At 45.5% G+C, this 115,343-nt stretch carries 92 protein-coding genes and 1 tRNA gene (1 of these 93 running past the window's edge); 45 read left to right on the top strand and 48 right to left on the bottom strand.

Annotation, left to right across the window (positions count from 1 at the left end):
* The 3 genes from QUB77_RS15715 to hetZ all read right to left on the bottom strand — a co-directional run.
* Positions 1-1,992 carry the 5' portion of a transglutaminaseTgpA domain-containing protein gene (locus QUB77_RS15715; protein WP_333174378.1) on the bottom strand. The gene continues 372 nt to the left of window position 1, outside the view, so only the first 1,992 of its 2,364 coding nucleotides appear in the window; the start codon lies at positions 1,990-1,992; its stop codon lies beyond the left edge, outside the window.
* A 349-nt stretch (positions 1,993-2,341) separates the two neighbouring features.
* Complete coding sequence (locus tag QUB77_RS15710; protein WP_333174381.1) at positions 2,342-3,412, bottom strand: hypothetical protein; 1,071 nt, start codon at positions 3,410-3,412, stop codon at positions 2,342-2,344.
* Positions 3,405-4,586, bottom strand: coding sequence for a heterocyst differentiation protein HetZ (gene hetZ / locus QUB77_RS15705; protein ID WP_333174384.1), 1,182 nt, complete (start codon positions 4,584-4,586; stop codon positions 3,405-3,407). The genes QUB77_RS15710 and hetZ overlap by 8 nt, the downstream gene beginning before the upstream one ends.
* A 938-nt stretch (positions 4,587-5,524) precedes the next feature.
* Between hetZ and QUB77_RS15700 the strand changes: the two genes are divergently transcribed.
* Positions 5,525-6,064 (top strand): Dps family protein, encoded by a 540-nt coding sequence (locus tag QUB77_RS15700; protein ID WP_333162953.1) that lies wholly within the window; start codon positions 5,525-5,527, stop codon positions 6,062-6,064.
* A gap of 223 nt (positions 6,065-6,287) precedes the next feature.
* Here the strand turns inward: QUB77_RS15700 and QUB77_RS15695 are convergent, their stop codons facing one another.
* The gene (locus QUB77_RS15695) at positions 6,288-6,719 is read right to left on the bottom strand and encodes a hypothetical protein (protein WP_333174386.1); all 432 of its coding nucleotides are present in this window, start codon (positions 6,717-6,719) and stop codon (positions 6,288-6,290) included.
* A gap of 342 nt (positions 6,720-7,061) precedes the next feature.
* Positions 7,062-7,388, bottom strand: a complete 327-nt coding sequence (locus tag QUB77_RS15690; RefSeq protein WP_333174388.1) for a glycosyltransferase family A protein — start codon at positions 7,386-7,388, stop codon at positions 7,062-7,064.
* 601 nt (positions 7,389-7,989) lie between these two features.
* Here QUB77_RS15690 and QUB77_RS15685 point away from each other — a divergent pair.
* The 5 genes from QUB77_RS15685 (at position 7,990) to QUB77_RS15665 (ending at position 12,898) form a co-directional block, all read left to right on the top strand.
* Entirely contained in the window at positions 7,990-9,021 is a 1,032-nt protein-coding gene (locus tag QUB77_RS15685; protein WP_333174390.1) for a glycosyltransferase family 2 protein, read from the top strand.
* Between the two features lie 128 nt (positions 9,022-9,149).
* Positions 9,150-10,601 carry an NAD(P)/FAD-dependent oxidoreductase gene (locus QUB77_RS15680; protein WP_333174393.1) on the top strand — a complete coding sequence of 484 codons (1,452 nt, stop codon included), beginning with the start codon at positions 9,150-9,152 and terminating at the stop codon, positions 10,599-10,601.
* A 21-nt stretch (positions 10,602-10,622) separates the two neighbouring features.
* Positions 10,623-11,294, top strand: a complete 672-nt coding sequence (gene pnuC, locus QUB77_RS15675) for a nicotinamide riboside transporter PnuC (RefSeq protein WP_333174395.1) — start codon at positions 10,623-10,625, stop codon at positions 11,292-11,294.
* Positions 11,291-12,280, top strand: a complete 990-nt coding sequence (locus tag QUB77_RS15670; RefSeq protein ID WP_333174397.1) for an AAA family ATPase — start codon at positions 11,291-11,293, stop codon at positions 12,278-12,280. The genes pnuC and QUB77_RS15670 overlap by 4 nt, the downstream gene beginning before the upstream one ends.
* A gap of 129 nt (positions 12,281-12,409) precedes the next feature.
* A complete protein-coding gene (locus QUB77_RS15665; protein ID WP_333174399.1) occupies positions 12,410-12,898 on the top strand; it encodes a hypothetical protein in 489 nt (162 codons plus the stop codon).
* A gap of 83 nt (positions 12,899-12,981) precedes the next feature.
* Here the strand turns inward: QUB77_RS15665 and QUB77_RS15660 are convergent, their stop codons facing one another.
* Genes QUB77_RS15660 through QUB77_RS15650 form a run of 3 tightly spaced genes read right to left on the bottom strand, consistent with a single transcriptional unit; the run spans position 12,982 to position 14,216 of the window.
* The gene (locus QUB77_RS15660; RefSeq protein ID WP_333174402.1) at positions 12,982-13,377 is read right to left on the bottom strand and encodes a nucleotidyltransferase family protein; all 396 of its coding nucleotides are present in this window, start codon (positions 13,375-13,377) and stop codon (positions 12,982-12,984) included.
* 39 nt (positions 13,378-13,416) lie between these two features.
* Positions 13,417-13,929 carry a GNAT family N-acetyltransferase gene (locus tag QUB77_RS15655; RefSeq protein WP_333174405.1) on the bottom strand — a complete coding sequence of 171 codons (513 nt, stop codon included), beginning with the start codon at positions 13,927-13,929 and terminating at the stop codon, positions 13,417-13,419.
* Positions 13,920-14,216, bottom strand: coding sequence for a DUF1778 domain-containing protein (locus QUB77_RS15650; protein WP_333174407.1), 297 nt, complete (start codon positions 14,214-14,216; stop codon positions 13,920-13,922). Before QUB77_RS15650 ends, QUB77_RS15655 begins: the two co-directional genes overlap by 10 nt.
* A gap of 324 nt (positions 14,217-14,540) precedes the next feature.
* On the opposite strand from QUB77_RS15650, the gene QUB77_RS15645 reads away from it, so the two are divergent.
* The 4 genes from QUB77_RS15645 (at position 14,541) to QUB77_RS15630 (ending at position 18,092) form a co-directional block, all read left to right on the top strand.
* Positions 14,541-15,902, top strand: coding sequence for a branched-chain amino acid ABC transporter substrate-binding protein (locus QUB77_RS15645; RefSeq protein ID WP_333174409.1), 1,362 nt, complete (start codon positions 14,541-14,543; stop codon positions 15,900-15,902).
* On the top strand, positions 15,869-17,191 hold the full coding sequence (locus tag QUB77_RS15640) for a branched-chain amino acid ABC transporter permease (RefSeq protein WP_333174412.1): 1,323 nt from the start codon (positions 15,869-15,871) through the stop codon (positions 17,189-17,191). Before QUB77_RS15645 ends, QUB77_RS15640 begins: the two co-directional genes overlap by 34 nt.
* Positions 17,192-17,355: 164 nt before the next feature.
* On the top strand, positions 17,356-17,769 hold the full coding sequence (locus QUB77_RS15635; protein WP_333174415.1) for an element excision factor XisH family protein: 414 nt from the start codon (positions 17,356-17,358) through the stop codon (positions 17,767-17,769).
* On the top strand, positions 17,757-18,092 hold the full coding sequence (locus QUB77_RS15630) for a XisI protein (protein WP_333174418.1): 336 nt from the start codon (positions 17,757-17,759) through the stop codon (positions 18,090-18,092). The genes QUB77_RS15635 and QUB77_RS15630 overlap by 13 nt, the downstream gene beginning before the upstream one ends.
* Positions 18,093-18,134: 42 nt before the next feature.
* Here QUB77_RS15630 and QUB77_RS15625 read toward each other — a convergent pair whose 3' ends face one another.
* Positions 18,135-18,707 (bottom strand): Uma2 family endonuclease, encoded by a 573-nt coding sequence (locus tag QUB77_RS15625; protein WP_333174419.1) that lies wholly within the window; start codon positions 18,705-18,707, stop codon positions 18,135-18,137.
* Positions 18,708-18,829: 122 nt separating this feature from the next.
* Between QUB77_RS15625 and QUB77_RS15620 the strand changes: the two genes are divergently transcribed.
* The 4 genes from QUB77_RS15620 to QUB77_RS15605 all read left to right on the top strand — a co-directional run bounded on the left by QUB77_RS15620 (position 18,830) and on the right by QUB77_RS15605 (position 22,970).
* On the top strand, positions 18,830-20,395 hold the full coding sequence (locus tag QUB77_RS15620; protein ID WP_333174420.1) for an ABC transporter permease subunit: 1,566 nt from the start codon (positions 18,830-18,832) through the stop codon (positions 20,393-20,395).
* A gap of 142 nt (positions 20,396-20,537) precedes the next feature.
* Positions 20,538-21,353 (top strand): SAM-dependent methyltransferase, encoded by an 816-nt coding sequence (locus QUB77_RS15615; protein WP_333174422.1) that lies wholly within the window; start codon positions 20,538-20,540, stop codon positions 21,351-21,353.
* Between the two features lie 68 nt (positions 21,354-21,421).
* Complete coding sequence (locus tag QUB77_RS15610) at positions 21,422-22,201, top strand: ABC transporter ATP-binding protein (protein WP_333174425.1); 780 nt, start codon at positions 21,422-21,424, stop codon at positions 22,199-22,201.
* A gap of 61 nt (positions 22,202-22,262) precedes the next feature.
* Positions 22,263-22,970, top strand: coding sequence for an ABC transporter ATP-binding protein (locus QUB77_RS15605; protein WP_041623339.1), 708 nt, complete (start codon positions 22,263-22,265; stop codon positions 22,968-22,970).
* A gap of 64 nt (positions 22,971-23,034) precedes the next feature.
* Here the strand turns inward: QUB77_RS15605 and QUB77_RS15600 are convergent, their stop codons facing one another.
* From QUB77_RS15600 to QUB77_RS15585, 4 genes are all read right to left on the bottom strand, one after another.
* A complete protein-coding gene (locus QUB77_RS15600) occupies positions 23,035-28,527 on the bottom strand; it encodes a response regulator (RefSeq protein WP_333174427.1) in 5,493 nt (1,830 codons plus the stop codon).
* 549 nt (positions 28,528-29,076) lie between these two features.
* A complete protein-coding gene (locus tag QUB77_RS15595; protein ID WP_333174430.1) occupies positions 29,077-30,474 on the bottom strand; it encodes a hypothetical protein in 1,398 nt (465 codons plus the stop codon).
* 78 nt (positions 30,475-30,552) lie between these two features.
* A complete protein-coding gene (locus QUB77_RS15590) occupies positions 30,553-31,653 on the bottom strand; it encodes a glycosyltransferase family 39 protein (RefSeq protein ID WP_333295958.1) in 1,101 nt (366 codons plus the stop codon).
* 19 nt (positions 31,654-31,672) lie between these two features.
* Complete coding sequence (locus tag QUB77_RS15585; RefSeq protein ID WP_333174432.1) at positions 31,673-31,846, bottom strand: hypothetical protein; 174 nt, start codon at positions 31,844-31,846, stop codon at positions 31,673-31,675.
* Between the two features lie 175 nt (positions 31,847-32,021).
* On the opposite strand from QUB77_RS15585, the gene QUB77_RS15580 reads away from it, so the two are divergent.
* Positions 32,022-32,174, top strand: a complete 153-nt coding sequence (locus tag QUB77_RS15580; RefSeq protein ID WP_333174435.1) for a hypothetical protein — start codon at positions 32,022-32,024, stop codon at positions 32,172-32,174.
* 95 nt (positions 32,175-32,269) lie between these two features.
* Here the strand turns inward: QUB77_RS15580 and QUB77_RS15575 are convergent, their stop codons facing one another.
* Positions 32,270-33,142: an alpha/beta hydrolase gene (locus tag QUB77_RS15575; protein WP_333174437.1), complete on the bottom strand. Its 873-nt coding sequence runs from the start codon at positions 33,140-33,142 to the stop codon at positions 32,270-32,272.
* 389 nt (positions 33,143-33,531) lie between these two features.
* On the opposite strand from QUB77_RS15575, the gene QUB77_RS15570 reads away from it, so the two are divergent.
* On the top strand, positions 33,532-34,026 hold the full coding sequence (locus QUB77_RS15570) for a GAF domain-containing protein (protein ID WP_333174443.1): 495 nt from the start codon (positions 33,532-33,534) through the stop codon (positions 34,024-34,026).
* Positions 34,027-34,210: 184 nt separating this feature from the next.
* Here QUB77_RS15570 and QUB77_RS15565 read toward each other — a convergent pair whose 3' ends face one another.
* The 5 genes from QUB77_RS15565 to QUB77_RS15545 all read right to left on the bottom strand — a co-directional run bounded on the left by QUB77_RS15565 (position 34,211) and on the right by QUB77_RS15545 (position 40,336).
* Positions 34,211-34,768, bottom strand: coding sequence for a DUF6429 family protein (locus tag QUB77_RS15565; RefSeq protein WP_333174444.1), 558 nt, complete (start codon positions 34,766-34,768; stop codon positions 34,211-34,213).
* Positions 34,769-35,040: 272 nt separating this feature from the next.
* The gene (gene uvrA / locus QUB77_RS15560; protein ID WP_333174446.1) at positions 35,041-38,001 is read right to left on the bottom strand and encodes an excinuclease ABC subunit UvrA; all 2,961 of its coding nucleotides are present in this window, start codon (positions 37,999-38,001) and stop codon (positions 35,041-35,043) included.
* 73 nt (positions 38,002-38,074) lie between these two features.
* On the bottom strand, positions 38,075-38,518 hold the full coding sequence (locus QUB77_RS15555; RefSeq protein WP_333174448.1) for a retroviral-like aspartic protease family protein: 444 nt from the start codon (positions 38,516-38,518) through the stop codon (positions 38,075-38,077).
* Between the two features lie 122 nt (positions 38,519-38,640).
* A complete protein-coding gene (locus tag QUB77_RS15550) occupies positions 38,641-39,273 on the bottom strand; it encodes a 7-carboxy-7-deazaguanine synthase QueE (RefSeq protein WP_333174450.1) in 633 nt (210 codons plus the stop codon).
* A gap of 364 nt (positions 39,274-39,637) precedes the next feature.
* Entirely contained in the window at positions 39,638-40,336 is a 699-nt protein-coding gene (locus tag QUB77_RS15545; RefSeq protein WP_333174452.1) for a class I SAM-dependent methyltransferase, read from the bottom strand.
* 1,058 nt (positions 40,337-41,394) lie between these two features.
* Here QUB77_RS15545 and QUB77_RS15540 point away from each other — a divergent pair.
* Both QUB77_RS15540 and QUB77_RS15535 read left to right on the top strand, forming a co-directional pair.
* The gene (locus QUB77_RS15540) at positions 41,395-42,165 is read left to right on the top strand and encodes a hypothetical protein (protein WP_333174454.1); all 771 of its coding nucleotides are present in this window, start codon (positions 41,395-41,397) and stop codon (positions 42,163-42,165) included.
* Between the two features lie 325 nt (positions 42,166-42,490).
* The gene (locus QUB77_RS15535; RefSeq protein WP_333174456.1) at positions 42,491-42,937 is read left to right on the top strand and encodes a hypothetical protein; all 447 of its coding nucleotides are present in this window, start codon (positions 42,491-42,493) and stop codon (positions 42,935-42,937) included.
* A 220-nt stretch (positions 42,938-43,157) separates the two neighbouring features.
* Here QUB77_RS15535 and QUB77_RS15530 read toward each other — a convergent pair whose 3' ends face one another.
* Together QUB77_RS15530 and QUB77_RS15525 are read right to left on the bottom strand one after the other, a co-directional pair.
* Positions 43,158-43,712 (bottom strand): cyclic nucleotide-binding domain-containing protein, encoded by a 555-nt coding sequence (locus QUB77_RS15530; protein WP_333174458.1) that lies wholly within the window; start codon positions 43,710-43,712, stop codon positions 43,158-43,160.
* A gap of 330 nt (positions 43,713-44,042) precedes the next feature.
* Positions 44,043-45,035 (bottom strand): DUF1517 domain-containing protein, encoded by a 993-nt coding sequence (locus QUB77_RS15525; RefSeq protein WP_333174460.1) that lies wholly within the window; start codon positions 45,033-45,035, stop codon positions 44,043-44,045.
* 441 nt (positions 45,036-45,476) lie between these two features.
* Between QUB77_RS15525 and hemB the strand changes: the two genes are divergently transcribed.
* Positions 45,477-46,460: a porphobilinogen synthase gene (hemB, locus tag QUB77_RS15520; protein ID WP_333174462.1), complete on the top strand. Its 984-nt coding sequence runs from the start codon at positions 45,477-45,479 to the stop codon at positions 46,458-46,460.
* Between the two features lie 497 nt (positions 46,461-46,957).
* Entirely contained in the window at positions 46,958-47,446 is a 489-nt protein-coding gene (locus tag QUB77_RS15515; RefSeq protein ID WP_333100422.1) for a GNAT family N-acetyltransferase, read from the top strand.
* 163 nt (positions 47,447-47,609) lie between these two features.
* Here QUB77_RS15515 and QUB77_RS15510 read toward each other — a convergent pair whose 3' ends face one another.
* The 6 genes from QUB77_RS15510 to QUB77_RS15485 form a co-directional block, all read right to left on the bottom strand.
* Positions 47,610-48,545: a HAMP domain-containing sensor histidine kinase gene (locus tag QUB77_RS15510; protein ID WP_333323266.1), complete on the bottom strand. Its 936-nt coding sequence runs from the start codon at positions 48,543-48,545 to the stop codon at positions 47,610-47,612.
* 25 nt (positions 48,546-48,570) lie between these two features.
* Positions 48,571-49,164 (bottom strand): L-threonylcarbamoyladenylate synthase, encoded by a 594-nt coding sequence (locus QUB77_RS15505; protein WP_333174467.1) that lies wholly within the window; start codon positions 49,162-49,164, stop codon positions 48,571-48,573.
* A 47-nt stretch (positions 49,165-49,211) separates the two neighbouring features.
* Positions 49,212-50,189 (bottom strand): peptide chain release factor N(5)-glutamine methyltransferase, encoded by a 978-nt coding sequence (gene prmC, locus QUB77_RS15500; protein ID WP_333323264.1) that lies wholly within the window; start codon positions 50,187-50,189, stop codon positions 49,212-49,214.
* Between the two features lie 147 nt (positions 50,190-50,336).
* Positions 50,337-51,173 carry a Tic22 family protein gene (locus QUB77_RS15495; RefSeq protein WP_333323262.1) on the bottom strand — a complete coding sequence of 279 codons (837 nt, stop codon included), beginning with the start codon at positions 51,171-51,173 and terminating at the stop codon, positions 50,337-50,339.
* A 151-nt stretch (positions 51,174-51,324) separates the two neighbouring features.
* Positions 51,325-51,398: transfer RNA gene (locus QUB77_RS15490), tRNA-Pro, on the bottom strand.
* Between the two features lie 495 nt (positions 51,399-51,893).
* The gene (locus QUB77_RS15485; RefSeq protein ID WP_242725747.1) at positions 51,894-52,445 is read right to left on the bottom strand and encodes a GNAT family N-acetyltransferase; all 552 of its coding nucleotides are present in this window, start codon (positions 52,443-52,445) and stop codon (positions 51,894-51,896) included.
* 508 nt (positions 52,446-52,953) lie between these two features.
* Between QUB77_RS15485 and QUB77_RS15480 the strand changes: the two genes are divergently transcribed.
* From QUB77_RS15480 to QUB77_RS15440, 10 genes are all read left to right on the top strand, one after another.
* On the top strand, positions 52,954-53,679 hold the full coding sequence (locus QUB77_RS15480) for a hypothetical protein (RefSeq protein WP_006631881.1): 726 nt from the start codon (positions 52,954-52,956) through the stop codon (positions 53,677-53,679).
* 672 nt (positions 53,680-54,351) lie between these two features.
* Complete coding sequence (locus tag QUB77_RS31750) at positions 54,352-54,489, top strand: zinc ribbon domain-containing protein (RefSeq protein WP_445251748.1); 138 nt, start codon at positions 54,352-54,354, stop codon at positions 54,487-54,489.
* A 248-nt stretch (positions 54,490-54,737) separates the two neighbouring features.
* Positions 54,738-55,607 carry an alpha/beta hydrolase gene (locus QUB77_RS15475; RefSeq protein WP_333174474.1) on the top strand — a complete coding sequence of 290 codons (870 nt, stop codon included), beginning with the start codon at positions 54,738-54,740 and terminating at the stop codon, positions 55,605-55,607.
* 269 nt (positions 55,608-55,876) lie between these two features.
* Positions 55,877-57,019, top strand: coding sequence for a heat-inducible transcriptional repressor HrcA (gene hrcA / locus QUB77_RS15470; RefSeq protein WP_445251749.1), 1,143 nt, complete (start codon positions 55,877-55,879; stop codon positions 57,017-57,019).
* An 838-nt stretch (positions 57,020-57,857) separates the two neighbouring features.
* A complete protein-coding gene (gene metG, locus QUB77_RS15465) occupies positions 57,858-59,450 on the top strand; it encodes a methionine--tRNA ligase (protein ID WP_333174480.1) in 1,593 nt (530 codons plus the stop codon).
* Between the two features lie 105 nt (positions 59,451-59,555).
* The gene (locus QUB77_RS15460) at positions 59,556-60,161 is read left to right on the top strand and encodes a LabA-like NYN domain-containing protein (RefSeq protein ID WP_006631885.1); all 606 of its coding nucleotides are present in this window, start codon (positions 59,556-59,558) and stop codon (positions 60,159-60,161) included.
* 168 nt (positions 60,162-60,329) lie between these two features.
* Positions 60,330-61,526 carry an LPS export ABC transporter periplasmic protein LptC gene (lptC, locus tag QUB77_RS15455; RefSeq protein WP_333174481.1) on the top strand — a complete coding sequence of 399 codons (1,197 nt, stop codon included), beginning with the start codon at positions 60,330-60,332 and terminating at the stop codon, positions 61,524-61,526.
* Positions 61,527-61,611: 85 nt separating this feature from the next.
* The gene (locus QUB77_RS15450; RefSeq protein WP_333174484.1) at positions 61,612-62,196 is read left to right on the top strand and encodes a Uma2 family endonuclease; all 585 of its coding nucleotides are present in this window, start codon (positions 61,612-61,614) and stop codon (positions 62,194-62,196) included.
* A 1,068-nt stretch (positions 62,197-63,264) separates the two neighbouring features.
* Positions 63,265-66,060, top strand: coding sequence for an ATP-binding protein (locus tag QUB77_RS15445; RefSeq protein WP_333174487.1), 2,796 nt, complete (start codon positions 63,265-63,267; stop codon positions 66,058-66,060).
* 1 nt (position 66,061) lies between these two features.
* The gene (locus tag QUB77_RS15440) at positions 66,062-67,936 is read left to right on the top strand and encodes a two-component system response regulator (protein ID WP_445251747.1); all 1,875 of its coding nucleotides are present in this window, start codon (positions 66,062-66,064) and stop codon (positions 67,934-67,936) included.
* A 327-nt stretch (positions 67,937-68,263) separates the two neighbouring features.
* Here QUB77_RS15440 and QUB77_RS15435 read toward each other — a convergent pair whose 3' ends face one another.
* Both QUB77_RS15435 and QUB77_RS15430 read right to left on the bottom strand, forming a co-directional pair.
* Positions 68,264-68,878 (bottom strand): 5-formyltetrahydrofolate cyclo-ligase, encoded by a 615-nt coding sequence (locus QUB77_RS15435; protein ID WP_333174490.1) that lies wholly within the window; start codon positions 68,876-68,878, stop codon positions 68,264-68,266.
* 191 nt (positions 68,879-69,069) lie between these two features.
* Positions 69,070-70,491 (bottom strand): NB-ARC domain-containing protein, encoded by a 1,422-nt coding sequence (locus QUB77_RS15430; protein WP_333174492.1) that lies wholly within the window; start codon positions 70,489-70,491, stop codon positions 69,070-69,072.
* A gap of 250 nt (positions 70,492-70,741) precedes the next feature.
* Between QUB77_RS15430 and QUB77_RS15425 the strand changes: the two genes are divergently transcribed.
* Together QUB77_RS15425 and QUB77_RS15420 are read left to right on the top strand one after the other, a co-directional pair.
* Positions 70,742-71,704: a GTPase gene (locus QUB77_RS15425; RefSeq protein ID WP_333174493.1), complete on the top strand. Its 963-nt coding sequence runs from the start codon at positions 70,742-70,744 to the stop codon at positions 71,702-71,704.
* 3 nt (positions 71,705-71,707) lie between these two features.
* On the top strand, positions 71,708-72,286 hold the full coding sequence (locus QUB77_RS15420) for a GTPase (protein ID WP_333174496.1): 579 nt from the start codon (positions 71,708-71,710) through the stop codon (positions 72,284-72,286).
* A gap of 80 nt (positions 72,287-72,366) precedes the next feature.
* Here QUB77_RS15420 and QUB77_RS15415 read toward each other — a convergent pair whose 3' ends face one another.
* On the bottom strand, positions 72,367-72,498 hold the full coding sequence (locus QUB77_RS15415; protein WP_333174498.1) for a hypothetical protein: 132 nt from the start codon (positions 72,496-72,498) through the stop codon (positions 72,367-72,369).
* Positions 72,499-72,580: 82 nt separating this feature from the next.
* Complete coding sequence (locus QUB77_RS15410; RefSeq protein WP_333174500.1) at positions 72,581-73,183, bottom strand: thioredoxin family protein; 603 nt, start codon at positions 73,181-73,183, stop codon at positions 72,581-72,583.
* Positions 73,184-73,360: 177 nt separating this feature from the next.
* On the opposite strand from QUB77_RS15410, the gene QUB77_RS15405 reads away from it, so the two are divergent.
* A complete protein-coding gene (locus QUB77_RS15405) occupies positions 73,361-73,765 on the top strand; it encodes an NIL domain-containing protein (RefSeq protein ID WP_006635751.1) in 405 nt (134 codons plus the stop codon).
* A gap of 64 nt (positions 73,766-73,829) precedes the next feature.
* Entirely contained in the window at positions 73,830-74,273 is a 444-nt protein-coding gene (locus QUB77_RS15400) for a hypothetical protein (RefSeq protein ID WP_333174503.1), read from the top strand.
* A gap of 944 nt (positions 74,274-75,217) precedes the next feature.
* Here the strand turns inward: QUB77_RS15400 and QUB77_RS15395 are convergent.
* From QUB77_RS15395 to QUB77_RS15380, 4 genes are all read right to left on the bottom strand, one after another.
* Positions 75,218-75,769 carry a shikimate kinase gene (locus tag QUB77_RS15395; RefSeq protein WP_333174506.1) on the bottom strand — a complete coding sequence of 184 codons (552 nt, stop codon included), beginning with the start codon at positions 75,767-75,769 and terminating at the stop codon, positions 75,218-75,220.
* A 22-nt stretch (positions 75,770-75,791) separates the two neighbouring features.
* A complete protein-coding gene (locus tag QUB77_RS15390) occupies positions 75,792-76,676 on the bottom strand; it encodes a LapA family protein (RefSeq protein ID WP_333174508.1) in 885 nt (294 codons plus the stop codon).
* A gap of 132 nt (positions 76,677-76,808) precedes the next feature.
* Positions 76,809-77,432 carry a flavin prenyltransferase UbiX gene (locus QUB77_RS15385; protein WP_333174511.1) on the bottom strand — a complete coding sequence of 208 codons (624 nt, stop codon included), beginning with the start codon at positions 77,430-77,432 and terminating at the stop codon, positions 76,809-76,811.
* A gap of 403 nt (positions 77,433-77,835) precedes the next feature.
* Positions 77,836-80,202 carry a ribonuclease R family protein gene (locus QUB77_RS15380; RefSeq protein WP_333174513.1) on the bottom strand — a complete coding sequence of 789 codons (2,367 nt, stop codon included), beginning with the start codon at positions 80,200-80,202 and terminating at the stop codon, positions 77,836-77,838.
* Positions 80,203-81,080: 878 nt separating this feature from the next.
* Between QUB77_RS15380 and QUB77_RS15375 the strand changes: the two genes are divergently transcribed.
* Positions 81,081-82,088: a hypothetical protein gene (locus QUB77_RS15375; RefSeq protein ID WP_333174515.1), complete on the top strand. Its 1,008-nt coding sequence runs from the start codon at positions 81,081-81,083 to the stop codon at positions 82,086-82,088.
* 213 nt (positions 82,089-82,301) lie between these two features.
* On the opposite strand, the gene clpP is transcribed toward QUB77_RS15375, so the two are convergent.
* The 6 genes from clpP to QUB77_RS15345 all read right to left on the bottom strand — a co-directional run bounded on the left by clpP (position 82,302) and on the right by QUB77_RS15345 (position 92,008).
* Positions 82,302-82,910 carry an ATP-dependent Clp endopeptidase proteolytic subunit ClpP gene (gene clpP, locus QUB77_RS15370; protein ID WP_006635758.1) on the bottom strand — a complete coding sequence of 203 codons (609 nt, stop codon included), beginning with the start codon at positions 82,908-82,910 and terminating at the stop codon, positions 82,302-82,304.
* Positions 82,911-83,178: 268 nt separating this feature from the next.
* Positions 83,179-83,328 (bottom strand): hypothetical protein, encoded by a 150-nt coding sequence (locus QUB77_RS15365; protein ID WP_333295955.1) that lies wholly within the window; start codon positions 83,326-83,328, stop codon positions 83,179-83,181.
* Complete coding sequence (locus tag QUB77_RS15360; protein ID WP_333174517.1) at positions 83,328-83,549, bottom strand: hypothetical protein; 222 nt, start codon at positions 83,547-83,549, stop codon at positions 83,328-83,330. The genes QUB77_RS15365 and QUB77_RS15360 overlap by 1 nt, the downstream gene beginning before the upstream one ends.
* Before the next feature lie 106 nt (positions 83,550-83,655).
* A complete protein-coding gene (locus tag QUB77_RS15355; protein WP_333174520.1) occupies positions 83,656-84,876 on the bottom strand; it encodes a heparan-alpha-glucosaminide N-acetyltransferase domain-containing protein in 1,221 nt (406 codons plus the stop codon).
* 142 nt (positions 84,877-85,018) lie between these two features.
* The gene (locus tag QUB77_RS15350; RefSeq protein ID WP_333174522.1) at positions 85,019-86,431 is read right to left on the bottom strand and encodes an adenylate/guanylate cyclase domain-containing protein; all 1,413 of its coding nucleotides are present in this window, start codon (positions 86,429-86,431) and stop codon (positions 85,019-85,021) included.
* A gap of 48 nt (positions 86,432-86,479) precedes the next feature.
* Positions 86,480-92,008, bottom strand: a complete 5,529-nt coding sequence (locus tag QUB77_RS15345) for an ATP-binding sensor histidine kinase (RefSeq protein ID WP_333174524.1) — start codon at positions 92,006-92,008, stop codon at positions 86,480-86,482.
* A 373-nt stretch (positions 92,009-92,381) separates the two neighbouring features.
* On the opposite strand from QUB77_RS15345, the gene QUB77_RS15340 reads away from it, so the two are divergent.
* Positions 92,382-93,263, top strand: coding sequence for a Cof-type HAD-IIB family hydrolase (locus QUB77_RS15340; RefSeq protein ID WP_333174528.1), 882 nt, complete (start codon positions 92,382-92,384; stop codon positions 93,261-93,263).
* Between the two features lie 558 nt (positions 93,264-93,821).
* Here QUB77_RS15340 and QUB77_RS15335 read toward each other — a convergent pair.
* The 4 genes from QUB77_RS15335 to QUB77_RS15320 all read right to left on the bottom strand — a co-directional run bounded on the left by QUB77_RS15335 (position 93,822) and on the right by QUB77_RS15320 (position 102,897).
* Positions 93,822-94,712, bottom strand: coding sequence for an alpha/beta fold hydrolase (locus QUB77_RS15335; RefSeq protein ID WP_333174531.1), 891 nt, complete (start codon positions 94,710-94,712; stop codon positions 93,822-93,824).
* 212 nt (positions 94,713-94,924) lie between these two features.
* The gene (locus QUB77_RS15330) at positions 94,925-96,952 is read right to left on the bottom strand and encodes an adenylate/guanylate cyclase domain-containing protein (protein ID WP_333174533.1); all 2,028 of its coding nucleotides are present in this window, start codon (positions 96,950-96,952) and stop codon (positions 94,925-94,927) included.
* The gene (locus QUB77_RS15325) at positions 96,918-101,618 is read right to left on the bottom strand and encodes a response regulator (protein ID WP_333174535.1); all 4,701 of its coding nucleotides are present in this window, start codon (positions 101,616-101,618) and stop codon (positions 96,918-96,920) included. The genes QUB77_RS15330 and QUB77_RS15325 overlap by 35 nt, the downstream gene beginning before the upstream one ends.
* Positions 101,619-102,387: 769 nt before the next feature.
* Complete coding sequence (locus tag QUB77_RS15320; protein WP_333174537.1) at positions 102,388-102,897, bottom strand: hypothetical protein; 510 nt, start codon at positions 102,895-102,897, stop codon at positions 102,388-102,390.
* Positions 102,898-102,974: 77 nt separating this feature from the next.
* On the opposite strand from QUB77_RS15320, the gene QUB77_RS15315 reads away from it, so the two are divergent.
* The 9 genes from QUB77_RS15315 to QUB77_RS15275 all read left to right on the top strand — a co-directional run bounded on the left by QUB77_RS15315 (position 102,975) and on the right by QUB77_RS15275 (position 112,108).
* Complete coding sequence (locus tag QUB77_RS15315) at positions 102,975-103,892, top strand: histone deacetylase (protein ID WP_333174539.1); 918 nt, start codon at positions 102,975-102,977, stop codon at positions 103,890-103,892.
* A gap of 142 nt (positions 103,893-104,034) precedes the next feature.
* Complete coding sequence (locus QUB77_RS15310) at positions 104,035-105,045, top strand: glycosyltransferase family 2 protein (protein WP_333174542.1); 1,011 nt, start codon at positions 104,035-104,037, stop codon at positions 105,043-105,045.
* A 195-nt stretch (positions 105,046-105,240) separates the two neighbouring features.
* Positions 105,241-105,822, top strand: coding sequence for a serine acetyltransferase (locus QUB77_RS15305; RefSeq protein WP_333174544.1), 582 nt, complete (start codon positions 105,241-105,243; stop codon positions 105,820-105,822).
* Positions 105,815-106,471, top strand: a complete 657-nt coding sequence (locus QUB77_RS15300; protein WP_333174547.1) for an acyltransferase — start codon at positions 105,815-105,817, stop codon at positions 106,469-106,471. The genes QUB77_RS15305 and QUB77_RS15300 overlap by 8 nt, the downstream gene beginning before the upstream one ends.
* 68 nt (positions 106,472-106,539) lie before the next feature.
* Positions 106,540-107,055: a serine acetyltransferase gene (locus QUB77_RS15295; protein ID WP_333174550.1), complete on the top strand. Its 516-nt coding sequence runs from the start codon at positions 106,540-106,542 to the stop codon at positions 107,053-107,055.
* Positions 107,056-107,152: 97 nt separating this feature from the next.
* A complete protein-coding gene (locus QUB77_RS15290) occupies positions 107,153-108,166 on the top strand; it encodes a glycosyltransferase (RefSeq protein WP_333174552.1) in 1,014 nt (337 codons plus the stop codon).
* A 46-nt stretch (positions 108,167-108,212) separates the two neighbouring features.
* A complete protein-coding gene (locus tag QUB77_RS15285; protein WP_333174555.1) occupies positions 108,213-109,511 on the top strand; it encodes a glycosyltransferase family 4 protein in 1,299 nt (432 codons plus the stop codon).
* A gap of 40 nt (positions 109,512-109,551) precedes the next feature.
* The gene (gene epsE, locus QUB77_RS15280; RefSeq protein ID WP_333174557.1) at positions 109,552-110,796 is read left to right on the top strand and encodes an exopolysaccharide biosynthesis GT4 family glycosyltransferase EpsE; all 1,245 of its coding nucleotides are present in this window, start codon (positions 109,552-109,554) and stop codon (positions 110,794-110,796) included.
* Between the two features lie 61 nt (positions 110,797-110,857).
* Positions 110,858-112,108, top strand: a complete 1,251-nt coding sequence (locus QUB77_RS15275; protein WP_333174560.1) for a glycosyltransferase family 4 protein — start codon at positions 110,858-110,860, stop codon at positions 112,106-112,108.
* A 170-nt stretch (positions 112,109-112,278) separates the two neighbouring features.
* Here the strand turns inward: QUB77_RS15275 and QUB77_RS15270 are convergent, their stop codons facing one another.
* The 3 genes from QUB77_RS15270 to QUB77_RS15260 form a co-directional block, all read right to left on the bottom strand.
* Positions 112,279-112,632 (bottom strand): DUF1257 domain-containing protein, encoded by a 354-nt coding sequence (locus tag QUB77_RS15270; RefSeq protein WP_006635781.1) that lies wholly within the window; start codon positions 112,630-112,632, stop codon positions 112,279-112,281.
* A 130-nt stretch (positions 112,633-112,762) separates the two neighbouring features.
* Positions 112,763-114,283: a stress-responsive protein Ycf46 gene (ycf46, locus tag QUB77_RS15265; protein WP_333174564.1), complete on the bottom strand. Its 1,521-nt coding sequence runs from the start codon at positions 114,281-114,283 to the stop codon at positions 112,763-112,765.
* Positions 114,284-114,390: 107 nt separating this feature from the next.
* A complete protein-coding gene (locus tag QUB77_RS15260) occupies positions 114,391-114,741 on the bottom strand; it encodes a hypothetical protein (RefSeq protein ID WP_172188736.1) in 351 nt (116 codons plus the stop codon).
* Between the last annotated feature and the right edge of the window lie 602 nt (positions 114,742-115,343).

Below are 115,343 nucleotides of genomic sequence, written 5' to 3'. Positions count from 1 at the left end.
CCAACCCTTAGCAAACTGTCCCAGAAACCAGCCCACAATCAAAGTTATCCAGCCAATTACAAAACCTATAACTGAATCCAGCCCGCTTCTGAGAGGAGTCGGTAGCCAACCCGCGACCCACTTCCAAAACGATTCCAGCGCACTAAAAGTCTGGTTGTCTTCCACCGAAGCCGGAATCAGCGGATAACCGGGAATCGGATTAAAAGCAAACCAGCCGTGATTGGGAAAATATACCTCCGTCATCAAGAAAGCATCGGTATTTTTCACAACATAGTAACCAGTAAACGGGTTAAATTCCCCCGTATCGAAACCGCCCACCATTCGCGCCGGAATCCCGATCGATCTGAGCATAATTGTCAGTACCGTCGAAAAGTGGTCTGGATATCCACCTGTAACTTTTTTGCCATCCTGGGTATTTTTGTAACCAAACAGAAAACCCTCCACTAAATCTTCACCTTCCTCTAAGTAAGGCAAAGCTTTTTCTATTTTATAATTAGGGTTTTGCTTCAAATATTGAGCTAAGTACAAAGCTTTTTCGTAGGGAGAATCGATCGGTCTGTCCGACTGAGCTACTCTAGTTCTTGCCGCCAATATTTCTTCTGTTTTTTCTCGCACCTTCTGGGCAATTTTCGGCGGCACATCCAAATAGAAGTTGCGAATATTTTTCGGATAATTAGTACCAGTTTTTCCTAACAAAGCTCGATCGCGAAAAGGCACATTAGAAATAACTGTATAAGTCACACCCTCTCCCAATTCCGCAGGCGCTCGCAAACCCCCCTCCGCATCAATCGCCGCCTCTGGACTCGGAAAATAAAGCTCCTTCGGCTTGTTTAAAGCCGGAATCAAATTCGGCAATGGAGCAACAATAGTATAACTTTGAATCACCTCTTGAGTCCGAGGGGCATTGGGAAACGGATTCAGATAAAATTGATAAGACCAGCGAGGTCGAGTCAACTTTTGAGCTTGTTCGTTGCGAGAAATTTCCCAACCCTGACCGGTGTATTTGTCGAATCCCAACACCCGCCAAAAACCCGCAGCCTGCGATCGCACCCGCATCACCACTTGAGGTTTCATTTCCCCCCGCAAATTTTGATTAATTCGCTGGTTGAAACCGTAATAAAAAGTAGAGTCCACCTCTCCTGGCCCAGAGTCTGGGTTTCTCCCCCTTCCTCCGCCAGTCCCTTTTTCATTTCCCCCTCTAACATACCCCGGATTCAGAATGCTGCGCTGGTCAAACTCCCCCTGATATTCAATAGGAGCACTCACCGGAAAAGTCCGCAACTGATAGCCAGGGAGGCGTGGCAAAAACGCAAAAATAGTCAGCCCCAACCCGACAGTTATCAGCAGCAGCCAACCAAAATACTTTGGGGATAAAGTAGCAGCAAATAGCGACCAGTTATTTTTTTTCTCTTTACCTTCTACCGAATGCTTTCTATCTTCTACCTTTGACAACCCCAAGCGCGATCGATAATCCAAAACTAAAGTCGGAAGCGCTAAAGCCAAAAACACCAACAACAGCGGCCCAAAAGTCAAGGTTTGGCTGAGAGTCGCTGCTACCCCTAACAAAATTAGCCCGATTACCATCGAGTAGCCTAAATCCTTGCGGCGAGGCAAATCGAAACTGTGCAGCACTTGAAGTTGGATTAACAGTTGCGCCAAAACTAACCGCGTATCATTCAATTCTCCCACCAAGCGGCTAAAAAAAGCGAACAGCGCCACCAGCATTCCAATAGCTATGCAGAACTTAGCAGCTACATTGCGATCGCGGCGGCGATACCAACTCCAAGTTGCTCCCACAATACTAACAGGCACAGCCCACAGGTTCTGGGCTTCTTCAGCAGCAACGTCAGTAGCTACAATTCCCACAATTACCAACAACTGAACTAGGATTCGCAGCAGTAAAGAATCCTCAATCACCGGCGGAGGCATGGCCTCAATCTGCTCCCACAGCTTACCCAAAACAGGTATATTTCGCAGGTTATCAGTTGTCATGTGCACCCATCCAACTATTTTAGATTTTAGATTTTAGATTTTAGATTGAATCCACAGATAAATCTGGGTTTTACCTAATCTCTAAATCTTAATTTCCCTCTCAAACGATTTTAGATCTTAGATTGAATCCACAGATAAATCTGGGTTTTAACTAATATCTAAATCTCATTTCTCTGTCATTAGATTTTAGATTGAATCCACAGATTAACTTCACAGATGAATCTGGGGGCTTGAACTAATATCTAATTTTTTTGGCTTTCCACGACCGAAGTCTGGGAATTGCATTTGTTTGTGTGTGAGGTCAAACCAGCGAGTAAAAACCTAAATTATTTACTCTAATTACACCTTTCTAGTTGCTATCTTGTCCTGCCCAAATTGGACGAATAGCAAACATCAAAGGTCTGGTTTCGAAGTTTTGGAATCGAACTTCTAGAGCATAACTCTTGTTCGGTTGTGGGTCAAACAGCTCCACACTTAAATGCCCGGAATTCGGACGATGTGCAGTTGCTTCGGCATCTCCTCCCTTGAGTTCCAAACTTCCTGCCCCCGGAAATTGGCAGTCAACTCTTAAACACGGCATTGGTTGTTCTCTGTTGCGGTTCGACAGGTATTGAGCCTCCAGAGTCAGCGAACCCAAACCAGTCAGCCACTCCCGCGAAACCGGCGGCTGATTTACAGGACAATCCAAAGTTAGAGAATCAAGGATTTCCCTGGCTGCCAACAGCGACAGCACCATTTGTTGATCGGTACTCGCTGCTTCGTAATTCGGGAAATCTTCTAAATCTAGAAGTCCCCGCAAAGAACCTCGGAGCACTAAACTAGCTAATTCGTTGAGTTCCTGAGACTGGCCCGGAAATAAGCCATCTACAGCGCGCACTAACTTTGAGCCTTCCCGCAGCGACGACATTACCAGTTCCTGACAAGGTTCTAGCAGTTGAGCAAAAACCTTTTGGGCGATCGGAATTGGCAGGCGGCCCCACCTGATATTTTGTAGTTGGGGAGTCCAGAGGTGTAGGGGGGGAACCCATTGCGGGGCTACATCGTCTGGGTAATCGTGGTCGTAGCTTTTGAATTCTGTTTCCCAGGGGAACAGCGGCGGGTTGGATTCAATTTCGGCTCTAAGCCTTTCTTTTAACAAGGTCTGAAAACGGTCTTGCACGGTCGGTATTTCTCCAATTGTCTGCGGTTGTGCGGGTGCATTGCTGTGCGCCCCCACTTGATAGTCCAGCGGGTCTGGTTCGTCCCATTCCCAGTATTCCACCCCGGAATTCTCTTCTGTGTCGCCCCACTCTTCTGAGCGAGGGGATGGATTGAGGTTTTCCTCATCTTCGTTAGAGGCATTCGCGATCGGCGCTTGCAATATCCAGTCTAAAAAATGGCGATCGAAAGCCTCTGCATCCCTGTTCGTTTCGTTATTCATCACTAGATGCCCCTTCTCCGGAATCTGAACGATTTCGCAATTCCCAGGCAAGTTCGAGCAATTTAAACCACCGTTTCTGTACCTGGGCTACCGTGCTGCCGAGGCTTTGCGCGATCGCTGACTCTGACAGACCTTGTTGTTTCAACTTTAGCAAACGCTGTCCTTCTGGGCCAATTTGCTCGCCAAAAGCCTGCCACTGAGAAGGCAGCAAACCCAGATTTCGATCTAAGTCTGCTTCCAGCCACTGGTGAACGAGTTCCCAGCGGTGCGACATGGCGAACCTGAGCAAATGGTACTTGAAGCGCTGCTGCAAATAATCTCTTTGGCGGGGAGTTATGCCCAGAAGCGACTCTATTTCATTAGTCGGCAAGTCTTGCAAGCGCAGCACGAAGTAATCGGCGCAGTCTTGTTGGTTGCGCTCTTTCAAGTAAGCTACTAATTCTTCAATCACGTTTTGCCGCAGAGATTCTGACTCGTCGCCGAGGGGACGAATTGCCGCCGAACCCTGTCCGGCCATCGCTTCCCGCACTGAGTGCACCGAGGTATCGTTCCAGGTTTGGTCGGAATCTGAAGCCCCTCCGTCGGCGGCTTGTTCCATATCTACGGAGGTTTCTTTGGGCTGCTGCTGGGAAAAGGTTTGGGCCCGTAAAATAATTAGTTGCTGGCTGCGGTTCCGAGGTAAAGGAATGCGCCGCTTGCCGAAGCGCTCTACAAAGGCCATGTACTCTGCTAGTTCTAAGCGAGTGCGGGGACTGTAGGTGAGTGGTAGTTGGGTTTCGCGCCGGAATGCCTTTAAAGCTTCGAGATAAAATCCTTGCAAAAAATCTTTGATCAGTTCTACTCGCGCCTGATAGCTAGACTGCACCTGCGGAGGGGTGATGTAGCGATAGACGATCGCGCTGAGGGTACTGTGCAATTCTACTCGCCCGGGCCCGGAGCCTAAATTGTAATAGTGGAGGCATTGTTGCAAGCGGTGCTGAGCGAGGCTCTGGGCTGAACCTTCTATATCTCCAGAGGCTTGAATCCGCTGGCTTTCAGTGCATATCCTGTTGACTTCTGCTGCGAGTCGCCCTGCTACATCTTGGCAGTTTTGCTCAGACGCGCGAGTGGACTTTTTGAGTTCGTCTAACAGCAGTTGAAATATGGTTTCCACGCTCTGGCAGATTTCCCGCATGATGGTTTACAGCTAACAATGAAAGTACCACAGTTAGTAAAAGTATGGATAAATCTTTCCTACCGCTACTTTACCCCGTATTCCCCAGATAGGACAAACTGCAATGCCCTCTTTCTCCTCCTTCGCGCAAACACAGAGGACGGCTTTTTTTATCTGTCCTGGAGGCGCCATCCGTTAAGAACCAGGTTTAAACAGTTACCACTGCAACGATGCGTCATCAGAGTGTCGGGTTTGACAAAGCCTTCATGTGAGCCGAAAACGTTACACTGCCGTTGATACCGACTTAGTGCTGTGGTGGTCACAGCAGCGCAAGTCTTGCTGAAGGTGAAGCGAGAAAACAGGTTCTCTCTTTCGGTCTACTAGATGGGGCCAAGGGTTTCACGGCTGTATTTGATCCGGGTCTTCAGCCACTTTTGCCATAAAGTCTCGACGGGGCGGCCCGTCTGTTTCTTCGCAGCATCCTTGAACGTCTATCTAACGGTTTGACTCAATATCATTTGTAGCATCCCAATCACACAGATCAGAAGCGCTCATGTCCGAAAATCTGTTTCCTAGCCTTCTGGGATAAATAGGGTTATATTTAATTGCAAGTCCCTTATGCCGTCATTTAAACCCGATCGCACAATTAAGTGTGTGTGATGTTCGTTAACTTCGGCATAAATTCCTTTATTTTTACTAACAATCAGAGTGCAGCCTTTTTATAGCCGGATTGAGCGGGGGCTCACCTGCCGCCCAATCGGTGTGCTCGCCAAACCAAGGGGTTCTGGAACAATAAGTTTCATTGCATCTATCTAAGGGTATCAATATTGCGATTACTTTCACCTGAAATGCAGATATTTTACTAAAGTTCGATCGTCTTCGATCGTCCTCTGGGTTGATGTAACTGGCTGGCGAAATTTGTTCTAATAGTAAAGTTAGAGTAGAAGGAACAATTTTCAATGCGTAAGTTAAACATAGGTCTATCTGACGAGCAACGTGCAGGCGTTATCGAACTATTGAATCACGACCTGGCAGATGCTTATCTGCTGTTAATCAAAACCAAAAAGTATCACTGGGATGTAGTTGGCCCACAGTTTAGATCGCTCCACCAGTTGTGGGAAGAACACTATCAGGCGTTAACATTAAATATCGATGCTATGGCCGAACGGGTGAGAACTTTAGGTGGCTATCCAATTGGTACTGCTGAGGGTTTTCTGAAGTATGGCTCGATTCAAGAACATATCGGTGATTTGCCTTTGGCTACGGAAATGGTAGCGCGTTTAGTTGATGACCACGAACTGATTATTCGCAATCTCCGCAAACACGTTGAACAGTGCGGTGAAGAGTTTAAGGATGATGGAACCGCAGACTTTTTGACGGGTTTGATGGAACAGCACGAGCAAATGGCTTGGATGTTGCGCTCGTTTATTGAAGGGGAATCCCTTGCGCCAGACGGTCAGCACCCAAAAGCTCAAACGGCTACAGCTTCTCACGCTTAGAGAGATTAAGTAGAAGGAAGAAGGAAGTTCGGCAACGGATTTTGTAACGGATGTAACGGATGTCAGTCCGATGTCTGTCGGAAGAAGGAAGCATGGAAAATTGAGATTTTTTTATTTAACCCTCTTTCCTGATTCTTGAGCGAGCAACCAGGCAGAATTAAACGCCCTCTAGCTTCCTAAAAAGCCCGGTTTATTCAAAAAACCGGGTTTTTCGATGTTGGGTTTATTTAGATTTTAGATTTCCTAAACTGTTGAATCGCATTCTTTCGTATATCTGCGATGGCAACATTCTGTGAGCCTTCGTCCGCGTCTCAATCCTAGCAAGTGTCGTCCCTTCACTCGATTCTGATGCTTGTTTTAACTCTAACCCTGATTCAGTTGGCGCTGGAAATATTATTTTTAATATACTTTCTATTAACAGCAGATACAAATTGTGGCGCAAAAGCGCCATAAATAAATCTTCTTTGAAAGCTCGATACAGCCAAGATAATGTACTCCGGTGATTGGCGCTGCGGTTGCTTTTGACAGCTAAGTAAATGTAAAAATTGCTGCTAGACCAGCGATCAATGCTGCTGGTAATTTCAGGATGTTGCCGCCGGACATCTGCCATAATTAAAGAGTGAGATTTTGCCATTGCTGCATAGTTGCTAGACATACTGCTGGCAATCTGCCGATAGCCAACTAAGTATTCTGGTACGACTTTAAATTGATAATGTTCGGCTATGCGGAGGTGAAGTTCCCAGTCTTCGCAGCCTTAAGCGTTTTCTAGTTTAAGTTTGCCGTTGTAACCGCCGACTTTTACCAAACAAACGCGGCGGATTAGAGATGAGCTGGCATTGCCTATAAAATATTTATAAACTAATGCTGTGTAAACTTCTCGTTCGATGGTGGATTTATAACATCCACCTGTGAGGAAGTCTTTTTCATTTATATCAAGTGACCAGGAATAGATAACTCCGACAGATGGTGCTGAGTAAATCAGGAATTTCACTGGTTTTTATAGGTTTTGGGTATACCAAATATCGTCGGCATCGATGGGAGTAATATATTCGCCTTTTGATTTTTCAATTACTAGGTTGCCAGCGATGGCGACGCCGGCATTTGATTGGTGGAATAAGCTGACTCGGCTATCTTTTTTAGCAAAATATTGGACTATTTCGGCTGTTGTATCTGTAGAGCAGTCATCAACTACTAAAACTTCTATGTTTTGATAAGTTTGAGATAAGAAATAATGTCCGGTTTTAGCAATAAAATTGTCAGCTTTGAAAGCTGGCATGATGGCTGAAACTAATGGCTGATTTAAAGTGTTTTGGGAGGTGTTCATGTAATATAAAAAATGGTTTAGGTTAAAGTTTAGGTTGGGAGCTAGCTAAGGGTATGTTAGCAAATTACCAAACCTCGATCGTACAGCGGCGGAAATTTTAAGAGGTATATTTAAAATATATTGCCAAAAGTCATAAAATGTGCATTGACTCCGCAGTAGCGATCGAGACTTGGTGCAGGAGTCACTCGCGGATGAGGTCTGTAAAAGCAATTGTACCGCCCAAGTGCTGAGAGTTCCGGGTTTCCGTATAAACGATGTTTTATTTTATACGGTGTGCCTACTTATACAATCAAAGTCTTGTGCATTGCAATACAGCCACACCAAAATGCTGGTGGGGCTTTTTCGCAAATTTACACAAACAATCATATATTTAAAGATTTTGTAAAGCTGTTGTCTGAATCCGGTCACTCTCAGCAAGCTAGGGCTTAGAATACAGGTATCAGGGGGAAAAATCCAATCGAGAATGACCGCAAAAAATCTAGTTGAAGATAAACAGAAATCGAGTTATAAATAAAAAAGTAGAGCTAATTTTACCCTTCGTAAAGTAGCACCAATAAAATTCAAGCAAACTTTGGTTCCTGCAATTTAAATAATTTAGGTAATGATTTCTACCGCCGACCCCACTGTATCCATCATTATCCCAGTCCACAACGGGGGCGCTTACTTCCGCACCTGTTTGTCAAAACTGGCTCAAGCTGTGCCCAAACCGATCGAGATTATTGTAGTAGCAGATGGCGAAAGCGATGGTTCCTGGCGTCTGGCCAAGGAATTCGGCGCCAAAGTCATCAGGATTCCCGAATGCGGGGGGCCAGCGCGGGCAAGGAATTTAGGTGCCCAAGCTGCAAAGGGAGATATTTTGTTTTTTGTGGATGCTGATGTCGCTGTTGGTCCAGAAGCTGTCGGGTATGCGATATCGGTGTTCAAAAATAATCCCTACTTAGCTGCTTTGATTGGCTCTTACGACGATGATCCTGGAGATCCTGATTTTCTCTCGCAGTACAGGAACTTGCTGCACCACTACGTGCACCAAACAGCTAACGAAGAAGCTTCGACTTTTTGGGGGGCTTGCGGAGTGATTCGCAGGGAAATTTTTTTGCAAATGGGCGGCTTTAATGAGAGTTACCGCCAAGCTTCGATCGAAGATATTGAGTTCGGCTACCGTTTGAAACAATCAGGTTATAACATTCGGCTGTGCAAAACATTGCAGGTAAAGCATTTAAAGCGGTGGAAACCTATGGGTATGGTGAAAGCTGACTTTTTCTACCGAGCACTGCCTTGGACAGAACTGATTTGGCGCGATCGCAAATTGAATAACGACCTTAACTTGCAAGTTTCAAACCGCATCAGCGTGATCTTAACTTATGCAGTGCTGCTGGCAATTTTGGGAACCTGCTGGTCGCTAAGCTTTCTGCTACTGGCTGGTTTGCTGGCCATACCACTGGTAGCAATTAATGCACCGCTTTACCGATTTTTTTACCGTAAACACGGTATCTTATTTGCCCTGAGAACAATTCCTTGGCACTGGCTTTTCTACTTTTACAGCGGACTGGCATTCGCGATCGGCACTGGTCGCTACTTATACCAAAAAAAGCCTGTGACTGGCAAAGTTAGCTTGCCAGTATCCGCTCCATAAATTAAGGCAAATCGTCCTTTAACATCAGGTCGCTCGATAGTGTCTCAGGGTATTCACGGGTGCATATATCACTGTGACAAGTTATAAATAACTGTATAGTTTGGATCAAAAAGCTGGAGGTAGGCTGAGTGAAACATTATCCTGTTGCGATCGTCGGTGCAGGCCCTGCGGGCTTGACTGCTGCCTACGAGCTCGTCAAACAAGGCATTATCCCTGTTGTACTAGAAAAAGGTGATAAAGTTGGGGGAATAGCTCGCACCGAAACCTACAAAGGCTATCGTTTCGACATTGGCGGCCACCGCTTTTATACTAAAGTTGAAGCCGTGCAGCAGTTGTGGCAAGAGGTACTGGGAAATGAGTTTATTAAAGTGCCACGATTGTCGCGAATTTTTTATCGAGGTAAATTTTTTAACTATCCGATCAGTGCCTTCAATACTCTCTTTAATTTGGGGATAATTGAGAGTACGCTGATTATTTTGAGTTATCTGAAAGTGAGAATTTGGCCACTTCGGGAAGAAAAAACTTTTGAACAATGGGTGATCAATCGTTTTGGCGAACGCTTGTATAAAACATTTTTTAAAACTTACACTGAAAAAGTTTGGGGCATTCCTTGTTCGGAAATTCAAGCAGATTGGGCGGCGCAGCGGATTAAAGGATTGTCGCTGACGACTGCAATTATTAATGCTTTGTTTGGCAGCAACGACACTAAAACATTAATCAAAGAGTTTGATTATCCGGCTTTGGGACCGGGGATGATGTGGGAAAAGTTCGCGGAAGCTGTGGAGAATAAAGACGGCAAAGTTTATCTGGATACTAAAGTAATTAGCTTTGAGCGTGAAGGTAATACGATTAAAAGTATTACTGCAGAGCAAAACGGAGAAGTAGTTCAATATTCTGCCGATAATTTCATTACGAGTATGCCGATATCGGCGCTGGTAGCAAGAATGAAACCGCAGCCGCCCGAAGAGGTGTTGCACGCCGCGCGATCGCTCAAATATCGAGATTTTTTGATTGTATCACTGATTGTCAATCGCAAGGATTTGTTTCCTGACAACTGGATTTACATTCACTCCCCCGAAGTCAAAGTTGGACGCATTCAAAACTTTAAGAATTGGAGCGCCGCTTTAGTTCCTGATGTCAGCAAAAGTTGTTTAGGAATGGAATATTTCTGTAGCGTAGGCGACGAGATTTGGGAAATGTCGGACGCTGAACTTATCGAATTAGCAACTCGCGAGTTGGTTGGTTTGGGGTTAGCAACAACTGCTGATGTGGAAGATGGAGTTGTCATACGGCAACTTAAAGCTTATCCAGTTTATGATGGGGAATATCGAGGACACTTGCAGGTACTTGAAGGTTTTTTGAAGGGATTTGAGAATTTGCAGACTATCGGGCGAAACGGTATGCACCGATACAACAACCAAGACCATTCTATGCTGACGGGAATGCTGGCGGTGAGAAATATTCTCGGCGAAAAGCACGATTTGTGGGATGTGAATACTGAGCGATCGTACTATGAAGATTTTAGTGTCGATCGCTCAAAAGAAAAGAAGGATTCGGATTTGATTTCGCAGTCCATATAGCCAGCCGAGATAGGGATTGCCATGAAAAAAGCGAACCTCCCAAACTTAATCGGCTTCGCAGCAAGCATTTTCGTGCTCCTGCTTTCAGTGCAGTGGTTTGTCCCTATCCAACTCGACTTAATCGAAGCGATAGCTGCGATCGCTTCTGCTTGGAGCGTTTGGCTGCTTGCTAAAAACAATCCCCTAGGCTGGTGGATCGGCTTAATCGGAGTTATCGCCTACGCTGCGGTGTTTTATAAAGTTAAACTTTACGGCGAAGTTGCGATTCAATTCTTCTATTTAATCACGAGCTTGCAAGCAATTTATATTTGGCTGCGCGGCGGCCAAAACAGCACAGAAAAACCTGTATGTCGCATGGACCAACGCTGGCTCATCCTCACCGCAGTCTTAGTTACAGTTGGCGTATTTGGCTTGCGAACAGTATTAGTATCTTTGGGCGGTGCAGCACCATTGTGGGACGCCCTGACCACCATATTAAGCGCGATCGCCCAGTTGTACTTGATGGAACGCTATCTCGAAAGCTGGTATTTGTGGATTGTTGCAGACACGATTTACGTTCCCTTGTATGCCTCGCGCGGGCTATATCTGACGAGTATTTTGTACGCAATATTTTGGTTGATGGCAATTTACGGGCTGCAAAATTTTCAGCGGATTTACTCGGAACAAAAGTTAAAACAGCAGCAATCTTTATGATACTCGGTGTTACTGTAGGCAAATTTTACCCCTTCCACAAAGGACACGACTACTTAATTCGAGAAGCTAAAAAAAAGGTTGACCGTTTAATCGTTCTCGCCTGTTACAAAACAAATCAAGCAGTTGCAGGAACCGTTAGAGCCGACTGGATTCGGTTTTTGCATCCCGACGCAGAAGTTATCGAAGTGATCGACGATTTGCCGGAAGCCCCCGAACCTTGGGCTCAGAGGACTCTTGAGGTGCTTTCCGGGCGAAAACCCGATATCGCTTTTACTTCAGAAGATTACGGCGAACCTTGGGCAAAACTGATGGGATCTCAACACTGTGCAGTCGATCGCGAACGGCTCAAATTCCCGATTTCTGGAACGCAATTGCGATCGCACCTAGCCGAACACTGGCAAATGCTGACTCCCCCAGCCAAAGCTTACTTTGCCAAACGAGTCTGCGTGCTGGGTGTAGAATCGAGCGGCACAACTACCCTAGCGCGATCGCTCGCACAGCACTACCAAACTGTTTGGGTTCCCGAATACGGCAGGTGTTACTGGGAAGGCAGGCAATATTCGCCCGATCCTGAAATTTGGGACAGCTATGAATTTGTAGAAATTGCCAAGAAACAAGCGGCTATAGAAGACGATATTGCTACTCGCGCTAACAAAGTCGTTATCTGCGATACAGATTCTTTAGCTACTTGTATTTGGCACAAACGTTACCTTGGTTCGGAACACCCGACACTCGAGCAAATTGCAGACAGCCGCCGCTACGATTTGTATATTTTGACTCAGCCGGATTTCGGGTTTGTTCAGAATGGAACGCGAGAAAGCGAACATTTACGAATGACTATGCACCAACAGTTTGTTGAGGTTCTTCAGCAGAAAGGAAAGCCGTATATTACTGTGGGAGGAAGGCACGAGTGGCGAATGTCGGAGGCAATTGGGGCGATCGATTCAGTGTTGGTTTTTAAACCGTTAAACGAGCTAGAGAATTAGGAATAAGTGGAGTGCGAGCGCGCACCTTTTATTTGCGGGCGATCGCTCTTTTGAAATATCTCTTGCTTCTGTAGATATCTATTAGAATAGTCGAACTAGGCGGTTAAAAGGAGTGCAGGGAAACGATTTATGAAACTCACGGATTTGCCCCAAGATGTTCTCGATGATTTATGTCAGGATCAACAGTGGCGATTAGATATCGATCCAGGATTTGACAGCAAACACGAATTTTGGATGGCGTGGCACCATTTTCTCAAGTTACCGGAGGAATCCTACTTTGAGATCGCCGAAGATAGTCTGGCAGATTTTCTCACAGTTGAAGAGTATAACCTGCTGCTGCCAGTGCCGCGATCGCACCATGCCAGCATCCATCCCATTCGATTGATTCCGAGTGCTGACCAACAGACACTCACCCTGTTTCTTCAAGACTCTTACCATCGTGATTGGTTCACAAAGCCCAGCGATGCCCGTTATGGATTTCTGGCGATATGCGATCGCTATCAGAAGTTTGGTTGCGATTTCTATCTGGCCAGCTATTATCATTTCGCTTACCTCCTCGGAAAGGATTACGAAGTGGCTGTAGCGATTCTTACTCAAAAATTAGGTCAGCTACCGTAGTTGATGTCCGATTGAATGATATCGATTAAGATTAGTTTGTAGTGAGGACTTTAGTCCTTCGATCCTGCGGACTAAAGTCCTCACTACAAACCGGATCGATCGCCCTCAAGCGCTAAGCGGAGGAATTTGACCGGGCATGATATCCCGCTTGCATAAATCACTCGATGCGTTTTCAAAATGTTCGATCGCCGATAGGGATTTTCTAACCGATTCTTTTCAACCAAATCCACACAACGGTTAAATAAATGCTCTATTTCCTCTTGCATACCCAATAAATGAGACAGCGTGAGGCGGTGCGATGGCTCGTAAGTAACTAATACATCCACATCACTATCAGGGCGAAAATCATCCCGCAGCACCGAGCCAAACAGGGCAAACTCGACAATGTTCCAGCGCTGGCAAAATTGTGCGATCGCATCTAAAGAAACTTTTAGGCGATCGCTCACCACATATTCTACACCTGATTGCAACTCAATCATGCGCGAGGAAACCTCCAACGAGAGCAACTAACGTCTGAGCTAAAGTGAAGCAATGGCATCGCTAACTTTCACCAAAAGTGTCATCGGATCGATCGGCGAAACAGTAAAGCCGCACTTCTGGTAAAACTCCTTCGCATCTTCGGAGATAGCGTGTACGAGAATTGCGCGTATTCCTGCAATCTCAGCAGCTTGCAAAGTGCGAAGAATTGCATCCCGCAGCAAAGCGCGTCCGATGCCGCAGCCTTGCCAGTTGCGATCGACTGCAAGCCGTCCAATAACCATAACAGGAATCGGATCGGGCATATTGCGCCAGACTTTACCCGTTGCAGCAGTTTGTGCTATTGCTCCATTTACAAGACAATAGTACGCAATGACTGCTTGGCGATCGCACAAAACATAAGTCCGTGAAGCCCCCTCTAACTCATTTTTCAGAGCGCGACGCTTGAGCCATTCATCTAACTGACTGTTGCCTGAATCAAAGGTCTCTATTTGATGTAACGAGTTCAGTTTTTCAGGCGGACACAGTTGTTCTAAATCTCGATCTAATCCCACGGAGATTTTGTTTTTAGTAATGCGTTTAGCTTCGGATTTGGCGTCGGCGGTGCATCCAGCAGCGCCAAAAATTGCTTAAATTTAATTTCATCTAACCCAAAAAAACAGCGGTCTAGAATCACATCTTGAGCTTTTTGGTAAGCTGATTCAAGCATGAATTCCGATCGGCTCTTTCCCTGTAATTGGGCCGCGCGATCGATGAGAGCGCGTTGATTCGGCTTAGCTCGAATGTTGATTGTCACATCGCGGGTCTGGCTGACTGACCTTTCAGATTCTGGCGGGTGCATAACAGTTACCTCTGGCTAGACACATTAGTAATTAGAGCTAGTAGCAGCATATTTATATGCTAATTTCTTGTATACACAATGTCAACACATTTACTAAAATCTGCGATCGCGGATCTAGTAAACCGCGATGGAATCGTGAACTAACGCATTGTACGGGCAGCCCCCGCCGCCCCTGAGACAGGAGTTCTGGCCCCAGTCCTGATGTTGCCTTTGTAGGTGTGTTGTTGATAGTTGACACAAATTTTTTAAACTTGTGCTAACTCTTGACTACATACTTAAAACAGTGAAAATATGCTAAGACGCAAGCAACAAACAAACCAACCTATGAACTTTTCCCAGAAGTCAGGGGGCAAAAGTGCCACATCCCCAAAAATCAACTCAACAAAGAATCTCGGCGTCGGAGAATTGCGGAAATTACTTTTTGCCGCCGGAATAGCCTCTCTGTGCGCTAGTTGTCAAAATCCTCAAGCACCCACCGCCACAACTCCCGGAGGCAGCCCCGGAACCAGTCCCGCAGCTACTCCCGTCGCAGTCAGCAGCCCCGGAGACCCAAATACTGTCAAAATTGTCTCCATGCTCCCGATGACAGGCAGCGCCTTGGGTCAATCTCAAACAATGGTCAACGGCATCAAACAAGCACTTGCCGAAACCGACTCCAAAGCTTGCGACGGAAAAATCAAAATCGAATACGAAGTGCTCGACGATGCCACCGCCGCCGCCGGCAAATGGGACCCGGGCCAAGTAACCTCCAACTCGAACAAAGCCGTTGCTGACGGTTCGGTAGTTGCCGCCATCGGTCACTATAACTCCGGTGCAGCCAAACTTTCCATTCCCGTGCTCAACCAAGCTAACATCGTCATGATCAGTCCGGCCAACACTTATCCGGGACTGACTAAACCAGGAAAAGGCGAAGCCAAAGAACCCAACGTTTATTATCCCTCAGGCACTCGCAATTTCACCCGCGTTGTCCCCGCTGACGACCTTCAAGGAGCTGTAGCTGGCAACTGGGCAAAATCTTTAGGCGTGCAAAAAGTATACATTCTCGACGACCAAGAACTCTACGGCAAAGGCATCGCTGATGTTTTTGAAGCAACTTCTAAAAAGTTGGGAATTCAAGTCCTCGGAAGAGAGGGAATTGATATTAAAGCTAGCGACTACAAGGCGTTAATGAATAAGATCAAAGCTTTAAATCCAGACCTGATTTACTTCGGCGGCACTACTCAGAGCAACGCGGGACAAATAATTAAAGACATGAGAAATGTCGGGATGGCGGCCGATGCAGTTAAGTTCATGGGCCCGGACGGCATTAAAGATCAAGCTTTAATCGATGCCGGAGGCAAAGATGCCGAAGGAGTTTATGCTACTTTTGGCGGCTTGCCTCCTCAAGAATTGACTGGTGTGGGTGCGAAGTGGTACGAAAGTTACAAGGCAAAATATAATGCTGAACCGGAAGCTTATGCAGCATACGCCTATGAAGCTGCTAAAGTTGCGATCGGCGCAATTAATAAAGTTTGCAAAAATGACCGCGCTGCTATCCGCGAAGCTGTCTTGGCAACTAAAGATTTTAACGGGGTACTCGGCACTTGGAGTTTTGACACCAACGGCGACACGAGCTTGACTACAATGTCAGGAAATGTTGTTAAAGGTGGTAAGTGGGAGTTCGTGAATGCGCTCAAGACGGAATAATTAATCAGAAGGAAGAAGGAAGTTCGGCAACGGATTTTATAACGGATGTAACGGATGTAACGGATATCGGGAAGAAGGAAGAAGGCAGAAAGGATAATAAAAAATTATGCTTTTTTCCTTCTCCCTCCAATGTCCCATGCCCGATTCTCGATTCCCAATTTCCAATTTCCAATTCCCAATTCCCAATTCCCAATTCCCAATTACTCAAAAACATGAAGAACTGGAAAAGTATTCTCTTATATGTAGGTGTAGTTTATATAGTTTTGCTATTAGGCCCGATCGCAGGATTTGATTTGCCAAAAATCGTTGGAGAAATAGTCAGCAATCCTGAAGTTTTTATCCAACAATTATTAGTTGGTCTTGTCAACGGTGCGCTAATTGCAATTATTGCTTTGGGTTACACTATGGTTTATGGCATTATTGAGTTAATCAATTTTGCTCACGGCGATTTGTATATGTTGGGCGCTTTTGCTTCCCTAACCGTGTTCGGGGCTTTTGGGATTCAAGATGGCGCACCTTTAGGTATTGCTATACCGGTGATGTTAGTTGCTTTAATTGTATGTTCGGTGTTTTGTGCGGGCCTCAATATTGTTGTGGAAAAGTACGCTTATCGGCCTTTGCGAAATGCTCCCCGTTTGGCTCCTTTAATTTCAGCGATTGGAGTTTCTTTTATTTTTCAAAATATGGGGTTATTTTGGGGAGGATTGAAAGCTTTCATTCCGGTGATGGGTTCTAATTCGGCGGCGCCGAAAAGCTTTCCCGATTTGTTGCCGCGAGTTGATATTCTCAAATTTTTGGGAATTCAAACGAGTATTGTATTTACTACCAAAGATTTAATAGTGTTGGTGGTGGCGGTGGTATTGATGGTTTTGCTTCATGTGTTTGTGCAATACACTCGTCTGGGAAAGGCGATGCGGGCAACGGCTCAAAGCCGCGATGCTGCTAAAATTATGGGGATTAATGTGGATCAGATTATTGCTCTGACTTTTTTGATTGGGGGAGCTTTGGCAGGTTCGGCTGGGATTCTGGTTGGTCTGTACAACAATACTATTGTGTTTACAATGGGGTTTACGGCGGGTTTGAGGGCTTTTACGGCGGCGGTTTTGGGGGGGATTGGCAATATTGTCGGGGCGATGTTAGGAGGAGTTTTGATTGGTTTGCTTTCGTCTTTGAGCGATCAGTATTTGTCGAGCCGCTGGACTAATGCTTGGGTGTTTGGGGTTTTGGTGGTGATTTTGGCTTTTCGGCCTGGGGGTTTGTTGGGTGAGAATGTTCAGGAGAAGGTTTGAAAGTGCAGTAGGTTTGGCACTTGCGCTCTTAAACCCGATTTCTATGATAAACCGGGTTTAAGATGAGGCGCGCGGAGCGTTCTCATGTCAAAATGTTAGAAGCTTTTTCAAGAACCAGGCACAGAAGGTGTGGCAAGTGGGTGTGATAGAGAAAAATTGAAAAAATGGCAAAAGACATTTATCATAATAATGTAAGGACTGCCTTAGAAAAAGACGGGTGGACAATTACAGACGATCCTCTGACTTTGCAATTTGGTTCGCGCAGTGTGTTTGTGGATCTGGGAGCCACAAAGCTGCTAGCAGCAGAACGTGAAGGAGAAATAATTGCTGTTGAAATCAAAAGTTTTGTAGGCAAATCTCTAGTAAAAGATTGGGAAAATGCGCTCGGGCAATACATTCTATACTTAAAAATTATATCGAGAATAGATCCAGACCGAACGCTATACCTAGCAATTACTGAAGAAATTTATGTGAGCTTCTTTAATGAAGAAATCGTGCAAGTAGTTCTAGCCGATGGAGAAATAAAAATTTTAGTTTTCGATCCTGTTCGGGAGGTTATTACCAGATGGATAAACTAGACGAATACCGGGACTTGATATATAAAATCCTGTCGTACTATGCCAGCATGAAGTACAGATATGGTGACATTAATAGCACAGTGATTGTCAGCCAAGACCGCAACCATTTTTTATTGATGAAAGAAGGTTGGGAAGGCAAAAGGCGCGTTCACTACTGCCTCGTTCACGTTGAAATCCGCAACGGCAAAATCTGGATTCAATATGACGGTATTGAAGACGGCATTACTGATGAATTAGTGGAAGGCGGGGTTCCTGAAAATAGCATTGTTTTAGCCTTTCATTCGCCGGAAGTACGCAAGCATACCGGATTCGCGATCGCCTGAAAAAGCCGCCTGCAAAATATCGAGTTAACCGTCGCTATCAAATTAAATATTCCCTGGTTTGAGCCAGCCAAAAACTTCGCCTAAAGTCAACTGCATTTCCGGCATAAATTTGGGCATCGGAAGTATATCTGTTGGTTCTTGCAAGGAAATCGGTTGCTGCCTTGCGGGATAGGCTAAAATGTTTTTTTCATCGGGATCGAGCAACCAACCCATCTGGCAACCGGCGTTCAAACAGTGCAAAATATTGTTTGTGACTTTGGTTTGGCTTTGGGCTGGGGACAAAATTTCTATTGTCCAGTCTGGGTGAGCATTAAATGTATTGGCAATTTCGCCGTCAGCGTCTAGGGGAATGCGATTCCAAACAAAAATCGCGACATCGGGGACAATAGAACGTCCGCCAAAGGTGCAGCGAAGTTCTGGAAATGCCCAAGCAATCCGCTGAGGTTTGCCCGCTGCATTAACCCTCGTGATGAGTTCTCCCTGAATTGTGCTGTGTTTTCCTTGCGGTATAGGTTTTTGTAAAATTGTACCTTTGATGTATTCGCTAGCGGGTTTGGTTTCTGGGAGTTGCAAAAACTCGTCGAGGGTGATAGTTTTTTGAGGTGCTTGTACCATATAGCGATCGCCCGTTTGAAGTGTGTTCCGGTAACAGTTCCAGTATATAGCAGTTGACAGTTGACAGTTGACAGTTGACAGTGAACAGTGAACAGTGACTAATAACTAATGACTAATAACTAATGACTAATAAAATAATCCAAGCAATTAAATCGAGCGGTATTTTAGGGGCGATCGCCTCTTTGACTGTTTTGTTATTCGGCGGTTGGAGCGGCACCGTGATTGGCTGGCTGATGGGTACGGCGGCGGGCTTTATTAGCTGTCGAGAGCAGAAGGTTTACAGCCCGAAAATGGGTGCGACTATCGGCAGTTTAGCGGGATTGGGATTGGGAGTTTGGCTGTTAATTGCAAGTGTGGTAGAAGGGGTTTTGATTAGACCTTTTTCTGGGCAATCGGCTGTTGCTTTGCCGACTACGCTGCTGTACGGGATTTGCAGTTTGACGATCGCAATTTTGACCGCTACGTTAATGGGTGCTTTGCAGGGTTTGCAGGGAGAACGCCAGCGGCTGGCAACTCTGGTGACATTAGCTTTTATTCTAATTCTGTTTCCGTTTATCGATATTCAGGCTCAGACTGGCTGGATTGCTACTGTAGTACAGATTCAAATCTTTATTATGTTGGCGCTGGGTTTGAATATTACTGTGGGTTTTGCGGGTTTGTTGGATTTGGGATATGCGGCGTTTTTTGCGATCGGCGCTTACACGACGGCTTTGCTATCTTCTGGCCAGTTAAATATTGCTTGGAACTTTTGGGTGGTATTGCCGATCGCCGCCGGTGTAGCTGCGATCGCGGGCGTAATCCTGGGTATTCCCACACTGCGGCTCAAGGGCGATTATTTGGCGATCGTTACCCTCGGTTTTGGCGAAATTATCCCGGTTGTCTTTAGGAATTTAACTGCGATACGGATTGATGAACCAGTCTCGAAGATTGTTGCTTCCCTGTTGGGTAAACCTGAGTTGGTGCTGTGTCTGGTTGGGTGCGATCGACCTTTTAACCTCACCGGCGGCGAAGCGGGCATAAACCCGATCGGGCGTCCATCTCTCCCCATCGTCGGCACTTTCAGCACCGGCAACTACTTTCCCTGGTACTACCTAATTTTACTGCTAGTTGTCTTCGCTTACTTCATGATTTCGCGGCTGCGAGATTCCCGCTTGGGCAGGGCGTGGAATGCCATGCGCGAAGATGAATTAGCGGCTAGTGCGATGGGGATTAACCTGGTCAAAACCAAACTTTCAGCTTTTGCGATGGGAGCGACGTTTTCGGGCTTTGCAGGCGCATTTTACGCCGCCTATATCAGCGCAATTTTTCCCAGCGTTTTCGATTTCTCGGTGTCGGTAATCATCCTGTGTATGGTGATTTTAGGCGGTTTGGGGAACATGACGGGGGTGATTTTGGGCGCTATTATTATCATGTCTGCCGATCGGCTTTATCTGCCACAATTAGCGCAAGTCCTCAAGGGTTTTCTGAATACTTTTGTACTCCCCAGGATTGCAATTCCCCAGTTGCGAGACTTTCTGGCAACCAGTTTAGACCCGATTCAAATGCGCTTATTTCTATTCGGCCTAACTCTTGTTGTCATGATGATCGTGCGGCCGGAGGGACTAATTCCTGATAAGCTCCACCAAGCTGAACTGCATTCTGATGGTGAAGCGAGCAATGAGTCTTTAGCCGATGCGAGAAGTCAATAAGTAGGTAAGGGCAAAAAACCATAGTATTTTGTAGCGGGTTTAGCTAAAAATCTAGGCTATCAGGGAGTTTATGAGTGTAAAAAAACCTCCTAATCAGATGTTTATTTGTAACCAACTACTTAGTAAGGGTGAAATATTAGCCATGAACAATGTAACTGGTACTGCTTTTATCGTTGCGGAGTTTAGAGCCGAAGAGAATGAAGAGGTAATTCCTCTCTACACTGATAATGTAGTCAAAATTTGGCTGAATGAAGAAACAAAAGAAATAGCGGCCCAAATATCTCAAAACTCTCCTGCAGCCAAAGAAATGGTTAAGTTGCGGACTAAATATTTTGATGATGTTTTGTCAAATCACATTTTAGGAGGTTGCAAACAAGTAGTTATTTTAGGTTCGGGTTTGGATACTCGCGCTGCTAGAATTAATGGAGAAGGAGTGATTTATTTTGAAATAGACGACCGCGCAACTCTTCAATTAAAAGCAGAAACTCTCAAAGCAAACAAAATTCCTGCCAATGTTTGCTATCTTCCGGGCGATTACATAAAAGATGGTTTAATTTCCTTGCTGAAACAAAGTGAATTTGATTTCACTCGACCGACATATTTTTTGTGGGAAGGCAACACTACCTTGCTTGACAAAAAAAATGTAATATTTGTGTTAGAACAAATTCGTGACAATGTGAAGAGTTTTCGATTGTCTTTTGATTATATGTCGGAAAAGGTGATTTTGAGAACGACGGGCTACCAAGATATCAATGATTACATAGATAAATACGAAAGTATGTATGCACCGTGGATTACTGGGTTTGAAAACATTGTAACTTTGGCTGACGAACTCAATTTCAAAGTTATTGAAAACTTTTCGACTGCAGATTTACACGCACAATATCGCCCTCGCCGTTCTCTAGAATCTAATCTTTTTAAGTTCTATTTTGTTTGTACCTTAGAGAATCTGTCGTAAAATTTTCCAAAATCCTTCGCGATCTTTCACGATTGTACTACTATAAAATATTAGGAAACACAACCAAAATGTCATTATTAGAAGCACAACAACTTACAATGCGATTCGGCGGTTTGACTGCGGTCAACCAGGTTAGTTTAACCTTAGAAAAAGGATCGATCGCCAGTTTGATCGGCCCCAACGGTGCGGGCAAAACTACCTTTTTTAATATGCTGACGGGTATCTACAAACCGAGTGGGGGACAATTGGTACTTGAAAATAAAAATATCACGGGTTTACCGCCGGATCGCCTGACCACTTTCGGCATTGCTAGAACTTTTCAAAATATCCGCTTGTTTAACAACATGACTGTGCTGGATAATGTTTTAGTAGGCAGACACTGCCGATTAAAAACAGGTTTGTTGGGGGCAATTCTCCGCCCTCCGGCTGCGATGATTGAGGAACGGGAAGCTAAAATAAAAGCGCTAACTATGCTGGATTTTGTCGGTTTAGGTGCTTCTAAAGCGGCGGAGTTGGCAAAAAACCTTTCCTACGGCGACCAGCGCAGATTGGAAATTGCGAGGGCCTTGGCTTCCGATCCGAAAGTGTTGCTTTTGGACGAACCGACTGCCGGGATGAACCCGAACGAAACGGCTGATTTAACTCGCTTTATTTACCGGATTCGCGATGAATTGGATTTGAGTATTTTGCTGATTGAACATGATATGAAAGTGGTGATGGGAATTAGCGATCGCGTTAGTGTTATGGAGTACGGTACTAAAATTGCTGAGGGAACTCCGGCAGAAGTTCGCTCAGATCCTCGCGTAATTGAGGCATATTTGGGAAAAGAAGAAGATGCACATGGTTAATGGGTAAATATCTCCATATTTTGATTAAAATTTAGGTAAAGATAGCCCACAAAGAGCAATTATGTTGGAAATTAAAGACATCCACACCTACTACGGAAATATACACGCCCTCAAAGGAGTATCGCTAACAGTCTCGCAGGGAGAAGTTGTGACATTAATCGGCAGCAACGGGGCGGGGAAAACTACAACTCTTCGCACGATTCAAGGACTGCTGCGGCCGCGCCAAGGCACTGTATTATTTGAGGGAAAGCCTTTAGAAGCACTATCTACAGAGGCGATCGTCCGTTTGGGGATTTCTCAAAGTCCCGAAGGGCGGTTGATTTTTCCGCGAATGACGGTGCAAGAAAACCTAGAAATGGGTGCTTATCTCCGCAACGATACTCTGGGTATCAAGTCGGATATGGAAAAAGCATTAAATTTATTTCCTCGTTTGCGAGAAAGAATTAGTCAAAAAGGGGGCACTCTCAGCGGTGGCGAACAACAAATGTTGGCGATCGCCCGCGCTTTGATGTCGCGCCCCCGCTTGTTATTATTGGATGAGCCGAGTATGGGATTGGCACCGATGTTAGTCAGTCAAATTTTTGCGATCGTCCGCGATATTAATGCTGAAGGAACAACTATTTTACTGGTGGAACAAAACGCCCGCATGGCTTTAAGTGTAGCCCACCGCGGCTATGTCATTCAAACCGGTCAGGTTGTAGTCGCTGGTAGTGCTAGTGATTTGCAGTCAAATGAAACTGTTCGCAAAGCATATTTAGGTGAAAGTTAAATAGTTATTCTGGTAATCGGTAACGGCAATTCTTCATTAGCAATTACCAATTACCAATTAGAAATTACCCTATTTGCGATCGCAACTTCCCGGTTTCCAATTCCGTCTCAAAAGCCGCCCGCACCTTTTCCCACTCCGCTTGGGCTTCCAACAGGCGATCGCGCGCCGTACTCACATCAAAAACCTGTTCCCCTCCAGACTCAACCGCCACGCGGCCCATATACTCCAACTCCTTGCAAACAGCAGAAAAAGACACGGCTCCTAAATTGGCGCTGCTCGACTTCAGCGTGTGAGAAGCCAGCTTCAAACTATCAGCATCGCCCAGAAAAATAGCCTCCTTAATAGTTTCTAAATGTTGCGGTGCGTCTACCAAATATATCTTAATCAGCTCCCCCAAAAAATCTGGGTCTTCATCATCGTCTAGCTCGCGGAGATTTTGCAAAATATGAAAATCGATCGGCGAATCTGCTCCCGGTGGAACGCTCGAAGAACCCGCAGTATCACTGTCAACTCGATCAGAAATATCTTGATTGTTTTCCTCAGTAACCGCATCCAATTCATCCCGAATCAGAGGTGAGCACTTGCTCAAGGCGATCGCCAACTCTTCCCGACGCACCGGCTTAGTAATATAATCGTCCATACCTGCTTCCAGACACTTTTCGCGATCGCCCTGCATCGCATTAGCAGTCATCGCAATAATTCTCGGCTTCTTGTTAGCAGGCCATTCCTGACAAATGCGGCGCGTCGCTTCCAACCCATCCATGTTCGGCATCTGCACATCCATCAGCACAACATCGTAAGATTGCCGCTTCAGCGCCTCCAAAACCTCCAACCCATTAGCCGCAATATCAGCCCGATATCCTATCCTGTCGAGTAAATGCGTAGCGACTTTTTGATTCACCACATTGTCCTCAGCCAGCAAAATCCGAATCTGACTAGAATTAGTTCCATCCTGTCCGGTAGAATTCCCCGCAACCTGCCTCAAAACAGCAGGCGTCCGCTGCACACGGTGCTGTTCTTGAGAATTTTCAAAATACTTCAATCCCGAAGTCAAAGTCATCACATTTGAAACTTCTCCCCTGCCGCTTCTGCCAGTAACATATCCAAAAACTTGCAGCAACACATTATAAAACTGGGACTGTTTTAAAGGCTTAGTTAAAAAAGCAGAAAAATGTACTTCTGTAGTTTCAAGTTTTTTCCAAACTTCCGCCTTACTTAAATAAGTAAACAGCACCAAAGGTAGCGCAATTTTGCGAGGGTTTTTAAGGAGGACATTCGGATTTATGCCGTCGCCGCTTGACAAATTGCTCAGCTCAAATTTCCGAATCTCCACAGCCAAAGCCACACCGTCCATATCTGGTAGATTCATCGCCAAAATAGCTAAATCGAGCGGCGAGTTTCCTTTGATGATTTCCAAAGCCTCAGCACCCGAAGTTACAGCCACGGGTATCATTCCCCAAGACTCTGCCTGACGGATCAAAACTTGCCGGTTAATGGCATGATGCTCAACAATTAACAAGCGCTTACCAGCGGCAAATTCGGGCCTTTTTTCCTCATGCCGGATGTCATTCGCTTCAGCAGTCACCGTGAAATAAAAAATCGAACCCGAACCCGCTATCGACGGCGGAGTAAATTCTGCAGGCGACCTTCCAGCGATACTTTGTCCGATCGCAGAAACTCCCGGTTGAGACTTAGAACTTCGCGGATCAACCTGGCTGACAACCCACATTGTACCGCCCATCATATCGCTCAAACGCTGGCTGATAGCCAGTCCCAAACCCGTCCCCCCGTAATGTCGCGTTGTCGAAGCATCCACCTGGGAAAAAGCTTTAAACAGGCGATCCATCCGGTCTGGCGGAATGCCAATTCCCGTATCTTGGACAGCAAATTGAATCTCGTATTGTCTGTTACGTGCCACCTCTGTCTGGTTAATTGCTAGCGGTTGTGGCTCTAGAATATTAATTTTGTCCGGCGAACTATTAGCAGCTACCTGTTCAATTTCCCTAGCCGTACAGCACACCACAATTTCTCCAGATTCTGTAAATTTAACTGCATTGCCCAGCAGATTTACCAAAATTTGGCGCAGCCTCGTGACATCTCCTAAAATGTTTTTGGGAACAGAATCATCAATAAAGTAAGCCAGCTCTAAACCTTTTTCTGAGGCTCTAGGAGCCAGTAATTCCAGAGATTCTTCTATACAGTTTTGCAGCTCGAATGGGCTGCGTTCCAAATCCAATTTTCCAGATTCAATCTTGGAAAAATCGAGAATATCGTTAATAATAGTCAGCAAAGCATCGCCGCTGGTACGAATTGTCTCCACAAAATCCCGCTGTTCAGGAGTTAGTTCCATATCCAGCAGCAAGCCCGTCATCCCGATTACCGCATTCATCGGAGTGCGGATTTCGTGACTCATAGTCGCTAAAAATTCGCTCTTAGCTCTGTTAGCAACTTCCGCCGCTTGTCGTGCTTGATCCAAAGCTTCATTTTGCTCTGCTAACTGTCGCTGTCGCTGAACTTCCGTTTCTAAAAGTTCTGCTTGAGCTAAGGTAATTCCAACTTGAGCCGCCACATCTTCTAACAGTTCAATTTCGTCGGGATTCCACTGGCGAGTTGCATCGCACTGGTGCAAAGTAATAATTCCATTCGGTTCTCCTTGATAGGAAGTGCGAACAGCCAACATAGATTTTAATCCGATGCGGCGGCACATCGGCCCCGAAGATTCCAGCAAAGGATCGGCAAACACATCGGGAGATGCCAGGGCGATATCTTCCGCGAGGAGTTTTTCGGTGTACGGGTTATAAGTGACAGAAAGTTCTAAATCTAAAGCCGATTCGTGACCGGGTTCTAAGTATTCCGCGACGCAAGGAAGGTGGGGATAAGGTTCGGAAAGATAGGTGTGAATTGTACAGCGATTGACACCAAATACGCGGCCGATTTGGGTGGCGGTAGTTTGAAAAATTTCTTGAGTGTCTAAGGTCGATCGCACTTTTTGAGTAATTTGTTTGAGTAGTAAAACGCGCTGGTACTGACGTTGCAAAGTTCGCTCTCGCTCTTCGCGGGCAATTTCTGCGCCGATGTAATTGCCCATCAACTTTAAAATTTCAAAATTCAGCGGTTTAAAAGGAGATTTAGTGGTGCGAGAAGTAAAGCTCAAAGTGCCAAAAATTCGCCCTTGCACTATTACCCTCGTCCCCACAAAAGCCTCCAACTTGCGGACGCTGTAAGCGGGGTGGTTGCGCCATTGAGTAGTGCCGGCTGATTCGACAGAAATAGGTTCACTCGATCGCAAAACCTCTCGCTCAAAGGTTCTGCTCAAAGCAAAACCGTCTCCTTTAGCAAATCCAAACGGAAAATCTTCCGGTACATAAGCCGCAATCACTTCGTAGCGATCGCCCAAAACCCTGCCCAACAGCCCGATATCCATGCCAAACTGACTGCAACCCATTGCCAGCAACCGCATCGTTCGATCATCAAAAGAGCCTTCCGAGCTCACCATTACCTCATAGAGCGATCGAATTGCTCGCTCGCTTTCCCGCAGTTCCTCAACTCCTTCGAGGCGATTGCAGACATCGTGCAAAGTCCCGAAAATTCCCGCTATTTCGCCTTGCGAATTCCGCCGGACTTGGGCAAATAGTTCCACGGAAACAAAGCCGGAATTACTGTGAATTCCCAAGGAGTTTTTCTCCGGAACCGACTTGGACTTAAATCGCAGTTCTCGCCGTTCAAATTCCGACTTACCCGACAGCAAAGACTCCAATAAATTTGCACATTGCTCGCGCTCATCTGGATGCACCCACTCTAAAAAATTAGTTTCCAAACTTTCGGACACCGAGAAATTCGTAATTTCCGTCCAAGCGCGGTTGAGAAATTTCCAAACCCCTGCCGCATCTATGTGGAAAATTACTGTTGCTTTCAAAGAATCAAAGAGATGGAATTGTTCTCGATCGTGCTCGCGGTTTTTGACTTCAAACTGCTTGTTTGGAGTAATATCTGTATGAGTTCCTACTACCCGCAGCGGTTTCCCGGTAGCGCTGCGTAAAACTTGACCTCGGTTCAGCACCCAGACAGTGCTGCCGTCTTTACAGTACATCCGATATTCTGCTGCAAAATCCGGTGTCTTTTGGGCGAAGTGGTCTTCTAAAGCTGCCTTTACCGAGTCAATATCATCTCGGTGGATGCGACTCCACCATTCCGATCGGCGATTCGAGATTTCCCCTTCTTGGTAGCCCAGCATTTCTTGCCACCGCGCCGAATAAAAAAACTCATCTGTTTCGAGATTCCAGTCCCAAATCCCCTGATTGTTGACTGCAGGGGGGAGATTTGGCCGCTCTACGACACTGTAGTGAGAAATTTCAGCCATCTCGTGGCTATTTGCTGCTGTCCGCTGTATTTCTGCTGAGAGTTTTTTGTATTGAGCGTTGCTAGATTCTAGCTGGCGCTGCAAAGCAATTAAGCCAGAATGCAGAGATTTTGAATCCAGCGCTTGTAAAAGGATAGTTTTAGGATTGATAATCCCGATCGGGTGATTTGTTTCGTTGATGACTAATAAAGGCAACTGGCAGTAGTGTTTTTGCAGCAGCGCGACGGCTGCTTCGAGGGTAGAGTGCGATCGCACCAGCGGCGGCGAACTGCTGCAAATTGCTCCGGCTTTAATTTTGTTAGAGTCTCTTCCCAGCGCCTGCAACTGCACAATATCCCGCGAACTTACCACCCCAACCAGTTTGTGAAGGTTGGGATTTGTAAATTTGGAATTATGAGCAGCACCAGTCGATTGTTGATCGGGGGTTTCAGTGATTAATACATAACTAACATTGTGTCTAAACATCAGTTGCGCCAAATAGCGAACCGAAGAACTAGCAGGAGCGTGAATAATTCGCGAGGCTGCGATTTGAGGGATTTGATAAAGTTTAATTAAACTTGCAGGTAGCTCTAATTTCTGATGCAGAATTGGCAGCGGCGGGGGGAACGCGAAAGCCGCAGGTTGCGAAGTGCTGCTAGTTGCTTTTGGTGTCGATTCCCCAATTCCCTGCAACATTTGCACCAAGCTTTGAGAGCTAATTAAACCGACAAGTTCTTCAGTGTCGCTGACTACGGGCAAATGGCCGATCTGATTTTTCTCCAGCAGATTTGCTAAGGCAAAAAAGTCGGGAATTTCCGATTCTCGGGCTACAGTTACGGTTCTGATCATGATTTGCTCGATCGCAAATCCGCTCAAAGCAGCGCCGATCGAATTTAGCTGTACGATATCTCGCGTTGTAAAAATCCCCAGCACTGTCTGGCTGCTCGGATAGGGAGGTTTTGAGCCGTTGAGACGCAGCCCATTGCCTCCTGCGTGTACCGCAGGCGGTATGCCGTTGTAAAAACCCGACTGTTCCCGCGATTGTGGGGAAGCCCCGTTGGTAGGATTTCCGAGTCGAGAATGCCCGCGCGGTTCTACCACGAGGACGTAACTAGCCCCTGTGCTGCTCATCAGCTCGATCGCCTTTTCTACGGGCGTCTCAGGGGTGACAGTGAGGGGATTGCGGTTGATGACCTGACTGAGGGAGGGAATAAACATCAGGGGGCATAAAAGTGATATTTGTTGGAAAAACCCGATCGCAAGCAGCAGATTGATTTAGAGGCTTTGCCCGCGAGATTTCCCAGCGCGCTCAAAGTTTCTGTACGATTAAACTCACCCCTACTTCCAGCATCTTGGCATTTAAAATTAATTCCGTGCCATATCCTGATCATTGACGGCTTCTGACTTTCAGAACCAATGCCATCTGCCAGAGTGCCCAGATGAAGGCGGGCGGGCAATTCCTCGCTTAGCCTAACTGCTGCGGGTTTACGAGCAAGAATTTCTGCGATTGTCTAGACTGCACCCTACTTTCTGCCCCTCAACGGAACTCTCGCTCGCATTCTGTTTGAGGCAAGATACCTGCACGCTACCAATTTACCAGCGACAGGAGGGGAATCACAACAGGACGACTTAGGTATGGCAACTGTGCAATTAGGGGTTCGAGGGTTCAAGGGTTCCAGGGTTCCAGGGCCAAACAGGCAGAAAATAAATAATTCTGAGCATAACTAATTCTATCTTATCCCAATTATGGCTCAGAGGATTTGAGCTTCAATTCTGGCGATCGAACTTGATGAGAATAGCGCTGTTCCCCGCCAGTGCAAAACTCGCATTTCCGCCCTTGGGCCTTAAGCTACCAACAACCTCATCCATTGTTTTAGAACTGAACTCTCGCACCGTGCCATTACCAGTTTTTATCAGAGCCGAAATATCAGCATTAACAGTGTAAGATGTTGCTCGGTCATTGACAACCAGCAAGTAAACATTCTTGCTAGCATCAAGAGTTGCAACTGCCATTAAATCCGAACTGTTAGTGATAGGAAAAAAAGTATTTTTCCCGCCCTGCAATGCCCTAATTCCCATCCGCAAAGCATAGTAGCCCGCGCGCCGTTTTCCCCCGTCCCCTAGCAAACCTTCCGCCCCTGCGGGCTTGCCCCAGTCGTACAAACAGAATATGTGACTTCCGTCAATATAATTATCCCCCGGTTGGGAACCTCGAATCAAATTCTTAATCAAATTTAAAGCTAAAGATAAATCGCCGTAGCTAATGTTGTAAGTTCCCCATTCTCCTATCCAAAGCTGCGAGTTAGCGCGGACAGTACCGTTCATCCAGCCGCGCACTTTGCGGGTGTAGTTAGAAATATCTGCATCGTAGTTGTGGACATTGACTGTATCGAAATAATTCGGTATTTCCTGCAAAGCACTAGCTGGCCAATTGCTGCCTCCTACGGTTTTCGGGCCGTGGATGCGGTAAGTGCGCGAAGGCAAATAAGTTTGGTAAACAAAGTCGATCGCATCTTTTGCCACCTTAACCAATTCAAAATAGTCAGCCCTAGTCCCGCCCCAACCCTGATCGCGATTATCCGGTTCGTTGTGAATTTCCCAATCATCAACGCGGTAATCATTGCGAACATTCACCCAATAAACCGTAGCAAAAACGTGTTCCCACCACTCGTTCCAATCTTCTTTTGCCCGCGGCGGATTCAGTTGCAGCGCCCAACTCGGCCGCCAGCTATTATCAACATTCCGTATAGTCACAACCGGGCGAATATTTGCTTGTTTGAGACTATTAAAAATAGTTTTGGCATTGCCTTGCCAAACCGTACCCGGTTTTCCCGACCACCAATAATCGCTACCCTGGGGCGGATTAGTCATAATCTGATCCCAATGTGCCCAATTAATTATATTTGGATTTGTCTTAATTTCGTCAATAGACGGCCAACCGTATTTACCGTCGTCGTCTTCTGGTTCCCACCGGGACATCCCGCCGTAAATGCGGTAGGTATTAATTCCCAAATCTTGCAAATCTTTGATGTCGAAATTGATATTGCCTTCGACTGCGCCGATGTAGCGAGTGCTAACACCCGCAGCATTGCCGGAAATTTTAATTGTTTCGATGTTTTGAGAAAAAATTGTCGTTCCGCTGAACAACCCTATGCTAAGAGCCATTAAAATGGCGATGGTAAAATTCCGAATAATTGTTTTTGAGAACACTGGGTTAATAACTAATAACTAACTGCCTAATACCTACTGACTAATTAACTTCAACCGACGCTGAAGTTCGCCCGCCGCCGTAGCAATTACGACCGCCAAAATCGGGTGCAGTGGCTCGCTGTGGCGAACTTCTGTATAGGTTAGCGCATGGAACAAAGTAAAATAGCCACAGACTGCCAATAGTGGCAAAAACTCCCGCCAGCGATGCCGCAAAACTATCATGCTCCAAGCAGCAATTACAGGCAAAATTCGCACCGCCAAAATGCAGACAATCTGTTGTAGCGAAAAGAATCGCCACATTACCTCCACATTAAACATAGCATGATCGGGCCAGTCACTTACAGGGTTCCCCAACCCGAAAAAAACTGCCTTTTGCAAACAATACCAGAGATAGACAGCAGGCTCGCGGAGGATTGAAGCGATCGCCCGTTTGGTAAAATAGCGATCGCCCTCAATTGTAAAAGCATTGTGTCCCCCATTCCGATCCGGATTTAGTTCTTCTTGCCAAATTTGAACAGTATGGCGTTTTGGCAATTTTTCATAGGCCAAATGATAAAACTCGGGACTTCCTTGCCACAGCAGCGCCGTAGAAACGCTGTCAAGCAAAAAAGTTTTGTGCGTTCGATAATTGTGGTAAGTCCAAGGTGCAGTAATTATAATAATTGCGACCAAATAAGCAATAAATAAAGCTATCTTGCGCTTAAAATGCCATTGGCGCGACATCAATAGTGGCACAATTGCTGGAAGCAACATCCCTGTCGGCCGACAAAGATTTGTAATTGCCAACAGCGCACCTGCTAATGAAAAATTTTGCCACTGCGGCTGTTCCAATGCCCACAGCAAACCCAGCACGGTTAAAAGTATTAAAGGCTTGTATAAAATCTCTGTTTGCAGCCGCCTGACATGAAAAATGAGGGAGGGATCTATTGCAATTAATCCAGCCGCTACTAAGGAACTTTGAGCGCCAGTAAAACGCCGTGCCAGGATAAAAGTTAGCGGTATGATTGTCGCCCCCAAAAAAGCTTGTACGTAGACTACAGATGCGGGAGAGCGACCAAAAATAGCATAGCATCCAGCTACAAAAAAGGGATAAACTGGCGTTCTGCCTGGTCTCTCAAAAAAATGACCATTCAGCAGGTCGTATGCGAAACGTTCATAGCCCGGTTCGTCGCCCGTCAGACGGGCGGGGGGTATCGGTGAGAGTTTGGTTGGTGCGCCACGCCAAATAAAGGCGGGATGCCAGTCCCAGCAGCGTCAGACCAATCAGTACCCAGACAATTATGCGGTGATTTCTTTGCTGGTGGGCTGCGGAGATGTCTGGTGTCATAAAAACTGGCTGCGAAGATTTGATTTGCTTGATCCCAATTTTTTAGGTTAAGAATGTCAAAAATTATATCATTTCACCTGCCATCTTTTTGGATAATTGATGTTTTTATACCACATATTATATTTAATGTGAACGGGCGAGCAGAACTCCTCACGGAACAGCCAGACATCGCGCCATGCAATTGGTCAAAGAACACAACCCCACACTTTCACCAGCCATCAATCGCACCTGGATTGACTCGCTGGGACGTGGGGAGGTAATTGCAATCTACCGCATTCACCCCAGCGAAATGAGCGGGCGCATGACGGAGGGCATCAGCAGTCGGTGAATGTCTCTGCTGGCATGGGAATAATAATTTTCTGAGTGAATCGCGATCGTCCTACTGGTCGGCTCAGTAGCCTTCGGATCTAACTGGATATGATATTAAATCAACTTACTTGCCAAAAAATCTCTCATGTATCGATTCACTAACTGCGGCTGTTCCTGCTGCACCCAGTGGCTGCAATTAGGAATGTAATGAATCTGAAAATCCCGGACGTAATCTGCGGTTCCATAGGTTAACTCTTTGCCGAGGGCGGCATCATTTTCTCCCCAAATCATCAGCGTCGGAACTTCCAGAACCCTCCAATTCTGGCGCTCGAGAAATCCGCGAGCAATATTGCGGTAATAATTGATAGTAGCAGTCAGAGCGCCCCGTTTGGCAGCCGCATCTTTGTAAGCTTCGATATCTGAGGGGCTAAAGGTGCTTTTGTCCACTGCCATACCTTCCAAAGCAGCCGAAATTGCCTGATAGTCGCCCAACTGAATTAACAACTCCGGCAAAACTGGCAACTGAAACAAAAAGATGTACCAACTTCTCAGTAATTGTTGGGGAGTGCGTAACCCTTCAGCAAACTTGGCCGGATGTGGTAGATTCATCACAATTAATTTATCCACCATTTGGGGATAAGCATAAGCGAAATTCCAGGCGATCGCACCTCCCCAGTCGTGACCAACTAAGACGCAACTTTCGTATCCCAAACCCTGAATAATGCCCTTGACATCTTGCACAAACTCTGCCATCACGTAAGCAGATTGATCGTGAGGTTTGTCGCTGTCGTTGTAACCCCTGAGATCTACAGCGACGACTTTATAATCTGATGCAAATTCTGGGATTTGATGTCGCCAAGAATACCAAAATTCAGGAAATCCGTGCAGCATTAGCATCAGCGGCCCAGAACCTTGAGTGACATAGTGCAGTTTGATGCCGTTCGTAGGGATAAATTCGTGTTTCCAAGCAGCTTCTAGCACAGACATATTTAATGCTTTCTTTAGCTTTAGAAATATCGTAGCAGTTACCCTATTTGAGAGGAACCAACTTTAGGCAGATATAGCAATTCTCCCAGCACTGGTAAACTCTTCCTTTTCTCTTCATTTGTGGAACAGGCGTCCCGCTGGTGGTTCTTCTCGCAAAAAAGCCGTAGCACGGGCGAGGGCCCGACGCGATCGCCCGTTGCCCAAAAAGATTGCTATCTCTGTCAAAATAATAGTATAATGTTGCTGCCATCCAGACAACTGTTAAGCCAAAAATTACTCATTTTTGAGTGCGCTAAAATCCCGAAGCGCAACAATTTGAGGTCGGGTGATGGTGCCAGTTCAATAATTAAGATCGGGCGAGTGTACTAGGAATTAAAGGAGTTAATACTATGTCGGGCGATCGCCTGCAAAACATTGTTAACCGCTTGACAGATCGTCTCAAGCGCGACGTATTAGTTGAAAAATCCCTCTACGACATTCGAGAAATTTTGCAGAGCGATCGCGCGGTGCTTTATCATTTTTACACGCAATGGCAAGGCCGAGTGACTTACGAGATGTTGAGTGCGATCGAACTCTCAATCTTGGGTTCAACAGGGCCAGACGAATGTTTTAACCACGAATACGCTGCTTTGTACGAAGCCGGTCGAGTTAGAGCAATTGCAGATATTGAAGTAGCACAAATTCACCAATGCCACCGAGATTTTCTGCGTAGCCTGAAAGTTCGCGCCAATTTAGTTGTGCCAATTTTAACGAACAAAGGACTGTGGGGGCTGTTAATTGCTCATCAGTGCAGCGGGCCCCGCACTTGGTTGGAATCGGACATTGAATTCATGCAGCAACAAGCACAAAATATAGCCATGTCTCCGACAATTCAAGATAGTTAATCTTTCATCGAAAATCCCGCTTTATGGCAGTTGGGGTGAATTGTCTGTGCGATATAAAATTACCAACCAACCAGAATCTTGCCCCTATCTAGCCCGATATCCATCTAACTTTTCCAAACCTTTACTGAGAGGAGATGTTGTCCGAATGGGGTTCTATGGTTAAGCAGGGGTTGGTAGCAAATTCTTACTTTTTATCACCGAAGTGCTCTTTATCTTGTTCTAATCCATCAATTAAATCGTCGCGATTTTCCTGAGTCTGAAGAAACTCTTCAATCCCCTCTAAATTCAAATTTTTCAGAATGTGCCTTGCTTGTTTAATACCTTTTGGTGTCAAAACTACTGATTTAATATGCTGGGGATTACATTGCTCCTCTAATAGACCATCTTCAGTCAGAAGATCCAAAATTTCAAAATCATGTCCCTTCCCAGCACGTCTGCCTCTAAAGCGAGATTGATGACCTAACTCGTATTCCTCATCCGATCCAGATACATATAATAACGCAAGTGTCAGAGGTATAGCAATCCTATTGTATCGATTAGTTCGTTCTTCTTTAATTGCACGAGCTACCAGGTTGTAACCCTGTTGCCAAGCAGACCCTTTGTCATTACAGATTTCTGTACATAAAATAGTACCATTGGGCGAAATACACTTTGTATAAAACCCTACTGCTTCTGAGCCAACATAAATGGTTACAGACCAATTACAATAATTTCGAGTTTCTGGTTTGAAAGGTTTAGCCATAGAGCGCTCTCTTTCCTTGATTTCTTGAACGTCTGCTGTTTTTTTGCCAGTTCCTATTCTGAATCGGCCAATCGTTGTTGCTTTGCAATTTTGGTGATCGCTTTGTGCTGTCTACTGTCCCAACTCAGAAACCAAGCGAGATAACGTTCGCGCTCACCGGACGCAGTATTTTAATTGTAGGGTGCGTCAGGTGAGTTTCTTAAACAATTATTGAAGGTTTAAATATCTGACGCACCTTACTAATTATGAGAATTGCGTAATTCCTGTTAGTATTAACTAACAGCTACAGCCTCCCCTAAAGGATGCTGCTGCAAAACCGCTTGCAAATACTTCCCAGTATAAGACCTCTGATTTGCCGCCACATCCTCCGGCGTCCCCGCCACAATAATTTCGCCGCCCTTATCTCCCCCTTCCGGCCCCAAATCGATCGCCCAATCGCAGCACCGAATCACATCTAAATTGTGTTCGATTACCAAAATTGAATTACCCTTATCCACCAATCTTTGCAGCACATTTAACAAATGGTGAACATCATAAAACGACAAACCCGTCGTCGGTTCATCGATTAAATAAAGCGTCTTCCCAGTAGCGCGGCGAGACAGTTCCGTTGCCAATTTTACCCGCTGCGCTTCGCCCCCAGAAAGCGTCGGCGCCGGCTGTCCCAACTGAATGTAACCCAAACCAACATCAACCAAAGTTTGCAGTCTGGCGCCCGCCCTGGGAATATTTTTAAACATCTCCAAAGATTCCTCCACGGTCATGTTCAAAACATCAGAAATCGACTTGCCTTTGTACTTAACTTGCAGCGTTTCCCGGTTGTACCGTGCACCCTTGCAAACCTCACACTGCACGTAAACATCCGGCAGAAAATTCATCGAAATCACGTTCACGCCTTGCCCGCCGCAAGCTTCGCACCTTCCCCCTTTCACATTAAAAGAAAACTGCCCCGCTTTGTAACCTCTTGCCTTCGCTTCAATGCTTTCGGCAAACAAATCGCGAATCACATCAAAGACTCCCGTGTAAGTAGCGGGATTAGAGCGCGGAGTACGACCGATCGGAGATTGGTCAATTACAATTACCTTATCAACCACATCCTCTAGAGAGCGTTCCCCTTTCGTTTTGAGGGCGTCCATATCGGGTGGTAAAGGCACTTTTTTGGTGATATAGTGTTGTAGCGACGGGTACAGCAATTCATTGATTAAAGTTGATTTTCCAGAACCAGAAACCCCCGTCACGCAGACGAGTTTTCCCAGCGGAATTTCCACATCAATATTTTTTAAATTGTTGCGCCTCGCATTTGTGATTGAAAGAGCTTTGCCGTTGCCTTTTCTCCTTTCATTAGGGGTTTCAATTACTCGCTTTCCCGACAAATAAGCACCCGTCAAAGATTCCTCTGCTGTTAGCAAATTTTCTAAACTTCCTTGCGATATAATTTTGCCGCCGTGCACGCCAGCGCCGGGCCCGATATCGACAATGTGGTCGGCCGCTCGCATAGTTTCTTCATCGTGTTCTACGACAATCAAAGTATTGCCTAAATCGCGCAATTTTGTTAAGGTTTGCAGCAGGCGAAAATTGTCTCTTTGGTGCAGTCCGATGCTCGGTTCGTCCAAAACGTAGAGCACGCCTGTCAAACCAGAACCGATTTGAGTCGCCAGCCGAATTCGCTGGGCTTCTCCGCCAGAAAGCGTCATTGCGGCGCGGTCTAAAGTCAGGTAATCTAACCCGACATCGAGCAAAAATTGCAGCCTTGCTTTGATTTCTCTCAGGGCTAAATCGGATATTTGGAATTGCCGATCGCTCAATCCCAAATTATTGACTCTTTCGCGACATTCGCGAATCGAAATACTGGTTAAATCCACAATTCCGTACTGTCCCAACCGCACCGAAAGCGCTTCGGGTTTCAAGCGTTTGCCGTGACAAACCTCGCAAGAGCGATCGACTCGATACTGTTCCAACTTCTGCTTGATCAGATCGGAACCAGTATCGTCGTACTGGCGCTGCAACATGGAAATTACGCCATTAAAATCTCTCCTAAAATCAGTGTTGCCGTCGCGCTTTTTACTTTCTGCGGTACGCTTTTGCTCATTGCCGTACAAAATCACCCGCTGGTGTTCGGGCTTTAATCGATACCAAGGAGTGTCGATATCAAACCCACAACTATCAGCAATACTGCAAAGCAAAGAGAGATAATAGGAATTGTCTTTATCTGACCAAGGCGCGATCGCACAATAAAGAGGCGCTTTCTCGTCGGGAACTACCAACTCCGGCGCAAAAGCCCGCAAACTCCCCAAACCGTGGCAGTTTTGGCACGCGCCGTAGGGCGAATTAAACGAAAATAACCGAGGGGAAAGTTCCTCCATTACTGCGCCGTGTTCGGGACAAGCAAAGTTTTCCGAAAATACGATCGGCCCCTGTGGTTGGGAATTTTCATCCGTCGGTAACTCTTCAATAATCGCAATTCCCTCAGAATGGCGCAAACAAGTTGCCAGAGAATCAACTAAACGTTCTTCTAAACCGGGTTTTTTAATTAACCGATCGACAACTATCTCGATATTGTGCGTATGATTTTTATCTAATTCGATATTTTCCGACAGTTCTAAAATTTCTCCGTTAACTTTAACGCGAATAAATCCTTCGGAAGCTAAACTCGACAATAATTTGCGGTGAGTACCTTTTTTTCCGCGCACAACTGGTGCGAGAAGGTGAAAGCGAGTGCCGTCAGGAAGTGCCATGACTCGATCGCACATTTCATCAATTGTCTGCGGCGCAATGCAGCGATCGCAAATCGGACAGTGCGGTTCGCCGGCTCTGCCGTAGAGTAATCTGAGATAATCGTAAATTTCTGTAACAGTGCCAACAGTCGATCGCGGGTTGTGAGAAGTTGACTTTTGGTCGATCGAAATAGCCGGACTCAAGCCCTCAATCGCGTCCACATCCGGTTTGTCCAACTGTCCCAAAAACTGGCGCGCGTAGGCGCTGAGAGACTCGACGTAGCGGCGCTGTCCCTCGGCAAAAATTGTATCGAAAGCGAGGGAAGACTTACCAGAACCCGATACGCCAGTAAAAACGATCAGGCGATCGCGCGGCAGTTCCAGATCGATATTTTTCAGGTTGTGCTGTCTCGCACCGCGAACCCGAATCGTATTTTGGTTGTGAGAGTGAGAATTCGTGACATTATGCCCGTTGCGGGATGCACTTGGCTGGCTGTTTGAGGTTTCGGCGCGTTGGGACATGAGAGTAGTGCAAAACAGTGCTTAACCATCTTAGCGCTGCCGATCGAATAGCTGGCATCCAAACTCAAGAATATCAAAGAATTGTCAAATAAGTTTCCGTCGGCCCGTCGGGCAAAACTTTCAATCTTTGATTTTTCAAATCCACTTCAATTCCCAGCGCTTCCATCGGAATCACGCCTAAAAGTGGCGTTTTCCCCTCGGACAATTCCAAACACTCAAAAGTCCCTTCGCGCCCGCACAGAGAAATCTTGGCATCTTGAAAAATCCTCGCCTCACTAATGCCCGTGGCAGTTTCCACAACCACTTGCTTGAGGATTTTCAAACCCAGTTTGGCGATGACATCTTTAGGCAAACACAAAGTTGTCGCGCCCGTATCCACTAAAACATTTTCTAGAGTAACAGACCTCACTTGCTCGATTGGAATCAGATTATCTTCGGCTTTCCCTTCATCCAGCCGATTCGTAATTACTAGGGTTGTGATAACTTTTCCCATTGGGGTTTCCGTAGTTGTTTCCATTATCTTCAGATTATCATAAATTTCTGCTTTAATTTTAGCACATATTTTCCCATATTGTAAGGCGATGCACTCCCCATTATGCACCGCCAAACTTGACGAATATCTCTGAGTAATTGATCAAATTACTGCACGCCAATAAACTTATGAGTTTGCAAAGATAACCTATAACTAGGATTTTGTTTCAGCAATTCTAAGATAATGGGAATTGCGGAATCTTTCGAGTTCCATTCGGGTTGCAAGAAAACCGGAATATTCACATTATTTTGCAAATGCTTGTGATAAAATGCAACTTCTTCGCCAGTGCTAACCACCAACTTAATTTCATTGGCTCTAGTCCAAAAAATCTCTTGCACCGGATATTTAGGATTGACGTGTTCCTTTGGAGAAAGAGTAATCCAAGCTTGTGGGGAAACATCTTGCCAGCAAGCACCGGAAGTTTCAATACTCACCTGTTTGTCAGCTTCTAACAAAGCTTCAACTAACTCCGGCAAATCCCCGTGTATAAAAGGTTCGCCGCCAGTAATTACCACTCTCGGAGACTGCAATTGAGCTAGCAATTGTGCGATCGACTGCGGTACAGACGGCAAACCTTTGCCCCCATTTGCATAGCCTGTGTCACACCAGGGACACCGCACAGGGCAACCAGCCAATCTGATAAAATCAACTAAAGTCCCCGTCCAGTAACCTTCGCCTTGAACAGTACACTGAAAAGTTTCATGAATTGGTAATTTTAGTTGTAAATTTGAACCCAGCATTTGCGCCTCTGATTAACTAAAAAATACATCATTTTGTAGGGTGCGCAATGCGCACCTTACTCCTAACTAAAAAATACATCATTTTGTAGGGTGCGCAATGCGCACCTTACTCCTAACTAAAAAATACATGATTTTGTGATTAACTAAAAAATACATCATTTTGTAGGGTGCGCAATGCGCACCTTACTCCTAACTAGAAAATACATCATTTTGTAGGTGCGCAATGCGCACCTTACTCCATTCTTTTGAATTTCTAAGGTGCAGCACGGGCGCCTTACTCTATATATAAAACTGACTTGTATCTGCTTGAATAATTAGCAGTTTGTGGCAATTTAAAAATGAACCGCAAACCGCAAATAACTCTTTAATTACCCTGTTCAGGTTCCATCAGAGTAGCCCAGCGGCGTTTCAATGCCAAAGTCAGCCCGTCAGCAATGGGGACAACACTGAGAGTAACTCTGGGATCGTTACGCAATTTGTCGTTAAAAGTACGAATGGCCGTGGTGCTTTCGTCTTGTACTTGAGGATCAGCAACTCTTCCAGACCACAGAACATTGTCAATTACAATTAAACCGCCATTGCGTACAAGTTGCAGCGATCGCTCAAAATAAGCCTCATAATTTTCTTTATCGGCGTCGATGAAGGCAAAATCAAAGGTTCCTGCTTGTCCCTCGGCTATTAGTTTGTCGAGAGTATTTATTGCGGGACCCAACTGCAAAGAAATCTTATTAGCAACGCCCGCAGCTTCCCAATACCGTCGTGCGATCGCAGTATATTCCTCGCTGACATCGCAGGCAATAATCTGACCGTTTGAAGGCAGCGCCAAAGCTACGCACAGCGAGCTATAACCAGTAAAAACGCCAATTTCTAAGGTTTTTGTCGCTCCCATAAGCTGCACCACGAGCTCCATAAACTGACCTTGTTCGGGAGCAATCTGCATCTGGGCCATAGGATGTTTAGCAGTTTCTTCCCGTAGTGAAGCGAGAATATCTGGCTCGCGCAGAGAAATAGATAACAGATAATCGTAAAGTTGATGTTCTAGGCCAAGAGTTGAGTTCGCCATCGGTTTGTCCTTGCTGCTCACTTTTGATTTTAGATTGTAGACGCGCTGTTAATGGAAATCGGAGACTGTAGAGTTAATTTTGGCACCTATTTTGGTGTGGCTGATGACAGGTTGCAGTAGCAGTGTCTCGGTTACACAGAGGCAACTTGCAAAACGCGCGCTCTACTTCCAAATCAGTTTATCTCAGCTACAGGTGATTTAGCACCTCTGGAAAATAAAAATCGATAGAGGGAGCGTTTTGAGATTCCTACTTTTCTAGCACTAGCACCGCCTAACGCCGTTAGTGATACCAGTTCAAAAAATGAATGCAACTATATACAATCTGCAAACCCATACATAATCAGCCATTTCCCATCTCAAATCTCAAATCTCAAATGGTATCCGTAGGGGAGAAAGTGACCGAAAGCATCCAGGATACAAGCCCCCGGATTCATCCGTGGGGTCAATGCTTCAATTCTAAAATCTAAAATCTAAAATCTAAAATCTAAAATCGATTGACTTCATCCTGATTACGAAGTAGACGAACTGCGAAAAACATAAGTATGTCATTGCCAGTGAAATGAAGCAATCCCAGAGCTTGTGATTCGTTTACATTTTGTTACATTGTCAAGTTTTTTGTGTCGCTCTACTTAATCGCCAATGAGTAATTATTGAGGGATTACGCACTTCCAAACCAGCAAACCGTTTCATTTAATGAACTCTTATGGATGGGTTCAAGCCCGTGTATGTTCTTGGAACAAACCAGGCCTCTGGGAACTCTTGTCTTCCTGAGTATTACTAATCACTAATAAACTGGGTTCAATAGGACGATTTCTTAACTGTCACACCTTATGAATCCATACCTAAACAACCTACCCTCAAATCTCAACTACCTTCCACGATTGAGGTAGAGCAAGTATTTGTGGGAAAAAACAGGTTTGTCGCCACCCTTGCTCTGCACTTTTACTCATAACTAATGAACCGGGATTAATAGGACGCTCACTTAACTGTCACAGTTTATTACTCCAGACCTAAAACACCTACCCACAATCAAAACAACCTTCTACCAAGGCATCGCTATGTATTACACTTTCGCAGGTTTTGGTGCCGTCACAGGCATATTTTTGCTGCTAGTTTTTGCCATTCTGCAATGGCTGCACGTCTCTGCCGGCAGTTTTATTGATTGGGTAATTGCCATTGCTATTTTTGAATGGCTGTTGCTGATAGTTACAGTTCCCTGGAATATCCATTTTGAAGCTAAAGAAGTTTTAGCGCAAGCCGCAGAATCGACTAAAAAAAACATTGCTGTCGATCGGGAACAACTCCAATACGTTACTGTATTAGTTAGCCGATCGCTCTTTGTGGCGATCGCACTTCACCTGGTTAGCGCGATCGCACTTTACGCCCTAGCTGCCGCCGGAATTAGTGCTATTGGCTATCTCAGTTCCGCTGCTGCACTGCTGTTAACTGTACTGCGTCCAGCTATCCGAGGTTATCAGTATTTAGCCCAGCGGCTGACAATGATTCGCCGTCAATTTTTGCACCCCCGTGAAGATATTGTCGAACTCCGCAGCCGCTTTGCACAATTAGAATCTACAGTTAAAGATTTGGCAAATCAAATAAGTTCAGACAATCCGAATTCGTGGGTGGCTGTCCAAAATCGGGAACGAGAAGCTATCAGAAGAGAATTAACTACTGTATCCGCATCTCTACAATCTTTGCAAGCGACAAATCAGGCCGAACATACTAAACTGAGAAGAGATGCAGAAAGTGCGATCGCCCAACTCACCGATGACGGACAATTTCTCAACCACGTCCGCGAAATCATTCGCTTCTTTAAAGAATCGTAAAGTCAGTTGATAGTTGACAGTTGACTGTTGACAGTTGACTGTTGACTGTTGTCATTAGTTACCAATGCCCGATGCCCGATGCCCAATGCCCAATTCCCCATTCCCCATTCCATATCTTTAGATAGATGCCAAATACTCGCAGATAGTTAATTTTATAATAAAAATAGAATTCGCTCAGTCTTCAGGAAGACTAAATCAAGGTATTTTCCCTAACAGCAATTTTTAGCAAACTATAACCAAAGATAGTTTGTGAATGAGCTAGCTTTGACTTAATATTTAAACATAAGCCAAAGACCTTTTTGAAAAGATAACTCAGGAATAAATCATGACTAATCGCCAACCAATACCCCCCAAAGAAGAAGTTAGCAAATCAACACCGGCGGACGAACAAATCGAAGCCAATATGGAAGCCCCCCACTACGACAGGGGCATTACTCCTGCCGAGACAGCAGCGCGGCAAGAACGGGAAGGCGCTAACTTCATGCACACAACCACCGAAGGGAAGCAGAAAAGTGCCAAAACAGATGACCAAACCGATGACGAAAGCATTCACACTACAGATGGTTATACAGTAGACAAAGAAGGTCTAGTTAACAATTACGCGATCGAACCGGAAATGTACATCAACGAACCGGGCGATTTGAGAGCAAAAGAAGAAGCTGAAGCTGCAGAACGCGCTCGAATTCTCGCAGAAGTCAAAGATAAAAGAGGCGAGGAAGGAAAACTGACAATGGATGCAGATACCCGCGGCAAAGGGCCGGGAATTATCTAGATTTTGTGGTAGTTGCGTTTCAGCGCGCGAAATGGCAACTGCAAAGCAAAGGGGCGGGTTTTTATAGTTCCGGCAGTTATCGATCGATATTTCCGGTACAGCCCCCCCTATTTTGTTTTGCATATCGGTTTTTTGAGTTGAGAGATTACATCGTACATCTCTCAATTACCGTATCAATCGGCAAGTTTTCACACCCAGCTCAAAAACGCCTTAAAATTCCTCAAGCTTTAACATTTTCCCTCAGCCAATTAAACTTAGCCTCAGCTAGCGCCAAATTTTCCAGGACGTTAGGATTGATATCCTCTCTTTCAAATTCGGGTCGATCTAATTCAATATTGCGACCATATTCTATATGTCGGATCGTACCGCGCATCCTGTCTGCCAGACACAGTGAAATTCCATAATAAAACCGGGAAGCAAAGCCCATATCGTTTTGAAGTTTGATTACTAACTGCCGCCTAGGAATTGCCAGCAAGTGAGTTTCTTCGATTGCCTTCACCGTTGCCAAAGGAGGGCGAGCGTCAATGAAAGAGACTTCTCCCACCAGTTCTCCGCTGGCTATTTTAGCGAGTTCTCTAGTTCGCTCAGCCTCGATCAAAACGCTCAAACTCCCATTCAAAACAATGTAGAGCGCATCTATCTGTCTCCCTTCATGTATCAAAATCCCGCCTGGATCTAAAACTTCCTTTTTGCCTTTATTGACGATCCAGTTGATATCGTCATTATTTAACTGGCTCAAAATAAAAAGTGCTTTTTTTCTGCTGCTGTCGGCCATAACTTTTAGCTCTCGATCGCTTCTTCTTTATATAAAATTTAGATGGCGCGCGATCGCAACTTCTTCCGAAGCAGTCCTCGCTGAATACAGTTTTTTTATCCTGCCTAACTTCTTCGCAAAACCCCTATCGAGCAGCCTTTGCCCATAGCAGATGAATCACGCTGAATCAGAATCTCTCAATACTAGCATTTGTTAAACAATCTTCTTTAACTCGATCGACCTCTCCAACATCCCGCCCAATGCCCGTCTCAAAAGCCATCGGGTTCGTCCACACAGCTTGTGAGACGAGATGGGGCGCGACAGACAATGCTCCGCGCCCAGTCTTGCTCACTAAATCGATCGTAAATCAGGATAGCCGGCCAACATATCGTCAGCAGTCAGAGTGTCCCCGTTGGCTTGAGGAGTCCACAGCACCTCAACCGCCAGCAACTGCTCGCTCGATACTCCCCCAATCTGACGCAAAGCTTGGCGCAAATCTTCAGAGTTTTTCACTGCTGGCAATTGCAATTTACCTTGAGTACCGACAATCACCGTCACCACAATAAATTCCCCAGGCTCTGAATTCAAATCAGAAGCAACCAGCGCCCCATTTTCCTGCATACCTGGCAGGATATTGCTGCTCCCTGCTTGCCGGAGCTGATTGTTATAATTCGACAGCGTTTCTTCAGTAAATTTACTGCGTTCTGCCAAAGAAAATTGATTAAACTTAGCTTCGGCTGCTTCCAAGCGAGTTTGCACAGATTCAGCGCCCGCGTAAGCCCAGTATTCAGGATGCCGCAGCAGCGCCAGAGTAGATTCTTGCAGCACTTGAGCGCGACCCGTCGCGGTATCGGTATCCGCTTTTCGCGCTAGGGCGTCGAGTTCGGCTTGCAAACCACGGGCCTCTGCTAGCAAACCAACTTGCAAGCGGGCGACAGATACCGTCGTAGTGGGGGCGCTGTTGCCTAGTTCGTCAGTTCCGCCCCCGGCGCGGCGGAAGCTTTGGACGAGGAAATTAGCAATCGAGATAAAAATCAAAATCGAGAACAGGCCGCCAAACCCGCCCCCAAAGCCAAAAAACGGCAGCAAGAACGGGAAACCGAAGCCACCCCCAAAGCCGCCACCATAGCCGCCTGGGTAGTAGCCCCCTCCCGACGGCGCGTAAGTGCGACTAGGAGACGAGTAACTGCGCGCCGGAGCACTAAAAGATCCGCCGCCGATGCGTCCTCCGCTGCGGGCAGCCAGAGCTCCATCAGCGTTACCGAGGGCTAGCGTCAGTACCAGACCGATCGCAAATAGTGATTTCAAAAGCGGTTTGATCTTTGAAATTAGTTGCTTGTACATAAGACCGTTACTATTCGATACATTTATAATTTACAGTCTATCCTCGCTTCTGGGCAGCCTGGTTATAGGTATGAAGCCAGCGAGATATCCGTACCAACCTATCCAACCACAGCTAGGCATGAGTCTGCAAACGAGAAAAGCTAGAAAGGACTTGCATTCCTTACTACTTAATTCTTGCACCATTCTCAAGAGCCTGCTTTCGTGCCTGTTCTGTCAAAGACTGAATTTCCTGTGGAGATTACGGGGTGGGATCTTCTAGCCCGCCCCTAAAATGGTTATTGAGAATGGTGCAACATCTCAGTTACTACAAACAATCGACATCCTGGGTTTTACAGAACTTTACTTAAGTAGAGGGCGATCGGCCAACAATAAGCTTTAGACTTTTAAAGAAACGCCGCGAGTCCTCAAAAACAGGGCTTTATCTACCGTAAAAAAAACATTATGTTTCCAACTCACCGCCCCCGCCGCCTCCGCAACCATCCCCAACTCCGCCGGATGGTACGCGAAAATATCTTGACAACCAGCGATTTAATTTACCCCCTATTTGCCGTACCGGGGGAAGCTTTTGCTAAAGAAGTCACATCGATGCCGGGAGTTTACCAGCTATCGGTAGACAAAATAGTAGAAGAAGCAAAAGAAGTCTACGACCTCGGCATTCCTGCTATTATTTTATTCGGCATTCCCGCAGATAAAGACACAGATGCTACAGGTGCTTGGCACGACTGCGGCATCGTCCAACAAGCGACGGAAGCAGTTAAAAAAGCCGTACCAGATTTAATCGTCATGGTCGATACTTGTCTGTGCGAATATACCAGTCACGGTCACTGCGGCTATTTGGAAGTCGGAGATTTAAGCGGTCGCGTATTGAACGATCCCACACTAGAATTGCTGAAGAAAACCGCAGTTGCTCAAGCTAAAGCCGGTGCAGATATTATCGCACCTTCGGGAATGATGGACGGTTTTGTCGGAGCAATTCGCGAAGGATTGGACAGTGCTGGATTTGAAGATATTCCCATCATGTCTTACGCGGCAAAATATGCCTCAGCTTATTATGGCCCGTTCCGGGATGCGGCCGATTCTGCTCCGCAATTTGGCGATCGGCGCACCTATCAAATGGACCCAGGAAACGGTCGCGAAGCTCTTAAAGAAATTGCTCTCGACATTGCCGAAGGCGCCGATATGCTCATGGTTAAACCCGCTTTAGCTTATATGGATATCATCTGGCGCGTGAAGGAAGCAACTAACCTGCCAGTTGCTGCTTACAACGTTTCTGGAGAATATGCGATGGTGAAAGCCGCGGCCCTCAACGGTTGGATAGATGAAGAAAGAGTAGTGATGGAAACTTTGACAGGATTCAAGCGTGCTGGTACTGATTTGATTTTGACTTATCACGCCAAAGACGCAGCCCGCTGGCTGAAAAACTGATTCACTCTATTTGAGATTTGAGATTAAACAATTGACTCCACAGCACAATCTTCGGGTGTTCCCGTGGAGTCAACACCTCTCTCGATCGATAGATGATTTTTGAGCCATTACGGCATATATTAAGCTCTCACTTACGCATCAAGACTTTCAGAAACCGGGTTTTTTGTCAGTGCGGTGGGCTGTAACTACAAAAAAAATGGTTTCTCTGTAAGCGAACTCTAAACCCATACCAAATCAGTCATTCCCATCTCAAATCTCAAATCTCAAATGTCAAGTGGTAGGAATTATAAGTTGGGAATTTTGAGTCAAAGACTTTTTTACAAAAATTGCCCCAAAAAGTATTAATAATCACCGAAATTAGTTAGAAAATATGTATGAATAAAAATAGTTTTGTAAATCGGGAATTAAATCATTGATCGTTCCCAAGCAAAATCAACGATACCCGCTAAGAAAGTAAAAGTAACACAGTTTAGATACAACTTGAAGGCAGATTGAGCATGACATCAACGACTAGGGATTCCAGTCACATTCAATTTTGTATAGGTCGCGATCGCGCCGACATCGTACAGATCCAAGAACTATTTAAAGCCGCCGCCTTTTGGGCGAGGGAACGCAAAATAGAAGATTGGGAAATTGCGATCGCCAACAGCGAACCCGTTGTTACAGTTTGGGACGGCTCACGGGCGATCGGCTTTGCCAGAGCCACCTCAGACGGGATCTATCGAGCCACCATCTGGGATGTCGCCATTCACCCGGATTACCAAGGTGCAGGACTCGGCCGTAAATTAGTGCAAACAGTCTTGAGTCACCCTCGGATGTGCCGAGTAGAGCGAGTTTACCTGATGACAACTTACAAACAAAGCTTCTACGAGCGCATCGGTTTTCAGAAAAACGCTAGCACCACAATGGTACTTGAAAATCAGCTTCTAGAAGAGAATCTCGAATTAGAAATTAGCAACGGCGAATTGCTAACTGCTAATTGTTAAATCTGCACAAAAATTGCACCAAAGTCTATAATATGTAGGGTGCGCAATGCGCACCTTACTCCCTATTAATAATTTCCCTCTTTTCTCTTCTCTCTTCCCGACCTCTGTTAAATCCGTTACATCGGTTACATTCCTTAGCAAATGAGTTGCCGAACTTTCTTCATCACAAACTTGCCAAAGGAATAGAACACTGAGTCCGGTTAAAATTGCACTCTTCGGACTCAGAAGGCACAGCCAGAACCTCCAACTTTCCGCTCATCAAACTTAAAAGAGTCTGATTCATCAATAACCTCATTCCAGAAGACACCTGAGAATTATCGCTGCTCTTAGTAACATCACACTCCAAATCGTGCTTCAGCAAATCCCAAGACTCGCTCCAAGCACTCACTGAACGCTGATCGTCCACCCAAATGTGAACGCATCCAGATTCCAGCGAAGCATGGGCAGAAACAGAAATACTCCCCTCCTCCATCTGAGCAACAGCAGTATCTACCAAATTGACTAAAACTTGCCTAAACCTCGGCAAATCTGCCAATACATAAATCCCCGAATCTGGCGCCAATATCTCCAAACGAATGCCGCGATTAGCAGCTTGCAAGTAAGTTAAATCATCAACCTCGTCAAAAACCTTAGCTAACTGAATCGGCTCAATATCCATCCTTTCAGTGCCGTGTTCAGTTTTAGCAACAGAGATAATTTCATCTATTAATTTCACCAGCTTGAGTGCCGCGGCGTGAGCTTGCTCGACAAACTCTCGTTCCTCAGCAGGATCGTCGCACAAATCCGAGAGAATTAATTGCAGCGTACCAATCATAGTGCTCAGGGGCGATCGCAACTCGTGAGAAGTTCGAGCCAAAAAACCAGCCTTAAATTGGCACATCTCCGATGCCATCTGATAAGCCAATTGAGTTTGCTTAAGTTGGTCAGAAAGGGCATCAAACTTCTCTAAGTGAATTTCTTGAGGAGGTGGGGCTACTTTGGGCGCAGGTTCGGGCTGTTGCGAGCTTTTTTGCCGCAGGCGCCAAATCAAACTGCTTCCCAAACCCAGCCCCAGTCCCATACCTAAATATATAAAGTTGCTCCAGCCGATCGGCGCCATATTGCTTTGCCTTGGAGTTTAGCTTTTAGCATTCTAACTCGATCGCGCCTTGTCGCAATATTTCCCACTCGCTGCCCGTCCATTTAGCCACAGTGGAAGGCAAACTCGAAGCTGTTGCCACTGTTGCTAATTCAGAAGGAACTAATGTCAAGACTTCGGGAAACACAGCCTCAATTTCTGCCACCGACTCCAGAGGCGGCTGACCGGATAAATTGGCACTGGTAGTAGCCAAAGGGCCTGTCTGCTCTAGAATCTTTAGGGCAAGGGGAAAGTTAGGCACTCGTATTCCGATTGTAATCGGGTCGATGGGATTCATCGCCGCCGGGACTTTTGGCGAAGCCGGCAGCACCAAAGTTAACGCCCCCGGCCAATAGGATGCGGCTACTTGCTGCCACAAGTTGAACTCTGCTGGACTTCCCTGCACGTAAGGCCACAAAGCCTCTGCTGATGCTGCCATCAAAATCAACGGTTTGTCTTGACTGCGACGTTTAGCTGCAAAAATCAACTCCGAGCGATCGGGACGCGCAGCCAAAGCGGGTACAGTATCTGTAGGAAAACTGACGATATGATTACCAGAAATTGCCCCTTCAACTAAGGCATTTATCGAAACTTGTGTCATGCCATTTTAGATTTAAGATTTTAGAATTTGCTGCCTATTCTTGAAACCTAAAGACGGTAGGCTAAGGCAAACCGATCGATTCCTGCTAAATCAGCAAATATCTGAACTTTGCCATAACTCCCGTGACTTTGCAGCATATCAGCTACCGCCTCAGCCTGTCCCGCCATCATCTCAATCAACCAAACTCCCCCCGATTCTAAATAATCGGGAGCCGTTTCTACCAAATGCCGGATGCACTCTAACCCGTCAAAACCGCCGTCTAAGGCCAGATGAGGTTCGTGCTTCAAAACTTCCGGTTGCAGGGTCAGAACCGTGCTGCTGGGGATGTAAGGCGGGTTAGACACCATGCCGCTGACTTGACCTTTGAGAAATGCTAGCGGTTCCCACCACAAACCTTGATAAAAATTAATTCGCGATCCAAAACCCAAATTCTCAGCATTCAGTCGAGCAACTGCCAAAGCTTCCGAACTGCAATCTACCGCATAAACCGTAGCATTTGTCAACGCAGAAGCCAAGCCGATCGCGATCGCCCCGCTGCCTGTCCCCAAATCCACCCAATGCGATTTGGCAAATTCTCCCCCCCGAAGCTCCCAGAAGTTTAAATCTTCTCCCCCCCTTACTAATTTGGTGGGGGGGGTAGATTTTTGATTGATATTTTCTGCTTCTAAAGGCCTTTTAACAGCTTCTACAGCCACATCGATCAGCAATTCCGTTTCAGGACGCGGAATTAGCACCGCCGGCGTTACTTTGAGCGCAAAATGCCGCCAATGTGCAACTCCCGTTAAATACTGCACCGGCACCCGTTCTTGCAAGCGCCGCTGCCACAATTGAACAAGTTCAGATAAAGACAACTTTAATTCAATTTTTGGCCAATCTTTAAACGACTCCAAACGCAGAGCCAACCTATCCAAACCAGCCAGCTCTTGCAGCAGCCAGTCGATTTCTGCTAGGGGAATGTCATAGGTAATCGCCTCTGTTTTAGCTTGATTCACCCACTGCCAAAGCTCTAAACCAGAAACAAACATAAGGCTTTTTAGTAATCGGTAATTGTTAATTGGTAATTCGCAATTGCTAACTGGTAATTAGTAATTGGTAAATAGTAGGCTGAGTCAAGGAACCCAACCTACTAATTAATGACTGATAACTAATGACTAATGACTGCTGGCTAACTATTAGCGAGCCGGTCGAGCTGGAGCCGGAGAGGCAGGAGCGGGCCGAGCTGGAGCCGGAGCCACCTGTGGATTTTGGCCCGCACCAGCAGGTTGGAGCGATCGCACAAATTCCAGCGACTCCCGCGACGGAATCAAAATCATTTGGGTCAAAAACGGGTCGTTCTCTGTACGCAAAGCTTCCAAAACGCTCTCCAAGTTCACCACCTCAATCTTAATTGTGGCGGTCACGTTCGGCTGCTGCTGCTTAAAACGATCGACCATGCCCTGTAAATCCTCCTTGTTAAAAAACAAAGGAATCACCTCTTGCTGGCCCCGCTGAATCGTCAAATAACCATTTTCCGCACCGCCTCTGGCCAAAAACAGAGGTACACCGTTGAACTCGTTAACTTGTTGACCAGTCTGCTGAAGTACAGTTTTAGCCGACTGCACCTGCTGCGGAGCCGGAACGAAAGCAAATTGCACTTCCTCCGGCTTGCCTTTATTTGCTTGAGTGATCTGATAAATTTCCCCCAGCGACACCGGCATCACGCGCACCGAGGCCGCCAACTGAGGATTTTTGGTTTTCAGTTGATCGACAAAAGCTTGAGCATCTTTCTGACTGATGAAAATTCCCGCCACGGAAGCATTACCAGTTTGACCCTGACCCTGCTTGGGAACAGAAGCGACGAGGGGCGCACCCTGAGCGTCTGTAATCGTAAATACCGGCACCGAGCGCAATTTTTCCAAAATTTGCGGCTCCGGCAGTGCCAGTGCAGACATCTTGCCAATTGGGGAGGGGCCCAGCAGAGTGCAGCCGACAATTCCCAATATTGCGCCCAAACGAACTAATGATTTCATGTTTTTTCCATCAGGAGCGATCCTGAAACACATTAACGCAAAGACTGGCGACTTAACACGATCAGCAAAAACTGCCTCCATTTGTTTTCATTTGACAAAATGTAAACATCAGAGACAGTTATGCTTCAATATATTATTTAACATTGTGCGATCGGGATGACAGGATTTGAACCTGCGACATCCTGCTCCCAAAGCAGGCGCGCTACCAAGCTGCGCTACATCCCGGTTTTATAGTTAGCTAACATCTAACTATTAACACACAAAACCGCTTGCTTGTCAAGCTTTATTCAATATTTAGCTCTCGATGCAGCTAAGGCGAAGTTTTTTTCAGGGTGTGCGGTTTGACCCCACCCAAAAACGGATACCGTGCCACTTACTCCTGTCGTTAGCTGCTCACAATTTTAGACCCTAGTTCAAGCTCCCAGATTCATCTGTGGAATAAATCTCAAATCTCAAATAGTTCCTTCGACTGAGGGCAACTCGACTGACGGGGACTTGACCCCTCGACTGAGCGCCGATCGTCTGAATCACTCGCCTAATGTTTCGCCGAAGTGTCAAATCTCAAATCGACTGACAATACTTGCACAGCTTCATAACGGCCCTGATGCCGAGATACATCAAAGCCTAACTGACCACAGCGCACAGGTGCATTCAGTGTTGTCAGCGTCAATATTGTATTGTATATCCTCAACAAATCAACGCCGACCTGCACCTCGCTTGCTAATCTGGATACCAAAACATACCTTTAATCCCCTCTGGATCGGACATAAACCCCAAATTGCGGTAAAAGTCCACCACTTGAGGGTCAGCAAATAAGGTAATGTTGCTGATATCTTCACTGCGGAGTTTTTTAATGATGTATTTCATCAGCGCCTTGCCCATGCCTTTGCCTTGGTAGTCAGGATGAACTACCACATCCCAAAGCGTGGCATTAAAAGCATGGTCTGAAGTCGCTCTGGCGAAACCCACCAGCCGTCGCTGGCTGCCCCGCATCTCCCACATAGAGACGACTAGGAAGCTGTGCACAATAGCTTTTTTGACTTTACGCAGAGGACGGCGGGACCAACCCACTGCATTACAAAGTTCTTCGAGTTCGTAGAGGTCAATGTCCCGATCGCAACTGAAAAAGATGCGAGCGTTGCCGCTGGCGGGCTTGCGAAACGTTGGGGAAAGCGGATCGCCTAACCCAACAGCCACATCTTCCTCAAAATCCGCTGTTTGGGGTACAGAGGCAGACTCAGAACTACTAAATAAGTTTTTCCAAAAACCCATGCAGGCGCGGTTAAGGTAGTAGAAGTTGGACGACGAGAAAGAGAACCCGACAGATAAGCCCACTCCGATCGGCGTAGGATCAATTGCCGGTAGCCTCTTGAGGAACAGTTTACGGTACACTCATCTTACGCCGAAAACAGGGATTTGTCGTCCAACATTGAGTCTGCGCTTTTTTGATTCTGTCAAGTTTGGTAGAACTGTTCTGCTAACCAATGCCCGGACAACCCGCTTTTAAGGTAAAATTTGTTGCCGAACTAGGACTGAGGCATTTTGAGAAATGCTTCTTTTGAGTGCCGCCGATCGCGCCGGAACTTATACCCTTGGTGGGAAATACCACTGGAATGGCGCAACGGTGACATTCTCGTGATAAGTTCTCACACAGATTTGATTTTTGCTTTTAGTGAGGAGACGGGCACAATTTAAGTCGAATCGTCGAATCGAAAATCCCATTGCCATAAGGCATGGAAGAGTCAATACCTCGTATATCTCCCGCACCTTCTCCTCAATTATGGCTTCGGGTTTAAAACCATCTACACTAGAACTCCTCAAGCGCTTTAACCGAGCGTTTCCGCAGTTTTATGAGCAATTTGTCAGCAGCGAAATCCAGTTGCAAAACCTCAAATTAGCTTACCAGCTTTACAAAACTCGGCAAGCAGTCATCGAAATCCGAGCCGAAGGTAACAAAAGTGCCCTGCATTTTGCTTACCGGAACCAGTCTTTTCTACTGAGCGATATTTTTGGAGTGCTCGCGGCCTACGGACTGACAATTCACAGTCTGAGTCTGTACGGTCAAATTTACCCGCCCATGCTGGTATTTATCAAATTGGTCGTATCTCGCGGTGGCAAGGTATTGGCAGATAAAACAGCAGAAAACGTCTGTAGAGCCGTTCGAGAGGCCTTGGCGGGGCATTTTGAGGTTGAAGAGATGTTGGCGGTGGAATTTAATTTAGACGCGGGTTTGGAAGATGTGGCAACTGAATTCTACGTCGATCCGGTTTTCCACTTGCCAGCTTTGCTGATTGAAGCAGATAATCAACCTGGACTTTTTTACAAAGTTATGTATGCCATCTGGCAAGAGGATTTGTTGGTCGTAAATGCTAATTTGCTGGTTTGGCGGGGGCGAACTCGCCTAATTCTCTACTTGTTGGGGCCCAATGAAAGTTTAATTCCCGAGTATTTGGGGCAGAAAATCGCTGAGGGGGTGCGACAAAGATTGCTGGGCGAGCGATTTTAGGGCAAGCGGCCGATCCCTAAATAACTAGATTTCTATAAGTAGACATTAGTTTGCAGAAGTTTTCCAGTGAGAGAGGGTAAAAAGATCGGCAACATTGTTCGTACAAACGAGTGTAGATAGCGGTTCTCGTAAATATGGGAGACGCAGAAACGATGTTGTCAAGCTTTTGAAGTTTGATGGCGTACTTTCTCTATAGAAATAGCCGCCCTAATAGAAAAGACGTGCCAGATAAATAGGGGAGTTTAACCAGCAATATAGCAATCCTTGCAGGAGTCGTAATTTTTTTACCCCACCCCAACCCTCCCCGAACCCGCAGGGAGGGAGTAAGAAATTCACAAATGATGCGAGGATTGCTATAGTCCTGACTTTTTTAGTTTGTAAAATCAGCTCGCGAAAATACACGCAAAAATCGCAAATATCCGCAAAAAATATTCCAAAAAATTACGCAATGCCTCGCTTTTAACTAGGTATAATGACGAGTAGTTAGCTAGAGATTGATAAATTAAAGCATTGTTGAATAATCAAAATTTTGCTTGTTCAATAGTTAAGTTTAGAAGGTACGAATTTAATCTTTGACTCAAATAGCCAAATATTTGTGCTCTAAACTGACACAGAGATACCGAGGGTTTACGATTTCTAAATTGACTAAAACTGGGGAATTATTGCCGCAAAATGCCCTTAAAAAATCGCGCTCATGTATGTCCCGATTGCGCTCATACAGCAGACAGAAATTTGAATGCTGCAAAAAACATAGAACGTTGGTTTGAAAGAATATTTATTCTATGGCGATCGCATAAAAGCACAAGCTAGGCCAAGATTGGCAGTGAAGTGGACAAAAATCTTGTAGCGTCCGCTTAAGACAGCGCGTTGCAGCAAGAAGTAAGCGCTAAATCGGTAAAGTTGAGTCTTTTTGGCTTACTTATAGCGCTTCTTGGGTAGATGAGGTAAACAATTCAACTTAAAAAGCTTGAGAACAAAGGGTTTCGGCTTACTCTCTCTTTCTGAGAAAGGCTATACATAGGTTTACATAGGTCTTATGGAGCGGGTAGGATAAAAGTATGGCAACAATCGACATCCTAGGGGTTCGCCACGCTTACGATTTGACGGCTCCGACTGCAACTTCCCCGGTTCTGGTATTTGTCCACGGCTGGCTGTTAAGCCGCCACTACTGGCAACCTTTGACCGATCGCTTGGCATCAAACTATCAGTGCCTTACCTATGATTTACGGGGGTTTGGCGATTCTCAATCGGACTCCGGCGACGATCGCCAATGTTCCGAACCGCTAAATTCCTGTTACACTCCTGCAGCTTACGCTCGCGATTTGGAACTTTTACTCGAAAAACTCGATATATCTTCTGCTTGGCTGGTGGGACACTCTCTGGGCGGTACGATCGCTCTATGGGGAGCCAGCAAATTGTCCGATCGCGTTAAAGGCGTGGTCTGCATCAATGCAGGAGGCGGCATCTATCTTAAGGAAGAATTCGAGCGGTTTCGATCGGTCGGCAAGCAGCTAGTGACAATGCGTCCCGCCTGGCTGCCTCGCTTGCCCTTAGCAGATTTCGTGTTTGCCCGCGATTCTGTAGCCCGCTCGATCGGCAGATCCTGGGGACGGCAGCGCTTAATAGATTTCGTGGGAGCTCATCCAGAGGCAGCTTTGGGGGCTTTGTTGGACTCCACCACAGAAGCGGAGATTCACCTCTTGCCACAAATTGTCTCCCAACTCAAGCAGCCTGTTTATTTTATTGCCGGTACTAAAGACAAAATTATGGAACCAAAATACGTGCTGCATTTGGCTAGCTTTCACTGGATGTTCCAAGGTTGTGGCGAGAATGTCCTTCAGCTTCCCGATTGTGGTCATTTGGCAATGGTGGAACAGCCGGATGCAGTGGCTAGTTATCTGCAAAATATTCTGAAAGAACATGATTAGAGGGCATGGGGCATGGGGCATGGGGCATGGGGCATGGGGCACTTGTGCTGAGCGAAGTCGAAGCATTGGGCATTGGGCATTGGGCATTAGAACTTACAAATAACCAATAACCAATAACCAATAACCAATAACCAATAACCAATAACAACTGACTTCTTCCTTAATCTAAAATCTGTTATGTTAAATAGATAAGTCTGCCCGATCGCCCTCTTGGGACAGACGTTTTGATTAAATAGTGGCTTTCAACTCTAAATTCTAATTCTGCTTAAATATCTGTGCGCGTGAACCTCACCGATCGGCAACAACACATCCTTTGGGCAACGGTTCGCCACTATATAGCTACAGCGGAACCCGTTGGCTCAAAAGCTTTGGCTGACGAATTCAACCTCAGCGTCAGCCCAGCTACAATTCGCAATGCGATGGGGACTCTTGAAAAAGCTGGACTGCTTTATCAGCCCCACACTTCGGCAGGACGAGTCCCCTCTGACTCCGGCTACCGAATTTATGTAGACCAGTTGATTCAGCCGTCTGATACGCTGGCCCGCAAGGTGGAACAGGTACTAGACCAGCTCAATTGGTCGGATGGTCGCATGGACGCGGCACTCCGTGGCGCTGCTCAAATCCTGGCAACTATCAGCGGTTACATAGCAATGATCACCATACCGCAAACCAATATGGCTTGCTTGCGCCACTTGCAACTGGTGCAGCTAGAGCCGGGAAAGGTGATGCTGATCGTGGTGACGGATGCCTACGAAACTCAGTCGGTTTTGGTGCAGTTGCCGAGGGACGCAGAAGGTAACACGCCTGATGTTGAAATCGTCGATCGCCAATTGCAGATTTTGTCGAATTTTTTGAACAGCAAGTTGCGGGGACGATCGCTCTTGGAACTCTCGGCTGTAGACTGGAGCGAGTTAGACCGGGACTTTGAGCTGTACGCTGAGTGGATGGAAACAATGCTGACTGCTTTGAGCAGCCGCCAAAGCAATCCAACCTACACGCGGATTCTGATCGGCGGTTTGGCAGAAGCGCTGCGCTTGCCTGAGTTTTCGCAGTTGCAGCAAGTTCAAACCCTGGTGCAATTGCTCGAACAAGAGCAAGAACTGCTTTGGCCTTTGATTTTTGAATCGCCTGAGTTGGACACGCCAGGGAAGCGGGTAACGGTGCGTATTGGCTCGGAAAATTCCTTAGAACCAATTCGTGGCTGTACTCTGATTTCTTCCACTTACCGCCGGGGATCGGTGCCGGTGGGTAGTGTTGGGGTTTTGGGGCCGACGCGGATGGTTTACGAAAATGCGATCGCGGTTGTGGAAGCAGCAGCCGACTATTTGTCAGAAGCTATTGGCGGAAATCGAGTGGGTTTTCCTGATGGCGATCGAGGGCGATCGGATCATCCCTTGTTAGATGCACCCTAATTTGATAGCCCCAAGCTTAACTGGCTTGGGGTTTTATTGTCTGTAGACGTACTCGCAACCTTTAAAAAGGGGGCTTTGTGACAAAAAACCTAGGCTTTTATCCCACATTCGGCATCCTGGGGTGTCACACAGTATAATTACGCAGAAAACTATATTTTTAAAGTGATAAATTATGCCTTTAAAAAGTTTTTTATCCGTTAATGTACGGTATTATAGTATAGTTTATAGTTTTAGTGCTCGATCAAAATAAGTAAAAACCGATAGTGAGAGTTGAGGGTGCGGAATGTGGATTTTATACTATTTTTGAGGTAAGAAACTAAAGCTTCGCGCTTGACAAGAGAGTTTTGTAAACAACCCGGTTTCTGCGTCCATTAGCGGCTCGGAAAGTGCCAGGAGTTACGGGCGATCGACTTTCCAGCGATCGCGAGAAAGAGATGGCGATGGTGAGCGATCGGGCATTCACAGAAAGTGGTCGCGGAGCGTTAGTCGAACGGCGGGTTTAGCAGCCCAACTGACGAGTTTTGTTGGCAACCGGGTGGGGTGCTAAACCCGCTCTAGGGATAGCGGCTACGACCAATGAATAGATGAGGCGCGTACCCTGGGAGCGTCGATTCCCAAGGCAGCAGAATGTCAAAATATTAAGACATTTTAGAGAGTTCGTCAAAAACAACTAAAAAAGATTAGTGTGGAGATGAAAGCAATATTTCTTTTGGGAATAGCCCGGGTTAGAGAATTGCAAATAACTTGCAGTGAATTTGGCTTGATTGCCACTCCAAAAAAAATTTAACCGCTGAGTTAAGATCGAAACGAAATTTAGGGAATTTTCTTTTAGCATTCAATGAAATCGACTGATAAAACTAAGAATACCTTTGCGATAACAACGCCTCTGTATTATGTAAACGATTTACCTCACGTTGGCAGCGCTTACACGACTATGGCTGCGGATGCCCTAGCCCGATTTGAGCGGCTGCGGGGCAAATCTGTTTTGCTGGTGACAGGGACGGACGAACACGGGCAGAAAATTCAGCGGACAGCCGAGAGTTTGGGACGATCGCCCCAAGCTCACTGCGATTCAGTGGTTCCGGCGTTTGAGGCGCTGTGGGAGCAACTCGACATCCAGTACGATCGCTTCATCCGCACAACTTCGAGACGCCACGAGTACATTGTCAAAGAATTTTTCCAGCGCGTCTGGAACTCCGGCGACATCTACTTGAACCAGCAACAAGGCTGGTACTGCGTCTCCTGTGAAGAATTTAAGGATGAACGGGAATTGTTGCCGGGAAATCGGTGCTCCGTCCACACCAGCAAGGAAGTTGAATGGCGCGACGAGGAAAATTACTTTTTCCGCCTGTCGCGGTATCAAGACCAACTGCTGGCATTGTACGCAGAACGTCCCCACTTCATCGCGCCGGAAAGCCGACGCAACGAAGTGCTCAGTTTCGTCAACTCTGGACTGCAAGACTTTTCGATTTCTAGAGTGAATCTCGAATGGGGTCTGCCACTGCCAGTTGACCCCAGTCACAGCATCTACGTTTGGTTTGACGCTTTGCTGGGATACGTCACCGCTTTGCTAGATCCGGAGAGCGACCCGATGTTGGAGAATGCTTTATCTAAATGGTGGCCGGTTGACTTGCACTTGATCGGCAAAGATATTCTTCGCTTCCACGCTGTTTACTGGCCGGCAATGCTGATGTCAGCAAATCTACTGGTGCCGGGTCGCGTTTTCGCACACGGGTTTTTGACCAAAGACGGCAAAAAAATGGGGAAAACGGAGGGTAATACTTTAAACCCTGTCGAATTGGTCAACAAATACGGCGCTGATGCAGTACGTTACTATTTCCTCAAAGAAATTGAGTTCGGAGAGGACGGCGATTTTAACGAAACTCGGTTTATCAATATATTGAATGCTGAGCTAGCAAATGATTTGGGAAATTTGCTTAATCGTACCTTAAACATGGCTCGCAAATATTGTGGTGGCTGCGTACCAAATGTGTTGGGAGAAAACATTGAGGGCGACAACCTTCTCAAGGCTATGAGCCTGGATTTGGGCGACCAAGTAGCGGGTTTTTACGAAGACTTGGCTTTTAGCAAGGCTTCCGAAGCCGTGCTTGCATTAGTTCGAGCCGGGAACAAGTTTATTGACGTGCAAGCACCTTGGAGTTTGTACAAGCAGGGACAGATCGAAAGTGTCGCACAAGTGCTATATTCTGTTCTGGAATCTGTTAGACTAGCATCTTACCTTTTATCGCCGATTATTCCCAATATCAGCAACGCTATCTATCATCAGCTAGGTTTTTCAATTGACTTTAACGATCGAGTTACAGTTAACAGTTTAGCGAATTTTGCAGCTCATGCTGCCTGGGGCGCTTTGCCGGCAAACCAAACTCTGGGGGAACCCCAACCTGTTTTTAAGCGGCTCGAACTGCTGTAAACAGTACCTTCATAGTTGGCAGCCAGCGCTGTGGGTGTGATGACAGACTACGAATTAGCAGTTATTTCCTTACCAATCTTTCATAAAAATTGAGGCATAACAATCATGTTGAATAGAATAGAAAGCAACGATCTTTTTACGCCGGAACAGGTTCTAGAAAATCGCGGTCGAGTAGCAATTTTTATTGACGGTTCTAACCTTTTTTACGCGGCTTTGCAGTTAGGAATTGAGATTGATTACACTAAGCTGCTGTGCCGTTTAACTGCGGGTTCGCGGCTGCTGCGCTCTTTTTTCTACACGGGTGTCGATCGCACTAACGAGAAACAGCAGGGGTTTTTGCTGTGGATGCGCCGCAACGGCTACCGCGTGATTTCTAAGGATTTGGTACAGTTGCCAGATGGTTCTAAGAAGGCGAATTTGGATGTAGAAATCGCTGTGGATATGATGGCTTTAGTGGGGTCTTACGACACGGCGGTACTGGTGAGCGGTGACGGCGATTTGGCTTATGCTGTAGACGCTGTGAGCTATCGCGGTGTGCGGGTTGAGGTGGTGAGTTTGCGATCGATGACGAGCGACAGTTTGATTAATGTAGCCGATCGCTATATCGATTTGGAAATGATTAAGGACGATATCCAAAAAACATCGCGCCCTAATTACGCTTACCGCCCTTTGTCGGGTCTGAGCTTGATGGAGGAACACGACGACAGATAGGGATTTGGTAATGGGTAATTGGTAACGGTTAATAGGTGATGGTTAATGGGTTGAATTCTGGAGAATTAGAAGTTAAAAATTTAGACAAAGCATGAGACATTTTTAATTTTTGATTAAGTGTTTTTTAATACCAAATTATCAATTACCAATTACCGATTACCAATTCCCATGATTAATCTCACATCCCCAATTCCCAATCTCAACTCCCCAAAATTGAGGCTGCTATTTTTAGCAGCACTGATGTTGGGGATTGAGTCTTGTGCGGTTCCGCAAGAGACTCAAAAGAATAAATTAGCTGAGGATCTCCAAACTGCTCAACAGTCAAACAGCACTTTAACTTTAAACAAAGTAACTCTAGAACAAGCAAACGAAAAAGGCGAAACTTTCTGGAAAGTAAACTCGCAAAATGCCGTTTACAGCAAAGATAAAAAGATAGTTAACGTTCAGAAACCTGTGGGCAAATTGTTTCAGGACGGCAAAGAAATTTACGACATTCAGGGAGAAACCGGGCAGGTATTTCAGGAAGGAAATCAAATTTTTCTCAAAGGCAACATAGTCGCTACAGACTTGAAAAATGGAGTGGTATTGCGGGGAAATGAGTTGGAGTGGCGGCCGAAGGAAGATGTTTTAGTTGTCCGCAACAATTTGACCGGAGAGAACAAACAGGTGACGGCTTCAGCGAAGGAAGCGCGGGTTTTCAGCAGGGCTAAGAGGATGGAGTTATTCGGTTCTGTGGTGGCAAATGTTAAAGATCCGATTTTGCAATTGCGAACCGAGCACTTAGTGTGGTTTGTGGATCAACAAAAGGTAAATAGCGACCAACCGACTCAAATTGACAGATACAAAGATAAAATAGTAACAGATAGCGGTTTTGCCGACAAAGTAGATGTAGACTTAAAAACCAAGATTGCGACGCTAACGCAAAACGCTCAGTTGATGCCATCAGACCCGCCGCTACAAATAGAAAGCAGTTTGATGAGTTGGAATTTTCCCGCGCAATCGGTGGTATCGCCGGGGCCTGTGAAGGTTTTGCACCGCGTGGAAAAGGTGACGATGACTGGGGATACGGGGCGGGGAGATTTAGAGAAAAAAGTTTTTTATTTGACGGGAAATGTGGTAGGAATTGGGGAAAAACGTCAAGCTCAATTAAATACCGATCGCGTAACGTGGTATTTAACTAATCAGACTTTTGATGCAGAAGGAAATGTGGTTTACAAGCAGCTAAATCCGGTGTTCAATTTGACTGGACCGAGGGCGGCGGGAGAGTTGAAAAATCAAACTGTGATTGTCAAAGGCGACGGTGGCGGTGGCCAAGTGGTTACGGAATTTGTACCGGACGAGTACAAGGAAACTTTGGGACAGTAGATGGGATTGCAACCGCAGATGTCGGCAGATGAGCGCTGATGAACATAGATATAATTAAGATTGGATTGAGTAAGGAGGGGTTGGGATGACAACAACTTTAGAAACAACTTTAGAAAGGCTCGATGAACCTATCTTAATTGACGATCTGAGTTGGAGAGAGTTTAAAGTGGTTGAACAGTTGCTCTCACGCCCAGGGGTGAGATTATCGTTTTTAGATGGGGTACTGGAGATTAGACGTATGCCTGGAGAAAAACATGAAACGATTAAAGAACGAATTGGTTCTCTACTAGATATTTATCTGCTTCAAATGGGAATTGATTATCAGCCTACTGGTTCGATGACGCTGGAAAGTCCATCGGGGTTGGTGAAGCGAGAAGCTGATAAATCCTATAAATTGGGAGCTAATCGAGAATTTCCTGATTTGGCGGTGGAAGTGGTGGTGACTAGCGGCGGTATTAACAAGTTGGAAGCTTACAAACGCCTCGAAATTCCAGAAGTTTGGTTTTGGGAAAATGGCGCACTTCGTATGTATTCGTTGGGGGATGATGGATATGCAGAGGTCGATCGCTCTCAAGTTCTGCCAGAGTTAGATATTGTATTATTGGCGCGGTGTATCAATATTGAAAATCACCTTCAGGCAATGCGGGAATTTAGGAAAGCTATTCAATAGAATTTGATGGTGAAATTAAGTTTGTAATAATGACTTCGGCCCTGTCTTAAAGCATTTAGTTACTAAGGAGTAAAGTTGTTACTACAAACCAGTTTTATTGTGAATAATTAACCCACATTCCGCACCCCCCAACGGGCAGCGTACACTGCAAGAGCTGATTGAAGTCGATCGTCCGAGACAGTAATAAGTAAAAATACTTAGCGGGGTGACAACGCCTGTGAAACCTCTATGGTAAAAGCATTAAAGCCCCTGAGCATCAAAAAAGATAGGGGACTATTGACAGGCTTATTGACTCATAAGATCATTTAAGCTCGCCTTGAACCTGATTCAAGGGCTCTGGCCACTCTCTTTTATTGACTCACGCCCGCGAAGATATTTTCCCTTGGTCACTCAACTCAAAACCTTGACGCAGCTTTGCTTTTAACCTGCTTGTCACCCGTCAAACTGTTGAGTTTAGGGTTGATTGAGGCACTATGCACGATCGACTATTAAGTTATTGTGCATCTAAGTTCCCATTTCCTCTATTTGAGAATCCTTGTGAGAGAAGCCAGAGAGCCCCTTGAAAAAAAAAGCGCAATTTAGCTTGCGTAAGCTTAAGACTTACGCATAGAACCCCCAAACCCTTTTTCCAAGAGGGCTTTCAAGTTCCCCCTTTTTTAGGGCAGCACGGGGAAGCTGGGCTTCAGACCCTATAGTTCGTAAGTCCTGACTATAGTTGTATGCTTAGATCAATTAGTATTGAGGTCAAGAGCTACAAGTGAATGAAGGTGTACTCAATATTCATGAAATCTGTAGGTAGGCTTACACTGCAACCCAAGCAAATATAGCATTTGATATTTATGGAGATTTTGTCTCAAATGGGAGAGCTATTTTTTTTTCATAAATGTGCAAAATGTATCAGTATTAGCCACTCCTTTGAACCCGGTTATTCAACAATAAGATATCATTAAACCAATTGGCGTTCAAGAAAGAGGGAATCAAGAATTTCCCTAGAGCTGACTTTAAATGACCAAGGGTGAGCGACTGTTGTTATTGAAATAATCCAAATAATACTACAATGACTCCGCCATGACAGTAATCGCAAGTGAGAATGAACTGGCAAAAAGCTCTCAAAAAATCCCGCTGCGCCTTGTGTTAGTCGTACCATTCGTCCTGCAAATCTTTGCCGCTGTGGGACTGACAGGTTGGCTATCGCTACGCAACGGCAAAACTGCCGTCAACAACGTTACTAGCCAATTACGAACCGAGGTAGTCGCCCGCATCAATCAACAATTAAACACTTACTTGGAAACGCCCCATTTGGTCAATGCCATCAGCGTCGATGCCATTCGCCGCTTTGGGTTGTGGAATCCCGGCAATATGAGTTCTATGAGAAGTTACTTCTTCTGGCAACTCAAGCAATTTTCCACCGTTAGTTACATCAGTTTTGGAGGTGAAAGAAAAGAATATGCGGGTGCTGGATATAAGGATGATGGCAGTGTTGTTATTGAAATAACTGATCGATCTACTAATTTCATTAATACGATCATCAGGGCAGATCAAGAGGGGAACCCGACTCAGTTTAAGGAAATCCACCCAGACTACGATCCCCGCATCCGACCCTGGTATAAAGCCGCAAAAGTTGCAGGCAAACCCCAATGGAATAAAATTTATCAATATTATATTCAACCTAGCCTCGGAATCTCTGCTAGCCAACCTGTTTACGACAAAAAAGGTAGTTTTATAGGAGTCGTAAGTACCGATCTGTTTCTCTCACAAATCGGCGATTTTCTCCAAACTTTAAAAATTGGGAAATCGGGAAAGACTTTCATTATAGAACGCTCTGGCTTGCTCGTGGCTTCTTCCACCGTCGAGAAGCCATTTATCAGCAAAAATAGCCAAAAGACGCAAAGATTAAAAGCGATTGAAAGCAGCATACCTTTGATCAAGGGTACAGCGCAGCATTTAATAGAGCGCTTTGGTAACTTCACCGAAATTGATAGCAACCAGCAACTAGACTTCATCCTAGATGGTCAGCGGGAATTCGTGCAAGTATCCCCTTTCCAAGATGGTCGAGGTCTTGATTGGCTGATTGTTGTAGTCGTTCCAGAAGCCGACTTTATGGAGCAAATCAATGCCAATACCCGCAGCACTATCCTACTCTGCGTTTTAGCGTTAGTGCTAGCGACGTTGTTAGGAATCCTCGCCTCCCGCTGGATTACCTATCCTATTTTTCGTTTGAGTAAAGCGAGTAGAGCGATCGCTAACGGTGAATTAGACCAAAAAGTAGAGGTCAATAGCATCGATGAACTCGGAAGTCTGGCTCAATCTTTTAACCAAATGGCACTGCAATTGCGCGAGTCTTTTGCGGCTTTAGAAAAGACCAACTTAGAGCTAGAAAATCGAGTAGAAGAACGGACACTTGAATTAAAAGAGGCAAAAGTTGCCGCTGATACGGCTAATCACGCCAAAAGCGAATTCCTCGCGAACATGAGCCATGAACTTCGCACCCCCCTGAACGGAATTCTAGGATACGCTCAAATTATGGAACGGGATAAAACTACCACTCCTAAACAAAAAGATGCTATCCAAATTATTCACCAATGTGGTTCGCACTTACTCACCCTGATTAACGATATTTTAGATATTTCTAAAATTGAAGCCAGTAAAATGGATCTTGACACTTCAAGTTTTAATTTTTCTTCTTTTCTGATGGGGGTTGTGGAAATGTGCCGCATCAGAGCAGAACAAAAAGAAATTACATTTAATTATCAAGTATTAAATCAACTTCCTAACGCTGTCAATGCTGATGAAAAACGACTGCGCCAAGTTTTAATTAACCTTTTGGGTAATGCGATTAAATTTACAGAAAAAGGTGGGGTTATTTTTAAGGTAGGCGTAATTGGTGAGGGGGAAGACTCGGACCAATCACCCCTGACTAAAATTCGTTTCCATATCCAAGATACTGGAGTGGGGATGACACCAGAACAGTTAGAAAAAATATTTTTACCGTTTGAACAAGTCGGCAATAGCCAGCAGAAGGCAGAAGGCACTGGGTTAGGATTAGCGATCGCACAGAAAATTGTTCAAATGATGGGAGGGGAAATAAAAGTCGAAAGTATTCTCGGTCAAGGCAGCATTTTTTATCTCGATTTAGAGTTGACTGAATCATCTGAATATATTGAACAAACTTCGATTAATAATTCTCTCCATTTAAAAGGCTTCAAAGGAAATAAAAATAAAATTCTTTTAGTAGATGATCGATTTGAAAATCGAGGTTTTCTGATAAATCTTTTAGAACCACTAGGTTTTCAAATCATGGAAGCTTGTAATGGAACAGAGGGTTTAGCTAAAGCTGCTGAGTTTTACCCCGATCTGATTATCACAGACTTAGTGATGCCAGTAATGGATGGATTTGAAATGTCGCGACGCTTGCGACAATCACCAGAATTTAAAGATGTCATATTGATAGCATCCAGCGCCAGCGTATTTAACTTCGATCGGCAAAATAGCCACGAAGCAGGTTGTAACGAGTTCCTGTCAAAGCCGATCGACGTAGACGAATTGCTGGAAGTATTAAAAAATTACTTGCAACTCGAATGGATTTACGACCAACCTGCTGATTTAGAGAACGAACAGCGGGAAGGTTTCACTAATTTGTTAAATGTTCCGAGTGGTGAGCTTGTGATACCACCATCAACAGAGCTGGTAGCGCTGTTTAATGCGGCTCGGATCGGCGATATTGAAGTTGTTGAGCAGGAAGCCAATCGACTAAAGCAGATAGACGGCAACTATCTACCCTTTGCTAATAAAATATTGCAATTTGCGAAAAATTTTGAAGAAAAAGAACTACTAGCTTTTGTAAAAAGACATTGGGGGGAATAAAATGATTAAACAAAACGATAATGTAATTTTAATTGTTGACGATAACCCGAATAACCTCAAACTTTTGTTCGATTTTTTGAAGGAGTCAGGATTCAAGGTTTTGGTGGCGAAGGATGGGGAAAGTGCTATTGAGAAATTACAAGAAGTTTCGCCAAATATCATATTGTTAGATGTGATGATGCCGGGGATAGATGGGTTTGAAACCTGCTACCGCTTAAAAGCATCGGTGGCAACGAAAGATATCCCTGTGATTTTTATGACCTCTCTTACCGATCGCGTGGATAAGGTTAAAGGTCTGTTAATGGGGGCAGTAGATTATATTACCAAACCCTTTCAGCAAGAGGAAGTCCTAGCCCGCGTGCAACTACACCTGAGACTGCGAAATTTGACCAAGACGCTGGAAGAGCAAAATGTGCTTCTCAAAGAGGAAATTGAAGCGCGAAAAGAGGCGGAAGCGGCCTTGCAGAAACTCACTTCTGAGTTAGAGGAACGGGTGGCTTCTCAAACGGCTGAACTTAGACAAGCCTACAATGAGCTTCAACAGGCTCAAGTTCAGTTGTTGGAAAGAGAAGAAAAATTAGGACATGATGCTTTTCACGACGCGCTAACGGGTTTGCCTAACCGCGCTTGGTTTATGAATCGGCTGCAACAGGCGATTGACTTGTCGTACAGATGTGAAGATTATCTATATGCGGTGCTATTTATTGACCTCGATCGCTTTAAAGTAGTGAATGATAGCCTCGGACATTTGGTAGGGGATGAATTACTAAAAAGCGTTGCTCGTCAACTGCAAGTTTGTTTACGCCATACAGATGCAGTTGCGCGGTTTGGAGGAGATGAATTTGTGATATTGCTGGAATATATTAAAGATATTGATGAACCAAACAGGGTGGCTGAACGTATCCAAAATCAATTAAGGCAGCCGTTTACTTTGAATGATTATGAAGTATTTACCGAGATCAGCATTGGAATTATCGTTAGCACAATGGGTTACGATCGCCCAGAAGACGTGCTCAGAGATGCGGATATCGCCATGTATTATGCTAAAGCTCAAGGCAGAGGGCGTTACGAAGTTTTTGATCCAGCGATGCAAACTGTTGCAATGACGCGCTTGCAGTTGGAAAACGACTTGAGAAGGGCGATCGCGCTACAAGAATTTTGCCTTCACTACCAGCCCATTGTCTCCCTTTCTACGGGGCAACTGAGTGGCTTTGAAGCTTTGGTGCGCTGGCATCACCCATCTGGCACGATCTACCCGCCTGCCGAGTTTATCCCTGTGGCTGAAGAAACTGGTTTGATCAATGAACTGGGGTGGTGGGTTTTGCAGGAAGCTTGTCACCAGATTAGTATTTGGCAGCAACAGTTTCCCCAAACACCTCCCTTGGCGATTAATGTCAATCTTTCCCCCGTGCAGCTAAAGCAAGTCAACCTACTCAATCGAATTGAGGAGATTTTGCAGCAGACTGGCTTTCCCAGCTACTGTCTAAAACTTGAGATTACTGAAAGCTGCATTTTAGAAACAGTATCCAGGGAAGAAAAGATGTTGAAGCAGCTAAAAGCTCTAGGCCTTATGTTGTGTATCGATGACTTTGGCACGGGCTACTCTTCTTTAAGCCGCTTACACGAGTTTCCCATTGATACATTAAAGATTGACCGCTCTTTTGTGAGCCGCATTGGATCAGACAACAGTGGCGTAGAAATTATCCAGACAATTGTGACGCTGGCTCGCAGCCGAGGTATGGATGTCGTGGCAGAAGGCATAGAAACGCCAACACAGCTACAGAAACTGCGAGAGTTGGGGTGTGAGTTGGGGCAAGGATATTTATTTTCTAAGCCTGTAGACAGCTTGAAGGCAACCGAATTTCTAAGCCTCTAGACAGCTTGAAGGCAACCGAACTATTAGGCTTAAAAGTAGGGGTAGTAAGCTGGCCTCACATCTAGTTTTGCCGCAATAAATTTTATGAATCTATTGTGGGAAAAACCCAAAAGCCTACTATCCTTATACATATTTCCTAAAAAACTGCTACAGTTAGTAGGTGTACCTTTTGGTGACAGTTCATGGTGCGGAATGTGGGTTTAAGGACCTGCGAAATGTGGGTTTGAGTCCCAGTTCAAACCTCGGTTTCTGGATATGATTGAATTCTCTCAAACGACTAGATTCAAATCTGGATAACAACGAGATAAATCCATAACTCTTATAGACTTAATTACCGAACATTAATTTGTCGATCGACCTTTTTGATTTTTGCTGTACGATTGTCAAATCGCTCTCTGTGCAAATTCCGTGCAGCGGTTTGTCCCAGGAGTCAACGGGTAGTTGGGCCAGCAAGGCAAATTCAAAGATTGTGGCGATCGTAATTTTTGATTCCCACTCAGCTAAACTGAGCATTCTGTCGTAATAGCCGCCGCCGTAGCCCAACCGATAGCCGCGAACATCGCAGCCTACAGCGGGTACGAGGATTAAATCTACTTCTGAGTAATCTATTTTAGGAGCATCCGGCAGGGGTTCGAGTATGCCATAAGCTCCAGTATGTAAAGCATCTCCGGGCTGCCAGATGTGCCAGGATAAGTCTTTGCCGACACAGCGGGGAAATCCCCATTTGCGGGGAGTTAGAAATAGGGGACTTAAATCGGGCTCTTGGCGAAAGCTAAAGTAGGCAAGGATTGTTTTTGCTTGGGCGAATGCGGGGGAGTTTTGCAGGTGGTTGCAGATGCTTGCGCTCTTTTGTCTCCATTCTTGTGCTGATAGGGATTTGCGGGTGTTCAGGAGCGATTTTCTTAATTCAGTTTTAGTTAATGAAGGTTCAGCAGTATTCATATTTGCGATCGCATCTCTCGTTTTAGTTCCAGTTCGATAGGGGTTTTCAACCCCTGTCTCACAGCGAAAGTCCTCTAAAATAAGACTACAATTAATTGCATTTTCATCACATTCTGTAGTCGGTTTTAACCGACTTTAGCTTTGAGGCAGGGGTTGAAACCCATGCCGGAATGTCGGACTGTCGGAAAGTATCAACCAACTGGATTTGAGAGCACATATTGTCTCACCACAGGACAAATACTGAATAGCGTTTCATTCTCCTGTTCTTCTATTTCAATTAACGATCGCCTCCCCAAAGATTGCAGCCCGTCGAATAACTCCGAGGGCGATAAATCGGCATTTTGTAGCAATTGCTCTATTGAAACTGAATTTGCTTCGCGGCTGAGGCGGCAGATTAGCTTTTTCTCTAATTCTGACAAACGATTTATCTGGGGGTACAAGGTTGCTGTCAATTCTTCACCTAAGAATAGCCTATCATATTTTAAAAATTCTGCAACCCTACCTCGGAATATTTCTTTAATCGTGGTGGCGACTATTTTCAACCACAATGGATTGCCTCGGTAGGTGTTAATTAAGTTTTCCCATGTTTCGGGATTGAGTAAACTTTTTTGGCGGAAAATTTCGGCTGCTGCTGTACCTATGCCTTTGAGTTGTAAGCTACGAACGGGTGAATTTTCTCCTTTTAAGGCGGTAATTTCTCTGGGTGGTTCCCAACTGTTGAGGATTAAGCAACTGTTGTGGGTTGTTTCTCCGATTTGTCTGAAAAGGATGCTGTAGTTTTCGCATTCTGGGCGGTAATTTCCTGCTAGTTGTCCGCTGCTGAGAATGGTTTGCACGTCGTCGAGGATAATGAGGCAGCGGTTTTTTCGCAGATATTCCATTAATAGGGAAAGGCGATCGGCCATGCTGGTAGGGAGTTCAATTTCTGGTTTATTTAAGAGAAATTCTAGGAGATTTTTTAGGGTAGTTTCTAAGGGTGGGGAGTGGCGGAGACTTCGCCAGATGACGCATTCAAAGTTATGCTGAATTTTTTGGATGAGGTGGAGGGACAGTGCGGTTTTGCCGATGCCGCTTATTCCTAATATGGCTGCAAGGTTGCACTTGTCTTGAACGATCGATTTTTCGAGGGTGGCGAGTTCGGATGTGCGTGAAGCGAAGCTATCGCCATCAGGCGAATCGGACAATGATGAAATATGAGGTGCGTCTGCTAAGTCTAGTCTGGTTTGGGGTTGGGATGTTTCTGGGGTGGGGGTTGAGGGCGATCGGGTTTTTGTAACTTCTGGAGATTGGCTATCTGTACTGACATTGACGTTACAAAATACAAAATCATTACCAAAATTTTGTGAAACAATGAATACTTGTCTCCTCTCAAGTGCTGAGCGTAAATTCGATTGAGTTACTTCTTCACCTAATACATTTGATAAACGCTTCCATAATTTTGAGGCGATATTTCTGACGTGACCTTCACTACAATATGATGTTTCTGCGATTTGAGAGTATTTTTGACCTTCCCATACACCCAGCAGGATCGATTTTTGCAGATCGTCCAAGTGTTCTCCTGTTTTGGCGAAAACCATTTCGTCGGCAAATCTCAAGACTTCTTGAACGTCCATTGGTCGGGTAGGTGTAGTGGTTTTGCTTATTGTATCAAACTTTTTATGACATTTTATGATATCTATTACAAAATGTGACTTTCTTCGATAGAGATAGTGTGTAACATTAATTACATTTGATTACATTTAATCATAGACTACAATGAAAAATTCTGTATATGATGTATTTACGGAATTAAAGGCTGTAATTTAATAGCGACAATTGAAGACTATGTTGTTTATTTCGTTTGTCAAATAGGAGAATCAAGCTATGTCTGTATTCAATAGCAATGATGAAGAGCAAGCAAGAAATTGGTTAGAAACTCTGAAGGAAAAACTGCAAGTAACGCAGGGCAAAAAATTCACTTTTCTATTGGTTGGTCGTACAGGAGTTGGCAAGTCAAGCACTGTAAATAGTTTGATGGGTAAAACAATTGCTGTAGTCGGTGACTATGAACCTTGTACCATGGATATTAAAAAGTATGAGAATGAACTCAATGGGATTAATTTCACTATAATTGATACTCCTGGCTTGTGCGATGATCTTGAGGAAGTAGGAAATGATTATGAATATTTAGAACTGATGCGTTCTGATGTCAGCCATGTTGACTCTATGTGGTTTGTCAGCCGTTTAGATGAAACAAGAGTTACTAATGACGAAAAACGAGGAATCAAACTGATTTCTGAGGCTTTCAATTCAAAAATTTGGGAACAAGCTGTTATTATATTTACTTTTGCAGGTGCAAAGAATTCCTCAGACTATCCGATTGCATTGGAGAAAAGGACGGAACTCATTCGGAAAGAGATCGCTAAATACACTGGCATTGGAATAGCAAATAACGTTCCGTCAGTTGCAGTTGATAACAAAAGTGAGAGAACTCCCGATGGACAAAAATGGTTAGGTGAACTTTATACGCAGATATATGCAAGAATTTCTGCTAAAGGTGCAGCACCATTTTTCATGGCAACTGTAGAGCGAGTCAAACGACCTGATAAGGAAAGAGAAGTTATAATAGAAAAAATTTATGAGCCAGCCCCAACATATACACCTATTGAGCTTAATGAGAGGCAGGCTGCAGTAGTCGCAAATAAGACTTCTGAGGTGCTAGGACTTGCAGCGATGGGAGCAACTGTTGGGGCTAAAATTGGCTCTATAGCAGGGCCTGTCGGTGCTGGTATCGGGGGTGCAATTGGTGCAGCAATAGGATTTTTAGGTGGGTTGTTCCGTTGGTAAACTATGCGTAAATTTCTGCTAGTGGGACGGACAGGTGTTGGCAAATCAAGTTTTATCAATGCGGCGTTTGGTAGTTACATTGCTGAGACTTCTGAGTATGAAGCTTGTACAAAAATTGTTGAGCATTATGCTTACAAAACTCCTCTAGGCGATGTGTCTCTTATCGATACACCTGGATTAGCTGAGGATGACGAAGCCTGTGATGAAGCCTACCTATCTTTAGTACGGGCTAAAGTTAATTTAGCTCACATTTATGCAACCATCTATGTGACTAGGCTTAACGAAACACGTTTTCGTCCAGACGAAAAGCGAACACTACGCCTTTTGACTAATCGACTTGGTGCATCTATTTGGAATCGCTCTATCCTTGTTTTAACGTTTGCTGCATCTGTACCTGAATATCAACAAGAGATATTTGCAGAAAAAAGGAGTCAACAAATTTTTGACTTTCTCCAAATTGTCACAAGAGAACAGGATATTGACCCAATATTTCAAGGATTTGAGCAAGAATGGTTGGTGGATAATATTGTAGATAATTGGACATCTGATGGATTACCTATTCTGTCAATATTAACAGATTGATCTGTAATCGGTTCCTTTCGCGGTTAATTCTACTCATTAACTAATTAAACAATAAACCTGCAATTTAGTTGCTCATAACCTTACCTCAAAAGCGATCGCCCTTCCTTAACTGAGGCGCGATCGCTCTCATTTTGGCGTTGCTTAATCAGGGTATGAAAAAAATAAGGTGAAACTCCCCAAGCTTTGTCGATACAGGTTTCTATGACTAGCATATTTAGCCTTTCATACCGTAAATCAGCAACCCCTCTCATTCCTAATGACTACTGACTAATGACTACTGACTAATGACTTCTTTTACTGTACTTGAGAGCCGTGGGCGCGGGGGTCGGAGCTACTTGTTTTCACAGGCCCTGTGGGGGGAGTAAAATTAGAAACTTGACCGCCAGCTTGGACGTGTGGCAGAGGTTTTCCTGCAATTAAAGCTTCTAAGTTAGCTTCCATAATACTGCGCGGCATTTCGCCCATCGTTTCAGCAACGGCGCTGCCTTTATCGTTCAAATAGACAAAGTGCGGAATGCCATCTACTCGATATTTTGTGATTTCTGGCAGCCATTTGTCATTGTCTACATTCAGCATCACAAAATTCATCGGTTCGGCGTATTTCTGTTTTATTTCGCTCAGATCCTTAGCCATTGCCTGACAGCTACCGCACCAATTAGCATAAAATTCCATGAGTGTCGGTTTGCCATTTACCAAAGCTGTTTCTAATGGCGTTGAAGCTTTTGCCATGTCGGTGAGACTGCTTGACGGCGTTTGGGTTTGCAGCCCGAAGAAGATGGATATTGAAAGGGCGATCGCTGTTAACACGATCAATAAGTTTCTGAGGCGCGTGGCGACTTTTGTTTCGGGATTTGGGGCGGCGGGGGCAACAGTTGACTTGGGCGAATTCTGGGTCATAAAATATATTGCCGTTTTATTTCTATGTTGGTATTTTAAATAATAAATTCAGATTATACCACATTTTGAGATAATCTGACCAATCTCATAAAAATTTTTGAAGAGGCCAGAATTAGGCCAAGTGCGCTAAAACATAAGATAACAAAGATTGTTTATAAATTACCGAGGACTTGCAGGGTGAAAAAACGGGTAACACTGACGTTTCCCCAACGATCGATCCAAATGCCTGTCACCTATCGACTGGCAAAGGATTTTAATGTTGCAGCCAACATTATCCGTGCTCAGGTGGCTCCGAATCAAGTGGGCAAACTGGTGCTAGAGTTATCAGGGGACATCGACCAACTAGAAGCGGCGATCGACTGGATGCGATCGCAAAACATCGGCGTTTCCCTAGCTAGCCGGGAAATACTCATAGACGAAGATATCTGCGTTCACTGCGGTTTGTGTACGGGGGTTTGCCCGACAGAAGCCTTGACCCTTGACCCAGAAAGCTTTAAACTAAGTTTTGCTCGATCGCGGTGTATCGTTTGCGAGCAGTGCATCCCTACCTGTCCGGTGCAAGCTATTTCTACTAACCTATAGCCCCTATACCAAGTCCTCCGGCTCATCATCTTTTTTTGCCTGGTTCTTCTAATTGTGCCATTGGATGAAAAAAAACTCTTGGCTTTCCCTAACTCTACTTTTTGTTACTTATTTCACTTTTGGCTGGAAATTATCTGAGTTTGACGTTCCTCCGCACCTGACTTGGTTTCTAGCCATAGCTTCAATTATAGTGTTGGCTGCAGCCTTGTCCTTCCCGCTGAGAGACATAAAAGCATTAATCCTGCGGTGGTTTTCGAGTGATATGGGTGCTTTTATTTCTATAATTTTAGGAGCTTTTCTGGCAGTGGTAGTTATTGCTTGGTTACACCTTTTTGCTACTTGTTTAGTCTTGATTTCAGCCGGAGCTTTGGCAAGACTCGATATTCAAATATCTGGTTGGAAAAATTGGCGGGCTTTTGCGGTATTAGCTACCATTTCTTTAACAGGTGTGGGGCTGGGTGGAGCGATCGAGTTTTGGTTAAAAACAGGCAGGCTCGTATTCTCTTAATGAGGAACGGGAAATTCATCCAACCACATTCTATAACTCCCAAGGGATATTTAGTCGCAAACTATCAGATCGTCCATCAATCAATCAATACAGCTTATTTTTTTCAATCCCCCCCCGGATTAATGCCCGGTTCTGCGGCGTAATCATACCAGTTTTCAAGCCTCGTGAGATACAGCTTCTCAATTGCCGATTCCGCGTTACCAATTCCCAATTCCCAATTCCCAATGACCAATTACCGACGAACCTGGAGTGGAACTGAAAACCGCTATGGCAGTATTGAGGTGCAGCCACTGTTGCTCAAAATGTTATTCCCAAGAGTCCGCAAGTCGGGCAGGCAAAAACTCGATTCCAATAAAAAAGCAGCTTTAGGGAGCTGCTCGTCAGAATGCATGAGGTATTGTTTTTAGAATAAGGCAGGTGGAATTCGATCGGTGCTGGGTTACATTTTTTGATACGGGAGAGTTGATGAGTGAATGGACGATCGTAAAATCGTCACATAGCAGGGTAGCATTGATGCTAAATTTCCCGACAATCAAGTTAGCGTTTAACTGTCCTTGCGCCCTACAGCCCTTCAGCGGTGGGGCCCTTTTATTTTTAGGGAGAACTCAATAGCCGACTTTAACGCATTAGATGAGTCTGCCATTAGTTATTGTATAAAATCTCGGCATCGCCACATCCTCATAGTTATAAAAGTTACACTTCACATCCACTCAAACCCGGTGGATTGCAAAATATTGGGTGGTTAAACCGACACACTCAGACAAAAATCAGTATTTTTACCGAAGTCATACGATTTTAGATTTTAGATTTTAGATTTTAGATTTTGGGAATGACCGATGAATCTGGTTGTTTGGAGCTTGTGTAGGGTTGCATTCTTTTTGTGAACTAATATCAAAAGTCTTCTAAAACCTGTTATTTTGTCAGCAACCCAATTTCTCAATGTATCAATTGAGATCTGGCCCGGTTTCTGATTTGATAACTTTTTGGATTTCCTCCATCGCCCTCGTCGCCACTGCTTCAGGCCTTTCCCCCACACCCCCACAGACTCGGACATCTGCTTGAGTGTAGAAACGCTCTCGCTCTTTCAAAAGGCTTTGCAGCTTAGATTTGATCTCGCCCTCCTGCAGTAGGGGTCGAGCGGTGTCTGAACGCAGTCGATCGTACAATTGATCTACAGGCACATCCAGCCAAACTACTACACCGTAGTGCAAGTAACCCCAATTCATCGATCGCGTCACAATACCGCCGCCCGTAGCCACGACCGAATTTTGATACGCAGACAATTCCCCCAGCACTTTAGTTTCTAGTTCCCGAAAAGCCTCTTCCCCTTCTCGATCAAAAATCTCAGCAATTGACTGATTAGCAACTCGAACAATTAGTTCATCAGTATCAAAAAAACGGTATTTTAATTTTTTTGCCAAAATCCGCCCTACCGTTGTTTTCCCCGCACCCATCATCCCGACAAGATAAATATTTACTCCCCTCAACCCATCCACTGCCAAATCCTCCGATATTTTTCTATTTTTTCAGGTTAATCGATCCGGCACTGAAGCCATCATCGTCCTCAAACTCATCACCCTCATCCAATCCCCAATCATCCTCTGCTTCTGCCATAGGATTTATTGGTGTTTCATCAGCGGGTTTAGGAATATCCCCTCCCGGAGGAACCAGCACTCGATACTCCGCATCGTATACAGCCTCAGTTTGCCCCACCCCAGACTGGCTCGGATCTCGATAGCCGTAAGAATATACGGAGCCAGCCCAAGACTTGCTTTTCGGTTCCTGCTGAGCTTCATAAGCCCTCGGATTTGCCGCTGGAACATCATTTACCTGCGGTCGATCGGAAAAATCGCGATCGTCCCCCCAATCGTCATCACCCCCTGGAGAACCCGATTTTGAGCCATCTGAGACCCAATCGTCCTCATCGTCGGCCGCTGCATAAGTCCCCGGTTGAGCGTAATCCTTCGCCCCATCCGGGTTCGGAGTTTCTTGCAGGAAAGTCCGGGAACTGTAACCGGCCGGCGTACCGTACTCAGTTCGGTAGGAACCAGCAGCCTGAGTTTGGCTATTTTCCCTATTCAGATCCGGGTCAATTTCCTGTTTTCTAGGAGGGGGAGGTGGCGTGTAAGGTGTTCTCCCGTCTTCGGGGAAAGTATCGGGACGGCTGCGACCGGATCGGCCGGTGCGGGCCCGCGTTGAAGATAGGTAATTTGAAAAAGCCAGCAAACCAGAAATCAATAAAGATGTGAGAGCTCCCACCACCATGCTGAGCAGAATCCAGATAGATAAGGGCAAAGCAGGCGATCGAACTCCCAAAAACACCAGCGATAATGCCGGCTCCACATTTTGCAGGGCAAAAATAGTTAACCCCAACACAATTACTAGCAAAAATACAAGTCGCATATTAAAAATATTGGTAATTGGTAATTGGTAATTGGTAATTGGGAACTTGTGCTGAGCGTAGCCGAAGTATTGCTAATTAAAACTAACAAATCATCCATAACTACCTGTCAACTGTCAACTGTCAACTGCCAACTAACTCCCTTCTTCTTCCTTCCAGCGTTTGAGAGGAACACAATCAATCCCCAACTGGTCTAAAGCGCGAGCCACCACAAAGTCTACCAAATCTTCAATAGTTTGCGGATTGTGATACCAAGCAGGAATCGCTGGTACAATTCTAGCTCCAGCTTCCGCCAAGGTAGTCAAATTCCGCAGGTGAATCAAGCTAAAAGGCGTTTCGCGAGGCACGAGTACCAATTTTCGCCCTTCCTTGAGCTGAACGTCGGCCGCTCTTTCGAGCAAATCCGAACTCAAGCCAGCCGCCAATTTGCCCAGCGTACTCATGCTACAGGGAATAACGATCATCCCTTGGGTACGAAAGGAGCCACTAGCAATATTAGCACCGACATCTTGCCAAGGATGGCACCGAAGTTTACCCATTGTGGGTACTCCTGCTTGTTCCCGCCAGAATTCCTCTTGAAGCGTCGGCTCTGCAGGCATTCGGGTGTTCTGTTCGCTTTGCCAAACCATGTAAGTAGACTTGGATGCTACCAGTTCGATCGCGCGATCGGCTTCCAACAAATATTTCAGAGTTCGCACCGCGTAAATCAGTCCCGATGCTCCGGTAACTCCTAAGATTAGGGGGTAGTTATTCGTCATTAGTTATTTTTTAGTGGACGGTTGACTGTTAGTAATGAGTTGTTATATCAACTTTTTTAGCATCGGAGTTATTCATAAATCTCTTATCTTCATCTGCGTTAATCTGCGTCCATCCCTTGTCCGGGGCGGTTAACACATTCTCTTTTTTTTACCGCAGATATAGGCAGATTAACACAGATTAACGCAGATAAATTATAGAAATTCCGGTTGCCTCGGCCGTGATTGTTGACTTTTGACTGCATTTTAGGCCAGACGATGCTATCGGATTTGATATTAGTCATTAATGATTTTTGAGTAGAGTTGGCCGCGAAATTCTCAATACTTAGTTGCCAGACAATGACAACTAAGTATTGAGAAAAGCTAACAGTCAACAGTCAACAGTCAACAGTCAACAGTCAACAGATTATTCATCATCATCAAAAGCTTGGCTGCCGCCACCAACTGCAACTAAATCAATTTGCTGGCGGTAGTAGTCAACACTCTTGACTTGAACTTCTACCCGATCGCCCAAACGGTACTGATTGCGGTTTTTGCGGCCCACCAGAGTTTGCTGGCGCGATCGATATTCGTACCAGTCATCCTTGAGCGAAGAAACATGCACCAATCCCTCAACTCGCAGGATGTCGCTTTCCGGCGGCCGCACCTCAATTTCCACAAAGAAACCGTAAGACTGCACACCTGTAATCAAACCTTGGAAAGTTTGGCCGGTGCGTTCTTTCATCAATCCGGTTTTCTTCAATCCCTGCAAATCGCTTTCGGCATCCTCAGCAACCCTTTCGCGTTCCGTCAGGTGTACCACCGCCGATGCAAACTCTGTTTCAAATTCGTGGTGCAAATCTGGCGGGAGAACATTCCAAGTAATTTGACCGTGACAGGAGGAATGGTGCAAGTCAACTTTTTCCTTAGCCCGTGTTGTGCGACTGCTGCGGCCTTGCTCGAACACCGCTTGCAACACCCGCAGTACCAGCAAATCGGCGTAGCGGGAAAGCGGCGAAGTGCAGCGCGTGTAACCCTCTGACAGCGCCAAACCGAAGTGCGGCTTGGGAGTTGTGCTGTAAACAGCGGGCTTCATGGTGTCTTCTAGCAGGTAGGTGAGAACTCTTTCGGACTTAAGGCCGGCAAACTGCTGGGTAAATCGCTGAAAGTCCAAGGGCAAAACTTCTTCTTCGGTTTCGAGATACAGTTCGCCTCCGAGGTTGTTGGAGAGTTTGATGAACTCTTGAATGTCTGCCGGGTCTGGCATCGGCTGAACGCGGTAAATTGCTGGGACTCCCAAGGCCTGCAGGTGAGTGGCGACAGCTTGGTTGGCGAGTACGACTAACTCGGAGACAGCCGACTGAGCGGGGGGAGCCACTGCAAAAGCTCCTAATTCGCCTTCGTCGTCGAAGTGAGAGTTAGCATCGGGCAAATTTAGTTCAAAAGCTCCCCGCTTGAGCCTTGTCTTTCTGGCTGCCTGTGAGGCTGCCCCGATTTGATCTAGGAAAGGACGGAGGGCGGAGGATAAAGGGTGCTCTTCGGCATCGCCTGGTTCGAGAATTGCTTGAGCTTGCTCGTAGGTGAGGTGGTAGTCAATTTGAATGACGCTGGTTTGAATTTCGTATTCTAGGAGTTCTCCTGATTGGTCGAGGGTGAGCAGTATGCTGAAGGCCAGCCGTTCGCTGTCTGGCAGGAGGGAGCAGCGCTCGTTGAGGGTTTCTGGCAGTACGGCGATGATTTTTTCTCCCAGATGGGCGGCGGTGCCTCGCTTGCGGGCTTCGCGGTCGATCGGGGTTTCTGGCTGTACGTACTCGGCGGCGTCGCTGATGTGGATTCCTATTTGCCAGCGGCCGGGCTTCAGGGTTTCGATCGACAAAGCGCGTTCCACTGGCGGATCGGAGAGGAATGATGTTGGGTCAAACTCCTTTTCGCCTCCTCCTTCGGAGAGATTTTCCTCCTGGGCTTGGGGGGCATGGTTTTCGTTGTTGGTTGTTCCCGGTTCGTTTTTGCTGAAGCTAACAGTCAGAATGTTACGCAAATCTAGCCGTTTTTTGATGTCGGTTTTTTTGACTTTGCTGGGCAAATTTTCGGCTGCTTTGATGACTGCGGCAGGGAACGATCGCGGCAAGTCGTGTTTGCAGCATACGATGTCGAGGTCGTCTGCGGCTTCGGCGTCGGAACCGAGTACCTGTACTACTTTGCCGACTGGGCGGTGGGTGCCGAGGGGGTAGCGTTTGACTTCGACGTGTACTAGGTGGTCGATCGCCTCTTGGAGATTTGTGCCGTTTGCGAGCAAGTCTAGTTCAAACAACAGGCGATCGTCCAGGGGGATTGCTCTGTAGCTGACGCGACCGGTGGGGGTGGCGGTTTGCTTGACTCGCGCGAGTACCGAGGGGTTGGCGCGTTCGAGGATGAGCATGACTTCGCCTTCGGGCGATCGGCGGCGGCTACCTTCTTTGATGATTTTGACTAAGACTCGATCGCCATTCCAAGCTGTCGAAAGGTGACTTTCCCGCACGTAAACGTCTTCTGAGCCTTCGGCGTCTTGAATTGCAAAGCAAAATCCTTTGCTCGAACAGCGCAGTTTTGCTTCTACTACGTCGTCTTCAGCTACTCGGCGATAGCGGCCTTTGTCTTTGACTAATATGCCAATTTTCTCTAGAGCTTCTAATGCGATTTGAAGTTTGAGTTGACTGGTGGCGTCGTTGCAGTCGAGTTTTTTCTCCAATGCTTTAGGGGCCACTAATTTGTCTTCTGTAAAATTTGCCAGCAGTGCAGCGATAGAAAATTCCATGTAGCGATCGATCCTCTTGTTTCCAGCAATTAGTCTTATTTTGGCGAAATCAGCCGCACCCCCTCGGGCCGGAAGCTGTGCCTGCTTCCCAACAAATGCGCGGGTTAATAGGTGGAGACGCGAGCACAGCCACCTTGTTTCATCGCGAGGTTTTTTTGAGATTCTCTCCCGACACCGGCTTGGTGCTAATTGTCTGCTGTCTGTCTTGAACTGACTGCTGACGGTGCAGAAAACTGTCCCGCACGCTATTCCCCAATACAATTTTTTAGCGTTGGTTTGTTTGCTTTTAGGTCAGCAGCGCCGAGCACTTTGCGAATTAGAAAGCCCCTGTCGGTTCTTAAAAGATGGCTCGATACTGAAAGCGACGGCTTGAGTCGAGGATGAGCCGATGGAGGGATGGAGAGGGAGAAAATTTGCATTTCTTCCTTCTGCCTTGTTCCTTCTGCCTTGTTCCTTCTTCCTTTTGAAGTGCCTCTTGCTTCTTGCTTTAGCAAAGAATTTACCGCATCAAGGCAAAATTGCTAGTAGCTCGCTGCTGCGATGCCCCTGTTTTTTGCACGCGATCTGCCCTTGCGGACAGAGGTGCAACGAGCGGGTCGGGAGCAATCTGTGCTGTAGAAAGTGCAAGGTACACAAAACCGGAGACTTTTACTACTTTTGCTTAGTTGCTGTGTCATCTCCTATAGGTAGAAATGACGCCCGATGCTTGTTAGCTTAAACCGCTGGATGTGGGATGGGGTTTAGTGGCGTGTAAGGTTGCGCGGATGACTCACCTTTAATTTATTGTATGTTGAATAGGTGCTTTCAGAAAATTGTTTTCTCTCTGGCTGTACTACACTTAAGTCATAAGCCCCTCCTGGTTTCGGGGTCAAAAAATTATGTTTGCTGAATTTCGCGCCCTTTATCCCGCTGGACAGTTAATCTGTGAGTTGCTGACTGTTCATCACGGTAAGTTTGTTGTTCGCTGTCTGGTTCAGGTTGACGGCAAAACTCTTGTTACGGCTATGTCGGCTGCTGAGTCTGTTGAGGATGCTGAAGACCGCGCCCGGTTGCGAGCGATCGCTATCCTCGGATTTGCTCAGCCCGCAAGTGCGATCGCAAGTGTTGATCCGGCTCCGGTTGCTCCGGTTGCTTCGGTTGCTGCTGTTCCCCCGGTTGCTGCTGTTCCCCCTCCTCCGGCTGTTTCCCCGGTTGCTGCTGTTCCCCCTCCCCCTCCTCCTGCTGTTCCGGTTCCTGTTGGGCCGACAAGTGTTCCTCTTCCGGTTCTAGAAATGCCTGTTGCTGAAAAATTACCGGAAGCACATCAAAGCAATTTTGTCAAGACTGAAGCGAAATTAAATGAAGAGCCGATCGCACCTGTACCGGAACCGCTGCCGCCAACGGTCGATCTGCCGGAGGCTACTGGATTTGTACCGAAGCAGTTAGACTCGGATGCTTGGCTTTCTTCCAGCTACGGCGAACCGATCGCGGAACTGGATGTGCCGACTGCTAGCCAAAGTGAACTGCTACAGGGTGCGGCCGAAGTCAGGGAATTGCAACCGATCGCAGTAGGAATTCCCAGCGATGCGATCGAGGATAATTCTGATACGATCGCCCAAATAGACGCTCTCCTCAAACGGCTGCGATGGAAAAAACCACAGGAAACCCAATGTCTGGAACACAATTACAGCAAGTCGTCGCAGAGAGAGCTTTCTAGCGAAGAGTTAGTAGATTTCCTAGAATATCTGGAAATCTATAGCAGAACCACTGAGGAAATCCAGCGGCTGGCTTGGACTGCCAACCAAGGAAAAGATTATCTCAAACAAGCTTATGGCAAAGAAGCGCGCCATTTCTTAACTCAAGTAGAATTGCTCGACTTCCTGCAATATCTAGAATCTTTGCCCTAGTAATTATGTAGGTTTCTAGGTGTGATGTTTTTTTAGAAAAAGCTACATATAGCAGTTTTCAATTGTATGAAAAACAGTAAGGACTAAACTATGACGGCGTATCAGGGGCCCCAGAATCTGTAATTCACTCCACTGAAAACTGCTATATGACTGTTAAAAATTAAAAATCAAAAATGAAGAATATTTCCTCATTTTTGATTTTTAACTTTTTATTTAGACGACAGCGGCGATCGGGCGGCTGGCGGAAGGACGGCGATCGATCACTTGATCGACTAATCCGTAGTCCTTTGCTTCTTCAGCGGACATGAAGAAATCCCGTTCGGTATCTTCTTCAATGCGGGAAAGCGGCTGACCGGTATGGTTGGCAAGATGTTCGTTCAGGCGGCGTTTGTGGTACAAAATCTCTTTGGCCTGAATTTCAATATCGGTTGCTTGTCCTTGAGCTCCGCCTAGAGGTTGGTGGATCATAATCCGGGAGTGAGGCAAACTCATCCGCTTCCCTTTAGCGCCGGCACTCAACAGAAAAGCGCCCATGCTGGCGGCCAAACCGAGACAAATAGTGCAAATGTCGGGGCGGATGTGGTTCATCGTGTCAAAAATGCCCATACCTGCTGTTACCGAACCCCCTGGGGAGTTGATATAGAGGTAAATATCTTTCTCCGGGTCTTCGGCGTCTAAAAATAGCAATTGTGCAACAATCAGGTTAGCTAAGTCAGAGTCAACCTGTTGGCCCAAGAAGACGATGCGATCGCGCAGGAGTCGCGAGTAAATGTCAAAGGCGCGTTCGCCGCGACCGGATTGTTCTATAACTGTTGGGATCATTGACGCCTGCCTGCCTATTACGTATCTTTTTTTAATTTTAGCGATTTGGGTTCATTTATAGTTAGGGAGGGGTGGCGTGCGATCGAGAAATCGGCAAAATCCTTTAGCTGGAAGGGATGGGGGCGGTCATTTGTGGAAATTGTGGCGGGGGTGCGATCGGATTTCCGATCATACGGGCGATCGATGTTGAGGAAGCGGACATCAATAAACGTTGTTATGTGGTGATCGTATCGTTGCGAGAACTGAAATCGCTCGATCGTGGCTGACACTAAGGAAATGGTCGAGGAACTTCGCAGGGCGAATCACGAACTTCGAGACAATCAAGCATAATTTTCATCGGGACGCCAACAGGGCGACGTTTAACACCTGTGACACCTGGAAAATCTGCTGTTACTACATCACCCGGATTGAATTTCACTAATCCATCTCCTCACTCTCCGGGAAAAGTGTAGCTGCGTATTGCAAAGAAAAGGTTGTTACATCGAAACCATCTTCCTCACTCCAAGTATCACTTTGTTCGACGACAGCGACATTATGCTGTGATAACTCGTTGAGGATCAGAGTTGCCAAGCGTAACCGTTCCGTTGGTGACAAAGTGTGGACAACTTGAATATAGATTTCTTGAGCAGTAGTCGGCATAAAAAATCCTCCTGCCTTCAATTGTAACCTAAACAGGCGTCCCGATCGGAATATCCCCCTTATCTGAGATCGTTAGAAGAGTTATATCCACTACATACTAAACTACTCAAATTTTAATCACCCAACCACGGCGGTACATTCCATACAAAATGAACCACCAAAATAAGACCGCAGTCACGGCAAACGCTAGGGAACCATTCAGCGGCCCCGCCCACGGCACAAACCAGTTTGCATAAATCCAAGTGTAAGTTGTTGGAGCATTTGCACCAGTACCAATATGAGTTTTTAACAGGATTCGGGCAACTATACCGGAAGCAACAAACAGGAAAATTGCATTCACTCCCATGATTTCAAACGGCCTCCCCCATTTCCAATCCCGCACTTCTATTATTTCGTAGCAAGCTGCTAGTAATAGCAACGCCCAACCAGCAGTAAAAACTACATAAGAACTTGTCCAGAGTTGTTTGTTGATCGGAAATAAAAATCCCCACAAGTGGCCGATTACCACGCAACTGAGGCCGCAGATTGCTAAGTTGATACTGGTGCGGGTTTTGATTGGCTCTACTCGCAGCCATTCTCCGGTAAAGTAGCCTGTGAGGACTGTGACAACTGCGGGTAAGGTACTCAACAATCCTTCTGGATCGAAGGGGCCACCTTTGTACAGGTGTTGGCTACCGAGAATTAGCCGATCGACATATCCTCCTAAATTTCCTTCGGGCGTGAGTTCGCCGGCACTGTACCCCCCTACAGCAAATACGGTTAATGCAGCCCAATAGCCCAAAAGTACGGCAACAGCGAGCAGTTTTTGATTGCGGGGGGAAAGGTTGAGAATGGCGATCGCACTGATGAAATAAGCTAAGCCGATGCGCTGCAATACTCCCATGATGCGGATTTTACCGAAGTTTTCCACCGGGGCGCTGTTGAAAAGTACGTCAAGGGCGATCGAAGATGTATTTAGCAGCAACCCTAATATAAATAAAATCGCCGCGCGGCGCGCAATTCGCCAGTAAATATTTGAAGAAGGAAGAAGGAAGAAGGAAGAAGAAAGAGGGTTTTTAGCAGATTCAGATTTTTCCTTTTTTTGTGTAATTTTTGAGGTTTCTATTCCGGTTTTTGGATAATTTTGAATATATTTAGGCAGCGAGAAAGACATCGCGCAGCCAACGATGAACAAGAAAAACGGAAATACTAAGTCTGTCGGGGTGCAGCCGTGCCATTCTGCGTGATCTAGCGGTGGATACACGTGTTCCCAACTACCGGGGTTGTTGACTAGAATCATTGAGGCGATCGCAATTCCGCGAAAAACATCAAGGGATTTGAAGCGCATAAATTAAGTTATTTGTTCACTGTTCACTGTTCACTGTTCACCGTTGACTATCTTAGCGGATGCCCCTTTGCTAATTCTTTTCGGCCCAATTCTCAATTCCCCATGCCCAATGCCCAATGCCCAATTTCTCATTACCAATTAGCTAAATTTCAATACCTTCGAGAGTCATAATGACTGCATTCTTCATCAACATATCGCACCTTTCTGCATAAAAAGCTGCTGCCTTATCATACTTGTTGACTTGCAAAACGCGAAGAAACATTTGCCTTGCTTGCGCGAATTGCTGCTGGTAGTGAAAAAAAATTCCCTGTTCAAAATAAGTTTGGGTTTGTGCTTTTAGTTCGATCATTGCCGCCGAGTCGCCATCGTAAATTTCAAATACAGCCACAGGTGTTTGTTTTCCTTTGACTTGAACGCGATCGAGAAACCGGCACTTGTAATGTTGAGGATCGTCTATCCGGCAAAGGGTTTGGACGCTAGCTACAATAGCCACCCCATAAAGCTTTGTCAATCCTTCCACGCGGGAAGCTAAATTAACGGCATCAGAAATCACCGTACTTTCCATTCGTTCCGCTTCGCCAATCGTACCTAACATTAAAGTCCCCGTATGCAAGCCAATCCCTATCGAAATAGGTTGATAGCCACTGTTTTGCCTGTGTCTGTTATAAATTTTAACTTGCTGCTGCATCTCAATTGCTGCTTGTACAGCATCTTCAGCCCTGTTAGGAAACAAAGCCATAATCCCGTCACCAATATACTTATCTATAAAACCGTTGTACTCGCGGATAACTGGGCCAACTCGGCTTAAATAAGAGTTAAGAAATTCAAAGTTTTCTCGGGGAGACATACTTTCTGAGAGACTTGTAAATGAGCGAATGTCGGCAAACATAATCGTCATTTCTGCTTGTACAGAGTCTCCTAGTCGGGCATCAACGATGCTTTCTCTTTTGAGAAATTTCAAAAATTCACGCGGTACAAAACGGGCTGAAGCAGCAGCTATTTTTTCTAGTTCGCTTTTGCTGGACTCGATTTGATTGAGTGATCTAAATGCTCTCAATGCAGTGACTACTGTGGTAAATAATTTTTTATTAGTAAGTTCTGTTTTAGTTTTGTAATCATTGATATCGTAGCTGACAATTACTACATCTTCTGGTACTTGTCCGGGCTGTCCAGTGCGTAAAATAATTCGCACAATTTGATTATTTAAAATATCGCGGATGTATTTAACTACTTCCAAGCCTGCTTCTTCTGTTTCCATAACTACATCGAGTAAAATTAATGCTATGTCGTAGTTATTTTGGATGATTTCTTTAGCTTCTTTCCCTGAGTAAGCGCTGATAAATGTTATAGTTTTACCTTCAAATTTAAAATCATTTAAGGCGAGTTTAGTAATATTGTGAATTTCTATTTCATCATCTACAATTAATATTTTCCAACTTTCTTCTAGCGGTTTTTGTTCCGCCTCGTCTTCCTCGGCAAATATTAATTCATCATCCCCCGCCGCGATTAATTCGTCATCGCCCGCAGCCAACAGGTTTTTACTAGCTTCTGACATATATCGTTCTCCTATACAAAACTTATATCCATGTTGGCGGTCTCATAACTAACTGCTCATTTTAGCGGGAAATTCAATCATAAATCTTGTACCTTTATTTACTTGACTGGTGCAGCTAATTGTGCCTTTTAGTTTTTGAGTAACAAGGTTATAAATAATGTGCAGTCCCAATCCCGTGCCTCCCTGACCTCTTTTGGTGGTAAAAAACGGTTCAAAAATTTTACTGAGATTTTCTGGGTCAATTCCTTTGCCGTTATCGGCATATTCAAATATTAGCCGATCGCCCTCTAGTTTGAAATCAAAAGCCAGAACTCCTTCGTCCTCTCCATCGTAGGCGTGAATTAGGGAATTCAACACCAGATTTGTCACAATTTGACACACTACGCCGGGGTAACTGTCCACTACAATATTTTCATCACACTTAATATTTATTTTGTGCTTAGTTCTTTTTAGTTTTGCTGTTAAGGATGTCAAAATTTCCTCTAGGTAGTTTTTAACATTAAAGGTGCGTTTTAACTCGCTCGACTGATCTACAGCTACTTCTTTAAAACTGTGAATCAAGTCGGCTGCCCGCGTGAGGTTAGATAAGATCATATTACTGCTTTGCATCGCGGTATCCAGAAACTTTTCTAACTCGGAACGTTTTATTTGGCCGTTACTGTAAACCTCAAAAAACTTTGTGGCTTTTTCAGCAAGCAGGGAGGCGGCGGTGATGCCGATGCCGATGGGAGTATTGATTTCGTGGGCAACACCTGCAACCAACCCGCCGAGGGCAGCCATTTTTTCCGACTCTACCAGTTTATTTTGAGCTGATTTTAAGTCTTCTAAAGTTTGGGAGAGTTCGGAGGTACGCTGCTGTACTAAATTTTCGAGATTCTGATTGAATTGGTGCAAGTGGGCGTAAAGTTGAGCATTTTTGATGGAGATAGAAATTTGAGAAGACAGCAGTTTTAATATTTCTAACCTGTCTTGTGTAAAAGCGCCTGTAGTCAGATTGTTTTCTAAATATAGAATGCCAGTGAGTTGGCTTTGATTAATTAACGGGGTGCAAAGAATTGATTTAGGTTGAACTGCCATTATATACGGTGTGCGAGTAAATTGTCCTTCGCGGGTGGCATCATTTAAAACTATACTTTCCTGGGTGCGGGCGACGTAATTCACAACTGCAACTGCCAGCAAAGTTACTTCTCGATCGTCAGCTACAAAATCTATCGGAATTGATTGCATGACAGCAACGCGATCGACATCTACAGATCCTGATGCTTCAATCACCCATTGACCCTCTTTTTCTAGTATTAAAAAGCCTCTCTGCGCCCCCGCATTTTCAATAACAATTTTCATCATTTTTGCCAGCAGTTTGTCTAGAACTATTTCGTCGGCTAAGGTTTGCGATGCTTTAACTGCTGTGGTCAAGTCTAGTACGCCTGCACTGTCGTTCGTAGTGGAAGCGCTGCTGGTAGATTTGTGAGTTTCAATATTAGTTGAAATCGAGCCTGAACTTAGCAAGTGCGAGTATTTCGATTCTAAATGCGCTGCTTTGGCTGTTGCTCCCCAGCGCTGATAGCAATAACGCGCTTCTGTCAAGTAAGTTTTAGAATTTTTTTCTCTTCCTATGGATAGATAAAATGCTCCTGCCAATTCTGCTGCTAGTGCTTGTATTTGTATGTAGCCGTTTTCTTGGGCTCCTTCAATTGCGCGATCGTAATATTCCATTGCTCTCACAACATTGCCCAAAACCCGCGCTTTTTCTGCTGTAAGTAAGTCGCATTTATGCTGAAGATTCATGGGCGCAGAAAGCGCTTTTTGTTGCAGTTTTTTTCGGTTACTGACAGCGTAAAAAATATGCTCTTCTTGTTCCTCGTCTGTTGCAGATGGATAAGCTGCTAGGCGGGCTAGAGAATCGTAAAACTGGTATTCAGAAACATTAATAAAGCCTGCAACTCCGTCTAAATATACTTCGGCTTGCGCCGCATTTTCTAGCGCTGTAGCGGTATTTCCAAATAAATACGCTAGTATTAATTTTTGCAAATAAAAGTGCTGTAGTCCCACCCGATCGTTAGCTTTCAACAGCAGCGACAACAATTTTTCTTCGCTGTATGCTTCACCTAACACAAGGTGTGGAGTTTCCAATTTTCCCATCAATTGCAAAATAGTGTGCCGATATATTTGATTCCAAGTCAATACAGTTTCTTGCTTGAGTTGAAACAGCAAATGGTTGTAACTTACCATTCTCCGTTCCAGTTGTGGCAATTCTTGACCGATGAAATACAAAGACTGACAAATATTTACGGCTGCATATCCGACACATTCTAAATCCCCATTTTCTAGCGCGCTTTGATAGGCTTCCTCTAATAGTGGCAAAGAGTCTTTAACGTGATGCTTGCCGTTCATCAAAATGAATGCTACTAAATTAAGCGTTTTGCTTTTGAATTCTAACGCATTTAATCTATCGCTCAAATTCAAAGCTAATTGACCGAAGCTATCCCCAGATTCAATATCTCTAACTATTCCTTTTAAAATTGCTCCGTAATTAGCATAGCCGAAGGCAGAAAAAGTAGAATTTCCGTAATTTATAGATAAATTAACTTGCTCGCACACAATCAGAGGCAGCAACACAGGTTCAACTATAAACGTAGCTGAAAACATACTAGAAAGCACGCGCATACTTGCTAATTTATGCGGATTTGTCATCATCGGCAAGTCAATTAAATCTTCTATTTTCTTTTCGGTTAAATAAGCTGCTGTTTTAGCCATTGCTTGCTGAATGTGGAGGGGAATCGGCGATTCGGGAAAGTTTATTCCTAACATTTTTAGTGCTTCGCGACCAATTTTTACCGATTCTTGGAGTTTGGTTTGCATCGCACAAGCTATGATTCTGATTTCAAACACTTTGATTGTGTCTAGTTCATTTTTTGCGTGTTGCAGGACAGTTTCAGCCCATTTTTCCATTGGTTCAAAGTCGGTATTGAGGTAAGCAGCTTCTGCTGCTGACTCGTAGAGTGCAAGAGTCAAGTCGTAGTCAGTTTGCCAACTTTCGGGGGGCAGCAGTTCAATACCTGCGGTTAAATATTTCAGGGCAAGTTCGTAAGCTGCACTTGCTTTTGCTTTGCAGCCTGCCATTAAATTTAATTGGCATAATTGAAATTGTTCTAATTGGCTGCTGATGATTTCTTTGGCAAAATTTAGTTGATTTACGGTATCAAAAATATGCTCTTCTAATTGCTCTGGCGGTGCATTTTCAAGTAAAAACTTGCCTATCTTTAGATGAATTTCTTGTTTTTGAGAATCGGATATTAAAGCATAAGCTGCTTGCTGCACTCGCTCGTGCAAAAATTTGTAAGTTGCGCTAGGAACATCAGCCACGGGTAGGGAAAATTTATCGCTAAAATCTCTAGAGATTGTGTCTGTTACTTCTGTACTTGCTGCTAGTGCGATCGGAATTTTGTAGGCGTTATTCCCGATCAAAATCAGACCGGAATGAAGTGCCTCACCGAGGTCTGTTGCTGCCGACACCAGAGGTTTTTCGGCGATTGTCGAGAGAGTTTTTAAATCAAATTTGTTCCCGATACAAGCGGCTAATTTAAGCAGTTCCTGGGTATTATCTGAAAGTTTCTGAATGTTATCTATCATTAATTCTACAACATTGTCAGTTATTCCCATTTCTTGTATTTGTTCGATATCCCACTGCCACTCGCCTGTGATAGGAAATTTTTTCACAGTTTGTTCTGAGATTGGTTTCGCTAATCCCGACAGGTTAGGTTCAGCTAGATTGCTCACATTATTCGAGGAAGAAAGTTTAAGTTTAATTAAATTTTTTGAGTGAAAAAATTTAATTAATTGAGTTAAAAAGAATGGATTTCCCCCAGTTTTTTGAAAAAGCAACTCGGCTAAACTTAGCGAGTTTTCGGGGGCGCAGTTCAAAGTATCGGCAACGAATTGGTTGACGCTGCTTATATCTAAAGGCGAAAGGGCGATCGCCCTCACAGTGCCGCCTGCTTTTTTAATTGCTTCGGCGGTCAGCATTATAGGATGATGTGCATCTACTTCCTGCTCTCTATAAGCTCCAATTATCAATAAATATTGAGTTTCCAGGTCAGTTGCTAGCAATTCTATTAACTTGAGAGATGCTGAATCGACCCATTGCAAGTCGTCGAGGAAAATTACTAGCGGGTGTTCTTTTTGAGCAAAGACGCGGATGAAGTTTTGAAATACTAAATTAAAGCGATTTTGAGATTCACTTGCTCCTAAATCTGGGACGGGGGGCTGCGGCCCGACAATCAGTTCTACTTCGGGAATAGCTTCAATAATTACTTGGCAGTTGCCACCGAGTGCTTGTAAAATTTTTTGTTTCCAAATATGGATTTCTGCGGCATTTTCGGTGAAAATTTGCCGCAACAAATCTTGAAAAGCTTCGAGCAAAAAAGCGTAGGGAATATCGCGCTTAAATTGCTCAAATTTGCTATCAATAAAATACCCGTTTTCCAGCCTGATCGGCTTGTAAACTTCATATACTAACGACGATTTGCCCACACCTGCACCACCAGAAATCAGCACAATTTCTGTATTGCCTCGCCTCATCCGCTGGAAGATACTGAGAAGCATATTAACTTCTGCTTCTCGCCCGTAAAATTTTTGGGAAATTTGCAGGTGACTTGACTGATCTTGTTCGCCGAGGGTTATGTGGGAAATTTCGCCTGTAGTTTGCAGTTGATCGAGACAATTTTCCAAGTCGTACAAAAGTCCGAAAGCACTTTGATACCTGTCTTCGGCTGTTTTTGCTAAGAGTTTTATGACGATATCAGAAACGACTTGAGGAATCTCTTTGGTTCCTACTTGATTGATTCTGCCTCCGAGGCTTCTGCTTTCTACTTTTTGCTTTCTGTTTTCACAAGGAGAAACTGGCGTTTTGGCAATATGGCAGTGTACTAATTCCATAGGATCGATCGCCTTAAAAGGCAATTCGCCACAAAGCATTTCATAAAAGGTGACGCCTAAAGAATAAAAATCGGTGCGGTAGTCGATCGCCCGATTCATGCGTCCCGTTTGTTCAGGAGACATATAGGCGAGAGTGCCTTCGAGTAAATGGGGATGGCTGGGGGCGGGGTTTTCGCCCGGTAGCAGGGAGGCGATCGCAAAATCAGCAATCTTGACATCTCCTGTCTCGATATTGACAATAATATTGCTGGGTTTAATATCCTTATGGATGATGTGGTGTTCGTGGAGTTGCCCAATAGTTTCGGCTAGTTTGATGGCAATATGCAGAAATTGTTGTAACTCTAGCTGGTTGTTGCTGAGAAAGTCTTTTAGGGAAATACCACCAAAATCTTCTAAAACTAAAACCGGAAAGTGATTGTATGTTTCTATTTTATAAAGCTTGACTATTCCGGGGAAATTCAAATTTTTAAGAATTTCAGATTCGTGCAGCAGTTGGGATATTTGCGCTGGGCTAGGGTATGGCGGCGTGAGAGTTTTGAGGATAACGGGTTTTTGTTCCTCAAGCTGCAGACCTCGATAAATAACTGTGTGAGAGTTTGTATAAAGTTCTCCGTCAATGCGGTATCCCGGAATAGAAATCATGATAGTTGAGGGTAATTTCAAAGATGCGGTTATACAATTTTAGATTTTAGATTTTAGATTTTAGATTGGGAATGATTGATGATATAAGAGTTGGGAGCGCGGGCTGAGAGTTGCATTCTTTTTTACCACAAGTATTATTAAGTAAGTGGAAATACACATCGCCGGTCGAGTGCGGTTTTTACGGCAGTAAACTGGCTACTATTATATAGCTTAGCTAAATCCCTCCCTAAAGAGTCGTCCTAGATACTTTTTTTGTCGCTTATTTAGTTATCTATATTTTAGTCTTCAAAAAATCAGAAGTCGCACTTTGCTATCCAGCCAGTGGCAAAATAAACGGGTGCGTGCAAATCAACAGCTAAAATCTAAAAAAATCATGCAGAATATAACTGCCTCAAATCCAGCTAATGCGACCGATCGCGCTTTTGGCACCGCAGACATTCAATTGCTGGTAGTGGATATAGACGGCACGATCGCAGGTTTGTCAAATACCATCCGAGAACCAGTCAAGCAGGCAATTTTGGCTGCGGAGTCGCAGGGAGTGAAAGTGGCCGTCGCTACGGGCAGGATGTACCGATCAGCTTTGCGTTTTCACCGCGACATCGGCTCAACATTGCCGCTGATTTGCTACCAGGGCGCGTGGATTCAAGATCACGCTACTCAAAAGCGGCTGCGGCACTTGCCGTTGTCGAAACAAACTGCTCTGCAACTTTTAGATTATTTTGAAGAACCGCATTTGCGACCGCTGCTTTCGATCCATTTCTACATTGAGGATCAACTTTACGTGCCGGAAATTACCGCAGCTACCCGAATTTATGCCGAACGATCGGGCATTGAACCAATGGTAATTAAAGATTTGCGGCGAGATCTTCCGGGGGAACCGACGAAAGTTTTGGCATTGTGCGAGAATCCGGGGGTACTCGACGGCTTGCTCAGCAGTATGCGGCAGCGCTACACGCCTGCGGAGCTTTATTTGACTCGATCCGTTGCTACTTTTTTTGAAGCTACGCATCCTGTGGCGAATAAGGGAGATGCGGTGCAGTATTTAGCGGAGGAACTTTTGGGTTTGCAGGCGGCGAACGTGATGGCGATCGGCGACAATTTTAATGATGTAGAAATGATTGCCTACGCGGGTGTGGGCGTGGCAATGGGCAATGCTCCTGATGGGGTGAAGGCGGCTGCTGATTGGGTGGCGCCGGATGTGGAGGAAGATGGGGTGGCGGCTGCGATCGAACAATTTGTTTTGGGCGATCGTTGATATTTTTACACCTATAACGCAGGGGCGGGTTTAGCGACATTTGGAAAAATGTATATCAACCCGCCCCGACCCAGCGACAATTTATTATTATATAACTGTCTAGTTTTGAGTTCTATGCAATCAAATTTTGATGCTCAAAAAAAGTCCACACTTTCGGATTTTTCGAGATTAAGTCGAGTCAATTACTTTGTTTGCAACATCAGAATATTTATTTAACGAACCGCGAAGACGCTAAGAACGCGAAGGAAGAAATGAAGAAGGCGGGGCGGGCTTACATATCTTCTGGATGTGAATTTATAGATAATTTCAAACTCTTAAAAATGGGTTCCAACAGAAAGAGCACCGACGACTGGCCGTGTTTCGTCTCGGTGCTCTTACTGGTTCGCTCCTCACACGTCCATCAATATAGCTGACTCAGTAAATTGTGTCAATACTTTTTACCAAAATTGTTTTTTGAGTCGGCGGCAGCCGGGGAGCTGGTGCGGTGGAGCGAGGCTGAACCTTTGTAATGCAGGGGTTTTGGTCGATCGCCCAAGGGTTGCCTCGATCGGAAAAATTTTACTTCAATTCCAGCAGCCAGTCCAAAATCAGAGCGTTGACTTCACTCGGCCGCTCGTCGTGAGGACAGTGGCCTGTGTTGGGAATGGAAACAAATTTCACTGGTTTATCGTTGGCTGCCAATTCTTGATAAATCTGGCTGCCGGCTATTGGTGTCCAGGGGTCGTCTGCGCCCCAAAGTACCAATAACGGACGATCGACTTTGGGCAGCAATTCGGACGGTTGAGGGCCTGGAGGGGCTGTGAGTATGGAGGCAAACACTTGTTGAGCTCCGGGCTCGCAGGAGGGGGCGTGGAGGAGTTCTACGAGTTCGTCCGTGATGGCTTCGCGGTTCCCGTAGACTTGGCGCAGGGTGTTGCGGATGCGGTGTTTTTGGCGGATGTTGTTGAACATAAATGGGCCGATCAGGGGCGATCGAACTAATTTAGTAAACGTCCCCATCACTACTCGCAGGGGGAAATTCAGTTCGTCCGGCCGATGGTTGAGCCCGCCAGCACAGTTGATTAAGACACCGCCGGCTGATATTTCTGGATGGTTGGCAACTACCATCAAACTCAGCAAAGCGCCGATCGAATTCCCGACAAATACCGCCGGTTCCTGTACCAGATCCGCCCAGAAATCAGTCAGCAATTCTTCCCACAATTCCAGAGTGTAATCTAGGGCTGGTTTGGCGGAAGCACCGAATCCCAGCAAGTCCAGAGCAAATACGCGATAGCCGCCGGCTGCGATTACGGGGATATTTTGCCGCCAATGTCCGATCGAAGCGCCAAATCCGTGAATCAAGATCAGAGGGCGGCCGGTTCCTTGGACGGTATATTGGATTTTGTGACCTTTCCAAGTCCAAATTAGCTTTTCAAAACTCGTTGCAGATACTAGCTGTTGTGCTGTCACGGCTCTTAATGTAAATTTTCGTTAACTTCTTTGATCATACCAGCACAATCCCTCTAAGGGCGGCCTCGGAGCAACGCTCCACACGAACATTCAACTCTTGAGAAGGATGGAAGATATCAGGTTAAATAAACATACTTCCTTCTTGCTTCCTCCTTCTTGCTTCTTCCTTCTTGCTTCCTCCTTCTTGCTTCTTCCTTCTTCCTTCCCAATTTTTACTTTTTTTGTAGCAACCAATAAGTCATCATATTGCCCTTACCTTTTACCGGAATCACGCCTCGCCTCTCAAACAAATACTTATCTTTCAAAAGCTCATAAGTAACATCAGTAACTTGAATGCTGCCTGCAAAACCCGTAGCTTCCATCCTCGCCGCCACATTCACCGTATCTCCCCATAAATCATAGGTAAACTTGCTCACACCAATTACTCCCGCAACCACCGGCCCGGAATTGATGCCAACGCGAATTGCCAGTTTTTCCCCTGTCTCGGCGCACAACTTTGCTATTTTTGCCTGCATTCCCAAAGCCATTTGGGCGATCGCCTCGGCGTGATCCTGTCTCGGCGTAGGCAACCCCCCGACTACCATGTAAGCATCGCCAATAGTCTTAATTTTCTCCACACCGTACTTTTCAGCTAACTGGTCGAAGTGCGAAAAAATTACGTTTAAGCGCTTTACCAACTCGGTGGGAGACATTCTAGCAGACAACTCAGTAAAGCCAACAATATCAGCAAATAAAACACTTACTTGGGCAAAACTGTCGGCGATCGTGCTTTGCTCTGCCTTCAAGCGTTCTGCGATTGGTTTTGGTAAAATATTTAACAGCAACTTCTCGCTTTGTTCTTGTTGAACTTTTAGCGCTTCTTGCGCTAATTTGCGTTCTGTAATGTCAGAAACAGTACCCTCATAGTAAAGCAGCTCACCTTTTGCATCTCGGACAGCCCGAACATTTTCTGACACCCAAATCCGGCGCCCGTCTTTGCGACATACCATAGATTCAAATCCCGAAACGGCATTTTCAGCATCCATAGCAGCCACAAATTCGAGGCGGCGTTCTGGGTCAACGTAAAGTTGCTGAGCAATATTTTTAATCTCGGACATCAGTTCTTCTGGCGAGTCGTAACCGTACAATTTTGCTAAAGCTGGATTAGCGCTGATATAACCTCCTGAAGGCGTGCTTTGAAAAATGCCTTCCATCGCATTTTCTACAATGCTGTGATATTTTTCTTGGGCAATACGCAGCAATTCTTCTGCTTGTTTGCGCTGAATTAAAGAACCTAATTGAGTGCCGACCGCATTAAAAACGTCTATAAATCGTGCGTCTTTCCCACCAGACGAAATTTTAAAGAAAACTAGCACTGCCAATACTTCATCGCCTACCAAAATCGGCACGCCAAAACCCGCTTTGAATCCGAGTTCTAGTGCTATCTGACTTCGGAGAAAATGCGGGTAGCCCTTGGAAATATCTTCTACCCATTCCGGTTGCTTGGATGCCCAAACTCGTCCCGGCAGCCCTATATTCCGGGCAAATGTCAGTTGTTGGCTTTGGGTGCGGAACGATTCCATGCTGGGGTTGCTGGCATACCAGCCCCGGGCAGATTGCAGCACAGTTCCTTCTGCATCGGGAATCCAAGCTTCTCCTACATCCCATCCGATTGTTTCGCCAACTTGGTGCAAAATTACTTCTAAAGCTGAGTGAAAGTCTACAGCTTCGCCGATCGCCCGCGTAGTTTCCAGCAAAAATCGGATTGATTCTTCAGCCCGCTGCCGTTCGGCAATTTCTTCCTGCAATCTAGAATTGCGATCGTGCAGTTCCCTAGCTTGCTGTTGCAGTTGGGATTGCAGCAAACGAAGGGAAAGTTGGTTTTGGACGCGGGCTAAGACTTCTTCTACTTGAAACGGTTTAGTAATATAATCTACTCCTCCTACTTGAAAAGCTTTAACTTTTTCCATAACGTCATCTAGCGCACTAATAAAAATTACCGGAATATCTTTAGTTTGTTCGCTTAACTTTAACTTCTCACAAACTTCATACCCGTTCATTTGCGGCATATTAATATCTAGTAAAATTAGATCGGGAGGAGATATTTGTGCCCCTTGCAAAGCCAAGTGTCCGTTTATAGCCTTCCTGACATGATATCCGTGACATGTCAGCATAGTCGATAAAAGTCGCAAATTATCCGGCATATCGTCAACGATCAGAATGTCTTTAGGAGTCGCTGGTAAGGGATGGTCGTTCATCATAATATAATTGAGTTAAATCGATAATGATATCTATCCGAAAATTATCGACTAAATCTGTTAAAGCGTTAGCGAGATTTGCCTCAGTTTCGGGAATTTCCTCGATCAGTTCGAGGATGCGGTTGTCGTCAACGCAAAGTGCTGCTCGGTGCAACTCGACCACCCAGTCTGTGGGCATTACACTCAAATCCTCGGTGGTCAAACTTTTAAGCAGCGTCGGTGTTGAAAAAGAAGTAGATAAGTTTTCTTTCTCATAAATATAACGCAGGTTGAGGTGATGCGCTATCTTTTCAAAGAGTACCTCTTCCCGAAACGGTTTACAGATCAAATCGTTACAACCAGCCGACAAAATTATTTGCCGCTGCTCGTCAAAAGCACTCGCAGTCAGGGCAATAATTATTGTTTCTCTACCTTCTAGAGTTTTCTTGATCTCTCTTGTAGCTTCATAGCCATCCATCACGGGCATCAGCATATCCATTAAAACCAGGTGCGGCTTCCAAGTTGAATGCAAAGCAATTGCTTCTTGACCATTAGTTGCTTCGCGGACTTCAAATCCCAGGGGTACCAGCAGCTTAAGCAGCAGTTGGCGATTTTCCGCTACATCTTCAACTATTAATATCCGATAAGTGTCTTGTCCGGATTCTAAAGCAATAACTTGTTTAATCGGCGATTTTTCTTGTTCATCACTTTCTGTTACTATGTTAACCCAGATATTAAAGCTGAAAACTGTGCCTTGGTCGAGTTGACTTTCAACAGCAATATCACCTCCCATAATTCGGACAAACTGTTGGCTGATAGGCAAGCCCAGACCTGTTCCCTGCATGGATTTTCGACCAGTTTCGGTTTGTACAAATGGCTTGAATAATGTGGAGATTTCCGAGGGAGAAATGCCTGGTCCCGTGTCGGCAATTTCAAAATACAATTGGGATTTATTTTCTTGTATGGCGTCTTTTTTAGCGTGCCTACTGACGCGCAAAGTAACGGTTCCGTGTTGAGTAAATTTAATTGCATTGCCGAGTAGGTTAATTAAAACTTGCCGCAATTTAGCTTCGTCTGTTTGAATGTACTGCGGCAAATCATCGGCATTTTCAAAGATTAGGTGCAAACCTTTTGAGTTGGCTTTTAGTTGCAGCATTTCTTTGAGACTGTTGAGAAGGTTGTAGAGATTGAAGCGGCTGGGATTGATGGTAATTTGACCGGCTTCAATTTTGGACATTGACAAAACATCATTGATGAGTTCCAGCAAATGTTCGCCGCTGCGGTTAATAATTTCTATGTATTCTTTTTGTTCTTCCGTGATAGAACTGTTGCGGGCCATGACTTGGGAAAAACCGAGAATGGCGTTGAGAGGCGTGCGGAGTTCGTGGCTCATGGAAGCTAAAAATTGGCTTTTGGCGCGGTTGGCAACTTCGGCGTTTTCTTTGGATTTAATCAGTTCCATCGACTGCCTTTGAGTGCGGGCGAGCAATTCCGCTTGCTGTAATGCTACTCCTAGCTGAGTACCGACATCAACTACAACGTTGATTTCAGCTTCGCTCCACTGCCGGGGAGCTGAATTTTGATAGGATGCTAGTAATCCCCAGAGCGTTTTTCCGCAGAAAATTGGCACAATAATGTAAGATTTAGCTTGAAATCTTTCTAGCAAATTGATGTAACAAATATCGAATCCTTGCTTGTAAATGTCTGGGACACAAAGGTAAGTTGTACCTCGGCTGTAGGGCCCGCCTTGGGTTTCTTGCAAATAGGTATCGCGTACTTCTTGTGAGGGGCTATCTAATTCTTTGACGACGCAACGGTCGCTGTCTAAAGCGCCTTCAGTAAGGTGAGAATCGAGTTCCTGTGCTTGGATGAAAGAAACCCACTTCTGGTCACGGGATTCCGCTACAAATTCGCCGCTCCAGTCTGGATTGAAACGGTAAATGGCGACTCGATCGCACTTCAGGGTTTGGCGCAATTCTCGGGTTGTAGCGTGAAAAATTTCTCGGATATCTAAAGTTTGCCGCATTCTTTCAATGATGCGGGCGATCGCTCTTTGTCGTAAAGCACTTTCTTGCAGTTCGGTTTCTGCTTGCTTGCGTTCGGTAATATCTACAGCCATTAAAGCAATGCCGATCGCTGTACCGTTATCGTCAATTAGCTGAGTATTATACCACTCGCAGATGATAATTCTGCCGTCTTTAGTCAGATTTTCGGTAGTGCCGCTGGATTTGGCATTCAAGTCATGATTGAAAATCTCAGATAATTGCGGGTGGTAGCTTTCAGGTACGATCAAATCGGAGGCGACTCGACCAATCGCTTCTTGCTCACTGTAGCCAAAAATAGCAACGGCGGCGGGATTCCAAGTGATAATTTCTAAATTGAGGTTTAACTCGATAATTGCGATCGGCGTTTGCTGCAATAAAAACGAGATTCTTTGCTGCGATGCTAGCAGTTTCTCTTCGGCTAATTTGCGGTCTGTGATGTCATTAGCAGTGCCGAGAATTTGTTTGGGTTTACCATCTGCTGTTCTGAGAAATACTGTATCCCAACTGTGCATCCATCGCCATTCACCGTTTTTGTGTTTCATGCGGTATTGACATTCAATGACCTCACCGTCTTTGGCTTGATCTACTTTTTGAACGCTTTCAAAAAAGTCTGGCAAATCGTCGGAGTGGAGTAGAATTGGCATCATTGCTGTACCCATATCTTGTATTTCTTGAGCTGTGTATCCGAGTAGCGTCGAAATTTGTCGGTTGGTGTAAACATTCCGCTGTTCAATTAAATCGTAAACGTACAATAGGTTGGGATTGGAATCGGCGATCGCTTGAATGAAGTGCTGGCTCTCTCTGAGTGCGGATTCTGTTTGTTTGCGAACGCTAATATCTCTGGCTACGATAATTACTGAATCAGGAGTAAGCGGAGAAACTTTAGCGTCTAGGCAAACTTCGCGCTCTCCGATTTTAAAGCTATATTCAACATTAATGGTTTGCTTCGTTTTTAGAGCTTGTTTGATGGCATTTAATACTAAATCTGCTATAGGTGGCGGCAAGACTTCATGAGCGGTTTTGTTAATCATTTCGCTAGGAGGTTTCACCAAATTTGTTGATGCTGTCGGGGCAATTTTGATGCAGCGCCCTTCGGCATTTCTCACTAAAACTGTGTCAGTCATGGCGGCAAAAATCGCCCGCAATTCTGTTTCAGATTCTTGCAAAGCTTGCTCGGCGCGGACACGGGTGCGAATTTCTGCTTGCAGCACTTTATTTTGCCGATCGAGCTGCTGAATTCGGTTTTTTTCTCGTTCGATCAGTTTAGCTTGAGCGATAGCGAGCCCTACTTGAGCCGCCACAGCTTCTAATAAGTCAATTTCCTCGGAAGTCCATTCCCGGTAACGATCGCACTGGTGCAAGCCGATTGCGCCGTTTGCCCTGCCTTGGTAGGAAGTGCGAATTGCCAGCATCGATTTTAACCCAACCTTCTGGCAAATCGGTTGAGCAGCTTGCAAAAGAGGGTCTGAGTAAACATTGTTAGAGGCGATCGCCATATCTTGTATCATCATTTGTACGACGTGAGGATTGCCCCAAATTGGAACGGGTACGTTCCGAAGAGATTCGTAGCCCGATTCGAGATACTCGGCCGCCAGAGGAATATCTACTTGGGGAGTAGTAACGTAAGTATGAATCAAACAGCGATTGACGCTGAATGCCAGACCGATTTGAGTTGCAGCTATTTGAAATATTTGTTCTGGCTGTAAGCTTGAGCGAATTTCTTGAGTTATTTTGGCAATCAGCAATTCTCGCTGAACTCGCCGTTCTAGAGCAGCTTTAGCTCCAGCCATTTCTATTTCTGCGTGTTTGCGATCGCTGATATCAAAAAGTACGCCATACCAAACAATATCGCCATGATCGCGCATTTCTGGCCGAGCATTAGATTGCAGCCATTTGAGTTTACCCGACGGTGTAACAATCCGCCATTCACAGGCAAAAGGTTCTAAAGTTTGGGCGCTACTAGCAATTTGTTTTACCAGATATTCGTGGTCATCTGGATGATTTTGATCGAAGCACAAGTCGGGATTATTTAATATTTCCTCACTCTCTAATTCGTAAATATTCCTACAAGCATAACTAATATATTCAAATTTGAAACTTCCATCACCCTTCTTGGTAAATTGATAAAGAACTCCCGGTATATTGACCGCCAATTTCTGCAACCGCGCTTTGCTTTCCCGGAGTGATTTTTCTGTTCGCTTGCGAAATTCTACCTCTTGTTGCAGTTGGAAATTCTGCTGTTTTAATTGTTTTGATAGCTGTTGTATAGTCAATTGACTTTCGATCCGCACTAAAACTTCTTCCACTTGAAAAGGCTTAGTAATGTAGTCAACACCGCCGGCTTCAAAAGCTTTGACTTTGTGAAAAATTTCATCAAAAACACTCAAGAAAATAACCGGAATTTCCTTCATTTTCTCGTTGGATTTCAGCCTGGCACAGACTTCATATCCGTTCATTTTGGGCATGGCAATATCTAGCAAAATTAAGTCGGGTAGAACGGTTAAATTAGCATTAACCGCCATTTCTCCCGAAATCGCCCGCTGAACTTTATACCCTTCTTTCGTCAATATGTTTGATATAAAACGCAGGTTGTGGGGCTGATCGTCAATAATTAAAATGTGAATATTTCCTTTATCAAATATCATTTTCTGTCGGATTATTGTGAATTTTTTAGTGCTAGCAGAAGATTGATGATTTAATAAATTTAACGATTCCTTCCGATCGTAATTATTTATTCAACCTTTTCAAACTCAGCAAATAGAGGAGTAATTTTAGATATTAGCCCATTAACTAACGCACCTTCTATTTTTAAACTTATTGGTTGTTTGTCTTAAGGTTTACCCTCAAATTAACCGTATTTAACCATAGATCCTTGCCGAAACAAATTCCCTTATTTGATGTCCAAATTAAGTTGGCAGAAAAACAATCCTCGCTTAGGCACTCCAGACCAAAGCAACCGGGTTTTTTAACTTTGTTCAAGGACTGCGACAAAGTATTTTAGTACAACCCGTTTGATGCGCCCAAAACAGTTTTTTGCTTGACTTTAGCATTAAAAATTCCAGGATAATAACGCAAGTTTCTGGATATTCTGTTGCCACATTCCAAGGGTTTTAGCAGAGATACACACCTGGACATACCGCGAGGCGAAGAAACCGTTTTTTTACTTTTGTCGCTGCAACAAAGTCTGGCTGTGAAAAACCTCGGTTTTGACGCACCCGCTTATCAGTCTTAAGATATTTATAGGTAACTAAGAGTATATAGCAATCCTCAATCATTTGTTAATTTCTTACTCCCGATCGAGCGGGTTCGGGGAGGGTTGGGGTAGGGTAAAAAAATTACGACTCCTGAAAGAATTGGTATAGATCAATCCACCCGCACCCAAAGCCTACCATATAAACTATTTCTCGGTCTTTTCTAGGCAAGCAATTCCTTAAGTTTAGCAATATTTTCCTTGCTGAAGTAAATTTTAATTTCTAGTTCTTGGTCAGCCTCCCATAACAGCAGCATATTATCTTCGCCCAAGGCGATTTCTGGATTATTCAATTCAAGTGTTTGATATTTAACTTCGGGAATTCCTACGCGAATTACCAGTTCCGCTTCCAACTGAGGATAGATGTACAATTGCTGTTGCAAGTTGTCAAGTTCTAGTTTGTCAACAGTGTTATTACGTTGGACAGGAGAACCGCGTTTGTACCAATAGAGAGTATCTTCACGGATTTCGGGATGGACTATCACAAATGTTTCGTCAAAACGCTGGGGGTGCCAGTGAATTTCGCTCAGACCGCCGATTTGCGGAATCAGTCGCTCTACCCAGCTAATTTCTTTACCGTTGAGGTTTCCCCACCACTCACTGATATTATGGAGATTGTCAGCATTTTCGGGGTGGCTGCTGCCGGACTGCCAGACTGTTTTTAGTTGTTGCATATACAGGTTCTCCAGCGAATTTAAATTTTAGATTGCAGGCTTTCAATTGGAGATTCATTCGTTATACAATAATTTTAATGGACTTACCAATTATTTACCACGAAGATTACGTTGCACCTCTGCCACCGGATCACCGCTTCCCGATGGCAAAGTTTCGGATGCTTTACCAGATGCTGCTCGCGGACGGGGTAGCAGATGAATCGCAATTTCACGCTCCCGAACTTCCCCCTCAAGAATGGATTGAATTAGTCCACGACCACTCTTATGTTCAAGCTTACTGCAACGGGACGCTCGATAACAAAGCTACTCGGCGAATTGGTCTGCCTTGGAGTCGCGCCCTTGCTAATCGTACTTGCACTGCGGTTGCAGGAACTGTACTAACTGCAAAGCTCGCTTTAGACTATGGTTTGGCTTGCAATACTGCGGGCGGAACTCATCACGCCTTCCCTGCTTTTGGGTCGGGTTTTTGTATTTTTAATGATTTGGCGATCGCCTCTCGCGTCTTACAAAAAAATGGTTTAGTTCGCAAAGTTTTAATTGTCGATTTAGATGTCCACCAAGGAGACGGAACCGCCGTAATATTCCAAGATGACAGTAGCGTTTTTACTTTCTCAATGCACTGCGAAGTAAATTTTCCCGGCACTAAACAAAAGGGCGATTTAGATGTACCTTTGCCTGTGGGTATGGAGGACGACGAATATTTACAAACATTGGATAAATTCTTACCAGATTTGCTTTCAAATGTCAAGCCAGATTTAGTTTTGTACGATGCTGGAGTAGACCCTCATCACGGTGACAAACTGGGAAAATTAGCTTTAACTGATACAGGCTTATTTCGCCGGGAAATGCAAGTTTTGATGGCGTGTTTGGCTGGCGGCTATCCCGTTGCCTGCGTGATTGGCGGGGGCTATTCCGATGACGCTAAGGGGTTAGTTTACCGGCATTCACTGCTGCACCGAGCTGCCAGTCAAGCCTACAGGCAGTATCGACTTTGATCCAGAGCGGCGATACTTCCGAAATGTGGCCGAAAAAACTGTCTCCCTCACCCAAACAAATAAAAATACTATTAGCGATCGCTCCAGCTTGCCAGATGGGTACAACTTGAGCTAAAAAGTTGTTAAACAAACAACGGTACTTATGTCGAAGGCCAGCGAGTCCAATCACCCCTATCCACTGCTGGTTGTCATTGTTAACTACCGAACCTCTAGTTTGACAATTGACTGCTTGCGCTCTCTAGTTAGCGAACTTCCATCGCTGCCCGGTATGCGAGTTGTAGTTGGCGACAATGCTTCAGGCGATCGCTCCGTCGAAGAAATTAGTAGTGCGATCGCCTCAGAAGGCTGGAGCGAATGGGCATCCTTCGTTCCCCTAGACCGCAACGGCGGATTTGCCTTCGGCAACAACGCCCTGATCCGTCCCGCCCTCCAATCCACCAATCCCCCCCCTTACTTCCTGCTGCTCAACCCAGACACCATAGTCCGCCCCGGTGCCTTGAAAGCCCTCGTCGAGTTCATGGACACTCATCCCGAAGCCGGCATCGCCGGCAGCCGCTTGGAAGACCCCGACGGCACGCCCCAGGAGTCAGCTTTTCGGTTTCACAACATCTTGACCGAACTCGATTTTGGTTGGCGGACAGGCCTTATATCCAAGTTATTAGCCAACTGGGCCGCAGCGCCTCCCATTTCCCAAGAAACCTGTCAAACTGATTGGGTAGCTGGAGCCAGCATGATCGTCCGTCGCGAAGTATTTGAAAAGATTGGCTTGATGGATGAAGCTTATTTCATGTACTGCGAAGAAATGGACTTTTGTCTGCAAGCGAACAAAGCTGGCTGGAGTTGCTGGTACGTACCCGAAAGTCGCGTTGTCCACTTAGTCGGCCAAAGCTCAGGCGTCACTGACACCAAAAAGCCCCCCAAGAGGCTACCTACCTATTGGTTTGATTCCCGGCGTAGGTACTTTATCAAAAACTACGGCTTGGTTTACACAGCATTAACTGATGTATCCTGGGCTTCGGGTTTTGCAGCCTGGAGGGTGCGCCGCGCTCTTCAAGGCAAACCCGATGGCGATCCACCACAATTACTGAGGGATTTTGTATTAAATAGTGTATTTTTTAAGGGGGGTAAGATTGAAAAATCCAAAAACTTTTAAAGGGAGTTGGTAAATCTGCCAAAGCCAACTAAACTAGGTTAACCTAGGCAAGCAAAATATTTTATGATGCAGCCGAGAAATTAGTATTCTCGATCGATAAAACCGGATTTATCCTTCCTCAAAAACCTGATAGACCAATTAATATCGTCGGTATCTAGCAATAGAGTAAACAAGAAATAGTGTGAATTAGAGCTTATGGTAACTGAGCAAAACTTAATCACCAATGAAAATCAAGTAGAAGATCCCGGCTTGGGACTGTGGCAGCAAATTAAAGAAGACTGGATTGCTCATGGTCGAGATTGGACAAAACCGGGATTTCGCGCCGTAGCAGTGCAGCGTTTTGGCGTCTGGAGAATGCAAATAGAACCGAAATTACTGCGAGCGCCTTTGAGCATTATTTATCGATCGCTCTACCGAAAAGTCCGCAATAGTTACGGGATAGACTTGCCTTACACTGTGAAACTCGGTCGTCGCGTGGTGATTGAACATCAAAACGCTATTATTATTCACGGATATTGTACGATCGGTGACGACTGCATTATCCGGCAAGGTGTAACGTTGGGAAACCGCTATTTGGACAAACCGCTAGAATCCCCTCAATTGGGCGATCGGGTTAACGTCGGTGCTGGTGCAAAAATCCTCGGAAAAGTAAACTTGGGAGACGACGTAAATATCGGTGCCAATGCTGTAGTTTTATCAGATATTCCCGCAGGCAAAACTGCTGTTGGTATTCCTGCCAAAATTCTTCAATCTACCAAAAACCAGGAAAATGCTTAGATCAACATTGCAAAAAATTATCCGCCATCTTGCCATGCGTTACGGCAAGTTCCCTGGTCTTTACGTCCAATTCTGTAACCCCTGTTCCAAAGAATATACAGAATTTATCCGCCGCCACGGCAACTTGTACGCGCTCGGTGAAAATTGCAGCATCTGGCCAAATACCGTGTTTGGAGATCCCGCCTACATCCGCATCGGCAACAATGTTCACTTCTCATCTTGTACCTTGCTTGGCCACGACGGCTCGATCGCCATGCTTGACCGGGCTTACAACGTTAAACTAGATGCCGTAGGCAAGATAGACATCCGGGACAACGTATTTATCGGCTTTAATGCGATCGTCCTTCGCAACGTCACTATCGGCCCAAATGCGATCGTCGCCGCCGGTGCCGTCGTCACCAAAGATGTCGCCGAGGGCGATATAGTGGCCGGTGTCCCCGCCAGACCGATCGGCCGAGTCGAAGACTTAGTGAAAAAATTGCAAGCCGAAACTCAAAGCCTGCCCTGGGCCGATTTGATTAACAGCCGGGAGGGCAGTTTCGACCCCGAAATTGAACCAGAGCTCGTAAAATTACGAGTGTCGCACTTCTACGGCAACACATCCACTCCAACAGCAGCGCAATTCCCGCAATCTCCCTTGTCAAGTTAGAGATTCTTCTTAAAATAAATTGCACAAATAGACCGAATTGTCTACATCATCAAAACACTGCACAAACAATGGTTGAGTCAATCCCTAAGTCAATCATTTCTGCTACAGAAGCAGACTGGAGCCGCGAAAAATCTAGCAAGTGGTGGGAACCCAATCGACAACTGCTCAAATCTATCCGCAACTATCAAAAGTGGCAGAAACAGGGTGGAATTGCAGGATATATTTTATGCCATTGGAACGTGATCCAGCATCGATTTTGGAGCGTGGTAACTGCAACAGACATCCCTTTAAACTGCCAAATACAAGGAGGATTGGTGCTGCCTCATCCTAATGGCATTGTCATTCATCCCAGTGCTTCCATTGGCCCTAACTGTCTGATTCTTCAACAGGTGACAATTGTTGCTGATGTCAAAATCGGCGGTCACGTCGATATCGGTGCAGGAGCAAAAATTATTCGCTCCGTAACGATCGGCGATCATGCTTTGATTGGTGCTAATGCTGTGGTGATTTGTGACGTGCCACCCGGTGCAACCGCAGTCGGAATTCCTGCAAAAATCATCGAAAAAAAGACCCCGAAAGTCTGAGAAAAATTATACAAGTCCCAGAAAAATTATGAAATTAGCTGGACTTTTATTAAAATATAAAACGAACTACTCAGTAGTCGAATTCAAGAGGTAAAACTTGAAACAAATTGGATTAGTAGCGATCGGACGAAATGAAGGGCAGCGCCTCCGCCAGTGCCTCGTCTCGGCCACAAACAAAGTTGCCCGCGTCGTCTACGTCGATTCCGGCTCAACAGACGGTAGCCTAGAGTTAGCCCGATCGATCGGAGCCGATACAGTAGAACTAGACTTATCTATACCGTTTACCGCAGCACGTGCCAGAAACGAAGGCTTTGCCCGCTTGCTCGAACTAGGGCCAGACATCGAATTTGTCCAATTTGTGGACGGTGACTGCGAAGTAGTTGATGGATGGCTCGATCGAGCCTACAGCGAACTCGCAGCCAAACCAGACGTAGCAGCAGTATGCGGGCGCAGGCGCGAACGATACCCCGAAGCAAGCATCTACAACCAATTGTGCGACATCGAGTGGGATACCCCCATCGGCGAAACCAAAGCCTGCGGTGGCGATTCCATGATGCGCGTAGCAGCATTTCAACAAGTCGAGGGTTTCAATCCCGCACTAATAGCCGGCGAAGAACCCGAACTGTGCTTGCGACTTCGCCAAAAAGGTTGGAAAATCCTGCGCTTAGATGCAGAAATGACCCTGCACGACGCGCAAATGACCAGTTTCGCTCAGTGGTGGAAACGCGCTCAAAGAGCGGGTCACGCCTACGCCGAGGGCTCCTGGATGCACGGAAGCGAACCGGAGCGCCATTGGGTCAAAGAAACCCGCAGCACCTGGTTTTGGGGCTTAATCTTGCCAGCCCTAGTCTTGGCAATGACATGGCCGACAAAAGGCTGGAGCTTGTTACTATTGAGTGGCTACCCCTTAGCAACCTATCGCACCTGTGACTATTATATAAAGCATCGGGAGTTCACAACTAAAGAGGCAGCCATCTACGCTTTGTCATGTGTATTAGCCAAATTTCCCCAGCTACAAGGTCAAATCCAGTTTCACCAGCGCCGATTCATGGGCCAGCAGAGCAAGCTAATCGAATACAAAACCACCAAGTCTATTAATTCAGCCAGCTAGAATGACAGCTAACGTCCCTGAAAGTTCACCCCTGAGTAGCAAACAAATGAGTAATAAAAAATTAAAAGTTTTACTAATTGTAGAGCAGTGCAATCCTGAGTGGGCATCTGTACCTTTGGAGGGCTACAATTATTTTCGAGGAATTCACAATTTAGTTGAGGCAACACTCGTTACCCATATTAGAAATAAACCAGCTCTTGAAAAACACCCAGAATACGAAAAAATTTTCTACATTGAAGAAAGAAAATTGACCCAAAAATATTATAACCTGGTCGAAAAATTTACAGCCAATGGACGAGTAAATTGGCCTCTTTATAATGCTTTGAGCTACCCAATTTATGAAGAATTTAATCAGCAAGTCTATCAAAAATTCCAAGGGAAAATTCTCAACGGAGATTATGACATAGTTCATGCAATTACCCCGATAATGCCGCGGTATCCGTTTAAGGTAGTCACTGTGTGCCACCAGACTCCTTTTATTCTAGGACCTGTGAATGGGGGCATTCCGTTTCCAGCGGGGTTTCAAGAAACGGCTAGACAAGAATTTGCTCAATTCAACTTTTTGAGAGCAGTTGGGCGAGCATTAATTCCAGGTTATGTAGAAACTTACAAGAAAGCAGATAAAGTATTGGCAGGTTCAACATATACTCTAAATTTGCTAAAAAAATTGTTTGCTATCCCAGATACAAGAATAGAGCTATTTTACGAAAATGGGATTGCCCAGGAATTTTTAATGTCTGTCAAACCAGCAAAAGAAGAAGGCTCCAAGATAAATTTACTTTTTGTGGGTAGATTAGTGCCTTACAAATGCGCCGATGTGGTCATAGAGTCTATTGGAAAATTAGACCAGGCAATGCAAAGTAAAATACGCTTAACTATCGTAGGAGATGGGTCGGAAAGAAATAACTTGGAAAACCGTGTCAAGGAACTTAATTTAGCGGAAATAGTCAGCTTTGCAGGATGGGTCAATCAATCAGAAACTCTGGATTATTACAGGAAAGCAGATATTTTTTGTTTCCCTTCGGTTCGAGAGTTTGGTGGCGCAGTGGTAATCGAAGCTATGGCTTGCGGACTTCCGTGCATAGTTGCCAATAACGGGGGTATTGGTGAATACGTGAATGAAGAAACTGGTTTTAAGATCGAGCCGATTTCTAGAGAGTATCTCACCCAGGAGTTGACAAGTAAAATTAAGATGTTGGTGGAAGATGATAAGTTGCGGGAAAGTATGTCAGCTAAGGCGATCGAAAGAGCCAGAGAATTTGAATGGGAAAACAAAGCCATAAAAATTTTCGAGATTTACGAAAAAACGCTCGGTGAGAAAGGTGTTAGTGCATCTGCAGAGTAGATAAATATCCTTGAGCTAAAATTTAGAAAGCAGGTACGAAATGAAGGCAACAATTGGATACTTTATTCCACAATTTCCCGGACAAACACACATATTTTTGTGGCGGGAGCGACAATTTCTTGCAGATCTTGGAATTGAAACAGATTTAGTATCAACTCAACCGCCCCCCAGAGCGATCGCTTCTCACGTATGGGCAGAAGAAGCTCAAAAAAATACTGTTTATCTATTTCCCTTTGCTGCGAAAGATTTTATTAACTCATTCCTAGAGGTTGTCAAAGCTGGTCCCGCTGCATGGTGGCAATGCCTTGCAGTTATTGCCAAAGCGAGTGGCATATCCTTATCTGAAAAGGTGCGACTCTTGGCATGGATTTTTGTGGCTGGCAAACTAGCAGGGCTAACAAAAACAAAAGGTTGGTCTCACATCCACGTTCATTCCTGTGCCAATGCCGCCAATATAGCCTTATTTAACTCAATTCTTACAGGCTGTACTTACAGTATGACTCTTCACGGGCCTACTCTAGAAGTGTACGGGTCAAATCAGGAACAAAAGTGGAAAAATGCTGCTTTTGCGATCGTCATATCTCAACTACTTCTCAATGATGTCAAACATAAATTAGCGAACTTTCTTCCCAAACAATTAGCTGTTGCTCCAATGGGAGTTAATTTTGCAGAAATTAAACGCAGCAGCCCTTACACGCCTTGGCAAGAAGGAAGTCCGTGCAAGATTTTTGCTTGCGGCCGCCTCAACCCGGTGAAAGGTCACAAATACTTGATTGACACGGTAGAATTGCTGCGAAATCGGGGATTTGACGTGAGGCTGCAAATTGCAGGCGAGGATGAACAAGGGGGCAGCGGATATCACCAAGAGCTACAAAAAATGATTGAAGATAAATCCATGTCCGAATGCGTGGAACTACTTGGGGCTGTTTCGGAACAGGCAATTCGCCAAGGTCTAGAAGCAGCTCATGTTTTCGCTTTGGCAAGTTTGAATGAAGGAGTTCCGGTTGCTGTGATGGAAGCAATGGCAATGGAGGTGCCGGCGGTAGTTACTAATGTAGGCGGAACTTCTGAGCTAGTAGATGACGGCGCGGATGCTGTATTAGTCCAATCAGAAAAACCCGAAGAAATGGCCGATGCGATCGCCAATATACTCCAAAATCCAGAATTTGCTTTGAACCTCAGTCAGGAAGCTCGGAAAAAAATCATCGCCAAATTTAGCCACGGCCGCAGTGCAGAAACTTTAGCCCAGTGCTTGGAAAAACTTGGAATAACTAACCCGTCTTAGTGATTCCAAAGAAGAAATTTAATCCCAGAGTTCATAAATCTAGTTGAGTCCCATGCAAGTTATGCGAATTTTAATTTGTGCTCAGAACGCCTCAACTAAATTCGGCGGCGAGTCATTGCTGCCGGTCAACTACTTCAGGATACTTCGATCGCGCCAAATAGAGACATGGTTAGTGGCGCACGCCCGCACCCAAGCAGAACTCACAGAGCTATTTCCACAAGAGCGCGAGCGGATGCACTTTGTACCCGACACTTGGCTGCACCGGCTGCTTCACAATTGCGGGCGATTTATTCCTGAAAGAGTTAATGACTTTACTTTTGGGCTGCTTACTCACCTGTACACCCAAGTGCTACAGCGTCGTATTGTCCGGCGGCTGGTGAGCGAACACGAGATTGATATTGTACACGAACCGACACCAGTCTCGGCAACAATTCCTTCGTTGATGTTCGGATTGGGGGTGCCGGTAGTTATCGGGCCGATGAACACGTCGGTTAAATTTCCTCTGGCTTTTCGATCGCGCCAAAATCCTACGATTGATATTTTAATCGCGATCGGTCACCAGTGCGTCGATTTCTTCAATCGTCTTTTTCCAGGTAAAATCAAAGCCGAGACGCTGTTAGTGGCAAACAATCGCACGAAGCAGGCACTTGCATCTGGGGTGCAGGGTAAAATTATTGAACTTGTGGAAAACGGCGTGGATTTCTCGGTGTGGCGAGCGGACTCTAGTTTATCAAAAGCCGCAACCGGGCAGGTTCATTTTATTTTTTTAGGCCGACTGATCGACTGGAAAGCTGTAGACTTGCTGCTGGATGCCTTCGTACCCGTCGCCGCTCAAACCGATGCAGTCTTGGAAATAATCGGTGATGGGCACAGCCGAGGGGAACTTGAAGCTCAAACAGCTCGTTTAGGCATCGACAGCAGCGTTGTATTTAGTGGCTGGCTGTCTCAGGAGGAGTGCGCTCTCAAAATGCAACAAGCTGATGCAATGGTTTTTCCCAGTTTGCGGGAATGCGGCGGGGCAGTCGTGATGGAGGCAATGGCAGTGGGCTTGCCAGTCATAGCAACGAACTGGGGTGGGCCGGCAGATTATCTGAATTCCACTTGCGGTATTTTAGTAGAACCGACTTCTAAAGAAGGATTTGTCCAGGGACTGACAGAGGCTATGCTCAAGCTGGCTCATTCACAAGAATTGCGGCAGAGTATGGGTTGTGCGGGACGGGAACGAGTCCGGCAGCATTTTGATTGGGAACGCAAAGTCGATCGAATACTGGAAATTTATCAACAAACGATCGACGATTGCCCCAAGCATTAGGTAGCCGACCATTAAAGCATAAAGCAGCAGTTTTCAACCTGAAAGCTGCTGCTTGGGGGTGCTAAAAAAGTATGTGGCGGCCCAAAGACCCCCCTATACATCCTAGCGATCGAAAAACGGGTTAACCCGTTTGTGTGGTTAACCCGCGAGCTTGGAAACCTGCAGATCAATTAGTTTTGCACTACCAGCTTAACGTTGGCATTTTGCAAACCGCGCTGCTTGACTGCGGCCAAGGTCTTGTTAACGGCGTACTTCTGGTTGATGGAGTTAATTAACTCAGTTTGATTGTGTTTTTTGGCGACGCCCCAGAGGTCGGCAATCAGGTCAAAGGAACCATCGCTATTGCGAGACCAACCTAGGTCATATTCGCCTTCGAGAATCGCTACGATGTCGGAGCGAACGCGCTGACCGTTATAGCCACGAACATCAGCTTCTGACTTGACTGAAATGCCCAAGTCGCGCAGGGAAGCTTTCAGGATTTCGGCATCGGTGATTTTGGTACGCAGTGTGCTAAAGTGAGACATTGGATTTCCTCCTAATACAACTGAGAGAGAAACAACAACGGTCTGGATTTAACGGTGCCGCTGGGCGGCTCTTGAATCGAACTGCTAGCTGTTGCTAGCCTTTGCTCCTGTTTGGACCAGGAGAAAGCTTTTAGAATTCCATTCGCTGGTATTCAGCGACGGAAGACGCAGCGGGCCGTGCACGCTGTCTAGCCCAATCTCGAAGGGCGGTGACCTGTTCGGTCATTGTTTTAGACAGTGGCATTGTAGATTTAATGGCCGCGATGATGTCTAGCTGCGTAAACTCTCGATCTTGAGCGAAGGCTTCGTACATTGCGGCTACTAGCGCTTGCTCAATCTCTGCACCTGAAAAGCCGTCGGAAACATTGGAAAGTTGCTCTAAATCGAAGCGAGTAATTTCCCGACGCCGCTTTGACAGGTGAATCTTAAATATATCTTGGCGTTCTTCTTTGGTAGGCAGATCAACAAAGAAGAGTTCGTCGAATCGGCCTTTCCTCAAGAATTCTCCCGGCAACCGCTCGATTCGGTTGGCTGTTGCCATTACGAAGACTGGGGAAGTCTTTTCTTGCATCCAAGTGAGGAAGGAACCGAAAATCCGGCTGGATGTGCCTCCGTCTGAGTCGGCCGAACCAGTGCCTCCTGCAAAGGCTTTGTCTAGTTCGTCGATGAAGAGGATGGCTGGAGAGATGGATTCTGCGGTTTTGAGGGCGTTGCGGAGGTTAGCTTCCGATCGACCCACCATCGAGCCGTCGTAGACTCTACCCATATCTAGCCTCAGCAGGGGCAGTCCCCACAGGCGGGAGGTAGTCTTGGCAATCAGGGATTTTCCGCATCCTGGTACGCCGAGAATTAACATCCCTTTTGGTTGGGGCAGACCGTATTCTCTCGCCCTTTCTGTAAAGGCGTTGGAACGCTGTCTCAGCCACCGCTTTAGCTCTTCTAAACCGCCGACTGCATCCAGGGTTTCGTCTTCTTCAATGAACTCTAGAATGCCGTTGCGCCGAATTAATTGCTTTTTCTCCGAAAGAACTATGTCTACTTCTTCTTCTGTAAGGCGCCCCGTAGAAACTTGGGCTTTGCGATAAACTTTTTCAGCTTCGTCCTTGGTCAATCCCAAGGCTGCTTTTAAAAGTTTTTCTCGCCCTTCTGTGGTAATGCGTCGCGATTTCGTTTGCTCCAACTGACCAGACAATACTTGGTTTAGTTCCTTCATGTCTGGCAACGCGAAGTCTAATACCACTACTTCCTTTTCTAGCTCGATCGGAATTTGCTGCAAAGGAGACATCAGTATAATTGTCTTTTGCGTTCCTTTGAAGTTGGCGATCGCATCGCGCAACCACCTCGTTACCGGAGGAGAATCTATAAAAGGATGTAAATCTTTGAAAATGTAGATGCTAGCGTTACTGTTGGGTTCTCGCTGCCTGATCACCCATTCAATTGCTGCCTCTGGGGAGACGGTGTTGTGTTGGGTGGTGGTGCGGGGTTGACCATACTCCACAATGCCGTGAGTTACAGTCCAGATAAATACTCGTCGCTGTGGTTTTGCTTGAGCTATTGTCGAAATTGCTTGCTCACACCGCTCTTCCTCGGATGTCACGAGGTAGATCAGAGGATATTGAGCTTGGATTAGAATACTGATCTCTTCTTGCATAGTCCTCGACCCACTAGAGACGGTGCTATCTTTGCTGAATCTCAATGCTGCCCTTGGCCCTCTTACTGAAAATTTCAGTTTTAGCTTTTTGGGGAAGCAAGGCATTCTTAGCAGGGAACCAATTCTTCCTCTCCCGGTTTGGCCGTGCTGGCACTGACGCCGGACACCTGCTTTACTGGAAGATCCTGTTCAGCCAATACGCTCGGCTGACTTGTTACGGATGCCAGTTCTCCATCTCGCATTACTACTGAACTCGTGCATTCTGGACAGTTGTATACCCGATGGGTTTGTCCGTAGGAGGCTTCTACTTCGTCAACCAGTTCGGGATTTCCTAGGTAGAAGACAATTGCCCTTTCTGCAATTGATGACATCGGTTCAGTTTCGACTGCGGCTCGGATTTTGAGCTGGCGATGCAGTTCTGGTGGAAGATACAATGTAACTTTTTGCTTTTCTTGCATATGACAGTGAATTGACTTACCCGGGTATGTATATCAGATTAGCCGCTTAATTCTTTGCTGTCAAGCCTCTATGCAGCTTTAGCGTCATGTTGTAATATTTCGTTACATTTGAGGGGACTCTGGGCCTTTTAACAACGAAAAAGTTAGGGGTGTAGCTGATGAGGCCGAGGTGCAGCGGCAGGTAGGGGTAGCGTCAATCGATTTTAGATTTTAGATTTTAGATTTTAGATTTTAGATTTTAGATTTTAGATTTTAGATTTTAGAGGCGACCCCACGGATAAATGCTCTTTCTTGAGGATTTTTGATTTTAGATTTGGGATTGATTCCACGGATAAATCACGTGGCGGGTACCACCTTTGAAATTCCTGGTCAAGGACGATCGACCAACTATAAATATCAACCATAGATATAGCCTTTCGAGCGTAACATGAGGTTCTCTCGCGGGCATAGGGCATAGGCATCCGCGGGCATAGGGCATAGGCATAGGACTCGCCCCATACCTCACAACGCTTGAGAACCGCTATATATAGCAATCCTAAATGATTTTCTGTGTGTAACTATATTGACGTATTTTGGGGAAATCAAATGTATGTTCGTTAGTA

This window comes from Microcoleus sp. AT9b-C3 (assembly GCF_036705485.1).
Classification (GTDB): Bacteria; Cyanobacteriota; Cyanobacteriia; order Cyanobacteriales; family Microcoleaceae; genus Microcoleus.
The sequence above is the reverse complement of the archived record's forward strand: the minus strand, read 5'-3'. Positions and strand labels throughout refer to the sequence as shown.

Bases quoted from the DNA above. Each gene is read 5' to 3' on its own strand.
- QUB77_RS15710 (WP_333174381.1), bottom strand. From the start codon at position 3,412: ATGAATAACGAAACGAACAGGGATGCAGAGGCTTTCGATCGCCATTTT.
- hetZ (WP_333174384.1), bottom strand. From the start codon at position 4,586: ATGCGGGAAATCTGCCAGAGCGTGGAAACCATATTTCAACTGCTGTTA.
- QUB77_RS15700 (WP_333162953.1), top strand. From the start codon at position 5,525: ATGCGTAAGTTAAACATAGGTCTATCTGACGAGCAACGTGCAGGCGTT.
- QUB77_RS15695 (WP_333174386.1), bottom strand. From the start codon at position 6,719: ATGTCTAGCAACTATGCAGCAATGGCAAAATCTCACTCTTTAATTATG.
- QUB77_RS15690 (WP_333174388.1), bottom strand. From the start codon at position 7,388: ATGAACACCTCCCAAAACACTTTAAATCAGCCATTAGTTTCAGCCATC.
- QUB77_RS15685 (WP_333174390.1), top strand. From the start codon at position 7,990: ATGATTTCTACCGCCGACCCCACTGTATCCATCATTATCCCAGTCCAC.
- pnuC (WP_333174395.1), top strand. From the start codon at position 10,623: ATGAAAAAAGCGAACCTCCCAAACTTAATCGGCTTCGCAGCAAGCATT.
- QUB77_RS15670 (WP_333174397.1), top strand. From the start codon at position 11,291: ATGATACTCGGTGTTACTGTAGGCAAATTTTACCCCTTCCACAAAGGA.
- QUB77_RS15665 (WP_333174399.1), top strand. From the start codon at position 12,410: ATGAAACTCACGGATTTGCCCCAAGATGTTCTCGATGATTTATGTCAG.
- QUB77_RS15660 (WP_333174402.1), bottom strand. From the start codon at position 13,377: ATGATTGAGTTGCAATCAGGTGTAGAATATGTGGTGAGCGATCGCCTA.
- QUB77_RS15650 (WP_333174407.1), bottom strand. From the start codon at position 14,216: ATGCACCCGCCAGAATCTGAAAGGTCAGTCAGCCAGACCCGCGATGTG.
- QUB77_RS15645 (WP_333174409.1), top strand. From the start codon at position 14,541: ATGAACTTTTCCCAGAAGTCAGGGGGCAAAAGTGCCACATCCCCAAAA.
- QUB77_RS15635 (WP_333174415.1), top strand. From the start codon at position 17,356: ATGGCAAAAGACATTTATCATAATAATGTAAGGACTGCCTTAGAAAAA.
- QUB77_RS15630 (WP_333174418.1), top strand. From the start codon at position 17,757: ATGGATAAACTAGACGAATACCGGGACTTGATATATAAAATCCTGTCG.
- QUB77_RS15625 (WP_333174419.1), bottom strand. From the start codon at position 18,707: ATGGTACAAGCACCTCAAAAAACTATCACCCTCGACGAGTTTTTGCAA.
- QUB77_RS15620 (WP_333174420.1), top strand. From the start codon at position 18,830: ATGACTAATAAAATAATCCAAGCAATTAAATCGAGCGGTATTTTAGGG.
- QUB77_RS15615 (WP_333174422.1), top strand. From the start codon at position 20,538: ATGAACAATGTAACTGGTACTGCTTTTATCGTTGCGGAGTTTAGAGCC.
- QUB77_RS15610 (WP_333174425.1), top strand. From the start codon at position 21,422: ATGTCATTATTAGAAGCACAACAACTTACAATGCGATTCGGCGGTTTG.
- QUB77_RS15605 (WP_041623339.1), top strand. From the start codon at position 22,263: ATGTTGGAAATTAAAGACATCCACACCTACTACGGAAATATACACGCC.
- QUB77_RS15600 (WP_333174427.1), bottom strand. From the start codon at position 28,527: ATGTTTATTCCCTCCCTCAGTCAGGTCATCAACCGCAATCCCCTCACT.
- QUB77_RS15595 (WP_333174430.1), bottom strand. From the start codon at position 30,474: ATGGCTCTTAGCATAGGGTTGTTCAGCGGAACGACAATTTTTTCTCAA.
- QUB77_RS15585 (WP_333174432.1), bottom strand. From the start codon at position 31,846: ATGACACCAGACATCTCCGCAGCCCACCAGCAAAGAAATCACCGCATA.
- QUB77_RS15580 (WP_333174435.1), top strand. From the start codon at position 32,022: ATGCAATTGGTCAAAGAACACAACCCCACACTTTCACCAGCCATCAAT.
- QUB77_RS15575 (WP_333174437.1), bottom strand. From the start codon at position 33,142: ATGTCTGTGCTAGAAGCTGCTTGGAAACACGAATTTATCCCTACGAAC.
- QUB77_RS15570 (WP_333174443.1), top strand. From the start codon at position 33,532: ATGTCGGGCGATCGCCTGCAAAACATTGTTAACCGCTTGACAGATCGT.
- QUB77_RS15565 (WP_333174444.1), bottom strand. From the start codon at position 34,768: ATGGCTAAACCTTTCAAACCAGAAACTCGAAATTATTGTAATTGGTCT.
- uvrA (WP_333174446.1), bottom strand. From the start codon at position 38,001: ATGTCCCAACGCGCCGAAACCTCAAACAGCCAGCCAAGTGCATCCCGC.
- QUB77_RS15555 (WP_333174448.1), bottom strand. From the start codon at position 38,518: ATGGAAACAACTACGGAAACCCCAATGGGAAAAGTTATCACAACCCTA.
- QUB77_RS15550 (WP_333174450.1), bottom strand. From the start codon at position 39,273: ATGCTGGGTTCAAATTTACAACTAAAATTACCAATTCATGAAACTTTT.
- QUB77_RS15545 (WP_333174452.1), bottom strand. From the start codon at position 40,336: ATGGCGAACTCAACTCTTGGCCTAGAACATCAACTTTACGATTATCTG.
- QUB77_RS15540 (WP_333174454.1), top strand. From the start codon at position 41,395: ATGTATTACACTTTCGCAGGTTTTGGTGCCGTCACAGGCATATTTTTG.
- QUB77_RS15535 (WP_333174456.1), top strand. From the start codon at position 42,491: ATGACTAATCGCCAACCAATACCCCCCAAAGAAGAAGTTAGCAAATCA.
- QUB77_RS15530 (WP_333174458.1), bottom strand. From the start codon at position 43,712: ATGGCCGACAGCAGCAGAAAAAAAGCACTTTTTATTTTGAGCCAGTTA.
- QUB77_RS15525 (WP_333174460.1), bottom strand. From the start codon at position 45,035: ATGTACAAGCAACTAATTTCAAAGATCAAACCGCTTTTGAAATCACTA.
- hemB (WP_333174462.1), top strand. From the start codon at position 45,477: ATGTTTCCAACTCACCGCCCCCGCCGCCTCCGCAACCATCCCCAACTC.
- QUB77_RS15515 (WP_333100422.1), top strand. From the start codon at position 46,958: ATGACATCAACGACTAGGGATTCCAGTCACATTCAATTTTGTATAGGT.
- QUB77_RS15510 (WP_333323266.1), bottom strand. From the start codon at position 48,545: ATGGCGCCGATCGGCTGGAGCAACTTTATATATTTAGGTATGGGACTG.
- QUB77_RS15505 (WP_333174467.1), bottom strand. From the start codon at position 49,164: ATGACACAAGTTTCGATAAATGCCTTAGTTGAAGGGGCAATTTCTGGT.
- prmC (WP_333323264.1), bottom strand. From the start codon at position 50,189: ATGTTTGTTTCTGGTTTAGAGCTTTGGCAGTGGGTGAATCAAGCTAAA.
- QUB77_RS15495 (WP_333323262.1), bottom strand. From the start codon at position 51,173: ATGAAATCATTAGTTCGTTTGGGCGCAATATTGGGAATTGTCGGCTGC.
- QUB77_RS15485 (WP_242725747.1), bottom strand. From the start codon at position 52,445: ATGGGTTTTTGGAAAAACTTATTTAGTAGTTCTGAGTCTGCCTCTGTA.
- QUB77_RS15480 (WP_006631881.1), top strand. From the start codon at position 52,954: ATGGCTTCGGGTTTAAAACCATCTACACTAGAACTCCTCAAGCGCTTT.
- QUB77_RS31750 (WP_445251748.1), top strand. From the start codon at position 54,352: ATGCCCTTAAAAAATCGCGCTCATGTATGTCCCGATTGCGCTCATACA.
- QUB77_RS15475 (WP_333174474.1), top strand. From the start codon at position 54,738: ATGGCAACAATCGACATCCTAGGGGTTCGCCACGCTTACGATTTGACG.
- metG (WP_333174480.1), top strand. From the start codon at position 57,858: ATGAAATCGACTGATAAAACTAAGAATACCTTTGCGATAACAACGCCT.
- QUB77_RS15460 (WP_006631885.1), top strand. From the start codon at position 59,556: ATGTTGAATAGAATAGAAAGCAACGATCTTTTTACGCCGGAACAGGTT.
- lptC (WP_333174481.1), top strand. From the start codon at position 60,330: ATGATTAATCTCACATCCCCAATTCCCAATCTCAACTCCCCAAAATTG.
- QUB77_RS15450 (WP_333174484.1), top strand. From the start codon at position 61,612: ATGACAACAACTTTAGAAACAACTTTAGAAAGGCTCGATGAACCTATC.
- QUB77_RS15445 (WP_333174487.1), top strand. From the start codon at position 63,265: ATGACAGTAATCGCAAGTGAGAATGAACTGGCAAAAAGCTCTCAAAAA.
- QUB77_RS15440 (WP_445251747.1), top strand. From the start codon at position 66,062: ATGATTAAACAAAACGATAATGTAATTTTAATTGTTGACGATAACCCG.
- QUB77_RS15435 (WP_333174490.1), bottom strand. From the start codon at position 68,878: ATGAATACTGCTGAACCTTCATTAACTAAAACTGAATTAAGAAAATCG.
- QUB77_RS15430 (WP_333174492.1), bottom strand. From the start codon at position 70,491: ATGGACGTTCAAGAAGTCTTGAGATTTGCCGACGAAATGGTTTTCGCC.
- QUB77_RS15425 (WP_333174493.1), top strand. From the start codon at position 70,742: ATGTCTGTATTCAATAGCAATGATGAAGAGCAAGCAAGAAATTGGTTA.
- QUB77_RS15420 (WP_333174496.1), top strand. From the start codon at position 71,708: ATGCGTAAATTTCTGCTAGTGGGACGGACAGGTGTTGGCAAATCAAGT.
- QUB77_RS15415 (WP_333174498.1), bottom strand. From the start codon at position 72,498: ATGCTAGTCATAGAAACCTGTATCGACAAAGCTTGGGGAGTTTCACCT.
- QUB77_RS15410 (WP_333174500.1), bottom strand. From the start codon at position 73,183: ATGACCCAGAATTCGCCCAAGTCAACTGTTGCCCCCGCCGCCCCAAAT.
- QUB77_RS15400 (WP_333174503.1), top strand. From the start codon at position 73,830: ATGAAAAAAAACTCTTGGCTTTCCCTAACTCTACTTTTTGTTACTTAT.
- QUB77_RS15390 (WP_333174508.1), bottom strand. From the start codon at position 76,676: ATGCGACTTGTATTTTTGCTAGTAATTGTGTTGGGGTTAACTATTTTT.
- QUB77_RS15385 (WP_333174511.1), bottom strand. From the start codon at position 77,432: ATGACGAATAACTACCCCCTAATCTTAGGAGTTACCGGAGCATCGGGA.
- QUB77_RS15380 (WP_333174513.1), bottom strand. From the start codon at position 80,202: ATGGAATTTTCTATCGCTGCACTGCTGGCAAATTTTACAGAAGACAAA.
- QUB77_RS15375 (WP_333174515.1), top strand. From the start codon at position 81,081: ATGTTTGCTGAATTTCGCGCCCTTTATCCCGCTGGACAGTTAATCTGT.
- clpP (WP_006635758.1), bottom strand. From the start codon at position 82,910: ATGATCCCAACAGTTATAGAACAATCCGGTCGCGGCGAACGCGCCTTT.
- QUB77_RS15360 (WP_333174517.1), bottom strand. From the start codon at position 83,549: ATGCCGACTACTGCTCAAGAAATCTATATTCAAGTTGTCCACACTTTG.
- QUB77_RS15355 (WP_333174520.1), bottom strand. From the start codon at position 84,876: ATGCGCTTCAAATCCCTTGATGTTTTTCGCGGAATTGCGATCGCCTCA.
- QUB77_RS15350 (WP_333174522.1), bottom strand. From the start codon at position 86,431: ATGTCAGAAGCTAGTAAAAACCTGTTGGCTGCGGGCGATGACGAATTA.
- QUB77_RS15345 (WP_333174524.1), bottom strand. From the start codon at position 92,008: ATGATTTCTATTCCGGGATACCGCATTGACGGAGAACTTTATACAAAC.
- QUB77_RS15340 (WP_333174528.1), top strand. From the start codon at position 92,382: ATGCAGAATATAACTGCCTCAAATCCAGCTAATGCGACCGATCGCGCT.
- QUB77_RS15330 (WP_333174533.1), bottom strand. From the start codon at position 96,952: ATGATGAACGACCATCCCTTACCAGCGACTCCTAAAGACATTCTGATC.
- QUB77_RS15325 (WP_333174535.1), bottom strand. From the start codon at position 101,618: ATGATATTTGATAAAGGAAATATTCACATTTTAATTATTGACGATCAG.
- QUB77_RS15320 (WP_333174537.1), bottom strand. From the start codon at position 102,897: ATGCAACAACTAAAAACAGTCTGGCAGTCCGGCAGCAGCCACCCCGAA.
- QUB77_RS15315 (WP_333174539.1), top strand. From the start codon at position 102,975: ATGGACTTACCAATTATTTACCACGAAGATTACGTTGCACCTCTGCCA.
- QUB77_RS15310 (WP_333174542.1), top strand. From the start codon at position 104,035: ATGTCGAAGGCCAGCGAGTCCAATCACCCCTATCCACTGCTGGTTGTC.
- QUB77_RS15305 (WP_333174544.1), top strand. From the start codon at position 105,241: ATGGTAACTGAGCAAAACTTAATCACCAATGAAAATCAAGTAGAAGAT.
- QUB77_RS15300 (WP_333174547.1), top strand. From the start codon at position 105,815: ATGCTTAGATCAACATTGCAAAAAATTATCCGCCATCTTGCCATGCGT.
- QUB77_RS15295 (WP_333174550.1), top strand. From the start codon at position 106,540: ATGGTTGAGTCAATCCCTAAGTCAATCATTTCTGCTACAGAAGCAGAC.
- QUB77_RS15285 (WP_333174555.1), top strand. From the start codon at position 108,213: ATGAGTAATAAAAAATTAAAAGTTTTACTAATTGTAGAGCAGTGCAAT.
- epsE (WP_333174557.1), top strand. From the start codon at position 109,552: ATGAAGGCAACAATTGGATACTTTATTCCACAATTTCCCGGACAAACA.
- QUB77_RS15275 (WP_333174560.1), top strand. From the start codon at position 110,858: ATGCGAATTTTAATTTGTGCTCAGAACGCCTCAACTAAATTCGGCGGC.
- QUB77_RS15270 (WP_006635781.1), bottom strand. From the start codon at position 112,632: ATGTCTCACTTTAGCACACTGCGTACCAAAATCACCGATGCCGAAATC.
- ycf46 (WP_333174564.1), bottom strand. From the start codon at position 114,283: ATGCAAGAAGAGATCAGTATTCTAATCCAAGCTCAATATCCTCTGATC.
- QUB77_RS15260 (WP_172188736.1), bottom strand. From the start codon at position 114,741: ATGCAAGAAAAGCAAAAAGTTACATTGTATCTTCCACCAGAACTGCAT.